The sequence below is a fragment of the Gilliamella sp. G0441 genome (genome assembly GCF_050589305.1).
Lineage (GTDB): Bacteria > Pseudomonadota > Gammaproteobacteria > Enterobacterales > Orbaceae > Gilliamella.
In genome coordinates, this window is the sequence record NZ_JBNRJF010000001.1 from 57,672 (window position 1) to 173,014 (window position 115,343).

At 33.7% G+C, this 115,343-nt stretch carries 97 protein-coding genes, 1 tRNA gene and 1 riboswitch (2 of these 99 cut by a window edge); of the genes, 38 read left to right on the top strand and 60 right to left on the bottom strand.

Translation table 11 applies throughout. From position 1 onward, the window contains the following. The 3 genes from ACKJXD_RS00285 to recQ form a co-directional block, all read right to left on the bottom strand. Nucleotides 1–478, bottom strand: partial view of a M20 family metallopeptidase gene (locus ACKJXD_RS00285; RefSeq protein ID WP_220215226.1) — the start only. It extends 701 nt beyond the left edge of the window; only the first 478 of its 1,179 coding nucleotides appear in the window; its start codon is at nucleotides 476–478; its stop codon lies beyond the left edge, outside the window. 142 nt (nucleotides 479–620) lie between these two features. Then, the gene (locus ACKJXD_RS00290; RefSeq protein ID WP_430875386.1) at nucleotides 621–1,847 is read right to left on the bottom strand and encodes a hypothetical protein; all 1,227 of its coding nucleotides are present in this window, start codon (nucleotides 1,845–1,847) and stop codon (nucleotides 621–623) included. A gap of 115 nt (nucleotides 1,848–1,962) precedes the next feature. Next, nucleotides 1,963–3,792, bottom strand: a complete 1,830-nt coding sequence (gene recQ, locus ACKJXD_RS00295; protein WP_430875193.1) for a DNA helicase RecQ — start codon at nucleotides 3,790–3,792, stop codon at nucleotides 1,963–1,965. Nucleotides 3,793–4,027: 235 nt separating this feature from the next. Here recQ and ACKJXD_RS00300 point away from each other — a divergent pair. Further along, nucleotides 4,028–4,104, top strand: a tRNA-Val gene (locus tag ACKJXD_RS00300). A 1,021-nt stretch (nucleotides 4,105–5,125) separates the two neighbouring features. Here ACKJXD_RS00300 and ACKJXD_RS00305 read toward each other — a convergent pair. From ACKJXD_RS00305 to ACKJXD_RS00385, 17 genes are all read right to left on the bottom strand, one after another. Next, on the bottom strand, nucleotides 5,126–5,734 hold the full coding sequence (locus tag ACKJXD_RS00305; RefSeq protein ID WP_430875194.1) for a tail fiber assembly protein: 609 nt from the start codon (nucleotides 5,732–5,734) through the stop codon (nucleotides 5,126–5,128). Between the two features lie 10 nt (nucleotides 5,735–5,744). Then, nucleotides 5,745–6,797: a phage tail protein gene (locus tag ACKJXD_RS00310; RefSeq protein ID WP_430875195.1), complete on the bottom strand. Its 1,053-nt coding sequence runs from the start codon at nucleotides 6,795–6,797 to the stop codon at nucleotides 5,745–5,747. Between the two features lie 125 nt (nucleotides 6,798–6,922). Continuing rightward, on the bottom strand, nucleotides 6,923–7,579 hold the full coding sequence (locus tag ACKJXD_RS00315) for a DUF2612 domain-containing protein (RefSeq protein ID WP_430875196.1): 657 nt from the start codon (nucleotides 7,577–7,579) through the stop codon (nucleotides 6,923–6,925). Next, entirely contained in the window at nucleotides 7,572–8,693 is a 1,122-nt protein-coding gene (locus ACKJXD_RS00320) for a baseplate J/gp47 family protein (protein ID WP_430875197.1), read from the bottom strand. The genes ACKJXD_RS00315 and ACKJXD_RS00320 overlap by 8 nt, the downstream gene beginning before the upstream one ends. Next, the gene (locus tag ACKJXD_RS00325; RefSeq protein ID WP_220215235.1) at nucleotides 8,674–9,039 is read right to left on the bottom strand and encodes a hypothetical protein; all 366 of its coding nucleotides are present in this window, start codon (nucleotides 9,037–9,039) and stop codon (nucleotides 8,674–8,676) included. Before ACKJXD_RS00325 ends, ACKJXD_RS00320 begins: the two co-directional genes overlap by 20 nt. Further along, a complete protein-coding gene (locus ACKJXD_RS00330; protein ID WP_220215236.1) occupies nucleotides 9,029–9,703 on the bottom strand; it encodes a Gp138 family membrane-puncturing spike protein in 675 nt (224 codons plus the stop codon). The genes ACKJXD_RS00325 and ACKJXD_RS00330 overlap by 11 nt, the downstream gene beginning before the upstream one ends. A 170-nt stretch (nucleotides 9,704–9,873) precedes the next feature. After that, nucleotides 9,874–10,710 (bottom strand): phage protein, encoded by an 837-nt coding sequence (locus ACKJXD_RS00335; protein ID WP_430875198.1) that lies wholly within the window; start codon nucleotides 10,708–10,710, stop codon nucleotides 9,874–9,876. Next, complete coding sequence (locus tag ACKJXD_RS00340; protein WP_430875199.1) at nucleotides 10,685–11,020, bottom strand: phage baseplate plug family protein; 336 nt, start codon at nucleotides 11,018–11,020, stop codon at nucleotides 10,685–10,687. The genes ACKJXD_RS00335 and ACKJXD_RS00340 overlap by 26 nt, the downstream gene beginning before the upstream one ends. Nucleotides 11,021–11,089: 69 nt before the next feature. Continuing rightward, nucleotides 11,090–11,812 carry a phage baseplate protein gene (locus ACKJXD_RS00345; RefSeq protein WP_430875200.1) on the bottom strand — a complete coding sequence of 241 codons (723 nt, stop codon included), beginning with the start codon at nucleotides 11,810–11,812 and terminating at the stop codon, nucleotides 11,090–11,092. Then, nucleotides 11,812–13,902: a hypothetical protein gene (locus ACKJXD_RS00350; RefSeq protein ID WP_430875201.1), complete on the bottom strand. Its 2,091-nt coding sequence runs from the start codon at nucleotides 13,900–13,902 to the stop codon at nucleotides 11,812–11,814. The genes ACKJXD_RS00345 and ACKJXD_RS00350 overlap by 1 nt, the downstream gene beginning before the upstream one ends. A gap of 141 nt (nucleotides 13,903–14,043) precedes the next feature. Further along, the gene (locus ACKJXD_RS00355; RefSeq protein WP_430875202.1) at nucleotides 14,044–14,460 is read right to left on the bottom strand and encodes a phage tail assembly chaperone; all 417 of its coding nucleotides are present in this window, start codon (nucleotides 14,458–14,460) and stop codon (nucleotides 14,044–14,046) included. Beyond that, the gene (locus tag ACKJXD_RS00360) at nucleotides 14,460–14,894 is read right to left on the bottom strand and encodes a phage protein (RefSeq protein ID WP_220215242.1); all 435 of its coding nucleotides are present in this window, start codon (nucleotides 14,892–14,894) and stop codon (nucleotides 14,460–14,462) included. Before ACKJXD_RS00360 ends, ACKJXD_RS00355 begins: the two co-directional genes overlap by 1 nt. A 9-nt stretch (nucleotides 14,895–14,903) precedes the next feature. Then, nucleotides 14,904–16,415: a DUF3383 domain-containing protein gene (locus ACKJXD_RS00365; protein WP_430875203.1), complete on the bottom strand. Its 1,512-nt coding sequence runs from the start codon at nucleotides 16,413–16,415 to the stop codon at nucleotides 14,904–14,906. After that, nucleotides 16,412–16,909, bottom strand: a complete 498-nt coding sequence (locus ACKJXD_RS00370) for a phage neck terminator protein (RefSeq protein ID WP_430875204.1) — start codon at nucleotides 16,907–16,909, stop codon at nucleotides 16,412–16,414. Before ACKJXD_RS00370 ends, ACKJXD_RS00365 begins: the two co-directional genes overlap by 4 nt. A 284-nt stretch (nucleotides 16,910–17,193) precedes the next feature. Beyond that, a complete protein-coding gene (locus tag ACKJXD_RS00375) occupies nucleotides 17,194–17,670 on the bottom strand; it encodes a lysis system i-spanin subunit Rz (RefSeq protein ID WP_430875205.1) in 477 nt (158 codons plus the stop codon). Next, on the bottom strand, nucleotides 17,670–18,110 hold the full coding sequence (locus tag ACKJXD_RS00380; RefSeq protein WP_430875206.1) for a D-Ala-D-Ala carboxypeptidase family metallohydrolase: 441 nt from the start codon (nucleotides 18,108–18,110) through the stop codon (nucleotides 17,670–17,672). Before ACKJXD_RS00380 ends, ACKJXD_RS00375 begins: the two co-directional genes overlap by 1 nt. A 16-nt stretch (nucleotides 18,111–18,126) precedes the next feature. Then, a complete protein-coding gene (locus ACKJXD_RS00385) occupies nucleotides 18,127–18,453 on the bottom strand; it encodes a phage holin family protein (RefSeq protein WP_294827950.1) in 327 nt (108 codons plus the stop codon). Nucleotides 18,454–19,705: 1,252 nt separating this feature from the next. On the opposite strand from ACKJXD_RS00385, the gene ACKJXD_RS00390 reads away from it, so the two are divergent. Further along, on the top strand, nucleotides 19,706–20,401 hold the full coding sequence (locus tag ACKJXD_RS00390; RefSeq protein ID WP_430875207.1) for an XRE family transcriptional regulator: 696 nt from the start codon (nucleotides 19,706–19,708) through the stop codon (nucleotides 20,399–20,401). 638 nt (nucleotides 20,402–21,039) lie between these two features. On the opposite strand, the gene ACKJXD_RS00395 is transcribed toward ACKJXD_RS00390, so the two are convergent. Next, entirely contained in the window at nucleotides 21,040–22,620 is a 1,581-nt protein-coding gene (locus ACKJXD_RS00395) for a hypothetical protein (RefSeq protein ID WP_430875208.1), read from the bottom strand. 583 nt (nucleotides 22,621–23,203) lie between these two features. After that, nucleotides 23,204–25,174, bottom strand: coding sequence for a TonB-dependent receptor domain-containing protein (locus ACKJXD_RS00400; RefSeq protein WP_430875209.1), 1,971 nt, complete (start codon nucleotides 25,172–25,174; stop codon nucleotides 23,204–23,206). A gap of 187 nt (nucleotides 25,175–25,361) precedes the next feature. On the opposite strand from ACKJXD_RS00400, the gene ACKJXD_RS00405 reads away from it, so the two are divergent. The 4 genes from ACKJXD_RS00405 (at nucleotide 25,362) to ACKJXD_RS00420 (ending at nucleotide 31,286) form a co-directional block, all read left to right on the top strand. Next, nucleotides 25,362–26,285, top strand: a complete 924-nt coding sequence (locus ACKJXD_RS00405; protein WP_430875210.1) for an ABC transporter substrate-binding protein — start codon at nucleotides 25,362–25,364, stop codon at nucleotides 26,283–26,285. A 387-nt stretch (nucleotides 26,286–26,672) separates the two neighbouring features. Next, nucleotides 26,673–27,989 carry a 30S ribosomal protein S12 methylthiotransferase RimO gene (gene rimO / locus ACKJXD_RS00410; protein WP_430875211.1) on the top strand — a complete coding sequence of 439 codons (1,317 nt, stop codon included), beginning with the start codon at nucleotides 26,673–26,675 and terminating at the stop codon, nucleotides 27,987–27,989. A gap of 9 nt (nucleotides 27,990–27,998) precedes the next feature. Then, the gene (locus tag ACKJXD_RS00415) at nucleotides 27,999–29,387 is read left to right on the top strand and encodes an MATE family efflux transporter (RefSeq protein ID WP_294826065.1); all 1,389 of its coding nucleotides are present in this window, start codon (nucleotides 27,999–28,001) and stop codon (nucleotides 29,385–29,387) included. A 318-nt stretch (nucleotides 29,388–29,705) separates the two neighbouring features. Further along, entirely contained in the window at nucleotides 29,706–31,286 is a 1,581-nt protein-coding gene (locus tag ACKJXD_RS00420; protein ID WP_430875212.1) for a phosphoethanolamine transferase, read from the top strand. 59 nt (nucleotides 31,287–31,345) lie between these two features. Here ACKJXD_RS00420 and tkt read toward each other — a convergent pair whose 3' ends face one another. The 5 genes from tkt to ACKJXD_RS00445 form a co-directional block, all read right to left on the bottom strand. Further along, nucleotides 31,346–33,352, bottom strand: coding sequence for a transketolase (tkt, locus tag ACKJXD_RS00425; RefSeq protein ID WP_430875213.1), 2,007 nt, complete (start codon nucleotides 33,350–33,352; stop codon nucleotides 31,346–31,348). A gap of 110 nt (nucleotides 33,353–33,462) precedes the next feature. After that, nucleotides 33,463–34,413 (bottom strand): transaldolase, encoded by a 951-nt coding sequence (tal, locus tag ACKJXD_RS00430; protein WP_294826061.1) that lies wholly within the window; start codon nucleotides 34,411–34,413, stop codon nucleotides 33,463–33,465. 354 nt (nucleotides 34,414–34,767) lie between these two features. Next, entirely contained in the window at nucleotides 34,768–35,004 is a 237-nt protein-coding gene (locus tag ACKJXD_RS00435) for a FeoC-like transcriptional regulator (protein WP_430875214.1), read from the bottom strand. Between the two features lie 65 nt (nucleotides 35,005–35,069). Next, a complete protein-coding gene (gene feoB, locus ACKJXD_RS00440) occupies nucleotides 35,070–37,391 on the bottom strand; it encodes a Fe(2+) transporter permease subunit FeoB (protein ID WP_430875215.1) in 2,322 nt (773 codons plus the stop codon). Beyond that, nucleotides 37,388–37,630, bottom strand: a complete 243-nt coding sequence (locus tag ACKJXD_RS00445) for a FeoA family protein (RefSeq protein ID WP_430875216.1) — start codon at nucleotides 37,628–37,630, stop codon at nucleotides 37,388–37,390. Before ACKJXD_RS00445 ends, feoB begins: the two co-directional genes overlap by 4 nt. Before the next feature lie 372 nt (nucleotides 37,631–38,002). Between ACKJXD_RS00445 and ACKJXD_RS00450 the strand changes: the two genes are divergently transcribed. From ACKJXD_RS00450 to ACKJXD_RS00460, 3 genes are all read left to right on the top strand, one after another. Then, complete coding sequence (locus ACKJXD_RS00450; protein ID WP_430875217.1) at nucleotides 38,003–38,359, top strand: ArsC family reductase; 357 nt, start codon at nucleotides 38,003–38,005, stop codon at nucleotides 38,357–38,359. 13 nt (nucleotides 38,360–38,372) lie between these two features. Continuing rightward, the gene (gene dapE, locus ACKJXD_RS00455) at nucleotides 38,373–39,509 is read left to right on the top strand and encodes a succinyl-diaminopimelate desuccinylase (protein WP_430875218.1); all 1,137 of its coding nucleotides are present in this window, start codon (nucleotides 38,373–38,375) and stop codon (nucleotides 39,507–39,509) included. A gap of 125 nt (nucleotides 39,510–39,634) precedes the next feature. Beyond that, nucleotides 39,635–39,826 (top strand): YpfN family protein, encoded by a 192-nt coding sequence (locus ACKJXD_RS00460; protein ID WP_430875219.1) that lies wholly within the window; start codon nucleotides 39,635–39,637, stop codon nucleotides 39,824–39,826. A gap of 24 nt (nucleotides 39,827–39,850) precedes the next feature. On the opposite strand, the gene cysZ is transcribed toward ACKJXD_RS00460, so the two are convergent. The 7 genes from cysZ to ACKJXD_RS00495 all read right to left on the bottom strand — a co-directional run bounded on the left by cysZ (nucleotide 39,851) and on the right by ACKJXD_RS00495 (nucleotide 46,580). Then, the gene (gene cysZ, locus ACKJXD_RS00465; protein WP_430875387.1) at nucleotides 39,851–40,645 is read right to left on the bottom strand and encodes a sulfate transporter CysZ; all 795 of its coding nucleotides are present in this window, start codon (nucleotides 40,643–40,645) and stop codon (nucleotides 39,851–39,853) included. 56 nt (nucleotides 40,646–40,701) lie between these two features. Then, a complete protein-coding gene (locus tag ACKJXD_RS00470; RefSeq protein ID WP_430875220.1) occupies nucleotides 40,702–42,666 on the bottom strand; it encodes a GNAT family N-acetyltransferase in 1,965 nt (654 codons plus the stop codon). A gap of 3 nt (nucleotides 42,667–42,669) precedes the next feature. Further along, the gene (locus ACKJXD_RS00475) at nucleotides 42,670–43,125 is read right to left on the bottom strand and encodes a DUF441 domain-containing protein (protein WP_294826077.1); all 456 of its coding nucleotides are present in this window, start codon (nucleotides 43,123–43,125) and stop codon (nucleotides 42,670–42,672) included. Next, nucleotides 43,125–43,835 carry a phosphoribosylaminoimidazolesuccinocarboxamide synthase gene (purC, locus tag ACKJXD_RS00480; RefSeq protein ID WP_220215266.1) on the bottom strand — a complete coding sequence of 237 codons (711 nt, stop codon included), beginning with the start codon at nucleotides 43,833–43,835 and terminating at the stop codon, nucleotides 43,125–43,127. Before purC ends, ACKJXD_RS00475 begins: the two co-directional genes overlap by 1 nt. Nucleotides 43,836–44,079: 244 nt before the next feature. Further along, a complete protein-coding gene (gene bamC / locus ACKJXD_RS00485) occupies nucleotides 44,080–44,760 on the bottom strand; it encodes an outer membrane protein assembly factor BamC (RefSeq protein WP_430875221.1) in 681 nt (226 codons plus the stop codon). Between the two features lie 87 nt (nucleotides 44,761–44,847). After that, nucleotides 44,848–45,726: a 4-hydroxy-tetrahydrodipicolinate synthase gene (gene dapA / locus ACKJXD_RS00490; protein ID WP_430875222.1), complete on the bottom strand. Its 879-nt coding sequence runs from the start codon at nucleotides 45,724–45,726 to the stop codon at nucleotides 44,848–44,850. Between the two features lie 95 nt (nucleotides 45,727–45,821). Beyond that, a complete protein-coding gene (locus ACKJXD_RS00495) occupies nucleotides 45,822–46,580 on the bottom strand; it encodes a Nif3-like dinuclear metal center hexameric protein (protein WP_294826043.1) in 759 nt (252 codons plus the stop codon). 369 nt (nucleotides 46,581–46,949) lie between these two features. Between ACKJXD_RS00495 and ACKJXD_RS00500 the strand changes: the two genes are divergently transcribed. Together ACKJXD_RS00500 and rnt are read left to right on the top strand one after the other, a co-directional pair. Further along, entirely contained in the window at nucleotides 46,950–47,702 is a 753-nt protein-coding gene (locus tag ACKJXD_RS00500; RefSeq protein WP_220215270.1) for a tetratricopeptide repeat protein, read from the top strand. A 127-nt stretch (nucleotides 47,703–47,829) separates the two neighbouring features. Beyond that, nucleotides 47,830–48,492, top strand: coding sequence for a ribonuclease T (rnt, locus tag ACKJXD_RS00505; RefSeq protein ID WP_430875223.1), 663 nt, complete (start codon nucleotides 47,830–47,832; stop codon nucleotides 48,490–48,492). 41 nt (nucleotides 48,493–48,533) lie between these two features. Here the strand turns inward: rnt and ACKJXD_RS00510 are convergent, their stop codons facing one another. Continuing rightward, nucleotides 48,534–48,860, bottom strand: coding sequence for a Grx4 family monothiol glutaredoxin (locus ACKJXD_RS00510; RefSeq protein WP_220217295.1), 327 nt, complete (start codon nucleotides 48,858–48,860; stop codon nucleotides 48,534–48,536). A gap of 453 nt (nucleotides 48,861–49,313) precedes the next feature. Here ACKJXD_RS00510 and yccS point away from each other — a divergent pair, with 453 nt between their 5' ends. Then, the gene (gene yccS, locus ACKJXD_RS00515) at nucleotides 49,314–51,458 is read left to right on the top strand and encodes a YccS family putative transporter (RefSeq protein ID WP_430875224.1); all 2,145 of its coding nucleotides are present in this window, start codon (nucleotides 49,314–49,316) and stop codon (nucleotides 51,456–51,458) included. Between the two features lie 104 nt (nucleotides 51,459–51,562). Here yccS and ACKJXD_RS00520 read toward each other — a convergent pair whose 3' ends face one another. The 4 genes from ACKJXD_RS00520 to yejK all read right to left on the bottom strand — a co-directional run bounded on the left by ACKJXD_RS00520 (nucleotide 51,563) and on the right by yejK (nucleotide 55,889). Then, on the bottom strand, nucleotides 51,563–52,150 hold the full coding sequence (locus tag ACKJXD_RS00520) for a hypothetical protein (RefSeq protein WP_430875225.1): 588 nt from the start codon (nucleotides 52,148–52,150) through the stop codon (nucleotides 51,563–51,565). Between the two features lie 540 nt (nucleotides 52,151–52,690). Further along, a complete protein-coding gene (locus ACKJXD_RS00525) occupies nucleotides 52,691–53,677 on the bottom strand; it encodes a hypothetical protein (RefSeq protein ID WP_430875226.1) in 987 nt (328 codons plus the stop codon). 316 nt (nucleotides 53,678–53,993) lie between these two features. Next, nucleotides 53,994–54,842 carry a deoxyribonuclease IV gene (nfo, locus tag ACKJXD_RS00530; RefSeq protein ID WP_430875227.1) on the bottom strand — a complete coding sequence of 283 codons (849 nt, stop codon included), beginning with the start codon at nucleotides 54,840–54,842 and terminating at the stop codon, nucleotides 53,994–53,996. Between the two features lie 42 nt (nucleotides 54,843–54,884). Continuing rightward, on the bottom strand, nucleotides 54,885–55,889 hold the full coding sequence (gene yejK, locus ACKJXD_RS00535) for a nucleoid-associated protein YejK (protein ID WP_220215276.1): 1,005 nt from the start codon (nucleotides 55,887–55,889) through the stop codon (nucleotides 54,885–54,887). A gap of 361 nt (nucleotides 55,890–56,250) precedes the next feature. Between yejK and ACKJXD_RS00540 the strand changes: the two genes are divergently transcribed. Continuing rightward, complete coding sequence (locus tag ACKJXD_RS00540) at nucleotides 56,251–57,642, top strand: MATE family efflux transporter (protein ID WP_220215277.1); 1,392 nt, start codon at nucleotides 56,251–56,253, stop codon at nucleotides 57,640–57,642. A gap of 196 nt (nucleotides 57,643–57,838) precedes the next feature. Here ACKJXD_RS00540 and ACKJXD_RS00545 read toward each other — a convergent pair whose 3' ends face one another. The 3 genes from ACKJXD_RS00545 to ACKJXD_RS00555 form a co-directional block, all read right to left on the bottom strand. After that, the gene (locus ACKJXD_RS00545) at nucleotides 57,839–60,454 is read right to left on the bottom strand and encodes an autotransporter outer membrane beta-barrel domain-containing protein (protein ID WP_430875228.1); all 2,616 of its coding nucleotides are present in this window, start codon (nucleotides 60,452–60,454) and stop codon (nucleotides 57,839–57,841) included. Nucleotides 60,455–61,039: 585 nt separating this feature from the next. Then, a complete protein-coding gene (locus ACKJXD_RS00550) occupies nucleotides 61,040–61,930 on the bottom strand; it encodes a hypothetical protein (RefSeq protein ID WP_430875229.1) in 891 nt (296 codons plus the stop codon). A gap of 284 nt (nucleotides 61,931–62,214) precedes the next feature. Then, entirely contained in the window at nucleotides 62,215–63,081 is an 867-nt protein-coding gene (locus ACKJXD_RS00555) for a YicC/YloC family endoribonuclease (RefSeq protein WP_220215280.1), read from the bottom strand. Between the two features lie 158 nt (nucleotides 63,082–63,239). Between ACKJXD_RS00555 and rph the strand changes: the two genes are divergently transcribed. The 3 genes from rph (at nucleotide 63,240) to ACKJXD_RS00570 (ending at nucleotide 65,917) form a co-directional block, all read left to right on the top strand. Then, nucleotides 63,240–63,956 carry a ribonuclease PH gene (gene rph, locus ACKJXD_RS00560; protein ID WP_220215281.1) on the top strand — a complete coding sequence of 239 codons (717 nt, stop codon included), beginning with the start codon at nucleotides 63,240–63,242 and terminating at the stop codon, nucleotides 63,954–63,956. Nucleotides 63,957–63,969: 13 nt separating this feature from the next. After that, nucleotides 63,970–64,617 (top strand): orotate phosphoribosyltransferase, encoded by a 648-nt coding sequence (pyrE, locus tag ACKJXD_RS00565; protein ID WP_294826029.1) that lies wholly within the window; start codon nucleotides 63,970–63,972, stop codon nucleotides 64,615–64,617. Between the two features lie 193 nt (nucleotides 64,618–64,810). Then, nucleotides 64,811–65,917, top strand: a complete 1,107-nt coding sequence (locus tag ACKJXD_RS00570) for an SIMPL domain-containing protein (RefSeq protein WP_430875230.1) — start codon at nucleotides 64,811–64,813, stop codon at nucleotides 65,915–65,917. Between the two features lie 192 nt (nucleotides 65,918–66,109). Here ACKJXD_RS00570 and ACKJXD_RS00575 read toward each other — a convergent pair whose 3' ends face one another. After that, entirely contained in the window at nucleotides 66,110–66,814 is a 705-nt protein-coding gene (locus ACKJXD_RS00575) for a GntR family transcriptional regulator (protein WP_220215284.1), read from the bottom strand. Between the two features lie 177 nt (nucleotides 66,815–66,991). Between ACKJXD_RS00575 and ACKJXD_RS00580 the strand changes: the two genes are divergently transcribed. Together ACKJXD_RS00580 and ACKJXD_RS00585 are read left to right on the top strand one after the other, a co-directional pair. Next, nucleotides 66,992–68,866, top strand: a complete 1,875-nt coding sequence (locus tag ACKJXD_RS00580; RefSeq protein WP_430875231.1) for a glucose PTS transporter subunit IIA — start codon at nucleotides 66,992–66,994, stop codon at nucleotides 68,864–68,866. A gap of 14 nt (nucleotides 68,867–68,880) precedes the next feature. Beyond that, entirely contained in the window at nucleotides 68,881–70,317 is a 1,437-nt protein-coding gene (locus tag ACKJXD_RS00585) for a 6-phospho-beta-glucosidase (RefSeq protein WP_220215286.1), read from the top strand. 90 nt (nucleotides 70,318–70,407) lie between these two features. Here the strand turns inward: ACKJXD_RS00585 and dinB are convergent, their stop codons facing one another. From dinB to thiB, 5 genes are all read right to left on the bottom strand, one after another. After that, complete coding sequence (gene dinB / locus ACKJXD_RS00590) at nucleotides 70,408–71,463, bottom strand: DNA polymerase IV (protein ID WP_430875232.1); 1,056 nt, start codon at nucleotides 71,461–71,463, stop codon at nucleotides 70,408–70,410. Nucleotides 71,464–71,544: 81 nt separating this feature from the next. Further along, nucleotides 71,545–73,251, bottom strand: a complete 1,707-nt coding sequence (cptA, locus tag ACKJXD_RS00595) for a phosphoethanolamine transferase CptA (protein ID WP_430875233.1) — start codon at nucleotides 73,249–73,251, stop codon at nucleotides 71,545–71,547. 186 nt (nucleotides 73,252–73,437) lie between these two features. After that, nucleotides 73,438–74,097 (bottom strand): thiamine ABC transporter ATP-binding protein, encoded by a 660-nt coding sequence (thiQ, locus tag ACKJXD_RS00600; RefSeq protein ID WP_430875234.1) that lies wholly within the window; start codon nucleotides 74,095–74,097, stop codon nucleotides 73,438–73,440. A gap of 22 nt (nucleotides 74,098–74,119) precedes the next feature. Beyond that, complete coding sequence (gene thiP, locus ACKJXD_RS00605) at nucleotides 74,120–75,697, bottom strand: thiamine/thiamine pyrophosphate ABC transporter permease (RefSeq protein WP_220215290.1); 1,578 nt, start codon at nucleotides 75,695–75,697, stop codon at nucleotides 74,120–74,122. A 14-nt stretch (nucleotides 75,698–75,711) separates the two neighbouring features. Beyond that, nucleotides 75,712–76,704 carry a thiamine ABC transporter substrate binding subunit gene (gene thiB / locus ACKJXD_RS00610; protein ID WP_294826017.1) on the bottom strand — a complete coding sequence of 331 codons (993 nt, stop codon included), beginning with the start codon at nucleotides 76,702–76,704 and terminating at the stop codon, nucleotides 75,712–75,714. Between the two features lie 40 nt (nucleotides 76,705–76,744). Then, nucleotides 76,745–76,847, bottom strand: a riboswitch (TPP riboswitch). Nucleotides 76,848–77,241: 394 nt separating this feature from the next. Here thiB and ACKJXD_RS00615 point away from each other — a divergent pair. From ACKJXD_RS00615 to pbpC, 3 genes are all read left to right on the top strand, one after another. Further along, entirely contained in the window at nucleotides 77,242–77,889 is a 648-nt protein-coding gene (locus ACKJXD_RS00615) for a hypothetical protein (protein ID WP_220215292.1), read from the top strand. A 354-nt stretch (nucleotides 77,890–78,243) separates the two neighbouring features. Then, a complete protein-coding gene (gene argS, locus ACKJXD_RS00620; RefSeq protein WP_220215293.1) occupies nucleotides 78,244–79,977 on the top strand; it encodes an arginine--tRNA ligase in 1,734 nt (577 codons plus the stop codon). Between the two features lie 39 nt (nucleotides 79,978–80,016). Then, a complete protein-coding gene (gene pbpC / locus ACKJXD_RS00625) occupies nucleotides 80,017–82,356 on the top strand; it encodes a penicillin-binding protein 1C (RefSeq protein WP_430875235.1) in 2,340 nt (779 codons plus the stop codon). 45 nt (nucleotides 82,357–82,401) lie between these two features. On the opposite strand, the gene ACKJXD_RS00630 is transcribed toward pbpC, so the two are convergent. Beyond that, entirely contained in the window at nucleotides 82,402–82,692 is a 291-nt protein-coding gene (locus tag ACKJXD_RS00630) for a putative quinol monooxygenase (RefSeq protein WP_430875236.1), read from the bottom strand. A 466-nt stretch (nucleotides 82,693–83,158) separates the two neighbouring features. Between ACKJXD_RS00630 and ACKJXD_RS00635 the strand changes: the two genes are divergently transcribed. Then, a complete protein-coding gene (locus ACKJXD_RS00635; RefSeq protein ID WP_430875237.1) occupies nucleotides 83,159–84,175 on the top strand; it encodes an amidohydrolase family protein in 1,017 nt (338 codons plus the stop codon). 145 nt (nucleotides 84,176–84,320) lie between these two features. Here the strand turns inward: ACKJXD_RS00635 and guaB are convergent, their stop codons facing one another. The 3 genes from guaB to ubiG all read right to left on the bottom strand — a co-directional run bounded on the left by guaB (nucleotide 84,321) and on the right by ubiG (nucleotide 88,216). Continuing rightward, nucleotides 84,321–85,787 (bottom strand): IMP dehydrogenase, encoded by a 1,467-nt coding sequence (gene guaB / locus ACKJXD_RS00640; protein WP_220215297.1) that lies wholly within the window; start codon nucleotides 85,785–85,787, stop codon nucleotides 84,321–84,323. A 162-nt stretch (nucleotides 85,788–85,949) separates the two neighbouring features. Beyond that, nucleotides 85,950–87,272 (bottom strand): gluconate transporter, encoded by a 1,323-nt coding sequence (gene gntT / locus ACKJXD_RS00645; RefSeq protein WP_430875238.1) that lies wholly within the window; start codon nucleotides 87,270–87,272, stop codon nucleotides 85,950–85,952. A gap of 239 nt (nucleotides 87,273–87,511) precedes the next feature. Then, entirely contained in the window at nucleotides 87,512–88,216 is a 705-nt protein-coding gene (gene ubiG / locus ACKJXD_RS00650; RefSeq protein ID WP_430875239.1) for a bifunctional 2-polyprenyl-6-hydroxyphenol methylase/3-demethylubiquinol 3-O-methyltransferase UbiG, read from the bottom strand. Between the two features lie 207 nt (nucleotides 88,217–88,423). Here ubiG and ACKJXD_RS00655 point away from each other — a divergent pair, with 207 nt between their 5' ends. From ACKJXD_RS00655 to ACKJXD_RS00695, 9 genes are all read left to right on the top strand, one after another. Next, on the top strand, nucleotides 88,424–88,720 hold the full coding sequence (locus ACKJXD_RS00655; RefSeq protein WP_220215300.1) for a hypothetical protein: 297 nt from the start codon (nucleotides 88,424–88,426) through the stop codon (nucleotides 88,718–88,720). A 190-nt stretch (nucleotides 88,721–88,910) separates the two neighbouring features. Continuing rightward, entirely contained in the window at nucleotides 88,911–90,284 is a 1,374-nt protein-coding gene (locus ACKJXD_RS00660; RefSeq protein WP_220215301.1) for a sodium-dependent transporter, read from the top strand. 297 nt (nucleotides 90,285–90,581) lie between these two features. Further along, nucleotides 90,582–92,456, top strand: a complete 1,875-nt coding sequence (gene htpG, locus ACKJXD_RS00665; protein WP_220215302.1) for a molecular chaperone HtpG — start codon at nucleotides 90,582–90,584, stop codon at nucleotides 92,454–92,456. Between the two features lie 179 nt (nucleotides 92,457–92,635). Continuing rightward, nucleotides 92,636–93,475 carry a BglG family transcription antiterminator LicT gene (gene licT / locus ACKJXD_RS00670; protein WP_294825999.1) on the top strand — a complete coding sequence of 280 codons (840 nt, stop codon included), beginning with the start codon at nucleotides 92,636–92,638 and terminating at the stop codon, nucleotides 93,473–93,475. Nucleotides 93,476–93,661: 186 nt separating this feature from the next. Further along, the gene (locus ACKJXD_RS00675; RefSeq protein WP_430875240.1) at nucleotides 93,662–95,557 is read left to right on the top strand and encodes a beta-glucoside-specific PTS transporter subunit IIABC; all 1,896 of its coding nucleotides are present in this window, start codon (nucleotides 93,662–93,664) and stop codon (nucleotides 95,555–95,557) included. Between the two features lie 3 nt (nucleotides 95,558–95,560). After that, nucleotides 95,561–96,955: a glycoside hydrolase family 1 protein gene (locus tag ACKJXD_RS00680; protein WP_430875241.1), complete on the top strand. Its 1,395-nt coding sequence runs from the start codon at nucleotides 95,561–95,563 to the stop codon at nucleotides 96,953–96,955. A 114-nt stretch (nucleotides 96,956–97,069) separates the two neighbouring features. Then, the gene (locus ACKJXD_RS00685; protein ID WP_430875242.1) at nucleotides 97,070–98,410 is read left to right on the top strand and encodes an OprD family outer membrane porin; all 1,341 of its coding nucleotides are present in this window, start codon (nucleotides 97,070–97,072) and stop codon (nucleotides 98,408–98,410) included. Between the two features lie 26 nt (nucleotides 98,411–98,436). Next, nucleotides 98,437–99,201: a histidine phosphatase family protein gene (locus tag ACKJXD_RS00690; RefSeq protein WP_430875243.1), complete on the top strand. Its 765-nt coding sequence runs from the start codon at nucleotides 98,437–98,439 to the stop codon at nucleotides 99,199–99,201. A 140-nt stretch (nucleotides 99,202–99,341) separates the two neighbouring features. Further along, a complete protein-coding gene (locus tag ACKJXD_RS00695; protein WP_430875244.1) occupies nucleotides 99,342–99,881 on the top strand; it encodes a methylated-DNA--[protein]-cysteine S-methyltransferase in 540 nt (179 codons plus the stop codon). Between the two features lie 262 nt (nucleotides 99,882–100,143). Here the strand turns inward: ACKJXD_RS00695 and ACKJXD_RS00700 are convergent, their stop codons facing one another. Both ACKJXD_RS00700 and ACKJXD_RS00705 read right to left on the bottom strand, forming a co-directional pair. Next, on the bottom strand, nucleotides 100,144–100,725 hold the full coding sequence (locus tag ACKJXD_RS00700) for a hypothetical protein (protein ID WP_430875245.1): 582 nt from the start codon (nucleotides 100,723–100,725) through the stop codon (nucleotides 100,144–100,146). Nucleotides 100,726–101,442: 717 nt separating this feature from the next. After that, the gene (locus ACKJXD_RS00705; RefSeq protein WP_220215310.1) at nucleotides 101,443–101,772 is read right to left on the bottom strand and encodes a nitrous oxide-stimulated promoter family protein; all 330 of its coding nucleotides are present in this window, start codon (nucleotides 101,770–101,772) and stop codon (nucleotides 101,443–101,445) included. A 73-nt stretch (nucleotides 101,773–101,845) separates the two neighbouring features. On the opposite strand from ACKJXD_RS00705, the gene ACKJXD_RS00710 reads away from it, so the two are divergent. Beyond that, nucleotides 101,846–102,676: a shikimate 5-dehydrogenase gene (locus ACKJXD_RS00710; RefSeq protein ID WP_430875246.1), complete on the top strand. Its 831-nt coding sequence runs from the start codon at nucleotides 101,846–101,848 to the stop codon at nucleotides 102,674–102,676. Nucleotides 102,677–102,737: 61 nt separating this feature from the next. Here the strand turns inward: ACKJXD_RS00710 and ycaO are convergent, their stop codons facing one another. After that, nucleotides 102,738–104,501, bottom strand: coding sequence for a 30S ribosomal protein S12 methylthiotransferase accessory factor YcaO (gene ycaO / locus ACKJXD_RS00715; RefSeq protein ID WP_430875247.1), 1,764 nt, complete (start codon nucleotides 104,499–104,501; stop codon nucleotides 102,738–102,740). Between the two features lie 148 nt (nucleotides 104,502–104,649). Between ycaO and ACKJXD_RS00720 the strand changes: the two genes are divergently transcribed. Next, nucleotides 104,650–104,937, top strand: a complete 288-nt coding sequence (locus ACKJXD_RS00720) for a DUF4282 domain-containing protein (protein ID WP_220215313.1) — start codon at nucleotides 104,650–104,652, stop codon at nucleotides 104,935–104,937. 36 nt (nucleotides 104,938–104,973) lie between these two features. Here the strand turns inward: ACKJXD_RS00720 and tsaD are convergent, their stop codons facing one another. Genes tsaD through coaE form a run of 4 tightly spaced genes read right to left on the bottom strand, consistent with a single transcriptional unit; the run spans nucleotide 104,974 to nucleotide 107,594 of the window. Beyond that, nucleotides 104,974–105,996, bottom strand: a complete 1,023-nt coding sequence (tsaD, locus tag ACKJXD_RS00725) for a tRNA (adenosine(37)-N6)-threonylcarbamoyltransferase complex transferase subunit TsaD (protein WP_220215314.1) — start codon at nucleotides 105,994–105,996, stop codon at nucleotides 104,974–104,976. After that, the gene (gene yacG, locus ACKJXD_RS00730) at nucleotides 105,993–106,214 is read right to left on the bottom strand and encodes a DNA gyrase inhibitor YacG (protein ID WP_430875248.1); all 222 of its coding nucleotides are present in this window, start codon (nucleotides 106,212–106,214) and stop codon (nucleotides 105,993–105,995) included. The genes tsaD and yacG overlap by 4 nt, the downstream gene beginning before the upstream one ends. Before the next feature lie 31 nt (nucleotides 106,215–106,245). Further along, a complete protein-coding gene (gene zapD / locus ACKJXD_RS00735; protein ID WP_430875249.1) occupies nucleotides 106,246–106,983 on the bottom strand; it encodes a cell division protein ZapD in 738 nt (245 codons plus the stop codon). Nucleotides 106,984–106,994: 11 nt separating this feature from the next. Continuing rightward, nucleotides 106,995–107,594, bottom strand: coding sequence for a dephospho-CoA kinase (gene coaE, locus ACKJXD_RS00740; protein WP_220215317.1), 600 nt, complete (start codon nucleotides 107,592–107,594; stop codon nucleotides 106,995–106,997). Between the two features lie 389 nt (nucleotides 107,595–107,983). On the opposite strand from coaE, the gene lexA reads away from it, so the two are divergent. Both lexA and ACKJXD_RS00750 read left to right on the top strand, forming a co-directional pair. Further along, nucleotides 107,984–108,607 (top strand): transcriptional repressor LexA, encoded by a 624-nt coding sequence (gene lexA / locus ACKJXD_RS00745; RefSeq protein ID WP_220215318.1) that lies wholly within the window; start codon nucleotides 107,984–107,986, stop codon nucleotides 108,605–108,607. 47 nt (nucleotides 108,608–108,654) lie between these two features. Further along, nucleotides 108,655–109,023 carry a hypothetical protein gene (locus ACKJXD_RS00750; protein WP_220215319.1) on the top strand — a complete coding sequence of 123 codons (369 nt, stop codon included), beginning with the start codon at nucleotides 108,655–108,657 and terminating at the stop codon, nucleotides 109,021–109,023. 181 nt (nucleotides 109,024–109,204) lie between these two features. On the opposite strand, the gene ptrA is transcribed toward ACKJXD_RS00750, so the two are convergent. Further along, nucleotides 109,205–112,102 carry a pitrilysin gene (ptrA, locus tag ACKJXD_RS00755; protein WP_430875250.1) on the bottom strand — a complete coding sequence of 966 codons (2,898 nt, stop codon included), beginning with the start codon at nucleotides 112,100–112,102 and terminating at the stop codon, nucleotides 109,205–109,207. Nucleotides 112,103–112,435: 333 nt separating this feature from the next. Here ptrA and ACKJXD_RS00760 point away from each other — a divergent pair, with 333 nt between their 5' ends. The 3 genes in view from ACKJXD_RS00760 to ACKJXD_RS00770 are tightly spaced (at most 5 nt apart) and all read left to right on the top strand, a layout consistent with a single transcriptional unit that may run on beyond the window. Beyond that, the gene (locus tag ACKJXD_RS00760) at nucleotides 112,436–113,626 is read left to right on the top strand and encodes a YaiO family outer membrane beta-barrel protein (RefSeq protein WP_430875251.1); all 1,191 of its coding nucleotides are present in this window, start codon (nucleotides 112,436–112,438) and stop codon (nucleotides 113,624–113,626) included. Beyond that, nucleotides 113,614–114,537: a hypothetical protein gene (locus ACKJXD_RS00765; RefSeq protein WP_430875252.1), complete on the top strand. Its 924-nt coding sequence runs from the start codon at nucleotides 113,614–113,616 to the stop codon at nucleotides 114,535–114,537. The genes ACKJXD_RS00760 and ACKJXD_RS00765 overlap by 13 nt, the downstream gene beginning before the upstream one ends. A 5-nt stretch (nucleotides 114,538–114,542) precedes the next feature. After that, nucleotides 114,543–115,343: the 5' portion of a glycosyltransferase family 2 protein gene (locus ACKJXD_RS00770; RefSeq protein WP_220215323.1), read on the top strand. The gene runs 633 nt beyond the window's last position; only the first 801 of its 1,434 coding nucleotides appear in the window; it begins with the start codon at nucleotides 114,543–114,545; its stop codon lies beyond the right edge, outside the window.

The following is a 115,343-nucleotide window of genomic DNA, read 5'->3' on the forward strand; positions in this document are numbered from 1 at the left end:
CGGTATCCACATCATCTAATACACCTTGTTTAATCATGCCTTTTGCACCTTGTGCGATCTCTTCAGCAGGCTGAAAAACTAGTCTCACATTACCCTTTAGTTGATCACGTATTGCATAAAGCGCTTTTGCCGCAGTCAGTAGCATGGCTGCATGCGTGTCATGTCCACAAGCATGCATCTTCCCGTTTATGGTTGATTTGTAATCAATATTGTCGCTTAACTCTTGCACTGGTAACGCATCGATATCGGCTCTTAATAAAATCCTATTACCCGGTTTTCCACCTTGAATATCGGCAATAATACCGGTTGGCTCTGTACGGCGATAAGGAATGCCAATTTTATCGAGCTGCTCTGCAATTTTATCTGTCGTTCTGAATTCTTCCCACGGTAATTCTGGGTGACGATGCAAATCACGGCGAAAAGCAACCATTTCTTTTATATTTTGTTGTACTATCTTTTTAATATCTTGATTTATCATTTTACTACCTTTGTTCTTGTTATTTAGTCCATCAAAATTAATGCGTTTGATATTGAAAACATATTAAGAAGATAGTTACAAAAAACTGTTCTTAAATCTTGTTATCCGATTAATTGTCATCAAACTTGTAGACATTTATCATTTACTGTGTTGCAGGTGCGACTATCATATTGACCATAAAGCCTGCTAAAACAACCGACACTATAGTGACTGAAATAAATCCACCAATCAACATAGGCGGTAACATATGACGAGTGAGTACCTCTTTTTCTTTTTCATTTTTGGTTAAATTATTAATCACTTCATTGGTAATAATATAATCAGCAGGAAACCCATAGAGTGCTGTTAGTGCAATCGAAAACGCCATTTCTCGACTAACGTTTAGCATTTTTCCGGCAATAAGCGAAAAGATAAACATACCAAGTACAGCTGATAATATAAAGACAACCAGAGGCGTAATTAATCTTACTAGCATGTCAGGTGTAGCTTGACTTAATGTGTCAAAAATAAACAGCATAAGTCCCATGACAGCTAAACCAAAACCACCTGCCTTTTTTAAAGGATGACGTTCAAGAAAACCACACGATGCGGCAATTACACCGAATAATAGACAAAGTACAAATGGACTTATACTGATAATAGGATCCAAGACTTTCGCCACGTAATAAGCAAAAAAGCCAATAATCGCAATTCGTAAAAAAATAAAATAGGTTGTGTTATACCGTGCTGAAAACATCGCAAACATTTTTGGCATTGGATGTTCATCATTAGATTCGGTTTCTTCCTTATTCGATGTAGACTTAGGATCATTTAAAGCATTCCATGTACCGTCATGATACTTTTTAAGCACTCTTCGTCCTTCACGTTTAAGCATGATTGAAGTTAGTGGATAACCAATAAAGCCTTGCATGACATAAATAATAATGGCGAACACGGCAAGATCTTGCAAACCGGCTTTCGTTGCACCGCCTGCCATTATAATAGATGAAACAATCCCCCCGACTAAAGGCGGAATTGCAATAATAACTGTGTTGTAGTCAAAAAATAAGTATCCTACGATCACAACCACAATGATGATTCCGACAATACCTGACAGTGAAATAACGATAGTTTTCCATTGGCGCAGTAATTCTCTAACTGAAAGTAAAGTTCCCATGTTAACGACTAACAGATACATAAACATGACAGCAACGACTTTGGGGATTCCTGCTCGAGCGACAATATCTTTTGGGAAGAAAGTGAAGTAACCTGCTAAGAAAAGCACGGCACAAACAAAAACTGAAGGCACCCATGCTTTGGTTCGTGTAGATACGATATCGCCTAAATAAAGAATTAGTAGCAATAATACTAATGCAAGCATTTGAGACATATCATTCATTGTTGACATAAAAAGCTCCATTTTATTGGTTGTTAATTATTTAACTTTTCCTGTTGGATCATACAAATAATTATCATGCTAAGTTTATTTTTAAATTGTTTCTATATTATATATTGTTAATCATATATTCTTTAATTTTATCCAGAAAAAGATTGCCATATTTTTCTAATTTAATTTTACCAACGCCGGTAATATTGAGTAATTGTTGTTTACTTTCAGGCATCGTTTGCACCATTTCGAGTAATGTTGCATCACTAAAAATAATATAGGGTGGAACATCTTCACTATCGGCAATGTCTTTACGTAATTTTTTAAGATACCCAAATAAAATCCGCTCTTCATAAGATAAGATAGTAGTTAAATTTATTGCTCTTGCATAACGATTTAAACGGCTTTTCTTCACAATTTCAAGTCGTGGTTTAGCCAAGGATAATGCAATCTCTCCTTTCAATATTTTGCGTGCACGCTCTGTCAATTGAAGGGTATTATATGCAGCAATATTTTGTATCAGATAGCCATGATAAATTAATTGCCTTATTACATGAAGCCAATAGTCGATAGAGTGCTCTTTCCCAATACCATAAACAGACAAACGATCATGTCCGTTTTCTTTTATTTTCGATCGGTTTGATCCTCGTAAAACTTCAGCAATATATTGCGCGCCATAGCGCTGCTCAACACGATATATACAAGATAATACTTTTTGCGCATCCACTAAACCATCATAATGTTCAGGAGGATAAAGACATATATCGCAGTTATTACAAGGTTCTTGTCGTTGTTCACCAAAATAGTTGAGTAAAACGATACGACGGCAAGTTAAACTTTGGGCAAATGATTGCATTGCATCGATTTTATGGAATTCAACATCTTTATGTTGTCCTTCCATTTTTTCACTAATCTGTTGTCGGTACCAGCCCAGATCATTGGCATTAAACAGTAGCATTACTTCAGCAGGTACACCGTCACGCCCTGCTCGCCCGGTTTCTTGATAGTAAGCCTCGATACTGCGTGGACAATCGGCATGAACAACAAAACGGACATTCGGTTTATTGATCCCCATCCCAAAAGCAACGGTTGCAACAATAATTTGAATATCATCTTTCAAAAAAGCTTCTTGTGCTTGTTGGCGTTGTTGATTAGTCAGTCCTGCATGATAAGCAGCCACGGAAAATCCCCGTGCAGCAAGTTTAGTAGTCATATCTTCTACTTTTGAACGACTAGCACAATAAATAATGCCGCTATTCCCTTTTTGGGTTTCAATGAAAGAGACAATTTGGTCGGTTAAATTATATTTTTCGACAACAGTATAACGGATATTTGGACGATCAAAGCTACGAACGACAACTAAAGGATCCACTAAATTTAACTGGGTAATAATATCCGCTTGAGTCATTTTATCGGCAGTTGCGGTTAAAGCAACAATCGGTACACCAGGAAAACGTGCTGAAAGTTGTCCCAATTGCCGATAATCAGGTCTAAAATCATGCCCCCATTGTGAAATACAATGAGCTTCATCAATTGCAATTAAAGAAGGGGGATTTTGTTCGATTAAACTTTGGAAATACGCTAATGCCAATCTTTCTGGTGAGATATATAAAAGCTTAATAGAATGATTAAGGTATTGTTCAATGACATTTTGCTGTTCGGATGACGATTGAGAACCATTTAGATAAGCAGCAGGAATACCATTTGCGGCTAATTGATCTACTTGATCTTTCATTAGCGAAATTAAGGGGGAAACCACGATTGCCGTTTTAGGTAAGATTACAGCGGGAATTTGGTAACATAACGACTTTCCGCCACCAGTGGGAATAATAATTAATGTGTCACGCCCATCGATAATTGATTCGATAATCTCTTTTTGTTGATTTCGGAAAGATTTATAACCAAAAACATTATGCAAAACTGTATCAATCTGATCTTTTATCGACATGCTAACCTAAAAATAAATCACTGCTGTTAATTTATCGAGTATAGCTAAAAATAAAGCAACAAACCACCTTGAACTGATATTTGTTTTCAATTTAGATTTGTTACAGTGATAAAAACTAACAAATCCTGTATTTTTTATAATCAAAAACGTTCAACAGCCGAAAAAACAACCAAAAAATAATTTTTTTACTTGCTTGGAATCAATTTGGAAGCTAATATTTGCGTGTTTAAAATTTACGCCCGTAGCTCAGTTGGTTAGAGCATCACCTTGACATGGTGGGGGTCAGTGGTTCGAGTCCACCCGGGCGTACCATTCTAAAGCCTTATACGAAAAGGCTTCACAAGGATTCAATTTCACATCAATTTTTTTGCTGGGGTAAAACTCATACCAATTTTAGCAAATTATTTTTGCGGCCGAATTCCCAACTTTTCACTTCAATTCACACTGCAGAAAAAAATTAGTTATGATGAATAAAACTAATTAAACTTTCATAACATGATCACAATAAACTATCACATACCAATTTATCTCAAAATGGTGCCTGATGATTACGAAATCGAACTATCAGGTGAGAGCTGTTTCAGCAACTGTCAAAATAATCACAATTATGTGTTCTATCAAATACAGAAATCGCAATAAGATATGGCTGATTTGGTTATGCTTAGCGATACAATAGAGTATTGCAAGTTGAAGATTGATAGTTTTTATCTATTAATCCATTAGATATGCAAAACTAATATTATTAATTGGTTAGGATCGTTTTATGGAGTATATGCATATAATTAATTTTTATTAAAGCATAATTTGAAACATTTGAAGGAGTGGTGGAAAGTTGAGTTAACTTCTGGTAAGGACGTTTCTATTTACCGAGAAATAAAATAGTATCTAAAAACGCGATCACAACAAAAAGCTTATTTATTTTGGTGCGTTTAGTTAACGGAATGTGTTTATATAATTTATGATAAACAAAGAAGTGTCGCAAAAAAAATCAACCAAAATTAATTAGTAAATTTGATATAGATATAATGTTTGGTGCAGGAATTGGTAAAAATGTTTCACTAGTCCACCCAATTGCGATCACAATAAATAAAAATGTAACTATTAGAGAAATCTGACAATACATCAAAATGTGACAATAGGACAAAGTCACGTCCGATGGGAGAATCATTGTTAATAATATTTATATTGGTGCAAATTCACTGACACTTGATGGTAAAATAATAATTGATAACAATGTAAAAATTGGAGCAATGTTATTTATTAATAAAAATATTCCAGATAACTGCATTGTTTTAAACAAAAAACAAATACAATTATCCAGAACAATTGATTATTACTCTGGTTTTACTGGCCATCCAATATTTGGAGCTTTATCGACATCTATCTGATTTAACTTAAAACGATATCCTTTTAATTTTTTTAATAATTCCGTTTGTTGTTCGGTAGCTATCTCAGCATCAACAGCATCTTGTAAATACCCGATTTCTTCATTAATGTCATTGAGTAATTGGGTTAGTTGTGATTGAGCAATCGCTATCTCGTATTGATGTTGCTTTTCTTTATCTAAAACCCATTTTTTGCCGTTCCAGCTATCAAATTCGGAATTTGGTTTTAACAAGGTAAAACCATCTGGAATATTACCGATTGTTGTTACTGTTAATTCTACGCCTGTTTCAATTGAATAGATTTTTTTACCGCGATAATCTGTAGGGTATGTCCATTTATCATTTTGACGTACAATTGCATGATCATCGTCTACTTCTTTTGGTGCGTCTAAATATGCCAAGGCTGGCAAACCAACGCCAACAGGTAAAAATTGATATGTTGCCCCCAAATATTCCTTGGTTATAGCATCAGTATTATAAACAATTGCCCATCCAGCTAACGTTGTAAAACCATTTTCATCTAAAATTGCTAATGATGGTTGTAATTGATACTTCATTTGAAATCTCCTATTCTGCTTTAACTATATACATAAATGCAATATTTCGTGGATGGTTATCATGAGAGATCGGTGAAGCTATGGAAGGGTCAAAAATAATTTCTTCACATCCCCATGTTACACGACCATCGTTGGGTAGTGCATTTTTTCTTCCTACACCATTCACTCTAAATGTTCCTCCGGTTGAAACTACATCTCCAATAAATCCATGGGCTGGATTATTTGTCCCATATATACTTCCCCAAATATTTCTTATAGCATCTATTTGCCAGCTCAATATAACTCGGTCGGGGTCTGCACGTCGTCCATTATCCCAGCCCCGAATAAACTCACCACGCAGGTCTGGTAAATAGCCAGATGTGTATGCAGACGCTAATTTAGGAAATCTATTTCTATCAATTGGAGCGCCATTGCATTCAAACCAGCCTGCTGGCGGATGAACCTGAGGCCAGGGCAGAGGTATGCCCGGTGGCAATGTAAAATTTCTAATATATTGTTCTAGATTTAACACCCTGTGAGCTGGAACATACCCCTCACCAAGCACACCATCTTCATTGAACCCCCACGGCAGTGCATCCCTAACCGTGTTGTACATACCAACAAAGCCATCATCACGAACGATTAGATAAAACCTCTTATCATGAGAATATACTCGTGATTCAAATCCACTAGATTGGAATTTATCAGCAATTTCACCTATTCTATTAAGTGCATTGTTAGCGTTGTTATTTGCCCTCACCGCATTATCATTAGATTTTTTAACAGCTAAAGGCGTTGCCGCTTCCGTTTCTGATTCGCTATTTGTTGATGAGCTAAGTTTAACTATGCCATTTTGGGTAATGCTAGCATTAGGAATGTCAGCCTGTGTTTTTTTCCATTTTGTTGTATTCGTGGAAGGTTTTGCATTGTCATTTTCAACTATGGCTGTATATAAAACACCATTATATTTTATAATAGCATTTTCTGGATAAGTCACTAACTCACTCCATTCTGGCACGCCTTGTTGTAACAAATATAGTATGTTTTTATCAATTCGATTAAATGCACCGTTCATCCATTCCATTGGTGGTTTCGAAGCAGTTTGATCGATAGTAATACCCCAACCTCTACTTACATCGGGAAAATCTATATTTTCCCCTTTTTTTGCAGAATCAGCAAAAATTAAATAATCTGGTTTTTTTTGTATAATCATTGAATAGTTCCTATGTCTTGAAGTCGAACAAATTTTCCAAAATTAAATGCAGATGATTGATCATCAGCAGCAAATCCGAATGGTTGGTTATTAGATAACACAAGATAACGATACATGACACCAATAGGACGAACTAATATGTCCATTCTACTGATTGCATATAAAGTTAAGGAGTTGAGATAATCACTGTTTACAAGAATATTCATAGACATATTTTGTAAATCAACTACATTACCATCATTACCAATCACAAATTTAATGGATTCGACAATATTTGATATTTTTCCTGTTTGATAATTTTTAGTAATTTTAGCTTTTATGAAAAAACGGTAGTCATTATCATTTAACACAACTGAAGATAATAATGCGTTACCATATCGGTAAAACTCACCATCACCGAAAGCTAACGCAGTTTTATCAGACAAAAAACCAAAATATTCTCTGACAATAGCGGTTGGCAATACTCTAGATACCCCAACATGACGACCGACAAGATCTAGTGCATAACCAGTTGCATCATTGATACTTAGAATATCGCCAATTTGAATCACATTTTGAAAGGTATTTTCTGATTCTTTGAAAATGGCTTTAATTGTACCTAATGCTTTGGGTTTTGTTCGATATTGCCAAATTAAAAAGTCTTCTCTAGCCATCGATCAAGACCTCAACATTTGTTATTTCTGCATAGTCACGATAACCAATGTTAGCAATGTTAGATCCGTTTACTGTCAGTTCTTTTATATAGAATCCGTCGACGAGATTAATGTTAGATATAATCCGTGAAGCATAAATATTTTCACCAATATCAAATTCTAACTCTCTCAAATTTCTTTTAATTTCATTAACATTTATATCATTAAACGTTTGATAACGTCCTAATGTCATTGATACGTTAATGTTAATTTTTTTAGGTCTATCAAAATAGACTTTTCGTAAAATTCCATCTAACTTATAAAAAGTTTCAATCTCGCCATGTAAACCACATCCACCGATTTTCTTCTTAGTGATAACCTCAGCTATTTTTTCATCTGAACCGCCTAAAACAACAGCATTAAATGAGTGTGGAGGAACCGCTTTTTCATCGGTTTGATTGGTAAAGTTTTCATATACCTTACATTTTTTAACACCAACAATATTTTTCAAGGCAGCTGTAATACCTTGGCGATCATCATAATTATTAATTGAATGAGAAAGCATAAACCGCTTTAGAAGTTGACTATCAGTTTCTTGATCAACGCCACCATAACTTGAAGTGTTAGCTGTGACATTATCAACACCAATAATAACGGTACTAGGTGTAAATGTTTCAAAGGCATTAACATTATAATGACCCAGTTCTAATGATTGAAACTTGGCTCTAGCGCTCCCTAATTCATTGAGGGTAATGGATTGCATTAATTGCCATTTGTTTTTATTTCTATCAATATATATTGCATTTTTTGGTATGCTAGTATTTGGTGTTCCACTGAATATCACCTCATCAATATATGAATATGAAGCATTAATTCTAGTTATACCGGCATACATAGCACGTTGTTCTAGCCATTGACCCGTCGCTTGATAAGGATCTAGCATTTGAACAATAAATGATACTGCTTGATGTATATTCGTTAATTCTTGAGAAAATAACCCCAGTAATTGTCCGTCTGGCGTATCACTATCTAAATTAACATTTTCACCATAAATCGATTTAAATGCTTTTACTAAACGATTTTGGATGATATCAATATCATCAATAGTAATTCCTTTATCTGTTATCTGTAACATTAAATGAGGCCTCATTGGAATTGTTATATTTATCGGTGTAACTGATTTGGATTAGAAATTCACGTGTATCTGTGTCTAATAGAATGTCAAAACTATCAATACTTATGACACCATCAACTTTAAAAACCTCAGTTTTTACATCTATTTCTAACTGTCTTGTATTTGGATTTTTCGTCAGATAATCAAACCATGCAATGCCATCATTACGATTTAAAAACCAATCATTTTTGAGTGAAAGTAATTTGGTTTTAACACATTGTGCAATTGCTTGAGACTTATCTAAATAATTAGCCAGACTTAATCCAAATGACCAATCATGATTTTTATCGAGTTCCCTAACCTTCATTTGGTACTCCTGTTGTTTCGTTACCACTTTTCACACCGATATGCGTATGTGTATTTAAATCAATACCTTTATTTGTCTTGACATCTTCGGCTGTAATAATTCCAGAACTAAATGTATTACCATTGGACTGACTAAAACTACCAATTTGATTGTAGTTGCCTAATTGCTGTTTATTACCCTCGTGGTCAATATCGCCCTTAATATAGATTTTTCCATTGGTAAGCCTTATATAAGTTTCACCATCATCCGTTTGCATGGATATGCCATTATGGTAAAAATCAGGAATTTTATTTGGAATACTATTGCATCCGACAATAAAAAAACCATCACTCAAATCATTGATTCTATTATCAAGTGGTTTTGAAGCTTGGCCCGAGACAAACCAGCCATCGATGCAACGGCTTGAAAAGACTACAAGTCCTTCATCTCCTTCTTTAATTGGTACGGTAATACAATATCCGCCGGCATGAGGAAATTGTGCTGGTACGTCTACCAATGTGGGAATGGATATTTCTTCACCATTTGCTAATACTCTATTTATCATTGGGATACATTTAACCGTATGACCATCGAAAGAAATCACTTTAGCTGGTAAAGCAGTATATATATTCGATTGTGCCCGTTTAATTTGATTCTCAATTGCTTGAAATAGTGAATTTGTCATATATTCTCCTGACAATAAAAAAACCGCCAAAAGGCGGTTTGATGAGATTTGATTTAATTTTTATCGGGAAATGAGTATTTTTTGTTATGAAAACAATGATGTCAGTTTTATCATCTGTTGCTACATAACTATCATAGAAATGTATGTAATAATGTTATTATCAATAATCATCATTTTGAAGATGAAGACTTTTCAAATTTTCCACTAATGCAAACTAATTTACTATGCCAATTAGTTCCGTATAAGTCTCCATTATGTTCAATAGATTCTATCTTATAGTCACCGTTATATTCAGTTAACCTTGATTCCACTCGAATAAGAGCCCCAATTTTATAATGAGGATTACATAACGTGGTAACTTCCAACCCATTATCGGTTTTTTTGGGGCTACCAATCATGCCGGTATTCATTGATATGACCCATCCCTCGTTATTAGCTAAGGCTTTATTATCTGGAATAACAACTAACTGATCATCTTGTATAGACCAATCGGCATTGTTATTAATTGCTATTTTGTGCATCACTTCACGTGTATCACACATCATAACTTTACCTCTGGGCAAAATCCTATCATTTGGAAGATCAATTTCACCTTTTTGGATTCCTAAATTTTTCAGCACTTCTTCTACAATATCTTTATCCTTTTGCCCTTTTTCCATTGTTTTGAAAATGGTTTTTTCGGTATATATTCGATGACCATCACCACATCGCATGGTGGTGATGATATCCTGCCCAGATAGATTATTTTCAACAGAAAGAATATCACCACAAAAGATTAAACGAAGAATATCCTCTTTGTAGCAAACTGACAGTTCAAGATAATTATATTGTTTACTGGTAATTAAATTACGATTAGAATCATTAAGATTATAGACTGATATTTCGCCTGTATTAGGTTCAGAAGATAACGTTTTTTTTATAGAAAAAGTCACTCTAAGGTTATTAATAATTACACATTCTTTCCGATTGCCTATTTTAAGTTCAAGAATTCGACCAAATTGCTTCACGATACTCTTCCTTCGTCATGATTAGTAATTGCATACGATTGTTTAAGTCACCTTTAGATATTGCATTAATTCCTAATCCTGATTTGTCATAAAGTACTAAAACAAAAGGTGTATCAAACTCAATAAGAGCAGGACTACTTACAGACAAACCTTTATTTTGGGTAATGTATTTATCATTATCAATATCAAACAAATCAAATTGATATCCTATTGAAACAGCATTAAATCTCAATGTTAAACGTAAATTCATATCATATAACGAAAATGATTGTTCTAAAACATCATCACTGGTTGTTTGAATAACGTACATACTTAATCTCTCAAATTTCCACCAATTACCTAATATTCAATCACTTCATTTAGCATTGGCTTTGTTAAACTAACTAAATAACCATCTAAAAAACCTATATAAAATTGATTTTTCCTCTTTGGGTTTTTGAGGCTGTGTTTTACCGAGATTTTTTTTAGCAACAGGTTTATTTATAATAGTTGCAATTTTAGTTTCGACAATAAAGATTTCTCGAAATGTTAATACAAATTCACCATAGGTCTCCTTTTTTTGAGTCAACCCTACAGAAGTAAGAACCATGTTTTTGTACAGTTTTGCATTTGTTTGCAATATAACAGGTTCACCACTACGTTGAATCGCCAATAACTTTTCGTAAGCATCCGCAATCCGATCTGAAGATAAACTATTCAATTGTGGGGACTGATATTCAGGAAGAAAATCAGCCACAACTGGATTTTGAATTTTTGCTTCACTTTCAAAATGGGATGCAAATCGATTGACCATACACTGAGCTTGTCCGCTAAATATGTTCAGCGGCATGGGCAATGGATAATCATTAAAATTCGATTCCACAGTACTGTACACTGACACATTATTTATTTCATATCCAACAATAAGCCCATTTATTGAGATTTCTTTAGGATCTAATACTGCATGATCTGCAATATTAGCCCCACTTTCAATTGGATTTTCAGTTAGTTTTAATTTAGATGTATGCTGTTCAGAGGTATTAATATCTAAACTGAATATAAAATTATTACTAACAATCAACCCATTGTTTGTTGATGATTTATTTAATATAGATTGAAACATCAGTTAGACCCCATTGCTGTGCATGTATTATCGTTGATTCGTCTTGCTGTGTTGTCTACAATATTATAAATGCTATCAAAGCCATCCTGAGCCTGGGTAACATTCATCGTATTATGAATTGTTACTGAATTATTATTGAGGTTTGTATTTGATGAAGATAAACTACCAGCGTAAGCAAAATTTGTATTAACATTAGCTAAATTTTTATTATCATTTAATTTTTTTTCTTCATCATTATCATTATTCATATTGATACCTAGCCATGAAAGCTTGTCCTTAATACCATTTTTGGCTTTATTAAGGAAACCATCATAGTTATCTTTGATCCATTTTTTTCCGTCAGAAAATGGTTTTTTAATGAAGTCAAAAACTTTGGAAAAAGCATCTTTAATGCCATCAATAAAAGAATCAAGATCGACACCCCAAATATTGAATAAATCTTTTACTAATTTCCAACCTTCTTTAAATGGAGTTGAGATAAAATCGATTACGGCTTCAAAAGATTTTCCAATTTTTTCCGTGGTAGAAGTGCTAACATCAGTCCAAATGCTAAATAGATTTTTAACATAATTCACTGCCGCCTCAAAAGGTGAAGTTAAAAAGTCAAATGTGGCGTCAAATACTCTTCCTATAGTTTCAACAGTCTTTTCCGCATTTTCTTCGCTCATACCAAAGTACATGAGAATATCTTTAGCTGCATTTCTACAAGAAGTAGTTACATCATCCCATAAGTTAGAAAAAAATGAGGTTATACCGTCCCAATTATCATAAATGAGATAACATGCTAAAGCGATTGCTGAAATAATAGCCAGAATTGGATTTGCTATCATAACTGCAGTAAGGGCTTTTATCGCGACACCAATTGTTCTTATTACTTTGACCACTGCTCCAAGCGCTTTGAAAGCATTACCGACTTTAACAATAGCTTTGGTAAGTGAAGAAATTAGTTTGGCTTTACCTGATAACCAGGCTAATTTACCCCCTACAAGTAGTAGATATCCTAATAAAGCAAAAATTACACTTTTCCAATTTTTATCTAAATTTTGCCACCAATCTATTACTGCCTTTATGCTGTCTATACAGGCTTGCCAAAATGGACCAAATAAACTTTTACCGCCTTTCAAGAAAACCATGAAATCATCAATGATTAATAATAATCCTGTTATCAAACCTATTATCAAACCTAAAGGACTAAATAACATAGCACGATTCAAAATTGCCCAAGCAACACTTAAGGCTATTATGGCGTTTTCCCAACCGATTGTGTTAGAAATAATCATGTCGATAAATTCAAAAGCATGCTTTATCACTTGAATAAAACTCGAAACAACACTAACAACGACATTGATACCTTTGGCAACCAATTCCTTGTTAGTCTCGAGCCATTTATTAAAAGTCATAACAAGATCAGTTACACTTGGTAATAATCCTAAAGCAATTTTCGTTTTTATGGTGTCAATCGCCAGACCTGATTTCTCAATCTCAGCCTTGTATTTTTTTACTAATGCTAATTCCTTTTTTGAAATTGAAAATAAAAGATTTTTTTTGGTAGAAAGTTCTTCTGCTTTGTCAATAGCGCTATTAAAAGCATCAACAATTTTTTCACCATATTTTTTTGCAGCAGATGAAATTTTAACTAGCTTTTCTTTCAATGACTCAAAATTAGATTTGGATTTTTCAGCTGATTTAGCAGCCTTATCTGTAGACTCAGCAAGTTTTTCTGTATTTCCAGCTGCTTCCTTAGTAGATTTAATAGTTTTTTCTATAGATTTAATGGACTTCTCTATGGATTTAGTAGCGTCTTCTACCGCACTCACAATTTTGTCACCATATTTTTTAGCAACAGTTGTAATGTCATCTAAAGATTCTTTCAAAATTTCAAATTTAGATTTAGCTTCTTCAGATGACTCAGCGGCTTGTTTTACAGATTTGTTAGAACCAGTAATGACATTAGTAAGCGAATCATTTATAACATTACCAATGTTTGATAACTTCATTGCACTGATTTCTAACAAAGTAGTGACTTTAGTTAGATTGTTTACTTGTGAGATATCAACACCAATTTTTATCAAATATTGTTCTAGATGCACTTTATTTCTCCTTTGGCTTTTCAGCCAATCTAACTTCTGCTATCACATTGTGCATTTCGATAACATCATCAAGTGAATAAACAGTTCTTAAATCGTGGAGTGTTGCGTATTTGTTTACAATTACACTCCACATAAACCAATCTATATCGCTTTCTTGGCTATCTCCTCCAAGCTGAGCGTATTTACATTGGATAACAGGCCACTTGGTAAAAAACCCAAAAAATGGAATTTTAATCCCTCAATGATGATTTGATAATAATGGCTTCTGTGAGCATTGAAAAATTCACTAACCTCTCTAGGATTTTGGAATAGTACCTTCTTACCTGCTTCATCAGTAGCAGTAACATAATCAAGAATGAATCGTTCAATTTCCTCAAACTGTTCAGTGCCAATGTTAGAAGCCAATTGACCAATATCAAGCCCTGATTTATCATCCCCCAACGAAAAACAGCCCTTTAAAAGGGCTGTTAATTTTTTGAGATATTTATTGGCTTTGTAAAAATCTGCCTGTTTAAAGACATAAACAACATCGTCTAATGTATAATCTTTGTTTTCCATTATAGACCACCTTTGATGTTAAATTCAGCCTTCGTTGCTTTAAGTGTCCATGTTAAACCATTGTGTGCTGTACCTCGAGCAATTGTCGGCGGCGTAGTAAACCAACATCCGGTTAATAAAAACTCATCGCCATTACGTAAATCTTTATAGGCAATTAATTTACTAGTCGCTTTAGTTGGATTATTAATTTGCTCTTGTCGTAATTGATTTAATACTTCGTTAGTTTCAGTGTGTTGTAATGTTTTAATTGTAACAGTAGCACCTCTATTACATGTATTAACAAATACGCCTTCACCATTAATACCATAAGTGATATCTCCATCATCACCTATTGGAGCAATACTTATAGAATCTTGAGCATTTTCATAACCAGTAATTTCATAGCCATCAATTGTTAAGACAGCATCTTCTAAAGAAAAAGATTTATTAGACATCGTGTATCCTTATCGATTAAATTGAACAATAATATCAACGCTGTGACCTGCACCAGCAAGTTTCAATGCGCAGTTGATTGGCATCATTTTGCGCGCCTCACGATCAGCCGTGTCTTGCGTATCAAAAGAATCAGAATAGAAATAATATCCATTCATGGTATCTCCAGATTTTAACTCACCAATATCACCAAGCGACCATTTACCAAGTCCAAGAAATCCGTTATTGACAAATTGTTCACCAATGATTTTTAACTTACTAATTAAACGTTGTTGACCTTTATCGGTTTGAGGTATCTTTGTTGGTTCACCTTGTAAAGCATTAAAGGCTTGGACTTGAATAGCATTAACAAACGCATCTAAACCAGTTGTTTCATCAATAAATGTTCCACCAATCATTACACCTTCTGCAAGCATATTGACACCAGCATAATCAGTATAGAAATTGATACCTAAGCGACGGCATTTCATTGCTTCATTGACAGTGATTTTGTCATCTGAAGTAACACTAGCCTCTTGTTTAAACTTAACTGTTTTAGCAGTATTAACACCAGTCCAAACGGTAGTTAACGCAATACCCATAAGTTCAGCAGCAGCATGATTATTTCCTTTGTTATTATATTGAACCATCAAACGACCACTATTACGTTTTGACAATGTTTTAAGAACATTATCATCACTGTATTCAATATTTTTAACACGAGTTTCGGTATAAGCTAATACTTTGGCATTTTCAACGCCTTGTGCAACAATCCAATCATGAGCCTCAACTAGTTCACTATCAGTAATCGTATTTGCAAAGTAAACACCATACCAATTTTGATATTGATTTTGTAATGCAGTTAATGCTTCAGCAGGCGACTCTTTACTATAAGTTGTCGCATCCTCTCCTTTAATTAATGATGCTTTACCATCAATTAAATTACAAAGATTACCGATATAAGAGCCTTCTGATTGAGAATCAAACACATATCCAAAATTGTCGCCCTTACCTTCTTTTTGAGCAGCTAAAATAAATCTATTACCAACAGAATCATAAATAACTGAAACTCCACTATCTTTTAATTTAGTATTGATGACAGTTGCAACATCATTCATACTTGATACATTGCTAAAATCCAGATCAGTAATTTGATGTTTAGCATCACCAAAATAAAAAGAAAAATAACCATCTTTAATATTCTTAAATTGAATATAACTGACAGCTAAGGCAGAGCCATTAATTTTTGAACTCAACGCTTTAGTTGTAACGCCTTCTTGCATATATTTAGCAATCAATGCTGTTTTTGGTTTTGGCTGAGCAGAAAATAAAGCAACTGCAGCTTTATATGCATCAGAATCAGTGCCAAATAAATTTGCGACTGTCGTTGCATCAGAAACAACAACATAGCGCGCATCTTTATTGCTAAACTCTTCACACATATCTTTTGTAAAAATAGCCACAACGCTTAGGTCTCGTTTTTGTGCCCCTCTTGGCGATTGTTGTAGAGTTGCATCTACGACTTGACTTAATGGTAAACTCATTTAGTAACCTCGAATGTAAAATTAACGTTATCACCGCGTTTAATTTCGGTTTTAACGATTGGATTGATGGAAAAAATAAGATCTACTTGTGCATGACGAATTGTTTTGTCAGCAGAAGTTGTAGATATGTTTTCAATATCAGAGCATCTAAGATACCCCATTCTTAATTTTTTTAATTTTTGCCATACAGGCGTTAACTTCATTGACTCCGTTAACTTGCATAGCAGATCATAGGCATCATTGCCATAGGTTTTGACAGTTATAGTTGCCTCTTTTAGAGTAGATATCACTTCCTCCTCTTCATTGCCGAAATATAAAATTTCTTTTCCTATTTCAGTTTGGGAAATATTAAGTACAGTGACAAATCTATCTAAACTTGAAACATCAGGCACGCTATCTTCATCAAATATGTTTGATTCCGGTAAGTTCAAAATTCCCGCTATCAAATTTTTAATCTCAGTCATTTCAAGTTTAGAAACAGTCGTGATTTGCATAGTTGCTCCATAAAAATAGAAGATATTGCTTAATGATTTAAAATCATGCTTTTCGTAATTTGGCATTAACAATCAATTTTTTAATTGTGTTAAATTTGTAGTTGGGTTTTTCGATAATTAAGTTATCTAGATTCAGATAAATTAGAATGGCAATTTTTCTAATCTAAAAAGTAATTAAAATTGATTTAAGTTATTAGGAATATTTTGAAAAATTAAACAGGATCATATTAATTTTTTACACATAAAGTTAACTTATTGAAATAAAATAAGTAATATTACGTAACTTATTCTTTGCACATAAATTGCGTATTGTTCTTGGGTGCAATCTCCTGACAATAATATTGCTGCCAACCTTCAATTATGGCTCGGTTATAGCCGATTGCGTTGGTGAGACGGTAATAATCTTGTTGAGAAGACTTTGCAAGTCGTAAGGCTTGCTCAGCAACATCGCTGGTGGTGGCACTATTTCGCTCGATGGCGGCAACTTTGACGCGCAACTCGACAAGACCATTATCCACATTATCACGTAAATTCTCTGTTTTAGCCTGTTCATCTTTTATTGTCTCAATGATAGTTGACTCAATTTGTTTAATGGCATTATTATTTTGTTGATATGCTTTAAATTGCGCTTCTAACGTAAGGGTTTTAGTGATAGCTATTTGTTCATCCTTCCAACAGCGATACGCAAAATAGAGCGCAAAAAAAGTGATAAAAATACAACAATACGGTAATATTTTAGGGAGTAACGTAAACTTGTTCATCACATCAAACCTTTTAAATACACTGTTTTACCGCCATTTTTAACTGCAGTGAGTACTATTTGACGGTTTTTGGTTGGACTAAATCCGATATGCACCCATTGATTATGCTCTTGGATAAGCTTATCAAATACCACACCGGCATCAATTAAGCGTTGACAAATTTGTTTCGGGGTACCAAATGGAGAACGAAAGTCAACCGCTAAACCCTTTGTATGAGCACTATTTGCCGCACCACCGACCCGGGTATTTAATGCCGGACAACGATAGCCTGAGGTTATGATTACCGGATGTCCTAACGCTTTTCTAACAAATTCAAGCTTAATCGCAGTCAGTTGAACATTAGGCATCAGCTCAGCCGGTACTGAATTATCTATTTTTAGTCGACTGGCGGTCAGTGAATAAGTAAACTCTTCCAGTTTGAAGTGTTCAGTCAATTTCATTTGTTTTAATTTCCTCTCAATTATCATGTCCACGTGTTTTTTTTATTAATTGTTCTTCAAGCGCTTTGATTAAGGTGGCTCCTGACCAACCGGCTAAACCGGCAACACCGCCTGCCAGTTCAAACTGCCAGTTAAAATAACTGGCTGCCAGCACCACCAGCGCTCCGGCAAAAGTAGAAATAAATATCTGAGCAATTAAAATCATCAGATTAAACTTATTCCCATTAATAATGTGATAGCAATAACTGGCTAATGACCCCAGTAAGGTGACAAAAAACAAATAAACGACAACATACCAATTGATATTGTCAGGCTCTCTGATTGGCATAGGTTTAATCTTCATAGGTGAGCCTCAGAATGAGGCGATTGAAATAAGAAAGGGTTACACAGCTCTTATGTTAAGTCATTTTCTGAGATTGCTCTGTGAACCCATAAATCGTTATAGCTCTATAGTCGAATTTTAGATATAAAAAAACCGCATTAAAGCGGCTATATAAAAATGACTTATATTTATGAAACTTATCAAGATAAACTTTTTTATAAAAGTAAACATAGTGTTATATTAAAACTTTCAATTTTTAGGCAATAAAAAAGCCCGCTTAACGGGCTTTTTAAACAATTCTTGATTTTGAGATAATTATATACTGATTAGCGTACGTTGTCAACCCTAAAGCCGATCTTTTTATCATAATATTATTTATTACGCCTAATTATTTTACATAATATCTGATAGTTCGGAAAAGATACCCAAAATCGACCTATTTATATTAATGATAATTTAGCATATCAATTAAAACAAACAATCAAAAAAGGTAAGGTATTTTATTGACTAGATGGATTCATATCACAGATATATTTACTTTCTTATACATTAGATAAATGAAAAGTAAATTTGAGTTAATAGAATACATTATTGTTATTGTTATTGTTATTGTTATTGTTATTGTTATTGTTATTTAAAAACACTTGCATTTAATATCTGAAATATCAAATTAGGAATAATAAAAAAGCCCGCAAAGCGGGCTTTTCATACAATTCTGCATTTTGGAATAATTATATAATTGTTTGCGTACGTTGTCAATACTTAGTCTCCAAATCAGTATAAAAGAATATTAATTACTTCGAAAATTAACTTTTAGTCATACCTAAATACTATGTACAGATAACTACGCCTAAAATTCGCATTCACCAATATGTTTAATGTTTCGAACAGTACGTTATTACACACGCTATCATTAGTAATTAAAGCAGAAATTTTAGGTTTGATCGTCGTTTTGGGTAATTTTAGTGGCTTATCTCTTTCTATGTAGATATAATTATCAAGAATTATTTCAACACAATTCGGGAATTTCTGAAATAATTTTATCGTTCCTTTTTCACTATTTAGTTGTTTTTGTTATCGATATTATTATGTCGATAATTAATCTATTTTTTAGTCGTTAATAATGGTTGCACAATTATCTTAAGTTATATATTATCGATAACCTATAGAATTAATGATAACAATAGCTATCAAAGAACCAATAACTATGATTAGTTGATTGGTAATAACTTGACTTATATAATCATAAGCTCTATCAAGATGAGATAAAATTATGACTACATTTACAGATAGATTAAATTTAGCATTGAAAAACTCTGGTTTGTCACAGCATCAATTAGCTGAAAAAGTGAAAATTAGCCAACCAGCTATTCAAAAACTTCTTTCAGGGAAATCGAGTACATCTAGAAAAATTGTCGAAATAGCTAGTGCATTAAATGTCGACTTATTATGGCTAACTAAAGGTATTGGTTCAGCTACAAATAACAAAAGTAAATCAAATGCATCAATGCTCGGTGCTATTGATGAATGGGATCAGCAAACACCTCTTGATGATGATGAAGTTGAATTGCCTTTTTATAAAGATGTTCGACTTGCAGCTGGTAATGGATTTGCAGATGATATAGAAGATTACAATGGATATAAATTAAGATTATCACGCTCAACAATGCGTAAATATGGTATTGATAAAGATTGTGCTGTCTGTTTAACTGTTTATGGAGATAGTATGGAACCTGTCTTTAGAGACGGTTCTACAGTAGGTATAAATCAAGCAGATAAAAATATCCGAGATGGAAAAATATATGCAATCAATCATGACGGATTGTTAAGAATAAAAATACTCGAAAAATTACCGGGTAATCATGTTAAAATTCGTAGTTATAATTCCGAATACAGTGACGAAGTTGTATCTCAAGATGAAATAACCGTGTTAGGAAGAGTTTGGTGGCAATCATCGATATTAGATTAACACATTTAATAGTAATTATTACCGCTACGGCGGTTTTTTTATAACTTTTATTATTAATATTTTTTATTACAACTAATAAAAAGTTAGCTCACCAATATATTTACAATAAATTAAGTTATTCCTAGTGATTAATATTGAGTAAATTAATAAAGTTAAGAATGAATAACGGTTTTAATGGGACTTTCGAATAACATTTCAATATAAACCATAATACAAGATATCTGTCATTTTCAAATCACAGGTAAAACCAATATCTTTATCAATTTATGAACGTTATAAAATTAATATTACAATTTTGAATTATTAAATAATATCCATATAATTGGATTAAAATTTCAACTATATAATTAGATAACTTACTTACAAATTGAAACAATATGAATTAAACAATGCAAAATGCAATAAATTGTTTGAAGAAATAGATCATCGCTATTGTTATAGAATGAAACTAATGAATGCAAATTTAGATAACAAAATGAGAGTTTATGTTTATATAAAGCTAAATAATTTAAAATATAAGCGTTATCATTATTAAATTAATCTTAATGATAACGCTTGTATGTTTATAGATTAGGTGAATTTACTAGCATAAAAGGTAAGTAAAACAAACTTTTTATACGATAGACTAATAGTTGTTCTTAGTAATGAACGCCGCATAATGCTCTTTTCGGTTCATCATTACCCCAAGCGCTAGGAAATGAAATCATTCCATCATGGCTTGAAACAACAATTCCTTCTGTAATTTTTTCTTTATTTTCATTAGTTATAGTATGTGTTTCGTTTGTGTAATACCAACCAAACAGCCACTTAGTTTTCGGATAAGATACTGGAATACTATTATATTTTTGTGATAATAATCTTCCCCATTCACCAAAAACACCTTTACCAATACCACGAGTCATAATATTATATAAACGTCCCTTCATGCCATCTAAGTTTTTAGTCGAATACTCTGAAGCATTGTTTAAATCTTGACGACTTAATAATTGCATGCCACCACTACACTGTGTTTTGGCATCAGCATAACTTTTCGTTGATGTTATTTGTGGCTCAACCCAAAGTCCCAAGGTAAAAGTATAGTCATAATGGATATTTTTATCTGATTTTAAAGTAGCAGTGATTTTCGCTGTTTTAAATTTACTGTTAAACGTTACAATACCATTACTATCAACGGTTACAGAACTGTTATTACTGGTATAATTATAATCTTGTTGTAAACCACCCATGACTAACTGAAATTGTGCACCAGAAAAACCTGTTGTTGGAAAAGGAACTTTAGAAACGGTTGGTTTTACTTTATACCCCTGATTTATTACATAATCTTGAGTGTGTCCTCCTCCTACATAAGGATTAGGTTTGTCTTTGGATATTCCATTCAAGCCCATACCGGTTAGGTTCCAACTAGCATCATTTTCCTGCAAATCATTTCTTACAGAACGCCATTGAGTAGTCGGATCTGTCAAAATTCCATTTGGTTTTGCAAAGCAAGTATTAGCAACAGCTATTTGGTAGGTTTTAGTAATAGTTTTTTTGCCAGCAGACTCAGTTTGAATAAAATTAACCGGATCGCTTTCTTTAGGATTCCCGAATTGCGTATGCACTTTAATATTTGATGCCGTAATTTGCAATTTTAATGGCATTTTATATTTATTATGACTACATGCAATATCTTTAAGATCTGCATCATCAACCTTTTTATTATTACTATCTAGCCAAACGTAATTTAATGTATTTGTAACAGGTGTATTAGCATCAAAAGGATCCCCATTCTTATCAAAATATTCACCATTCACATCATCAATTGCGTTTCTAGGAGTAAAATAACTTTTTATGACAAAATCTTTAAGATTTGTAGTATGATCAAAGTATTTTGTATCTGCACTTTTTATATTACCTAATTTTTCACTGTAATCCACTCCTTTATAATTAAAACCGAGTTTATCAACTATAGATTCAGATGCAAAAAATAAAGGTTTATCTCCTTGAATCGAATTGATAGTTGCTGTTGAAAGTGCAGCATTAGCAAAGTTAACACTACCTAAAATAAACATAGCAGATAGAAAACTAAACCTTGCTATTTTCTTTTTATTTTTTAATACAGATAAACTTTTTAAATAATTCCAATTTATAGTTGAAATTAAATCTAAACTCAGATTATGTTGAGAATCTAGTTTTACTTCGCTTAAAAATTGCGATTTTGTTTTTTTATATTGTTTCATATCGTTTTCTTAATTAATAAAATAAAAAATCAATCATTACTCAATTTGGATTGATTTCATAAACCTTCACTAGTTAGAACATACTTATGAATCTAGAGGTATGCTCATGGCGCGCATTATCGATCGGATTTATCGATCTATCAATATATGATTAATTTAAAATCACTATCAAAACAATGTATAAATAACTAAATCTAATTTTTTCAAGGTTAAATTTTTAATCATTGACAGTTTATTTTTTAGCAACAAGAATTAGAATAACCAGTTGATTAATAATGTTTTTTATTTTTTATTTGGGGTTTTAGTTTAAAACCAGATTTTGGCAACAATAAGTTTAACCTATTAAAATTATAGGTTAATTTAGCAACAACTTATCAGTGGTTAAATTCAACAGAGATTGATGGAAAAACACCCGCTTATATAATTAATATGATTCAATTTAGAGGGATGTTTTTTGCAATTTTAAAAGGCTTTTGTAAGATTTAATATGAGATATATTTTATAAAAAATAATAGGTTATTTACTTGATGTGACATTCTCATCAAGCAATTTAAAAATACTATTACTTGATGAGAAATAACGTTTAAAAATTAATTTCAGTTCCCATGAAATAACGTCTACCATCTAATGTTTTACCATAATCATCATTGGTGACTTTTTTATCAAATAAATTATAAATACCCGCATAAATTTTTGCCTGTTTGTGTATTTGATAAGATGCACCGAAATCCCAGAAAGTATAACTCGGATATTCCGTTTTTTTGCCATTACGATTTACCGATGTTTCTATTCCAGAATAAACTACTTTAGCCCATAAATCCCATTGTTGAGTAACATTCCAATCTAATTGAGTATTAAATTTTTGTTTAGGGGTTCGATTTAAAGGCTTACCTTTATTGTTTCCACTCTTCTGTTCTGTTTTGGTCCAAGAGTAATTAGCGGATAAAAGTAATTCACTGAATAGAGGTGTTTTAAACGATATTTCAAGACCTTTAATATCAGCTTTATCTACATTTTCCCATTTCTGTATCAAATCATAATATCCTTGACCAGATAGATAACATTTTTTCTTGTTGGTTTTATCATCACATATGTTATAACTTTGAATTTTATTTTTATATTTTGTGTAAAATAGTGTTGCAGTGGTATCTAATCCATAACTATTACTATAGCCTAAGCCAATTTCAAAATTTTGACTTTTTTCTGGTTTTAAATCTGGATTACCTATTATAATTCCATCTCTTGCGTAACCACCTGTTCCCTGTCCCCAATCAGATACGACCTGACGCAATTTTGGTGTTGCAAAACCTGTTGAATACCCCCCTTTCAGAGTAAAATTATCATCAATATCCCAAACACTGTAAATTCTTGGATTCCAGTTATCGCCATAATTTTCATCTCGGTTATAACGTAACCCGAATGTTAAATTTAGATTATCTAAAAGTTGCAATTCATCTTCACTAAATAAAGCATAATTCCAACGTTCAATTTTAGTGATACTATTTTTAAGTTTATTACCATGATCAAGTAACTGCTGATAACTATATTTACCACCAACGGTTAGCATATTAATACCAAAGGGAACAGTAGCTCTTGTATCCACATCAGTGTTACGGATTTTCATTTTTCTATTTTTATTATTGTTTCCTTCAAAGGCAACAAAAGAAGTAGTTGAAACATCTCCAAACAAGCCATTATGAGTTAACGCAAATGAATTATGGTGATTGTCACGCGCAAATTTACCCTGCCTATTCGTTCTAGTTTTACCGGCAGTAGCCTCACTGTTTTGTAAAGCGCGCCCAAAATCCAGATCAAACTTTTGAGAATCAGAAGCATTGACTGATATCTTACCATTTATACTACGTAATTTTTGTGCAGCATGACCATTTAAGAACTTATCTTCATGACGATCAGAATATTGACCATATAACTGAATTCCCAGAATATTTTCTATAAGTGGTCCCATTGTTGAAAAACTACTGGTAAAGGTATTTTTTTCCTCAGAACGATAAGGAATAATAGATTCTAAGCGTAGGCTTGAGTTCCAATTATCTGATACTTTTTTAGTAATAACATTGATTACTCCCCCCATTGCATCAGAACCATATAATGATGACATTGGTCCTCTGACCACTTCAATACGTTCTATTGCGGTTAAAGGTGGAAGCCAACCTTGTTCAAAACCAGAATTATCACTATTTGGCCTTGTTTCACGTGTACTCACCTTTTTTCCATCAACTAAAATCATTGTATATTTTGAATCCATACCACGAATACTAATATCGGTGGAATCTCCACCACCAGTAATCGTGACTCCTGGTATATCCTTTAATGCATCTGTCACATCTCGATAAGGTTTATTACTAATTTCTTCTGAGGTAATAACCGAAATGGTTGCAGGGGCTTCTTTTATTTGTTGAGCAAAACCTGAAGCGGTAACAACCATTGTGTCTGTATTAGCAGAATTATTAGCTATAGCGTGAGTTGATAAAGACAATAATAGACAGGAATTAATAACATGCGCGGAGAATTTTAAATTTTTTTTCATATTCATTGATATAACCCTATTATTTATATTGATATTTTGCAATTTGATGCGACTGATGATCAATATACCATATGAGAATGATTATCGATAGCTTTTTGAGAATGATTGCTAATATTAAAATTATATAGCTTTAAATAAGATTTAACTATAAAATAAGAATAATTATCATTTACATTAAGGTGAGGAAATGAACATGGTTAGAAATAAAAAAATACTTTTAATTATGATAACATCAGCAATATTAGGCTTAGCTGGATGCCAATCAAAAACGACAATAACAACGGATAATCAAACTATCGTTATACCTAAATATCTCCACAAAATAGTTGTAATGAACTATGGGGCTCTCGATACTTTAGATGCTTTAGGTAAAGGTTCATTAGTAGCAGCCATCCCTCAATCAATTATCCCGTCATATTTAGAACAATATAAAAATAATCATGTCATCGATACCGGTAATATGAAAGAACCCAATATAGAAGTAATCAAACAAACTCATCCTGATCTTATTATTATTGATGGACGTCAAGCAAATAAAAAAGATGAGTTGTCAAAAATTGCCCCAGTGCTTAATTTAAGTGTTGATAGCAAACATTATTTTGAATCAACAAAAAATCATATCAATTTGTTAGCGAGCATTACCGGAACCGAAAACACAGCAACTCAACTCATTGCTTCGCTCAATAACAAAATTAACCAAGCTCAAATAATAACCTCAGCAAGCCCTAAAAAGGCCATTGTCGCTATTCACAACAATGGAAAAATGATTCTTATTAATAATAGTTCAAGTGCTTCGCTTATCCATGATGTATTAAAAGTCAAAAGAGCGGTACCACTTTTAGCTAACCAGCCAGCTACAAATGGAGAACGACCAGCACCTACTTTTGTTGACGATAAATATATTAAAACCGTTAAGCCAGATATTATTTTTGTCATTGATCGAAGTCATGCTATTGGTCAACAAGCCATAAAAGCGGACTATTTCGATGCAAAAGTTCTCAATAAAAGTAAAACAACCATTATATATTTGACACCTGATCTATGGTACTTATCTGGTGGTGGTGCAGAAAGCTTAGAGCTTCAAGTGACCGAAGTGATCAATGCTTTTAATAATTAACATGTTGTTTAAATTGATTCATACAGCCCAGTACAAAGGCTGTATGAGTTAGCATCTAACGTATTCTTAATACTAAGTCACCTTCTTAAAATAAAGTAAGTCACAAAAGTTGGAATAATCAAGTTGATCTATCAAATTATGTTCGTTTGATTGTATTAAAATATTGTCAGTTCAAGCGATAATTCTACCTAATAAACATTATTAACATTATTATTCAAATCCCATTTTCTGTTAATTAAGAATTTCAAAATCAGTGTATTTACAATGCTTAAATGTGTTAAAATGGCAATATTTTGAATTAACAACAACTAATTAATCGATAAAATTTATTTTATTATCAATTTAATACCCCTATAAATATTAAACACTATTACAAATACTATGAATATGTCATCCCCTACTATTGGATTTGTGAGCCTTGGTTGTCCTAAAAATTTGGTTGACTCAGAGCGAATTTTAACTGAATTACGAACGCAAGGTTATCAAGTGGTACCAAGCTACGAAAATGCAGATTTAGTCATCGTCAATACATGCGGTTTTATTGATAGTGCCGTACAAGAATCGTTAGAAGCCATTGGTGAAGCTTTAAATGAGAATGGCAAGGTCATTGTGACAGGCTGTTTAGGTGCAAAAGAAGATCAAATACGCAATGTACATCCTAAAGTACTCGAAATATCGGGACCTCACAGCTACGAGGCAGTACTCACTCATGTCAATAAATATGCCCCTAAACCCGCATATAATCCCTTCACCAGTTTAGTACCACAGCAAGGTGTGAAATTAACGCCTAAGCATTATGCGTATTTAAAAATATCGGAAGGTTGTAACCATAACTGTACATTTTGCATTATTCCATCACTTCGTGGCGAAATGGTTAGCCGACCAATTGGTAATGTACTTGATGAAGCAAAGCGATTAGCTGATAGTGGCGTTAAAGAGTTACTCGTTATTGCTCAAGATACCTCAGCATATGGTATCGATATTAAAAATCGTACCAACTTTTGGAATGGAATGCCATTAAAAACTGATATCCAAACGTTATGCGAACAATTAGCAACGTTAGGCATTTGGGTAAGGCTCCATTACATGTATCCTTATCCAAGTGTTGATAATTTGATCCCGTTAATGGCAGAAGGGAAAATCTTACCGTATCTGGATGTACCACTTCAACATGCCAGCCCTTCGGTTTTAAAATCAATGAAACGCCCAGGCACCATTGATAAAACACTTGAACGAATTTATAAATGGCGAGAAATCTGTCCTGACATTACTTTACGTTCAACATTTATTGTCGGTTATCCAGGGGAAACAGAACAAGATTTCGATTTATTACTCGATTTTCTAAGCAAAGCCAAGCTTGATCGTGTGGGATGTTTTCCCTATAGCCCGATCGAAGGTGCGGCAGCCAATCAGCTCGAGAATCAAATTCCGGAAGAAGTTAAGCAAGAACGTTTTCATCGTTTTATGCAATTACAACAAACAATTTCAACCGAAAAATTACAAAATAAAATTGGCAAAACCTTGTCAGTTATTATTGATGAAGTGGATGAAGAAGGTGCTATCGGACGCAGCATGGCCGATGCACCTGAAATAGATGGCGTTGTCTATTTAAATGAAGAAAAAAGTGTTCACGTTGGTGATATTGTTCAAGTTGAGATTGAACATTCCGATGAATATGATTTATGGGGAACTGTAAAACAGTAAACAATTCCAATGAAACAACATTATCGAAACGAAATCAAAAAACTTATTGCACTTTCAGTTCCTGTACTGATAGCACAAATCTCGCAAACAGCCATAACCTTCGTCGATACTATTATGGCTGGTAACTATAGTAAAACGGCGTTATCTGGGGTTGCCATTGCAGTCTCAATTTGGTTACCAACCATATTATTTGGACAAGGCTTATTAAGCGTTTTAACGCCAATTATTTCCAATTTAAATGGTGCAGCTAAACGTCATCAAGTTGCTGATCACACTCGACAAGGTGTGGTTATTGCGTTGTTGTTATCAGTGATAATGATGTTGATTTTATACCACTCGGATAAACTGATTAGTTTAAGAAGTTCAGTCGAACATCCTATCGATCCGGAAATGGTTGAAGTTGCCGTATCTTTTTTACGAGCCATAATGTGGGGTGTTCCTGCTTTCTTATTGTTTTTAGTTTACCGCAATCAGTGTGAAGGTTTATCTAATACAAAACCGGCCATGGTAATTATCTTTATTGCATTACTTGCCAACATTCCCATTAATTATGTTTTAATTTATGGAAAATTAGGTTTACCTGCTTTCGGTGGAGTTGGATGTGGCATTACCGCAGCAATTATATTTTGGCTAATGTTTTTTTTAATACGTCTGTATACATTAACCACTACCAGTCAACGTGATATTCGAAAAACCCCAATCACAAAACTTATTGATTGGGCAATTATAAAAAAGGTTGTTCTATTAGGGACTCCTCTTGCATTGGCTTACTTTTTTGAAATGAGTTTATTTGCTGTCATAGCATTACTGATCGCCCCATTAGGTCAAATTACGGTGGCAGCACATCAAATTATCTTTACTATCAGCAGTTTAACATTTGCAATTCCGCTTTCACTTGGAGTTGCAACCAGTATTCGTGTTGGTTATTTGTTGGGACAAAAAGAACTATCTCTAGCCAAACATACCGCATATATGAGTTTAGCTATTTCTCTGACAATTGCGATAATTGTTGCGTTAATTCTAGTTGTTTTTCGAACACCAATCATTACGTTATTTACTCAAGAAGTCGCCGTTATTACGATTTGTATGCATCTCATTATTTTATTAGCTATCTATCAGGCTTCTGATTATTTGCAAGTTGTAGCCAGCAATGTACTTCGTGGTTATAAAGACACGCAAAGCATCTTCTTTATTACTTTGCTTTCTTATTGGGTAGTAGGATTACCTGTTGGTTATATTTTAGGTTTGACAGATCTAATTATGGAGCCAATTGGTGCTGCTGGTTTTTGGATTGGCATTATTTTAGGACTGGCAGTCGCCGCCATTTTATTAATTGTCAGAATGATATACATCCAAAAACAGCCTGACGTAACAATATTAACACGAGCATCAAAGTAAAATAATGCTGCAAATCTAAAACAAATTTTTTATTCATTCTGAAATTCAACACTAATCAAATAATTGATCAGTGTTGATTTACAATAAACTAAGAATTATTTATCAATACATAAGTTCAAACTCAACGGAAGAATAATCTTCAATTTTGTTATATACACTTAACCTAGCCCCCTAAAATTAGGAAATTGTTAAAATTCATTTCTGTAATTCTTATAAATACTACATTTAAAAGAAATGATAATATCAATTGATTAAAAATCAATTAACTATATAATTATCCACTTTGTAAATAATTCATTAAAGTGTATTGATTTTGTAATGACCTCTAAAAAAAATTTATTTTCTCATGTAATCTGTTTTGTGCTGGCTGTAGTTTTAGTGTATTTATTAGGTTATCCTCAAAGAATAGATCGAATATTACTTACCTATTTTTCGTTAATATTTTTAGCTAGATATCCTTTTTTTAGGATTTTTTTCGGTACTTCGTTCGTCATTGCTGCATTTTATGCACCTATTGCTTTCTACTATGGTCCACCTAATGTGGCTGTTATAAGCGCTTTATTTGAAACCGATATTGACGAAATAAAGGAATTTTTTGCGCAATTGCCTATTTATTTCTTTCTAATAACTTTTCTACTGGTATCTTTATTTATTCTTATTTTTATAAAAATGCCATTTCCTCATGTTAATAATCGCTTATTAATTATTTTTTCCTTAATATTAATATGTTATAAACCCGCCAAAGCATTTATTAAATTTCTTCCTACAAACCATTTAATAATTGAATCAACATTGGATAACGTCAGATATCCTTTATTTGAGTTTTATAGAACATTATATACAAGTAAAAAAATTTATTTTACTGAGAAACAAGCACAACTTGAACAAATACAGAAACAAAACACCATACCTATTATATCGGTGAAACCCAATCATAAAAATTACATTGTTATCATTGGTGAAAGTGTCCGCAAAGATTATATGAATGCATATGGATTTAATTATGACAATACGCCTTTTGCCAGTCAGTATGCTAATATAATATGGGATGGCTTAATTTCACCGGCATCTAATACTCAATCATCTGTTCCTCATTTTATTAGCCAATCTATTTATTTAGATAATACTGTTAATGCTCAGTTAAATAATAATATCGTCAGTATTGCAAATGAAGCAGGATTTGAAACTTATTGGCTTTCTAACCAAGGCAAATTAGGTAAGATTGAGATTACCGTACCTCGCATTGCGGCCTATGCAAAGTCAAGTTTTTACACCAAAAAAGGCGAATATAATGGTAAATCTTCACGTGGTAAATATGATACGTTACTATTGCCTGAATTAGATAGAATTTTGTCAGATAAACATCCTAAACCAAGACTAATTGTCATGCATCTTATGGGTTCTCATTCAAAGTTCTGTCGTAGATTAGAATATGACATCCAATTTGAACTAAGCCATGAAAATATTTCATGCTATGTCAGTAGTATAAAAGAAACAGATGATTTGATTAAATCAACGATTGATATACTAAAAAAATACAATGAAGATTATTCTGTCGTTTATTTTGCAGATCATGGTCTTGCGCATTTCAATCAACATCAAGATCTAAGACACAATTGGGAATATCAAAATAGTTACGAAGTACCCTTTATTTTCTTTGATTCAAAAAGTATATCACAACAAAAAATACAGAAAAAAATTTCAGGCTTTCAATTCGTTTACTTATTGAGTAAATGGATGGGGATTACTTTAGATGTTTCACATGACTACATGCAAAATGAGCTTATTGATATTCCTCATCAAACTAAAATAAAAGTAAAAGATTGGAAAAATGAACTGTATCCATATGAAAAATTAAAGAACGATCCAAATCCGTATTCGAATGAATCAAAAAAATGATCTATTTAAACAACGCCATTACACTAAAGTAATGGCGCTTTACTCATGGTAATGACCGATTATTTTAATAAGTCATTTGCTTTCGCAATAATATTTTCAACCGTAAAACCAAATTTTTCAAATAATTGTTCTGCCGGGCCGGACTCACCAAAACTTGTCATACCCACAATTTTACCATTTAGCCCCACGTATTTATACCAGTAATCACTAATACCAGCTTCAATCGCAATACGAGCAGTGACCGAAGACGGTAATACCGACTCTTTATAAGCACAGTCTTGTTTATCAAACGCATCAGTTGATGGCATTGAAACAACCCGTACTTTTTTCCCTGCTGCCGTTAATTGATGATAGGTTTCAACCGCTAACTCAACTTCGGAACCCGTCGCAATTAAGATCAACTCTGGCGTTCCTACACAATCATTTAAAATATAACCGCCACGATAAACATTCGCTAATTGTTCAGCTGTTCGTGGTTGTTGTTTAAGATTCTGCCTTGAGAAGATCAATGCTGTTGGACCATCTTTACGTTCTATAGCATATTGCCATGCAATAGCTGATTCAACTTGGTCACATGGGCGCCACGTACTGACATTTGGTGTTACCCGTAAACTTGCCATTTGTTCAACAGGTTGGTGTGTTGGTCCGTCTTCACCTAATCCGATTGAGTCATGGGTATAGACAAACAATGAACGAATATTCATTAAGGCAGCCATGCGTACCGCATTTCGAGCATACTCCATAAACATTAAGAATGTTGCCCCATAAGGAATAAAGCCACCATGAAGTGCAATACCATTCATAATGGCAGACATCCCAAATTCACGTACACCATAGTGAATATAGTTACCATCTGGATTGGCTAAAATTTCTTTTGAGCCTGACCACATTGTTAAGTTACTTGGAGCCAAGTCAGCCGAGCCACCTAAAAACTCAGATAATACTGGAGCAAAAGCTTCAATTGCATTTTGTGATGCTTTACGCGTCGCTATCGTTGCTGGATTTGCTTGCAATTTATTGACAAAATCGGTAGCCACTTGTTGCCAATTTTCAGGTAAATCTCCCTGCATTCGTCGTTTAAATTCGCTTGCAAGTTCTGGATATACTTTGGCATAAGCTTCAAAGCGAGTGTTCCACTCATCTTCAATTTGTTTGCCTTTGGTTTTCGCATCCCACGCTTCATAATAAGCTTTCGGAATATCAAATGGCGGGTAGTTCCAACCAAGTGCTTGACGGGTTGCTTCAATTTCAGCATCTCCCAGTGGTGCACCATGACTGTCATGACTGCCCGCTTTATTTGGTGATCCAAAACCTATTACTGTTTTACACATCAGTAATGAAGGTTTATCGGTCACAGCTTGCGCTTGTTCAATCGCTTGAGCAATAGCCTTTGCATCATGACCGTCAATACTACGAATTACATGCCATCCATAAGCTTCAAAGCGTTTCGCAGTATCATCAGTAAACCAACCTTCTATTTCTCCATCGATTGAAATACCATTTTCATCATAAAATGCAATGAGTTTTCCTAATTTTAGTGTTCCAGCCAATGAGCAAGCTTCGTGTGAAATCCCTTCCATCATACAACCATCCCCCATGAATACATAGGTAAAATGGTCAACTATATTATGACCTGGTTTATTAAATTGTGCAGATAAAGTTCTTTCTGCAATTGCCATACCAACTGCATTAGCAATACCTTGTCCTAAAGGTCCGGTTGTGGTTTCAACGCCCGGAACATGACCATATTCTGGATGCCCTGCAGTGATTGAATGCAACTGACGGAAATTTTTTAAGTCATCAATGCTAACTTTATAGCCAGTAAGATGTAATAAACTATAAATCAACATTGAAGCATGACCATTTGATAATACAAAACGGTCTCGATCTGCCCAATTTGGATTGTTCGGGTTATGTTTTAAAAATCCACGCCAAAGTACTTCAGCCATATCAGCCATACCCATAGGTGCACCCGGATGACCTGATTTTGCTTTTTGTACACCATCCATGCTTAATGCCCTTATCGCATTCGCAAGTTCGCGGTGAGATAGCGTCGTTGCATTCATGTTTTAATCTCCAAAATATATTTTAAGTTATTCGATATTCATTTTTCTGTTTTTTAAAACAGATTAATATTATTAAAAAGTTAAAGGGGAATATTGATTCCCCTATATCACTATAGAAGTGCTGCGATCATTTCTTCTAATTTTCCCTGATCCACTGCAAAGGCACGAATCCCTTCAGCTAGTTTTTCTACTGCCATGGCATCACTATTGTGTTGCCATCTAAATTCAGATTCGGTAATCGGTGCAGGTCTTTCTATGACGGTTTGATTAGGATTAAGTTTTTGAACTACTGGAGCGCTTGATTGTTGCATTTCAGCCAATAAATTTGGCGCAATCGTTAATCGGTCACAACCGGCTAATGCTAAAATTTGCTCAACTTTACGGAAACTTGCCCCCATGACGATTGTTTTATAACCATGTTGTTTATAATAGTTGTAAATATTACGCACTGATACCACTCCTGGATCTTGATCGGCAATATAAGGGTCAATCGGTTTTTTAGCTTGATACCAATCATAAATACGACCAACAAAAGGCGAGATAAGAAAGACATTCACTTCTGCACAAGCACGTGCCTGAGCAAATGAAAAGAGTAACGTCAAATTACAATTAATGCCTTCTTTTTCGAGAACTTCAGCAGCTTTTATTCCTTCCCATGTGGATGCGATTTTAATCAAAATTCGTGATTTATCGATACCTTTTTGTTGATAAAGTTCTATAATTCGGCGGGCTTTTTCGATACAAGCTTGTTTATCAAAAGATAAACGGGCATCTACTTCTGTCGAAATTCGTCCGGGTACAATTTTCAAAATCTCCGCACCAATATTGACAGCAACTTGGTCACAAGCATTAATTAATTGTTGTTCTTTGCTACCCCCTAATTTTTTTGCTGTCTCAACAGCAGAATCAATCAGATAACGATATTGAGGAAGTTGAGCAGCTTTTAAAACCAGAGAAGGGTTGGTAGTGGCATCTTCAGGAGAAAACTGCTTAATGGAATCGATATCACCTGTATCGGCAACAACGACGGTTAATTTTTTAAATTCATCTAATTGACTCATAAACTTCTATATCCTCTACAGCTTCAATTTTCTAAAAGATTATAATAGCATTTATCTAGTGATAAAACGACTTAACTAGTCGTTGTTTTAACGTTTATACAAATTAAACAATAACCTACCTAAGATAGCAAAAAGCAAAAAATTTCAAACATTTGTTATTTTTAATACTGTTGATTGATATCTTTTATCGGAGTGATATTTTTACAATATAAATTAATTTTTTAATGTGACATAAGTCACGAAATTAACTTTATCAAACTGAAAAACATATTGTTAAAAAATAACCTATCAATTTTTATGATCCATTATCAACGAACTTGCTAATAATTAAAAAAATTAAAATAAAAAAATTTTCTAAATCCATGCATAAATAGTTTTGTTGTTAAAATTGCAATTTGAACAATCATCACATTTCTTTGACTGACAAAAATATGGCTGTTCAACAGTGATTATTTTGATCACCTTTTTCTTTACCCAAAAACTTAGTATTGGAAAAACAGCACTTTCAGGTAACCTAAAATGGCGTGCTATATCTTGCAATTCCACACGCCCTTTTAATTGTACATAATCACGAATCGAGGTCATTAACATTTTTTATATTAAACTTATAGGTTTTACCTAATTTTTTATCAATTAAATTAAATAACACAAGTAAATTAATCACAACAAGATGATTTTATGGAATTTTTACGATTGGACATGTTATTTTTAGTGAATGAGTAATTCCCTAATTTACGCAGGATAAACATCATCAATGTTATCAATAGTCCACACCCCATCAACCAATAACTTGCAGTATGTGAATAGGCAAGTTGTGTAAATTGATAATAGATTGTCGCCACCAACCAAGCAATTGTAAAAGTCCATACTGCAACAAAAATCATCCAACGCCACCCTGCTTCGCGATAAATTGTCCCTAATACTGCTGTACATGGCGTATAAAGTAAGATGAATATTAAATAAGCTATTACGGCTGACGAAGACGTAAATGATGTCTTAATTTTAGAAATAGCTGTGGAATTAATTGCTAAATCAGTTTTTAAAGTATCGATATCATCATTTAATGAAGACAATCCAAGCGGATCGGTAATCGTTTCAGTCAGAGCGAGTAAATTATCAGGAATAGTGGCAAAAGCTGATTTAATGTCTTCAATCCAATCAAATTGTTCATTGTCTTGCGATTGATTATCCATAGAATAAAGTGAATTTAAAGTTGCAATAATAGACTCTTTAGCAAAAATGCCCGTAAAAACACCAACTGTAGCAGGCCAATTTTCATTATCGATCCCCATGGGCTGAAAAACAGGTGTAACTTTTTGGCTTATGACTGATAATACCGATTGATTGGTATTTTCATGTCCAAAGGTATTATCTGTTCCCCAAGAGTTGAGTAAACTTAAAATCGTCACCATAATTACAATCGCTTTTCCGGCTTTAAATATAAAACTTTTCAAGCGTTGCCAAGTTAAGCGTAAAATGCTACGAAGAGTTGGAATTCGATAAACTGGCATCTCCATAATAAAGGGGGTCAACTCACCTTTTAATAACGTGTTTTTTAAAATCATTCCTGATATAACTGCGACACCAATACCAAGCAGATATAACATAAATACAACGAAAGAAGCATGAAGCGGAAAAAATACGACTGCAAATAACGCATAAACCGGTAATCTTGCCCCACAAGACATAAAAGGAATCATGCAGATAGCCATTAACCGATCACGGGGACTTTCTAATGTTCGAGTTCCCATTATCGCAGGCACACCACAGCCAAATCCCATTAACATAGGCACGAAAGCTTTACCCGGTAAACCAATACAACGTAAAACCCGATCAACGACCATTGCTGCACGAGCTAAATAACCTGAATCCTCTAAAAAAGATAAAGCCAAAAACATTGCAGCAATGACAGGAATAAACGTTGAAACAGTTTGAATTCCATTACCTATACCGTCAGATAATATGACACGAGCCCAATCTGGCGCATGAATAAATTCTAAAAAACGTGCTGTTCCATTGACAAAAATTGTGCCGAAAAATTTTTCAAAAAAGTCAACAAATACTGAACCAAAATTGATAGCGACCATAAACATGGCATACATCACAATTAAAAAAAACGGAATGCCAGTAAAGCGCCCTAACGTAATTTTATCGATCTTTTCAGATATATGGGTACTCAATTCACGAGGTTTATCAATAACCATTTTACACACTTGATCAATCGTATCATATCTAGCACTTGCTAGCGCAACATCAATTTCGTTATCACACCATGCCGAAAGGAGTTGTCGACAAATTTCAAGTTTTTCTAATTCAAGTGAATTAAAATGATCTGTGTTGTGTCCTAATAAGGCTTCAATTAGCTGCCAGCGATTAAGTTGATGAACAATACTTTCTTTTGGCAATTCATTAAGATAACGTATCAAAAGCCTTTGCTGAGATTGCCCTAACGTATCTATTGAAGGATAAGTTTTTAGTTTGTTGACAAGCCTGTTTTCAATTTCTTGATAAAATAAATTAATACCTAATTTTTTGGTTGATGAAATAGGCACTACTGGGCAACCCAGTAAAGCAGATAATTTTTGGTAATCGATATTTTCGCCCATATTCTTGACTGTATCAATCATGTTAAGTACAACAATCATCGGAACTTGCAAATCAATCAACTGAAATGTTAGATAAAGACTTCGTTGTAAATTGCTAGCATCAATTACATTAATAATGACATTATTTTTTTCTGTCAGAACAAATTCACGCGTTATCCATTCATCTTGCGACATTGAAACCGCATCAGATTCAATCGAGTAAGTCCCCGGTAGATCAACGACTTCATATTGGTGATTTTGATAAGAAAATAAACCTAATTTTTGTTCAACAGTCACACCAGGCCAATTACCGACTCGCTGTTTTGATCCAGTCAGTAAATTAAATAGTGTTGTTTTGCCACAATTTGGATTTCCAACCAGTGCTATTTTCACTCATTTATCTCCATTACTTCAATGGTAGCCGCTTCACGACGCCTTAAACAAAGAAGAAAACCACGTATTTTAATCTCAAGTGGATCTCCCAAAGGTGCCACTCGGACAATCGTAATTTTACAGCCTGGTGTTAATCCCATAGCCAGTAACTTTCTACGAAAAGGTAAGGATTCAGGTAATAGACGAGAGATAACCGCCTCATTTCCTAAAGGGAGGTGATTTAATGTTGATACTGACATTAATGTTCCTGTGAATTATGCAAGCACGTTTTATTCCGTTTATTTTAAAAAAAATTTTAATATAAAAACAGTTTTAAAATGAGAATAATTCGCAATATTAATATTTAATATTTAAAAAAATAGAAAAGTTACATTAAAAAATGAAATTTATGAAAAAAATAGGGGGTTAATATGTTTTTTTCAAGTGTTTTGTTATGAAAAACAAAAAAAGTGAGTGAACCGTTCATTTAGCTTCAAATAGTTAAATTAAAGCGCTTAATCTTCCGATTATTCATTTAATTAAAACTTAGATTATCTTCATATTCAAAATTAGAGATTCAGTAAGACAACTGATATAATTTGTCTTTATACTTCGCTTAAGGAATAAGAATTATGTTAACCATATATGGTATTAAAAACTGCAGTACAATGAAAAAAGCGTTCACATGGCTTGATGACAATAAAATCAAATATCAATTTCATAATTATAAATCGGATGGACTTTCAGCTGAACAATTACAGACTATTTTGAAATTAGTTGATTGGCAAAGCCTACTTAATACACGAGGTACAACCTGGCGTAAACTGGATGAGTCAGTACGTGCTAAAATTGACAATGAGCAAGCTGCTATGAAACTGATGTTGGACAATCCTTCAATTATAAAACGACCGCTACTAATTAAGGGTAAACATGTATTACTAGGATTTTCAGAAGAAAGTTATTCGCAATTTTTTAAACAACAACAATAAGACCGAGATAATTATGACAGAGCCTGTTATTGAACTAACCAAAGCATTGATTGCTGAAAAATCGATAAGTCCTGATGATAAAGATTGTCAAAATATACTTATTAAACGTTTGACATCACTAAATTTTATTATTGAAGAATTCAATATTGGTCGTACTAAAAATTTTTGGGCTTATCATGGTGATCCTTCCGAAACAACACTTATGTTCGCTGGTCATACCGATGTGGTGCCTGCTGGCGATGAAAGCCAATGGCTGTATCCCCCATTTGAGGCAACCATTGATACTCATGGTGTACTTTATGGTCGTGGAGCATCGGATATGAAAAGTGGTGTTGCGGCAATGGTCTGTGCCGCAGAGGATTTTGTTAAAGCAAATCCAAACCATCGTGGTCGTATTGCGTTTTTAATTACCTCTGATGAAGAAGCTGATGCAACCGATGGAACGGTAAAAGTCGTTAATCATCTTCTTGAACGTCAAGAACGTGTAGACTATTGTATTGTAGGAGAGCCTTCTTGTGACAAGATATTGGGTGATCAAATTAAAAATGGTCGTCGCGGTTCATTGACCGCAAATTTAATTATCCATGGTGTGCAAGGTCATGTCGCCTACCCTCATCTAGTTGACAATCCTGTTCATCAATTTGCCCCTGCTTTGGCTGAACTTGTTGATACTGTTTGGGATAATGGCAATCAATATTTTCCCCAAACCTCCATGCAAATTGCAAACATTCAGGCTGGCACAGGTGCTGAAAACGTTGTGCCCGGTGACCTATCAGTGCAGTTCAATTTTCGATACAGCAGTGAACTTACTGACGAATTAATTAAAACCCGTGTTGAGCAACTTTTACAAAAGCATAAATTAAAATATACGTTAAATTGGCGCTTATCAGGTCATCCGTTTTTAACGCCACAAGGTGAATTGACTCAAGCTGCAGCAAGTGCGATAAAAGAGTACACAAATATTGATACAAAACTATCAACAAGTGGGGGAACATCAGATGGACGTTTCATTGCAAAAATGGGCTGTCAGATTATCGAGTTTGGTGTATTAAATAAAACAATCCATAAAGTTAACGAAAATGTGAATTGTCAGGATATCATTACGCTAAAAAGAATTTATCAAAGAATTTTGGAAAAATTGCTGGTTTAATATAGTCAATTAAATTGTGAGCGACTTAATAAATCAATTTGAGCACAACAGAATAACTATTCAATACTGCTTATAACATTTAGCTATACTAACTTCACTAACATTCATTTATTAAAGGTAAAAAAATGGAATGGTTAAAAGATTATTGGTGGATAATTTTAATATTTCTTGCAGGTGTTTTTATCAATACCATTAAAGCACTCAATAAACTTAACTTTAAATCTTATATTGATAAAAAAGGAATTAAACCGATACTTTATGATGACGAAGATAATAATAAAATCAAGAGAGTAGAGGATAAAAATAAAAGTGATTAATCTAAAAATTAATCACTATTTTCTTTATCGGATATCGTTAATATCACTTTTAAATAAAGCTTGATGACGATAACGATCAACCCACATCGCAGTTGAGCCACAAACGGCAATTGGCATAATAATTAGATTTAGTAGTGGCACCATTGTGAAAAAACTAACTAAAATACCATAGACTAGATTATCAACTCTATCCTGCTTAAGTAATTCACGCATACGATGAAAAGTAATTTTATGATTATCGAAAGGATAATCAGCGTATTGAATATTAATTTGCCATGCAGTAAATAAAAACCAAATTACTGGTGTCACTGTTTGACCTATAACAGGAATAAAATAAGTTAAAAATATCGGTATAGACCATAATACATAATTGACTAATTTTTGGATTTCTCGACTGAATATTCTGGGTAGATCTTTAATCAAGCTAAACCAAGATGTATCGGAAGCAGGAATACCTGTTAATTCAGCTTCAACCTGTTCAGCAAGCAAACCATTAAAAGGCGCAGCAATAAAATTAGCCACCGTACTAAAAAAATAACAGAATAGTATGACTAGTATCAAAATCACCATAAAGCTGATTATATAGCCAAGCCAGTGAAGCCAGCTCGGTACTAAAGAAAGCCCCCAATCAACCATACCTGTAATTGCTGAGAAAAACCAATAAAACAGCGCAGACATAATGACAATATTAGCCAATAAAGGCAAAAAAACATAATGTCTTATTTTAGGGCTAAATGCGATTGACCACCCAAATAGAAAATATTCAAAACCTGATTTAGGTCGATCTTTACCGTTATTAAAATTATGATGGAATCTTATTCTATCTACATTATTATTCACTTTTTTTCCTTTTATAAGTTGATAATGTCCAACTCTTAATCTAACTTATTACTTTGATAATTGGATGTCTCAATTTGGTTAATATGATGTAACCATTGATTAACTTCTTGCTTAATTGAACTAATCAGTGCCTTACGCCCATTTAATCGAAATTGCTCAATCACTAAAAATTCATTTTTTTTATTTGTTATTAACGCTTTTAAAATGGGTAACCTTAATTGATTATTTGAATGGTCATTATATTGACTCATTCGACAAAGTGAAGCATAAGTTGCTTCAAAGGGGCGATGGTAATAGCAAAATCCTTGTAAATCATCAATATCTTGATCCGATAAAAACTGAGCATAATCCTTGAGCAACATCGTCTCAAATGGTAAATCGATAAAATCTTTAATCCAGAAAATATCTCGTCTCAATTTTTTATTTAATTTATTAGCCATTTCAAAAGCATTTTGGCTAATTGGCTTTATTGCCATTATAGAATAAGTTCCACTACTGGTTTCACGACGACTACCAATATGTACTAACAAAAATCCTAAGCTTTTCCAAAATTCATATGTGATATTACTATAGGCAAAGCTGACTGATAAAAAATCAATGCCATTTATCACAGCTTCTTTGAAAACCTTGTTGATTAATTGTTTTGCAATTTTTTGTCGTCTATATGATTCGAACACAGCAATTCGATTAATACGTACTGATTTTAATTTTGCTGCCGATCTCTCGCCTGCATGCGCAACTAAAGATTGTGCAAGCATGTTACCTCTGGGACGTCGAATACCCTTCCAAACGTCATCAATTAATCTGTCTGATAAATCCCCTTCATTTACTGTAACGGCAGCAGCAATTAATTTATTTTCGATTCTAGCACCCCAAACATCTAAATTATGTGCATCCAAAATTCGTCTTAAATCAATTAATGTCGTTTGATAATGGGCTATTTTAAGTAAATAAAAAATTTCTTTTAAAGTTTTAAGGTCATGACGTGCAATCATTGAATAGTCTACTAATTGGTGATTAAGGGGCTGACTACATGACTTAAAACTAGTTCCATCAAGCAATAGGTGATGAGTAAAATACTCAAGTTGATCGTTATTACACCAGCGAATTGGTTTTTTCAGATAAAAATAGTCAACATTATAATTATGCAATAATTTTATGATAAAACCTTGCCCTGTTCCTTCGTAACCCTCCAGCGTCGTGACTAATAAAATTCGAATATCTTCTGAAGTTGCAAGTTGAATTAATTTATTCAACATCGGTAATGGAATCATTGCAGCTTCATCTATAATTAAGTATTGAAAAGTATCATGAAAGCCTTTTTCAATTAGTTCATCGGGCGATAAAAAAAGCGTATTTTGATTAGCAAATTTGTAAAATGTAGTCAGCGCTTTTTTATTAGGTGCCGTTACCACACAGTGATAAAATTGACTAAACTGACCGGCTAAGGCTGATTTACCTCGACCACGTTGGGCTGTTAATACATGTATTGGTTTTCGACTTGCGAGTAGTTGTTGCAATACGCTTTTTTGATCCTCGTGATGATCATTTACATTATACAGACAAGGGAATTCATCATTTTTAGATAGACGTGCTAATTCCAAAGTTTGTTTTAAATGTTTAACAAAATTAGGTACTTTGATTGGTTCAGGATTTTCATTCCATCGTAAGCTATCCAAATCTTGCCACGTTTCAATGTTTTTAGGTAATAATAAAATCAGAACGCTTCCCTTTACTAACGTTCCGGCTAACATAGCAAATGCTTCAAGATTAAATCCTTGTGTCGCATCAAAAATTGCATGTAGAAATTCTTGTCCTAAAAGAGTTTTAGCTTTCGAAGGGGAAATAAAATTAGTAATATATTCCTGTAAAATGGTTTGGTCAGTTATTGTTAGCCAATCCCCTTGATGTTGTTTTATAGTATTACGTAATTGTTCTATTAATTCATTCAGATTCCCATTAAACACCCAAATATTTCTAGAACTATCAGTATTTGTCATCAACTAATTTTTTCCAATAATTAATGATAATAAACCTGCTGCGATAAGTGGCCCAACTGGAATACCTTTAAAAAATGCAACTCCAATTAAAGTCCCAACGATTAAACCATTTACAATTGTCGGATGCGCTCCAATTAATGAAATTCCTCGTGTTCCAAGCCAAGAGACCAGAATACCAACTATGATAGCTAAAATTGATTGCCATGAAGTGAACGATTTTAAGATATCTTTGATGCTTAATGAACCATCAGCAAGCGGAACCATCATAGCTGCAGTTAAAATGACAATACCTATCGTCAGTCCATATTGATTTAAAAATGGAAAATAGGTCGACAATGGGGTTAATTTAAATAAAAGTAACAATAATACGGCAAAAGTGACTGTGTTATTATGCGTTAAATAACACAGTGCAGCTAAACCAAGTAGAAGGAAAAATGAGATATCAAATTGAGCAAACATCACAATGTAACGCCAATTCTTGTGGCGACTTCCTCATAAGCTTCAATGACACCGCCAAGCCCTTGGCGAAAACGATCTTTATCCATTTTTTTTAAGGTTTCTTTTTCCCATAATCGACAACCGTCAGGGGAAAATTCATCACCCAACGTAATTTCACCCTTAAACAATCCAAATTCAAGTTTATAGTCCACTAAAATAAATCCTGCTTTATCAAAAAGATCGGTCAAAATTGAATTGATTTTAAAGCTTAATGCCTTCATCGTTGATAACTGCTCATCTGTAGCCCAACCAAATGTTTTACAATGTGATTCATTAACCATGGGGTCATGCAATGCATCATTTTTTAGGAACAATTCAAATGTTGGCGGATTTAACACCTTACCTTCTTCAACCCCTAAGCGTTTAACCAAAGAACCTGCGGCACGATTTCGAACAACACACTCCACGGGTATCATATCCAGTTTTTTGACGATGACTTCCGTATCAGATAAAAGCGTTTCAACTTGAGTAGGGATACCTGCTTCTTGAAGTTTAGTCATAATAAAATAGTTAAATTTATTATTTACTATCCCTTTGCGTTCAAGCTGTTCTATGCGCAAACCATCAAAAGCTGACGTATCGTTTCTAAATTCTAATATTAATAAATCTGGATTTTCAGTAGTATGAACCGTTTTTGCTTTACCACGGTAAAGTTCTGCCAACTTTTTCATTGTTATAACCTTATATTTAATTGCCAACAAATGATTAAGGAGCTATTCGCTCCTTAGTTCTAAACTTTTTATGGTATAGTTCTTGTACCAATGTAATCAGTAATACCTTTACTTTTGACAGTATTACATTAATTAGTCAAAACTCCCGATACATTTCTACATAAGCATGAAAAACTTAACTAATTCTTCACTGCAACTTAAGTAGATTATTAATCCTTATTTTGTCTATCGCCCATAGCATCTTTTAGCGATCGCTTAATTCTGGATCTTTATCTGTATTCTCGTTTTTGACGCCATCTTTCTCTGCTTTTTGTGGAACAATCCGCGATGATTCTGGTGCTGCATCATCCATTATAAAATTAAATAATCTCACAACATAACGTTGTACTTCTATTGGATCAGATGAAATATCTTGTCCTGCTTTAGATAGGTTTTTTAAGCCAACAGTAATAATTTCTGAACCTGCATGTGTTTCTCTTTGAATGATATAAGAAGCTTGTATAGATAGACCTTCATCTTCAGGATAAATAGATGCATTACTGGTAACTATTTCCTTAGTATTATTGCTACTAATAGGGATATTTCGTTTGCTTAAAGTACTTGGAATGATAGACCATACATTGTTGGAATCAGGGACATTGAGTGTAACAACACCATGGTTATAAGACGCATATGAATCAGGTATTGTTGGAATAGGTATAACTGGTGGACGAACATCAACCTGTTTTCCAATAGCCCCTCCCTCTATTTTATTAGAATAGATATAAAAGTCGATAGTCTCTGCTGGAATCGTTACTCCTTGAGGAACGATTAAAGGTTTTAATGCTGGCGAATCTAAATAATCTTGATTACCGTCAACTTCACGTTTATAACTCTGATCACTACCACAGCCAACAAGGAAAAGAGAGGCTATAGTTGTCATCATAAATGTTTTTTTAATGATCATGTTTTTATTAATTAAGTTTTTATTAAACATAGATGTCTGCTTTTAAATTAAAGGTTATATAAAATATTAGATTAAATTAGCATCTTTTAACGCTTTTTCAACTGCTGGAACCGAAGCATCAGTCAGCGATAACAATGGCAAACGTATTGTCGCATTTTCTATTAAGCCTAATTTAGCACAAGCCCATTTCACGGGAGTTGGATTAGGCTCCATAAACAAGTTATTATGCAAAGAAGCTAGTTTATCATTCAACTCTCTAGCTTGATGAATTTGATTATTTTCAACTAGCTGACAAATAGTCGCAACTTGTTTTGCTGCAACATTAGCGGTAACTGAAATCACACCATCACCACCTAAAATCATAAAATCTAAAAAAGTTGAATCATCACCACTGAGTAATTTAAAATCGTTACCTACAAGTTTACGTGTTTTATATACACGAGATAAATCACCAGTTGCATCTTTAAGAGCGACAATATTTTTAATTTTTGATAAACGCCCAACTGTTTCTGGCTTAATATCACTACTTGTACGACCGGGTACATTATATAATATTTGAGGTAAAGCAGTATTTTCGGCTATAGCTTTAAAATGTTGGTAAAGCCCTTCTTGAGTCGGCTTATTATAATATGGCGCAACCGTTAAACACCCAACCACACCAATATTTTCAACGCGATTGGTTAATTCAATTGCTTCTTTAGTTGCATTTGATCCCGTTCCCGCAATGATATTAATTTTACCATCTGCATAATCAATTGTTCTTTTAATTACATCGATATGCTCATGATGATCAAGCGTTGCTGATTCACCTGTAGTACCAACAGAAACGATCCCTGATGTGCCATTAGCAATATGATATTCGACCAGTTTTTTTAAGCTTACTTGGTCTACATTTCCTTTTGTATCCATCGGGGTAACAAGGGCGACCAGACTTCCTGTAAACATAAAATGACCTCTCATATTATTTATTGATAACTAACTTCAAGAATAAAAAATCTACCGACAAGTATGCGATATTTCTTATTTAAATTCAACTTTTGTTATGCAGGATTATCAATATCAATAAAAATAGTTTCAAGGTCATGTTGCTTGGCTAGCCATTCTCCAAGTTTTTTAATTCCATAACGTTCAGTAGCATGATGTCCAGCAGCATAAAAATTAATTCCATATTCTCGAGCGATATGAATGGTACGTTCAGATACTTCACCAGTAAAAAATGCATCGAATCCTTGTTCTGCAGCAGCTTCAATAAAGTCTTGCCCACCACCACTACACCAGGCAATTCGTTTAATTATTTGAGGAGCATTATCGCCACAAAATAAGACTTCACGTTGATTATTATGCAAAACGTTTTCAAGTCTTTTTTTAAATTCTAGAGCGGTTATCGGCTGAGCAAGTGTGCCTTTAAATAAAAGATCGGTGTTATCATCACGTTTATCCACTTCGATTTTGAATAAATCCGCAAGTAATGCATTATTGCCTATAACAGGATGTCCATCTAAAGGTAAATGATATGCATATAAATTGATATTATTTGAAAGCAATGTTTGTAAACGTTTATATTTAATTCCTGTTATCGTTGGAGGTTCATTTTTCCAAAAAAAGCCATGATGAACTAAAATCGCATCAGCATTTAATTTAACGGCTTCATCTAATAATCGTTGGCATGCCGTCACTCCAGTTATCACTTTTTTTATTTGCTTACGTCCTTGTACTTGTAAACCATTAGGTGCATAGTCACGATAGCGTTCAACTTGTAATTCGTGATTGATAATTTGTTGAAGTTCAAAATTTTGCACGTTTTCCTCTCGTATTTTTAATGACTTTTTAAATAACAAAGTGAACTTTTTATCAAAATCATTTAGTGGATCTCGAACTTATTATAATCGAAATATTGGCAATTTTTTATAATCCTGTCTACATGATTAAGTAGAAACTATTATAAATCATCTCACTTAACGATTCGATCTAGTGACCTTAATGTTGATATTTCAAATAAATTCTTTCATGTTTACAAAAGTTTAATAAATAATATTCTGTTTTAAAATGTTTTTTTGATGCTTGAAAACACGAAGTTAAACAAATTAACAATTTTGTTTTTTTTATTATTTATTTGGTTTAGGTTAAATGATACATTACGCAGGTTTATATTAAATGAGGTATAAGATTTGCCATTTTTAGGTATTGGATTAAGTACGATTATCGCTTTATTTTTTGCTGTTCATGCAATAAAAACAAGACAAGAACAATTTTGGTTGTCTATATTATTGGTCTTTCCTTTTATTGGTAGTTTGATTTATTTTTTTGTTATATTTCTACCCGATTTTAGACAATCTCCAGTAGGATATCAAATTGAATCAAAATTATTGAAAGCGTTAGATCCACAACGTGAACTTCGCGAAGCTTTAAGCAATTATGAAATTTCGCCTACTGTTGAAGCAAAAGTCTGTTTAGCTAAAGCATTAATTGATAATGATAGAGCTAACGAAGCATTAATTTATTATCAAGAAGTACTGACTGGCATCTATGAATCTGCACCGGATATTTTATTACAATATGCTTACGCACTCTATCAAGTTAAACAGTACAAAAAGGCAAGAGAAACGCTGGATTATCTAAGAGAAAAAAATCCAAATTATCGTTCAGATGAAGGACACTTACTTTATACCAAAATCTTAGTTGCACTTGAATTAAAAGAAGAAGCTCAAGAAGAATTTAATGCATTAATCAGTTATTATCCAAGTTTAGAAGCCGCTTCTTACTATTTACAAACCTTAATTGAGTGGCATCAAATTTCGCTCGCTAAAGAAGTTTTACAAAAAATTGAATTACGTATAAAGCACTTACCCAAACATGCTAAGCGTATTAATCAGACTTGGATAAAAGAGATTGAAGAAACTAAACAAAAATTAAATAGATAATATTTTTATTGTTTTCGTTAATTATATTTTTTTATGCAATCGACAGTGCTGAATCAAAGGTAAAACTAGGCGAATACGGGAAAAGCTGGCATAATAATTCCATTTTATGCTAAATAAGACCAATATTGTGCCAAATGCAAAATTATGTGAACGTTTCCGTGGTTTTTATCCTGTTGTAATAGATATAGAAACGTCAGGATTTGACCCTAAACTTAACGCAATTCTTGAAATTGCGGCAATCACACTACAAATGACTGATGAGGGTTGGCTAATTCCGGATCAAACCCTTCATTTTCATGTCAATCCCTTTGAAAACTCAATTTTAGAACCGAGTGCCTTAGCTTTTAATGGTATTGATATCGACAACCCATTAAGACAGGCTGTTGACGAAAAAATTGCACTTGAAGAGATATTTAAAATGGTCAGAACGGGGATTAAAGCAAATGATTGCAATCGAGCTGTCATCGTTGCTCATAATGCAAACTTTGACCATAGTTTTTTAATGGCAGCAGCAGAGCGTGCCAATATTAAGCGTAATCCGTTTCATCCTTTTGCCACCTTTGATACTGCAGCACTGAGCGGTTTAGTCTTTGGGCATACCGTATTAGCAAAAGCATGTGAACTTGCTCACATTCCCTTTGATCACAAGTTAGCCCATTCAGCACTTTATGATACCGAAAAAACCGCTATTTTATTTTGTGAAATAGTAAATCGATTTAAGCGATTAGGAGGCTGGCCATTGCACCAACTGGAGCAAAATCCAATCAATGAGGAATTTCAAAGTAATTAAGAGAGTACATATACTCTCTTAATTGAATAAAAAATCCATTTTTAAACATGATGTTTTTCAGCTGTTTGTTTTATTAATGTTTGCAGTTCACCTGTTTGGAACATTTCAATCATAATATCACAGCCTCCCACAAGTTCCCCTTCAACCCATAACTGTGGAAATGTAGGCCAATTTGCATAGTTTGGTAATTCAGCGCGAATATCTGGATTTTGTAAAATATCAACATACGCAAAAGGCTCACCACATTGAGATAATACTTGTACTGCTTGTGCTGAAAAACCACAACTCGGTAATTTAGGCGAGCCTTTCATATACAGAATAATAGGATTTTCTGCAATTTGTTTTTTTATCTTATCAAGTGTTGTCATTTCAGTTGTCATAACGATTTATTCCTTGTTATTTAATAGTTACGTTAACCCATATTTTAACTTAGAATTAAAGCTAGTTATACCATCACCCTTTTAGTTGACGTAATGATAACCTCAATTTTCATCCATTGTTGGTAAGTTACATCAGTAAACAACGGATATATGACTAGATAAATTACTTTAAATTCAGTGAGTAACATCAGTTTATTTTGCATTAAACAAAGCCAAACAAATAAATAAAAGGCTTAACCTATTAGTGTAATAAATGCTTTCATTAATAGCTAAATCTCACTAGTAATGACTTTTTTGTCAATCATCTATTTTGATTTAATTTATTTAACACAAATAATCAAAACATTAATTTTAGCAAGTTGCCTCAGCCCTTTTACAAATTGGCACAATATAGTATGCTACTTACATTTACAGTAACTAACATTCAATTCAAAAAACATCGTGCATCCAATTATCTTAACTTTACGTAAAGTCTTTTATAGTAGTAATCTACTTTTCAGTATTCGTATGTTAATCAGTTTAACAGGTTCAACCTTGGTTCCTTGGTACTTAGGCTATGTGTCGTATGTCATTCCTTTAACACTGGGTGTTGTGGCAGCAGGATTATCCGAAATTGATACACGTTTACTAAGCCGATGTATAAATATTTTATTAACGTTAGTGTGTTTTGCGGTTGCTACTTTTTCTGTTGAGCTATTATTTAATATTCCACTTCTATTCATTATAGGATTAATGAGTTCAACATTTATTTTCATTATGCTTGGTTCTTTGGGGCAACGATATGGCGTTATTGCTTTTGGATCGTTATTAATCGCAGCCTATACCATGTTAGGACATAATTTATTTGATGATAATTACACGCTACCTTGTTATTTATTACTCGGCGCTTTATGGTATAACATTGTTTCTTTGATTGAATCGCTCATTCAGCCAATTCGAACTACTCAACAAACTATTTCAACTTGTTTTGTTAAATTAAGTCATTACCTCGATGCTAAAGCGGCGATGTTTGATCCGGATGAAACTCATGAATTTAAAAGTCAAACATTAGAATTAACCGAATGTAACAATCAATTAATCAATGTGTTTAATCAAGCAAAACACGCTCTTTTTAATCGATTAAAAGCTTATCAAGGTCAATCATATGTGAAGAAAATGCTCAGTTATTACTTTGTGGCTCAAGATATTCATGAGCGAGCAAGCTCTTCACATGGTGATTATCAAGCGCTAAGTCAACATTTTAAACATAGTGATATTTTATTTCGCTTTGCACGAATTTTGAATTTACAAGCAAAAGCATGTGCCAAATTAGCCGTTTCCATTAAAATGAATCAAACTTATCAGCATGATTCATTATTTGCTCGTCATTTTTCATATTTAGAAGAAGCTATAACCCATTATCAAGCTAAAAATAAAACGGAAGCCTTACTGGTTAAATCCCTACAAAATCTTTATCAAAATTTGTTATCTATCGACTTATTATTAGCAAATATTGATAATGAACAACATCTTTCAAAAGACAAAGAAAATAATGAATTAATTGATGAGGAACTCACAAGTTTCTATGATATTTTTACTAAAATTAAACATAATTTAACTCTCAAGTCTTCCCTTTTTCGTCATGCAATACGTATGAGTATTGTCCTGTTTGTTGGCTATATCATTATTTATTTTTCTAATCTTTCTCATGGTTATTGGATTATCCTTACCAGTCTTTTTGTTTGCCAACCAAACTATTCAACGACTAAATATCGACTAAAATTACGTATCATTGGTACTATATTAGGTATTATTGTTGGCATTCCGTTAACCTACCTATTTCCAAGCATCATTGAACAGTTAATTTTAATCATCATAACTGGTTGGCTATTTTTCTTATTTAAAAATTCTCAATATGCTTACGCTACCGCATTTATTACATTATTAGTCTTTTTTAGTTTCAGTTTAATTGGCGAAAATAGTGTAGAAGTTGCTATTTTACGAATTATAGCAACATTGATAGGCTGTTTTATTGCTTGGTTTGCTGTTAGTTTTATTTGGCCAGACTGGAAATTTAGAAATTTAACCAAACTAGTTGATCGTGTTTGCCATGATGATAGTCACTATCTGGCGCTTATTGGAAGTCAATATTTAACGGGTAAAACCAATGACCCAAAATATCGATTAGCAAGACGCGCCGCTCACGATAGTAATGCAGATCTATCGACATTGATTAGCCTGATGACAAAAGAACCTCATGTAAATCGAAACGTGATTGAACAGGGTTTTCGTTTATTAACGCTTAATCACACCTTAATCAGCTATCTTTCAACCTTAGGTTCGCACCGTGATAAGATCATTGCTCGAGATACATTGGATCTATTTGATGATCTATCTGTCTATATCATCAATCTTTTAAACGATAAAAAACTCGATGAAAATGCACAAGTCATGAAAAAAACGATTTCAAATTATATTGAAACCATTTCCATTAATGACGAACAAAACACTAATGATCTTTTGGTTTTACAGCAACTAGCATTGATTTTGGACATTCTACCTGAATTCATTCATTTAGTGGTTCAGTTAGAAGATCCAACCAACTGATTGCTTAGAAAATTTAGATGTTTGAGGATCATTGATGAATCTGGTCAAAATTAATTATATTCTCAAACATCTAATAAAAATTTTTGGTATGCTTCAAGGTAATTTTAATGACTAAATGGATTTTCTTTACCAATGTAAACTAATGGATTGGTAAAATTCTTTAATTTATCAGCATCAATTTCAAATCCAAATATAAAATCGGATTCAAAATAAGGACCACTATCTTCAATAGTGTGATCAGGGCTAATAATCGCTATAGCATTCAACTCATTTAATGCAAATGACTTGAGTTGTTTCGAATCTTTGTCGAACACATAGACAAAATCTGAATCTGATAAGCCTGATTTAGCGATAAATATTTCATAATCCCTACCTTCAATACGGTAGTAATTATTTTTATATTCTGCACTTACTGGATCGGTATGATTTTGCTCTGCACGACTTAAGAAGAAAGCGCCAATTGAACGACCACCATGATTAAGTAAATCATCAGTAACAGAGATAAATGCAAAACGTTTTTTTTCTCCTAAATAATCAATATATTTTAATTTATGCAATTCAATATTTTTAGTTATTTGTTTATCATCAGATAGATTTGAAGCTGGGGTAGCTTTTGCATAACACACAAAACTTGACAGTGTAACAACAACTAAAACACCTATTTTTCTAAATGATTTTTTAATACAACTCATACTCCATCCTTGATTATGCGGATATTTAAGTTTATAGGATTAAACTTTATTTTTTATAAAATTATTATTAAACTGTCTAAATACCAAACAATCTAATAAACATATAATAAAACTTTTTGATACCAAAAATAATTGTATTTAATTTTTGGCAATTATACTCTTATTTATATGACAATAACTCAAAAAAATAAAAAAAACTGAAGAGTAAATTTTTAATATTCTATATTTTACCTTTTCAGTTTGAAAATTATCTTACTGATTTAATGAATTTTATAAATATATTATGACTATAAAATATTTTGATTGTATTACATCAATTTAATAGTCTGTTAAGTCATATCCAATAAAATCTTGGTGATTATTATTTTTATTTCACTGGTAATACAAGTTTATTAAGACAAATTACTATTCCAGGTTGTCGAGTTCACGGTTTTAGCACATTTAGAGTGCCTTCCTAATACATTTATTTTTATTGTCATTCTTTCAAATACCAACAAACTTTGGTTAAAGTTTAACTGGATATCATCTTGTAAGTCCCATTTAATGACGATTATCACATTTCAATGCTATCCCTTCCTTTTCAGGCACAATAAAATGAAGTTCATCACAGTAAAATGAGAACCATTCAAAGCCAAATACCACTGGCGGTAACGCTTTGAATAGTCGTCCTGCCCATTGGAGTTTGTCTCTACTATCTGTATGAAAATTATTTAATTTAGCAAACATGCCAAGTTCGCCATGATCTAAGTGCTTTTTAAAAATCGTGTGACCTTTATTATCCAAGACTTGTAGTTCTCTTATAGAAGTATCCATATCCGACCCAACAAGATCCTGAACATAAAACGTCATATCATTAGCGTTAGCCATATAGCTTTTTATTAAATTTTTGTCATCACCATAAATTTTATTTGATAATTTATCTGATCCTGTATCCGGATAATTTGCATTTGGAATTAACCGCCAATCAAGTGGTGTAAGTTGTTCTTGTGCAAAAGGATTATCTTTTGTTATGGAAACCAATAAATCATAATCTGAACGAAACCTTGGCAATAATTCTTGCGGTAAGTCGAATCCAATTCGATAATCTTCCGTATCATAAGGAGGCAAACGATCGGATCTAAAAAAATCTAATATCGCCGTTGCTTCCATAGATAAAATTGGATAGGAGTAGAGTTGATTGTTTGTGTAATCATAAATCCAAAAATACGCATCTTCTGCAATCCCTGCCATTTTCATAAACAATTTACGTTCTTTGTCGGTTAATGTATATTTTTTTGGGGTTAGATTGGCAGGTAGTATTTTCTTGTCAGCATCGGGTGGTAAAGTTTCCGATAACGATACATGAAAAAATATCCTATCAGGGTCGAGATATTCGACGCTCTCCACATTATATATCTCGACATCTTTTATTACTTTTATGTTCGATTCAGAAGTTTCAGATTTATCCGAATTGGTGTTGGTGCTGCAATTGCTGAGTAATAACAATGTGATAAAACTCATCAGTAATAAATATAACTGCTTTTTCATTTTATTTCCTATGCACTTTTTATAAGACAACGTTATGCTACTGGTTGTCTGATTCTCTGTTTAAGCACATTGAGTGTGCCTTCCTGTTACAGGTATTTTTATTATACCTTTTACTAACAATAAGGCACTTGTGTTAATTTTTACAAGATAATGTCTTGAAAGTTTCATTTAATGGCGATTATCCCCTTTGGTGTTATTTCGTCATTGTAAGGAAAATAAAATCGAAGTCTTCACAGCTAAATGCGAACTATTCAAAGCAAAATACCATTAAAGGTAAATCTTTAAATAGTTGCTCTCCCCATTGGTATTTTTTAATTTAATTTTCTTTACTCTGTGCTTTTAGCCATGCGATTTCTTGTGACCAAATATCCGGATCGATAGTTTCGAGAATCAGCGGGATTTCATCAATTCTTGGATCTTGCATAATATATTTAAAAGCCGTTTCACCTATGTTCCCTTTTCCTAAACTGTTATGGCGGTCAACATGGCTAGCAAGTTCACTTTTGGCATCGTTTAAATGCATGCCTCGTAAATATTTAAAACCAACAATTTTTTCAAATTCGGCGAACGTTTCTTGACAGGCTTTTTCAGTACGTAAATCATAACCAGCAGCAAAGGCATGACAAGTATCGATACAGACACCAACGCGAGTTTTATCTTCCACTTGGTCAATAATTTGTGCCAAATGTTCAAATTTATAACCTAAATTAGAGCCTTGACCTGCGGTATTTTCAATTACGGCAACCACATTGTTAGTTTTATCTAACGTAATATTAATAGATTGAGCAATTCGGCTGAGGCATTCATCAACAGATATCTGTTTTAAATGACTACCCGGGTGGAAATTAAGTAACGTTAATCCGAGTTGCTCACAACGCTGCATTTCATCTAAAAAGGCGGTGCGTGATTTTTCAAGTTGTTCACTATCCGGATGACCTAAATTGATAAGATAACTATCATGTGGCAATATCTGTTTACTAGTAAAGCCGTATTTTTCACAGCGCTTTTTAAAGCTATCAATCATAGCGCTTTCAAGTGGCTTTGCATGCCATTGACGTTGATTTTTGGTGAATAGCGCAAAAGCAGTTGCGCCAATTTGATAAGCATTGATTGGGGCGTTATCGACCCCACCAGAAGCGCTGACATGCGCGCCAACATATTTCATACTTTTGAATCCTGATAATTGTGTTAAAAAAGGAATTTATAATTAGTTTGAACCACTATTACGTTGCAACTGATCACGTAAGTTAGGTGGTACACCTTTTATCACTAAAGAATCGGTTTGCGGATCCCATTTAATTCGTTCACCAAGGAGATCGGAATCAAAGCTCAATGTTAACCCCCCGCCACTTCCTGAGAATTTTTTAAGTTGGCGCAAAGCACTACGATCAACGGGAAACGTTTCTTCCAAATCGTAATCACTGTTTTTAACAAATTCCATAAAATTGTTATCACCATTAGTTGGTAATTCATTGGCAAGATTTTTAAGCTCAATTTCTTCACCTGCTTGCAATTGAGCTTGGCAATAATTGTAAACATTTTCACGTGCGTGAACTTTGTCTTGTTTATCAAATTGCATTTCTTGACAATAATCATCAACCGCTTTCACTAAAGTTTTATTTTGTGCTTTAGCATCTAACCCTTCGCTTGCACCTAAGTAATCCATAAAAAAGTCTGATACTTTACGCCCTACTCTTCCTTTTAAAAAGGTCAAATAACGTTTAGAATCATTAGCTGTTTCCCATTCAGTGATATCGATTCGAGCGATAATATCAGCGTGATCAATATCTAAATATTGTGTTTCAGATATATCAAGTTGTTCATTGACTAACATGCTCGAACAACTATTTAAAACAGCAATGATAAGATACTCTACCGCTAAATAACGGTAATGACAAAAAACGACTGTGCCGCCTTCAGCAAAAGGGTATTTAGCAAGTTCATTGCGTAACTGTTTAGTGGATTCTTGACTAAAATGTAAAAAATCTTGGTTGCCAAGCCGTAATTCTTTAAGTGACTGTTCAAATAAACTTTCTTCGTTGAACAGACCGTATGCTTTACTTTTATTATTATAAATACGATTTATATCTTCAATTAAATTAACCACAGCTTGCTGATTACTTAGCATCGAGTCACGCAATTGTAGTTCAATTTCGGTATCGCTTTTTCTAATTAATTTATGCAAGATAACTTTTTCTATTTGTACACTCATTAGGGATTCCTATTTGGATCGCAATATTAAATTATGGTATATTTTACCAAAGCACTGAAAAAGTGCTATCAACAAATGAAAACCTGTTTGACTTATATGAGATAAACATTTCAAAATCGGCAATAACATCTTATCTACTTAAGCTTTTTTACTATTTAAAGCTACAATAGATGACAGTGATTCGCTTTCTAAAAATTTTTTTGGCATTAATTGAATATTAATTTTAAATTTTGGTTTGATAAATCTTCAAAGTAACGAATATTGCTAATTCAACTAGCAAACGTCACTGACTTTAAATAATATATCAAACTATATTGTAAACAAATAACCTTTAAAAAAACCTTATGTGGTAATAACAACTATGGCTCACTCCAAAGATATTTATAATGATTTCAGAAATAAAAAAATCAGTTCATTATTTTGGCAATATGCATTACCGGCCGTAATAGGAACTATTGTTAATACGTTGTATAACATTATTGATGGTATTTTTATCGGTCATTGGATTGGGCGTGAAGCTCTCAGTGCCGCTGGGCTTATTTTGCCAGTCATGAATTTTGCGGCAGGAATAGGTATGTTAGTTGGAATTGGTTCTGCCAGCCGAATATCAATTTTTTTAGGGCGAGGCGAAAATGATCAGGCAGAAAAAGTTGCCGGTACCTCTTTTATGTTAACTGCGCTATTGAGTGGTTTAACATTATCATTATTGCTTTATTTTGTTGATCCCGTTTTACGTTTTGTGGGGTCTAGTCCCGTCAATCACACCTATGCTAGAGAATTTTTAGAAGTCTTTTTACCCGGCAGTATCTTCCTAACATTGACGTTTAACTATAACAATATGATGCGTGCCAGTGGTTATCCGTTTAAAGCGATGGTAACGATGTTTGTCAGCGTTATTGCTAATATAATTTTAGCGCCAATCTTTATCATTGGTTTGGGTTGGGGTATGCGTGGTGCTGCCCTAGCAACGACGCTATCTATGTTGATAAGTTTTCTGTTTGTCATGCAGCATTTTATTAGTAAAAACAGCAATATTAAATTGTATCTACGGAATTTCAGACTCAATTTGAAAATTGTCAAAGCGATCTTATCTATCGGGATGTCACCCTTTGCTATGCAAATTGCCGCTTCCGTTGTGGTTGTGTTTATCAACTGGCAACTCAATCACTATGCACCATTAGCCCATGAATCAAGCGATGATGCTATAGCTGCTTATTCAAATGCAAATCGACTTATTACCTTAATTATCATGATAGTTATCGGCATCAATCAAGGTATGCAACCTATAATTGGTTACAATTATGGTTCTAAAAATTACGCAAGAGTAAAAGCTACGTTTTTTTATGCCGTAAAAGTTGCAACGGTGGTCACTTCAATTGGATTTGTTCTTGGATTCTTTATTCCTGATACATTAGTTAAAGCCTTCAGTTCCGAACAAGATTTAGTTTCATTATCAGCAATAGCGCTTCGTTACACTACACTATCCTTTGCTTTTGTTGGTTTTCAAATGGTCACAACAAGCTTTTTCCAATGTATAGGTATGGCAAAGATTTCAATTTTACTAAGTCTATCAAGACAAATTTTAATTCTGTTACCCGCCCTCTATATATTACCGTTATTCTTCGGTTTTGATGGCGTTTGGGCTGCATCACCAACAGCGGATCTCTTATCTACTGGGACAGCTTATATAGTGCTTTATTGCTATTTTAAATCAATTAGAAATAGAGATTGTTCCTTAAGACTAAATGAATAGTTTTAATTTTTATTTAACCATTAAAAAGCATCACTTTGTCAAAAGTGATAAAATTGACTAGATAAACAATAAACTTATGACCTATTAAGTAATTACTTTAAAAATTTAGTTATTTTTTTCAGAATGATACTTTTAAGTCAAAAAAAAAGCAGTACTTTTAGTACTGCTTTAAACTTAGTTAGCTATATAAAAAATGTTAGAATGAATAAATTAAACCTAGTTGTCCACCAACTTGTGAATACTTATCAGAACCAAAGCGTCCATCAAGTTGAGCATAAGCGCTTAGCGATTTTGTAAAATTACCACTCACACCTGCTTTAAACTCTGCGAAATTTTTACCCAGATCGGCATCGACATGTTTACCTTTAACTTTAGCTTCTGGTGATGTTGAATCATAAATCCAGTTCGCTTCAACAAATGGTAATATACCTGTAGTCGATTTTGTATTTTGTGCATATAAACGTGCACCTAAGCGTAATTGTGCGCCGTCAGCATTGATATTATCCACTTTTCCAGTTCGACCCAAATTAAATTTATCGCTGTCTTGCCAGGTATAACCAACTTGAGCATGTGGTTCAAATAGCCAATTTGTTTCTTCTCCTTGAAGAGCAATCAAACCATAACCCATTTCGGCAGATAAGCTAAATGCATTGCCATCATACTTACTAGAATAGTTTCTTACATTTGATAAATGTACAGAAGTCTTATGTTTGAACCAGCTATATTGTGCCCAAGTATCGACATAAAGCCCTTCACCATTTGTCTGAGCATTCCAATGACCATACACACCTAAATTATAGCCGTTAACAGTTCCATCACCTTTACGTTGACTATGTTTTTGTTTGGTATCAATTGAACTGTGACCGTAACCACCATAAACACCAACTTTTAATTGATCTGTGCTTAGTACATCAACACCCATTTCTATTACTGATGTTTTGATTTTTACTGACTGTTTGCCATTAAACATATCTGTGCGAGTACGATGATACTTATAACGCATCCAGACATCTGAATCCGGAACATAAATAGCTGCATCACGATCATGTGCACTTTGACGGAACATATTTGACGCGGCTAATTGGTTAGCAAAAACAGAAGCAACAACTGGTGATTTTTTTATATTTGATAATGCACTAGTATATTCAATGGTTAATTTACCATCTTCATCTCGTCCAATAGTATAATCAATTTCACTATCTTTCTTCTCAATTACATTCCAAATCGCTTCATCTTCACCTTCAACATCAACAAACTGGATTTTTCCGTCATCAACATCGCCATTACCAATTTCAGTAATATCAATATTGGTTTTACCTGAAGCATCACCTTTAATAACAAGTTTATCTGACTGACCGTTTTCGGTATCCAGATAAACATTTAGTCTACCATCATCGCCGTAGTAATCGCCATTTACTGTTAATACAGTATCTGCAGAGTTTTCACCTAAATCGACAGTACCACCATTGACTAGATTTCCAATTGTTTGGTCATGATCTCTTAAATTTAGCGAACCATTTTTACCAATATTGTAATCAGATTTCTCACTGAAGACATTTTTGGCATTTGCATTCCAAGATCCACCTGTTATATTGGTGTTTCCTTCATAAGTATGTTTACCACTAATAAAGTTATCACCAGAGATTACATTGACATTGCCTTTTCCATTTGCTTTGCTATCAATATCCCAGCCTACTTGATAATCATTATTAGTATGATTGAAATTAAGTTCACCCGCTGGTAATGATGGATCTTGATTTACAAAATGGATAGCTGGCACATCAACCGTTCCCGCTTTTTGTGGTGCTTCATTTGGTTTACCACCAATATTTAATTTACCGCCCTCATTGATGGTTATACCTTCACTTTTGCTTTTGTCGTTTTCAGTTGTGGCTATTTTGGCATCATTAGAGACCGTGATTTCACTTTTGTTACCAATGAATATATCCTTAACCACATTCAATTCAGAATCAGTTCCATCAATAAATACTTTACCGCCATTTCTAACGACTAAAGTACCGTTGACCTTATCACCAATATTGGCTTTAGCACCATTTAAAATATTCAGCTCAGCATGACCTGTATTTGTATTTTTTTCTGGCCCTACACGCATAGTGGCCGCTTTTAATGTTGAATCCTTACCTATAACATTAAAAATTGCGGTACCATTTGCATATCCAAGTAATAAAGTATTTTTTGCATCAAATAAGCCGCCCTCTATTACGTCAACTTTGGCATTACCATTAGAACCAACAATTACTTGAATATTTGCATCTTGAATAAATGCGCTTCCTTTACCTTTCACTGTTAGGGTAGTATTAGAACCAGCTTCACTTCCTATACTTGGCGAAGCCCAAGCAGTATTTGTGAAAGTACCACCATTTGTGATTAATACATTCGCATCACCACCTTGGAAGCCAAAATAAGCAACACCTTGAGCATTAGTAAGATGTCCATTATCAAGAATTAATTCACCTGAATTTCCTGCGCCTCTACCAACTAAAATTCTTGATAACGATAGTGTACCGCCATCACTAATCGTTAGACTTCCTTTTCCATTTGACCCTGACCCTAATGAATATTCATCATCGGTTATTTGACCACTTTGAATTGTGCCAGTACCATCACCTTTGATTGTTTCATTCGAATTAATATGTATTGATGCAGCAAGTGCACTTTCAGACATAGCAGCTGTAAGCAAGATAGCCGCAGCAATTTTACTTACTGAAGATTTTGTTTTGCCTTTGGCTAGTTCTGATACAGCCAAGCTTATTCCTTGTCTATTTTTTAATACCTTGTATATCTTATTCATTTGTTATGATTTCCTTCATTTTAACGATATTTAAAAAAGCTAATGATATTTTACTAGCTTTTGTAAAAAAATATTATTGATCGGATATAGTGATCAATCAATACCCCATTTATCGAAAATTTCTAACAAATAATGTAATTTTATTTTAATTTATTGTTTTTATTGTTAATTGATAGTTAATTACGTGACAATTATTTAGTGTTTTTTTCGCTAAATTTACAATTCAACCTTGAAAATATGATAACAATTTAATTGTCTTTCTATTTTTTATATAATGTTGTTTATATGTAATAAATTCGTCATTTAATAGAATTTGCAATCGAGTATTAATCTCCTAAGAAAAATTAATTTAGTCTGCTTTCATTATAGAGTCATTGATCAATTTTAGTTGCAACCTAAAGTAGATAAGGAAATACCATATGTTTTACAAACAATTAATCATTTTTAGATTATTTTTACTAGTCTGAAATTAAGGGAAATAATGATCTTTCTTCTTGATTTCGAAGAAAGATTTATTTTGAAGAGGATTTTCACAGGTACCTGATTAAGCACCTGATTTTATGTTAGTAATTGACCAAATTAATATTAGATTTGAGATGAAAATAGTTGATCGGTTTGCTGGTCAATGTAAGCTTGATTGACAAGTATTCCATCACTCACACCTTCAACTTGAGGACCTTTATCCGTATGTTTTAACATTTGTTTCGTAATCGTTAAGACACTTTTTTGCTGGCATTTTGGACATTGGCAATATTCATAATTTAGAAGAGACACGCTTTCGCCTGTTGTGGTAACAATATCCTTAGTATCCTTATGAAAATCCACATTTGCTAAAGCATTGGCATAACTGCCTACTCGGCTATTATTAATATTGTCTTCTAATTCTTCATTAGACAAGGAATAGAAAAAATATTTTTTGTACCAAGTTTGGCAATCTTCACAAAAGGCTTTTTCTATAAATAAAGACGCTAAAATTGGGCAAAAGAAGCCTATGAATTCAACCAGATAAACGCCAGCTAATAACATTCCTGAAATTGAACCTTTTGATGAGCTACCTTTAGTAATGGTGATTTCACGATAAGGCATAATATCATCAATTAATATTGTTATGGTATCAATAGGCGATAAAAACAGTGAAATCCAATCTGACAGATAGTTAGTGCTAAATAACAAAACTTCGAAAGTAACCAAGTTTGAATAATAGGCAAACAAACAGATTAAAAAAGTCATTAAAATATTGATTTTAACGTTACGGATCTTCGCTAATTGAGATAAATGACTTTGCAGTAAGACTATCACATAATACATCCCCACAAGAAGACCGACATCAATAAGAATTAATGGAGAAAAACGAGAGATTAAGGCATATACTACGCCGAGTATAATAGCCACAAAAATACCAAGCAAAGTTAAAACAATCGTAGAGCCCAGATTGAATTTATTTGAAAATTGATAGTGTTCAGTTGAGGTGTTCATTATTTTTTCCTTATATTTATAGATATAATCTACTTTGATTATTTCAACAGAAAAATTGAATAATTTATTTTATTGACAGTAAGTAAAACCGTCATTATTTTCATAAAACATATCAAAGCTTATTTTTTGAAGCGGCGTATTTTAATATGAGTAAAAGGAAAGAAAAAGGGGTTTTTTTAATTGTTAAAATCGAACTATTTTTAAACTCATTAACTTCTCAATATTTTGATAATAAAATCAATTGATATTGAGAAGAATTACGTTGTTATATCTAATTAATAAAATTATTCGATATTTTGTACTTGTTCTCGAATTTGTTCTATTAAAACTTTTAATTCGATGGCACTTGCCGTGACATCGGCATTAATGGATTTTGAGGCAATGGTATTCGATTCGCGGTTAAATTCTTGCATCATAAAATCAAGTCGACGTCCAATGGCTTCATTTTTTTTCAAAATTGCATAAGTTTCTTTAACGTGTGTCATCAAACGATCAAGCTCTTCAGCAACATCAATACGTTGAGCCATCATGACAATTTCTTGTTCTAACCTTGAGCTATCTAATTCGATATTGGCTTCAGCTAATTTATTTTGTAGACGCTCTTTTTGCCATTCCAAAATTTGTGGCATCCATTGACGAATTTTTTCAACTTGTTCGGTTATTCCCTCAAGTCGTTGGATGATAAGATCACGTAATGCTTTGCCTTCTCGCTCACGCACAGCAATAAATTCATCAATTGTCGAATCTAATAAAGCTAAAAGTTCTTGTGATATGGTGTCTAAATTTTGCTCTTTAGCTGATAACACACCTGGCCAACGTAAGACATCAATAGGATTCACTTCACCAGATTTGTGCTCTGACTGAATCCAATTAGCTGCATTTAAAATTTGCTTAGCAAGATCTTGATTTAAAGATAATTCTTGATGTTGTGCAGCAGGATCCAATTCAAAACGCAAATGGCATTCAATTTTACCCCGCGTTAAACGATGACGAAGCCGTTCACGAATAATAGGCTCAAGTGAGCGAAACTGTTCAGGCAAACGGATGTAAGTTTCTAAATAACGTTGGTTGACCGAACGAAGCTCCCAAGAAGCGGTCCCCCATGGTTGATTTACTTCTTTTCTGGCATAAGCGGTCATACTGGAAATCATAATGGCTTCCTAAAATTTGTAAAAAACTTGCTGGGCATTGTATCACAAATTCTGTATAATGCGCTCTTAGCTTAGGCTAAACATCAACCTTTTCTTGTTGATGTCCTCCTAAATGGTAAATTCAAAACGATTTTTAAATATAATTGCTGGAGAAATGCATGCGCCCGTCAGGTCGATCTGCGGAACAAGTCCGCCCTATCAAAATTACCCGTCATTACACTAAGCATGCAGAAGGTTCTGTATTAGTTGAGTTTGGTGAAACAAAAGTACTGTGTAATGCAACTGTCGATGAAAGTGTTCCTCGTTTTTTAAAAGGTCAAAATCAGGGTTGGGTCACGGCTGAATATGGTATGTTGCCACGAGCCACTAATTCGAGAACACAACGTGAAGCGGCAAAAGGTAAACAGACAGGTCGCACGATGGAAATTCAACGATTAATTGCTCGTTCATTAAGAGCAATGATAGATCTTAAACTTTTAGGCGAATATACCATTACCTTAGACTGCGATGTCATTCAAGCTGACGGTGGTACAAGAACAGCTTCAATTACTGGCGCGTGTGTAGCCCTAAATGATGCGATCAATAAAATGATTGCCGAAGGTAAAGTAAAACAAAATCCGATTAAATCATTGGTCGCTGCTGTGTCTGTCGGTATTGTCGATGGTCAACCGGTATGTGATTTAGAATATATTGAAGATTCTAATGCTGAAACTGATATGAATGTAGTAATGACTGATGACGGACGAATTATTGAAGTTCAAGGAACTGCCGAAGGTGAACCTTTTAGTCATGACGAATTATTAAAATTATTAGAATTAGCTAAAAATGGCATTGCAACCATTATTGATGCACAAAGACAGGCCTTAAAAGATTAATTGGAGAGGATCGATGAAATCATACAAAAGTGAATTTATTGAATTTGCTTTAAATCGGCAAGCATTGAAATTTGGCGAATTCACCTTAAAATCAGGTCGAAAAAGTCCTTATTTTTTTAATGCGGGTTTGTTTAACACCGGTAAAGATTTAGCCCTTTTAGGTCGCTTTTACGCTGCTGCTTTATTAGATGCCAAGCTTGAATATGACGTAATTTTTGGCCCTGCTTATAAGGGGATTCCGATTGTATCATCAACTGTCGTTGCATTATCTGAACATCACAACGTTGATGTACCCTACTGCTTTAATCGTAAAGAGGCAAAAGATCATGGTGAAGGAGGTAACTTGGTCGGTAGTTCGATTTACGAACAACGTGTTATGCTAGTGGACGATGTTATTACAGCCGGAACCGCGATACGTGAATCAATGCGAATATTGGAAGATAATAAATCAAAATTAGCTGGCGTATTAATCTGCTTAGACCGACAAGAAAAAGGTCGTGCCGATCTTTCTGCAATTCAAGAAATTAAACAAACTTATCATTGCGAAGTGATTTCAATTATTACGCTTGATGATTTGATCCAATATCTTTATCAAGATCCAACCAGACAAGATCAAGTTAAACTAGTTGAAGCCTATCGTGCGCAATATGGTATAAACTAAAGTAAACTTTTACACAATCATCAAATAAAATAAAAGCGTTGAAAAACGCTTTTACATCTTTTTAGAATCCCATACATTTTTTAGACATTTAATCTGCTTTTTATCTATAATCTAGACTAGATTTATTTAGCCTTTTATTAGCAATACAACAAGTATTTTTATAAACAAATAAACATTAACTAAGGATAAAAAGATGAAAAAAACAATTTTATTTGCCATGTTACTCAATATTGGTATCGCCTTTAATAGTCATGCTGCTAACTCAGTTACTCAAGAATTGAATGTTAATAATACTTATTTGCAATTACAAGAATTAAAATATGGCAAAAATTTAATACCTGTAGGAGAAGTTGAAGCTAAAATTTCTGAAACCGTCATATTAAAACCTGACACGGTACAATTTTCTGTAACTTTATTAACTGACGCCGCATCACCCAACGATGCCTCAGATCGCAATGTAACGACAATCAAACAATTTAAAGATGAATTAGTGAAATTAGGCTTAACTGAAGACAATTTAGAGACAATTGGTTATCAAAACAATGTGAGAGAGATAAATCAAGAAAATAGTCAAGAAAATTCAAAATATCAAGCAAATATGAATATTGTTATAAAGATTGATAATAACGATAGTTTTGTTGATCTCAATAAAATATTAGATAAATATGATATTAATGATATTCATCAAGTAAAAAGTGATAAAGTTAAGAATCTCTATGCTTTCAATATTCGCGAAACAGCCCAAACTTTAAATAAAGCCAAAGATAATCTTTATAAAAAATATTCGACCATTACCGATGAATTAAAAAAACTTCAATTAACTGATTTCACCATAACCAATTCAGATACGGATAAAATATCACCGGAAAGAATTACAGTAAAACAATATTACGTTCGGCATAATCTTATGGTCAAAACAACTAAGCTTGAACTTATTGGTAAAATTATTGCTAAAGCTCAAGAATTAAAAATGGTCGTCAATGATGATACTCATTACAGTGTTTCGAAAGAAGCTGTTCAAAAAGCAATTGAAGAACATGAAGCAATATTATTAGCTAAACTTAAAAATAAAGTTGAACGACTACTGGCAAAACAATATCTGTTAGGTGCTCCTAAACAGCTTAATATAACCGGTGGAGAATTTGATCTGGAATCAGAATACAGAGACGCTCGACGTTATGCGAACAGATTGTATGCTGATGGATACGTGAAGGAGGATGTTAATATTTATGCACCAACAGATTACAGAGTAAAATTGGTTTTATCGGGTACTTTTGAAACACTTAAACCTATACAATAAACTTTTAAGATAAATCTATCATCAATTGAACACGCTCTCCTTAGTTAGCTTTTTAACTAAAAGCTAAATAGTCGGAGAGCGTTTAAACCCAAATACACTTACCATTTTATTTATAATTTAAAGTATTTATTGTACAAATAGTTTACTAAATCAATCATCCATATTTTCAAGCTACTCTTTTAAAACTTCGATTCATTTAGAATGGCTCTGCACATAAAATTTAGCATTGTCGTAATGGTAGATAATTTTCGAAAAATCGAATGGTTCTCCTGCTGATGTATAAAATATCTCTTCAACACATAACGCCGGATCGCCTGCTTGTAAGCCCAAGTATTCTGCTATTTCAGCGTCTAATTTTATCGCTTTAAAATATTTATCTGAAAAACCAATGCTAATTTTACAGATATCTTTCACATAACTAAATATTGAATGCTCAGCAATTTCTTTATTCAAATATGACACCAGTTTTTTGCGATAATAAGATTGTTCAAACCCATATATTTTACCATCAACATATCGCAATCGTTTGACGTAGTAGACTTGTTCACCCTCACAACATCTTAAATTTTCTTTCACTTTTTTATCTGGTTCCACAATATCAACATTAAATACTTGCGATGCTCCAGGAAGATCATTCAAATCCACACTAAACCCATGACTTTCTAAAAAATTGAGATAGCCACTTTTTTTGGGCTGTCTAACAAAAATACCACTTCCTTGTATTTGATAGATGACTCCGTGTCGTTCAAGTCGATTTAATGCTTTAATAATGGTCGTTCGACTTACTTGAAACTGATTAATCAATCCTTCAATATTTGGTAACTGAGTATCTTTGGGTAATTTTTGCTGACAAATAGCTTGTTGAATTTTATCGGCAACGTCCTGATATTTCAGCATTTATTTTCCTTACATTATTAATCAATAGTTAAATCACATTTTATACTTATTATTTTAATATCAAAGCGAGCATATTTAAAATTAGATCTAGATCACAAACAATAAAATTGGTAATTAACAATTTTCAATTTGTCGATAAGATAAGCTAACTGTATTTTTTATAAGGAACTTAAAACGATGTCGTCAAAGATCAGAGACTATAATAAGTTGGCTGTTGATATTTTGAATGAGTTAGGTGGTGAAGATAATATAGTCACTGTCGCTCGTTGTGCAACACGTCTACGCTTAGTGACACAAAAAACCCCCGAAAATGCCAAGGAAAATATTGCTAAATTTCCTGGTGTCATAACCGTTGTTGAAAAAGGCGGACAAATTCAGGTAGTTATTGGCACAAATGTCGATAAGGTCTACAATGCTTTTATACAATTAATTAAAACAGATAATAAAGTTGCAAGTGTCGAAAATAAAAATATATTAAATCTTATCATTGCAACAATGTCAGCAGTATTTGCGCCTTTTGTTTATGTCCTAGCTGCATCAGGAATATTACAAGGGATTCTAATCTTAATTAAATTAGCCTTTCCTGATTTCGGAACGACAGGCACTTACCAAGTATTCAATTTCATTTCCTGGGCACCGTTTGCTTTTTTACCTATTTTTATTGCTATCACCGCTTCACAACATTTTCGTTGCAATATTTACATCGCTGTAGCGTGTTGTGCAGCTCTATTATCACCAACATGGGCTGAACTGGCTGCACTCATCAAATCAGGACAAGAAATTAATTTATTTGGTTTGGCATTGTCTGAAACTACTTATACATCTACGGTTTTACCCCCTTTATTCTTAGTTTGGTTGTTATCGTATTTAGAACGATTTTTAGAGCCACGTTTACATAGCATCATCAAACCACTCCTGATGCCTCTTATTTGCTTAGTCATTATGGTACCTCTTACTTTGCTCGCTATCGGTCCGCTGACTGCAAATGCCGCACATTATATTGCTAATGGCTACAACTGGATTGTTAATCTTGCACCATCTGTTGCAGGTGGTTTAATCGGTGCTGTATGGCAGGTGTTTGTTATTTTCGGTGTTCATTGGGGAATCACACCAGTTATCATTGAAAATATTAATCAATACGGTCAAGATTCATTCCAAGCTTTCCAAACCATAGCCGTTATTGGTCAAGTGGGCGCAGCATTAGGATTCTATATAAAAACCAAAAATAAAGATATGAAAGGCGTTTCTTTATCCGCTTTTGTTACCGGGATTTTTGGTATTACTGAACCAGCTATATATGGTGTGAACTTACGTTACAAAAAACCATTTATTTACGGCTGTGTATGTGCTGCTTTAGGTGGCATTGTTGCGGGATTCTTTACACCTTATTACTATACCTATGCCGCTTTACCGGGTCCATTAACCATAGTTAATGCAATTAATCCTGAACATCCCGGCTCATTTATAGGCGTTTTAATCGGTTCAGCAATTGCCTTATTTGGTCCGGTATTGTTAATTCAAATTTTAGGTACCGGTGAAACAAAGTCATCGTCAACTGAGCAGATCGAAGATGATACGCCGAAAGTTTTAGTTGATGAAATTAAAATTACAAGCCCGATGACAGGTAAAGCGCTACCATTAAGTGAAGTTCCTGACCCTGCCTTTGCTCAAAAACTAATGGGTGAAGGTATTGCTATTGAGCCAACGGATAATCACGTTTACGCCCCTGATGACGCGAAAATAACTGCTGTATTTGAACGTTCAAAACATGCTATTGGTTTGACATTAAATAATGGTATAGAACTATTAATTCATTGTGGTATCGATACAGTGAATTTAAAAAATAACGAATTTAATTATCATGTAACATTAAATCAAGAAGTTAAAAAAGGTGATTTACTTATCAGTTTTGATCCTGATGCTATCAGAAAAGCAGGTTATCCGTTAATCACCCCAATTATTATTGTCAATAGTGCTGAGTATCAGCAAATTACATTAACCGATAAAATAGATGTTACAACTCAAGATATAGTATTTGACATTAAGCAATAACAAGGAACACAGATATGAAGCAAAAAACTTTTTTATGGGGCGGTGCATTAGCTGCTCACCAATTTGAAGGCGGATGGAATGAAGGCGGTAAAGGTCCAAGTGTAGTTGATGTTATGACAGCCGGTGCCCACGGTGTTCCAAGACAAATTACGCAAGACATTGAAGCAGGAAAATTTTATCCAAATCATACGGCAATCGATTTTTATCATCACTATAAAGAGGATATTAAACTATTTGCGGAGTTAGGTCTTAAATGCCTCCGTACATCAATAGCTTGGACAAGAATTTACCCAAAAGGTGATGAATTACAGCCAAATGAAGAAGGATTACGTTTTTATGATGCAGTATTTGATGAATTAATTGCCAATGGAATTGAACCGGTCATTACCCTATCCCATTTTGAGATTCCTTTACATATTGCACGTGAATATGGGGGATTCCGAAATCGTAAAACGGTTGAGTTTTTTGAGCGATTTGCGATCACCTGTTTTGAGCGTTATAAAAACAAAGTTAAATACTGGATGACATTTAACGAAATCAACAATCAAATGGATACGAGCAACCCTATCTTCTTTTGGACTAATTCTGGCGTGCAAGTCAAAGCTGGCGAAAATCCGCAAGAAGTCCTTTACCAAGTTGCTCATTACGAACTCTTAGCCAGTGCTAAAGCCGTTATCGCGGGTAAAAAAATCAATCCAGACTTTCAAATTGGTTGTATGATTTCTCACGTACCAATCTATCCATACTCGTGTAATCCGGAAGATATGATGGCTTCCGAGATTGCAATGCATCAACGATTCTTCTTCCCTGATGTTCATGTCCGAGGTTATTATCCTGCTTATGCATTAAAAGAGTTTGAGCGTGAAGGTTATAAACTTGATATTACGCAAGAAGATTTAGCATGTTTGAAACAAGGCACAGTTGATTACATTGGTTTCAGTTATTACATGTCAACAGTCGTTAAAGCTGATGTCAATAATGATAACCGTGACAATATCGTTAATGGCGCTTTACCGAATGCGGTAGAAAATCCTTATATTAAAAGCAGTGACTGGGGATGGCCAATTGACCCGGAAGGTTTACGCTATACATTAAACCGTTTATATGATCGCTATCAATTGCCGTTATTTATTGTAGAAAATGGTTTCGGGGCAATTGACCAACTCGAAAATGGTCATCAAATACATGACCAACCTCGAATTGAATATCTAGGTGCACATATCAAAGCAATGTTAACAGCAATGGACTATGACGGGGTCGATGTTATTGGGTATACCGCATGGGGAATTATAGATGTTGTATCCTTTACCACTGGCGAAATGAAAAAACGTTATGGTGTGATCTATGTTGATCGTGATAACGAAGGTAATGGTAGCATGAAACGATATAAGAAGGATTCCTTTGATTGGTATAAACAAGTCATTCAGACCAATGGAAAAAGTTTGGAATAAGACTTAGTTAAGCCAAACTCATTTATGGGGATTTTGTGATATTTCAATCATCCCCATAAATTCAGCTTAACGCCTTAATGCTTTAAATAGCTAAAAAGGAAAGATTAACTGTTTGTCTAATTGTGGATCAATAAGGGTGACATGAAAGCCGATTAACCTCACTCCCCTATCATTACGCCGTTCTTGCCAAACTTTGTACGCTTGTTCAATCAAATCTTGTTTATCCAACTTTGCCCAGACATGTTCTTGTGTCGTAAGTTGAAAATCATCAAATTTAAATTTTACCCCTTGTCTGGCTATTGATAAATCCGTTCTGACTTTACTTAATCGTCTTTCTAACTCTTCATAAAGTGGATCGAGTTGCAATAAACAGTCATCCCAAGTATGAATATCATCAACTAAAGTACGTTCAACCCCCACTGATTTACGTTGCCTGTCATTACAGACTTCACGCTCATCAATGCCTTGACATCTTTCATAAAGCACTCGACCAAACTTACCAAATTGATTAAGTAATTTAGTTAAATCATATTTCAAGACGTCTTGGCAATTGAACAACCCTAATTCAGCCAGTTTTTTTTCCGTGACTTTACCCACACCTGGAATCTTTTTAAGAGGAAGTTGCTGTATAAATTGCTCGACTTCATCAGGCGTAATCACATATTGACCGTTAGGCTTGTTCATATCTGAAGCAATTTTAGCTAAAAATTTAAGTGGTGCAACACCGGCTGACGCAGTTAACCCCAGTTCATTAAATATAGCTTCACGAATATCTTTGGCAATTAATGTTGCCGAACCATGACAAAGTTGACAATCTGTCACATCTAAATAGGCTTCATCAAGTGATAAAGCCTCGATTGCTTGAGTATAACGCTGAAAAATCTGATGAATCTGGTTTGAAACTTCTTTATAAACAGCATGTCTTCCCGGTATGACTTTAAGATTCGGGCACAACTTTACTGCTTGAGCCATTGGCATAGCACTATGAATACCAAATTGCCTAGCTAAATAATTGGCTGTCGCCACAACACCTCGTTTACGAGGATCTCCTCCTACTGCAATGGGGATGTTACGGTATCGAGGGTTGTCACGCATCTCAACTGCCGCATAAAAACAATCCATGTCAACATGAATGATTTTTCGCATAATCTGAATGATAGCATCTAAAATATAACTGTATAAATATACAATATCATACCTTAAATGCTTGTGCAATCAGGATATCAACTACTCAAACAATTTATCAAAATCCATTAAACCTTTTTTATCATAAGGATCACCAATCCAACGTACTGATTGTTTAAATTTAGGATTGACTAAACTTTTTTCAGGCTGATATAAACTGTAACTTAAGCCGGCTAAATCAGACCAAGTGTGAATTAAATCTTGTGAGCTAAATTTTCGATCAACGTAAGCTTGATAATCATTAGGATGCGTTTTTAACCAACTTGGTGATTCCCAAAGTATAAACGGAATGGTATACATCGGTTTGGTTGGTGCTTTTTCATTTCGTCCTAAGACATCATACGGTGGTGTTTGATAAACCTCTTCACCATGATCGGAAAAATACAACATAAAACCGTTATTATGGCTCTGTTTAAAAGTATTAAACAAAGTCGTTATTACATAATCATTATAACTCACTGCATTATCATAGCTGTTGTAGACTTTGGCGTTATCATCGTCAATATCGAATGGAATGCCTGTCTTATCTTGAAAAACGTTATATTCACTATTTTTCGGATAACGAAATTCATATTTCATATGTGTACCAAGTAAATGAATAACAATAAATTTCTTTTTAGCGGGATCGGTTAACACTTCTTTAAAAGGCTGAATTACAGCATCATCATATTGTCTGGCACTTTGGTTACGATCGTTATTCATATAATATTGTTTATCTGTTTGCTTAGAAAACATGGTTAACATCGTATTTCGTTTAGTCATTGTTTGTTGATTGGTAATCCAAAATGTTTTATACCCTGCTTGTTTCATAAGATGAATGAGTGACGGTTGCTTTAAATACAAATCGGGATGCTGTTCATCGGCAAAAGTCAGGGCTTGTTCTAAAATTTCGATCGTATAAGGTCTGGATGAGACAACATCGTTGAAAACCAATAAGTTTGGGTTTTCTTTTCTAAATTGTTCAATCATAGGGGTAGTATTTCGGTTATAACCATAAATCCCCATTCTTGTCCGTGTAGTCGATTCCCCAATAATTAAGACTAATGTTCTCGGTGTATCTCCATTACTATCTTTCAAATTTTCGAATGAAGGCAAAGATTGCAAATTGTTCAGAATATTTTCCATATTAGAAAGTTGTGAACGGTAAGCGATATAGCTGCTCATTAATTGCCAAGGTACTGTCGTTTCCATACGGCTTAATAAATGCGCTCCCGCTCTCTCAAAGGAGGTTTTTTTTACCATTACACTGATTGCTAGTGGCATCAAAGCATAAATAGCAATCAACAATGAAACTATCCACTTAGTTTTATTTTGGACATAAACCGGCTTGACTTGTTTCCAAAGAAATAGCGCCACTAAAATATAGACGACTAATACGGCAATCAATTTAAAACTCAAGTATTGCTGAATATATTCATTAGATTCATTGAAATTTGATTCAGCCATTATAAAAAAAACACTTTGTGAAAACTCCTGCCGATAAATCACAAAATACGCTAACGAAATTAAAGACAATCCGCCAACTATAATCCCAAAAATGGCTGCAATTTTACGAGTATAATTAGGAAAAAATAACACCGGTATCAGCCAAATTAGACTGTAAATAATCGAATCCCTTAATCCGATAAAATTGGAATGTCCCGACAAAGCGATATACAATTGCAAAGCGGATGAAAAATAAGTAAAAAATAATATAATCAAAAATAACGAGGAAAAACTAAATTTCTGATCTGCTTTCAAATTTTGCATAAATATCAATAAAGAATCATGATGAAAAAGTTTTTATAAGATACATTGGGTAGATTAATAAAACCTTAAGCACTCACATTCGATATTGAAAAAAACAATAGCCAACTGTAATCATTAATGCATAAAAGCAATATTAAGCATATTTTCAATGAATATACTGCTCAGCTAAAGATTAATTTTAGCGGATTAAATCGACTTCAAGCCTAATAGCTGAGCAACATGTTGATGTTCTGCACAGGTTAACTTTTTGGGTGAATGATTAAAAATAATCTGTCCTTCATCGACAACTAAACATCGTGAAAAATAATACAAAGATTCATCCAGATAATGGGACACCATCATTAATGTTAATTCAAATTCTTCACAGATTTGATTAACTAATTCAAGCATTTCAAAACGTAGTGATTGATCCAGTGCTGAAAAAGGCTCATCTAAAAGTAAAATCGGACGATGTTGAATTAGACACCTTGCTAAGGCAACTCGTTGACGTTGACCACCCGATAATTGTTCAGGGTAACGTTGATTAAATCCTGTTAATCCAACTTTCGCTAAAATATCATCAATAATTTGCATTTGTGAAATATTAAGCTTTAAAGAAGGTTTTAATCCTAAAGCAATATTGTCTTGAACCGTTAAATGGTCAAACAAATTATTATGTTGAAACAACATAGATACGGGGCGTTTTCCGGGAGTGACATTCGTCATATCTTGATCATCGAGTATTATTTTTCCTGTATCAGGTGAAATAAAACCGGCAATTAAACTCAATAATGAACTTTTACCCGCACCACTTGGCCCAACAATGACGACCCGTTCTTTTGCGGCAATACCAAAATTAAAAAACATTTTAAAATTATCATAATGATAATTAATATGATTGAGAGTGATCATCATCCACCAAAACCAATAAACTAAAAGAGATAATTAATAATATTGCCGCTGTGACACTACCATCTTGATAATGATAATGCGATAGTTGCTCATAGAGGTAATAAGGCAATGTGATGACTGACTGCCCACCAAATAGTGCGATAATGCCAAAATCCCCTAAAGATAAGATAGCCGAAAAAACAAAACTTTTTAACATTAATTTGTTTAATGCTTTATATTCAATCAAATAAAAATGATTCATCCCTTCAATATTTAGTGATTGGCTTAATAGCCAATAACGCTTAGTCACATCAAACATAGGGATAGCAAGGCTTTTAATCACAAAAGGTAATGCCATTAAAGCATTACATAATATTAATAAAATGCAGATAAACCAAGTATTACCTGCATACTGATAAAATAATATAAACAATCCTGACGCTAAAATCATGCTGGGAATCGCTAAAATTAACGAACTGGCTAACATTAATCGATTACTCCACGTTATCTTATGATAAATGAGCAATCGACTATTTGTCCAAAGAATAAATAGTGACATTAACAGGGTTACCAGTGCCGATCCCAATGCAATGAAAAGTGAAAACAGTGTTGCATGTTGAAAGGTTGGCGTGAACAGTGACAAACGGAAAAAATAAACACCATCAATCACAATATTTATCAAAGGAAGTAAAATAAATAATCCCCCCATAATAATCATGATTGAACTTAGCAAGACAGCCAAGCCAGAAACAGGAAAACGATAGTTTTGCTTTATAAAACGCATTGTGACTTGTTTATTATTATTAAACTTTTGCATTATTCCCATAAAGCCTACACAACAAAGCAATTGCAATAAGGAAAGCAAAACCGCTTGAATAAAATCAAAATCACGAATGGATTGATAAATCGCTACTTCAATGGTGGTATATTTTGGTCCACCGCCTAAAGCCAACACAATCGCAAAACTTGAAAAACAGAGCATAAAAATCAGCGATGCCATAGGCAAAATTTGCCGACGAAGATGTGGCCATTCAACCAATCGAAAAAAAGTGTAACCTGAAAAATTTAATTGAGCGGCTAGCTGTTTCTGTTCAACAGGCACACTCATCAGCGTTCGGTAAAACAGACAACAAACATACGGAAAATTTAGAAATATGTGAGCTAATAAAATTCCTTTTAAACCATAAATAGACCAAGAAAAAGGCCTGTCTAAATATGTAAAAATGCTAGAGAGTAAACCTTGTTGCCCATAAACCGATAAAAGCCCTGTCACGACAACAAGCGCCGGTAAAATGAATGTCACCGGCATTATTCGTAATAATAACCTTTTACCCCAAAACTCAACCATGGATAGAGCCTTTGCCATTAGAATAGCTAAGATAATAGATAGACATGTTGATAGTGTGGCTTGATAAAAAGTTATCCACAAAATATGTAATAAATAGCTATCAATATAACTATTTATCTCACCTGAGGTTATCGCATAATAACAAATGGATAATAGCGCACTCCCCAGAACAACAATTATTCCGCTTGAGGCAATAATACCCGGTATTAATGTTCTAAAATTCAACATGCAACTATCTTGGATTATTTACTGATTGCTGACTGCCATTCACGAATCCAAGATCTTTGTTCTTTTTCAACTTGCTCAGGGTCAAATTCTAACGCCTTTGTGACAGGCTTTATTTGCTGATAAGCCTCAGGTAATGTCGTTTGAATAATCGGGTACATTACATTCTTTTCAGCAATTTGACGTTGTACTTCAGGTTTGAGTAAATACTGTAAAAAATGACGTGCTAACTCAGGTTGCTGACTGTATTTGATAATACCTGCAACTTCAACTTGACGATAATGTCCTTCATCAAAAATTGCTGCTTCATAGCGATGATCATTATTCATAATATGAGCAATCGGCGATGTACTGTAACTTAAAACAAAATCAGCTTCACCTTTCAAAAACATTCCATAAGATTCACTCCAACCTTTCGTAACGGTTACCGTATTTTTTGCGATCTTTTTCCATACATTAGCGGCATCATCACCATAGATTTTTTTGATCCAAAACAATAAACCTAGTCCTGGCGTACTGGTTCTTGGGTCTTGATAAATAATGCGCCAATTGGCTTTATTATCAACAAGTTGTTGCATACTATGTGGGGGAGTTTTTATTTTATCTTTGTTATAAATAAAAGCAAAATAACCAAAATCATAAGGAAGAAAATCATTATCCCACCAATCAGTGTTAAGATTATCAGGCTTATTGATTTGATGAGGAATAACAATATTAGCTAACTTAGCTTGTTGTATGATGTTATTGTCTAATCCCAAAATAACATCAGCATTAGTCTTTTTCCCTTCGAGCCGGATCCGATTTAAAATAGATACACCATCTCCTAACGAAACGATATCCAATTGACAATCACACTCCGCTTCAAAACCTTGCTTAATGGCTTCACCAGGCCCCCACTCAGACATAAAAGAATTATAACTATAAACGGTTAAAGTTGGCTTGGCATTGGCAGTAGAAACAATGAAAAAAGATGAAAGAACAATGAATAAAAGAAGATTATTACGAAACATTTTGCCTCCAAAATAGTGAATAAAAGACAAAAGGTTTGAGCAGACATAATAACTCAAATCCCTCCGCTGGCATGATCCAGATCAGGTTCGACGGGTTATGTTAATCAACATTCTCAGCCTTTTGGGCACCCCGTTGAGAACAGGTGATTAGTTTAGTAGGTCGCAGTTTGATTGTAAATAAATATTATCGATGAAATAAGGAGATTAAGGGGTTCTAGCTTTAAATTTTCAGTCACTTTATTAGCTACAGCAATCAAACTTAAAACCAATATAAACTTCGAGTTTCTTCAAACATCACTCCTTGATAACTCAAAAAACTTATTCAATTTTTAAAAATAAACTTCATCACCATCTTTATAATTATTGTTAGTCATCTTGAGATTAAAATAATAAACTAAATATAATCATAATTTCATTATTTAATTTTAAGAAATGTGAATAAAGATTAAGTTTTTATTTAAAAAAAAGTAGATGTTACTCTATCGCTTTGTATATAATGATTAAATCAGTTAGTTAATAACGATTAAAGGATTAATTATGTCTCAACTTTCAAAAAAACCTCGCTGGATGCGTGATCTGATACGCTATTTACCATCAAAATCTCAATTTGTTTTAACCGGAAATATCCATGATTTACAAAAATATAAAGACAGTACAGGATCAATTATTTCAGAAAAATTAGAATTATTAATTTTTCAAGTGTTAAAAGATGCGAAGTTTAGCCATGTTTTAATGTGGAATTCAAATTCCGGATTTGAAGAAATTCAAACACCAAGTTTACCTGCTGTTAACAGTGATGAAATATTTAAACGACTTAGATTGAACGCCCTTCATAAATCAGATTCAGCTAAAATAAATCATTTAAGCAATACGTTGGATGAATTAGTCAGTTACAATGAACAACCAGTTGCTTTAATCATCGACTACCAATCTCATTTAAGTAAAGACCATCATAATTTAAGTTTTAGTGAGCATCAGCTTTTTGCCCGTAGTCTTGCCTTATCAAAACAAGAAAAACCAAAATTAATAGGTTCAGATAATAAATTATTTTTTAATACGATTATTTGGTTAGTCGAAAACGAAAGCGCACTACCTGATTGGTTACTAATTAATAATCCTAACATCAGGCATATCCCGATAACAACAACCAATTATGCAACGAGAATAAAAACAACTAATGAATAGTATTTATTTGATGTCAATTTTATTGGTTAATCAATTGGTGAAAAACTTACTCAATTAGAAAAATTTATCTACGACAATACTGCACTTGAAACGGCATTAAAACTGAAGAGCGACCAAACGATTAATAGAAACATTGAAAAACTAGGCCAACTGAATCGTTTTTGTACAGTTGCCACTGATTCAAGCAAAAGATAATGATTTGCAATTTTTACAAAAACGAGCTTTGAGTAAAAAACACTCAAACAGCTAATCAAAACCCTGTTAAACTAAAGTAAACGACATCATCTGAGCCGTGACAAGTGTTTACTTTATCGGTATTATATTGGGCATTTATGATAATTGATTAGGTTTAGTGTGAATATTCAACAATTACTAACTCAACGTGTTTCGCAAGCAATGATAATGGCCGGTGCTGATAATAACTGTGATGCCTTAATTAAACAATCAGCTAAAGTACAATTTGGCGATTATCAAGCTAATGGCATCATGGCAACCGCCAAAAAACTAGGAATGCCACCAAGAGCGTTGGCGGAAAAGGTTTTACAACATCTAGATATTGATGACATTGCCGAAAAAGTCGAAATTGCTGGCCCCGGTTTTATTAACATCTTTTTAAAAAATAGTTGGATTGCTCAACAAAATGAAGTTGCACTGAGTAGCGATAAACTGAATATTACCTTACCTGCAAAAGCACAAACGATTGTTGTAGACTACTCAGCACCGAATGTTGCCAAAGAGATGCATGTCGGTCATTTACGTTCAACAATCATCGGGGATGCCACTGTACGAGTTTTAACTTTTCTTGGTCATAATGTTATCCGTGCTAACCATGTCGGTGACTGGGGAACACAATTTGGGATGCTCATTGCTTATCTGGAAAAAATGCAAAATGAACATGCTAATGATATGCAACTATCCGATCTGGAATCGTTTTATCGAGCAGCAAAAAAACATTACGATGAAGACGAAGTTTTTGCTGAAAAAGCACGTAATTATGTTGTAAAACTGCAAGGTGGTGATGAATATTGTCGTGAAATGTGGCGAAAATTGGTCGATATTACCATGACGCAAAATATTGCGACTTACAAACGTTTAAATGTCACACTTTCCGTTGAAGACACCATGGGCGAAAGCATTTATAACAAAATGTTACCCGGCATTGTGGCAGATTTAAAACATAAAAAATTAGCGGTAGAAAGCGAAGGTGCAATCGTTGTATTTTTAGATGAATACAAAAATAAAGAAGGCGAACCAATGGGCGTGATTATTCAAAAACGCGACGGCGGTTACCTTTATGCAACAACCGATATCGCCTGTGCTAAGTATCGTTATGAAACATTACACGCCGATCGCATACTTTACTATACCGACTCACGTCAGCATCAGCATTTAGAACAAGTTTGGACAATTGTACATAAAGCCAAATATGTGCCTGATTCTTTAAAACTCGAACACCATATGTTTGGTATGATGTTAGGAAAAGACGGTAAACCGTTTAAAACACGATCAGGTGATACGGTTAAATTAAATGATCTTTTAGATGAAGCGACTGAACGGGCAAAAGTCTTAATTCAAAGTAAAAATCCAGAACTCACTGAACAAGAATTAGCACAAGTCGTCGATGCCGTTGCTATTGGTGCGGTTAAATACGCTGATCTTTCTAAAAATCGTACCACTGATTATGTTTTTGATTGGGACAATATGCTTTCTTTCGAAGGTAATACGGCACCCTACTTACAATATGCTTATACTCGTGTGTTATCGGTATTTAGAAAATCCAATATTTCAGAAGATGACTTATCGGGAAGTATTATTTTAGAAACAGAAAAAGAACGCGCATTAGCCACACGATTAATTCAATTTGATGAAACTATATCAGTGTTAGCAAATGAAGGCACGCCTCATGTGCTTTGTGCTTATCTTTATGATATCGCAACGCTTTTTTCAAGTTTTTACGAAAACTGTCCTATTTTGACAGCCGAAAATGAAAACCTAAAATTAAGTCGCTTAAAACTGGCTTCTTTGACAGCAAAAACACTGAAAATTGGGTTAGATATGTTAGGCATAAAAACCGTTGACAAAATGTAGCATTTAATAGAATAAATTGAATGGATGCTGAAAAGTAATATGAAAAAGTTTATTATTCGTCATCAAAATAAATTGATGGCTTTTTTATTACTTTTAATAGCCATTATTGCTGTTCGGCTTTATCCCCATCCACCATTATCGGAATCATTCACCTTTTCAACACGTTTTTATGATGAAAAAGGTGAATTGATTCGTATGACTTTAGCTAGTGATGATCGTTATCGAGTTTGGACTCCCCTAAAAGATATTTCACCTGATATTATAAATGGCTTATTATTACATGAAGATCAATGGTTTTATTATCATATCGGTATTAATCCTTTTAGCTTAGTGCGAGCATTTTCAGCCACTTACTTGGGTGGCGGTAATCGTCAAGGTGCATCAACAATTACGATGCAACTCGCCCGAATGCATTGGCGATTAAATACCAAAAATATATTTGGAAAGCTAAATCAAATAGCCAGAGCAATTCAATTAGAACTAATGTATTCTAAAGAGGAAATACTTGAGGCATATTTAAATTATGCACCTTTTGGACGAAATATCGAGAGTATCGGCGCAGCTTCTTATATTTATTTCAATAAGCCACCTTCAGAAGTTAATTTACCTGAAGCACTTACATTAGTGGTATTACCTCAATCACCTACTTATCGAATTGATAGAAAAACAGGTCTTGCAGGCAAAGCACTCATTAAAGCTCGGAACAAATTATTTGAACGTTGGCAACAACATTATGAAGTCGATGAAGATATTGCTGCGCTTTTTTCTCAAAAATTGATTTTAAGACAACCCGAAAAACTTCCCTTCAAGGCTCCTCATTTTGTTAATCAAATCATTCAAAATCAAACAAGTAAACCTTACACGATAACAACAACATTAAATAGTAATCTACAAAATATCATTAAAGGGCAAGTTAACTTATTCATTGAGCGTAACCGATCAAAAGGCATACAAAATGTATCGATTATTTTAGTTGATACCCAAACAATGGAAGTAAAAGCATTGCTCGGTTCCGCTAATTATTTTGATCCGCATATTCAAGGACAGGTCAATGGAACATTAGCAAAACGCTCACCAGGATCGACCTTGAAACCTTTCATTTATGCCTTAGGAATTGATCAAGGAATTTTACATCCTCGAACAATTTTAAAAGATGTTTCAACAGACTTTGGTTTTTATACCCCTGAAAATTTTGATCTCAATTTTCGTGGTCCTATATCCGCAACAGATGCATTAATCCATAGTCGTAATATTCCTGCGGTAACTGTAGCATCACAATTACATCATCCAAGTTTTTATCAATTCTTAGTGAATTCTCATATCACAAAATTAGCCGATGAAAAACATTATGGGTTATCGTTAGTTTTAGGTGGAGGAGAAGTTACTGCTCAAGAACTAGTAGGCTTATATGCCATGCTTGCCAATCAAGGTAACTGGCAACCACTCAAATTTATAAAATCAGATGATCAAGATAAGCCAGAAAAGCAACTAAGTCCAGAAGCTGCATTTATGACAATGGAAATGTTGAAACAAAACACTCGTCCAAAAGATATATTAAGCAAAATGCAGAGAAATGTTTTACCTGTAGCCTGGAAAACAGGAACCTCATGGGGATTTCGCGATGCATGGACGGCGGGAGTATTTGGTCATTACGCTATGGTGGTATGGCTCGGAAATTTTGATGGAAGTGGAAATCATGCCTTCATTGGTGTAAATGCAGCGACGCCACTATTTTTTAACATTATTGACAGTATCAATGGATATTATCCTAATTTACGTGAACCTAACCGCACTTTGCCGACAAATATGAAACGAGTCGACATTTGTCTTACAAGTGGAAATTTATTAACTAAATGGTGTAAAGCAAAAGGAAAAACATGGTTTATACCCGGTGTTTCACCTATTAAGCCCGATACGATATTTAGACCTATAATGATTGATAATAAAACGGGGAAAGCTGTTTGTCCTCCTTATGATCCCAAAACATCGCACTTAGAAGTTTTTGAATACTGGCCATCAGATTTAGCTGCAATATTTGCTAAAGCAGGACTTCCAAAAAAATCGCCACCTAAAACATCCCATTGTGCTTTAACACAAAACTATTTAGGCGATCCACCTAAGATCACATCACCACTGAAAAATGTGGTTTATCAATTTCGTTCAACTAAGCAGAAGAATGAAAAAATTAGCTTTACCGCGAATAGTGATGGTAGTGCAAAATCATTATACTGGTTTGTCAATGACAGTTTTATGGGGGAAACTGAGCCTCATAAAGCAATTGATTGGGTTCCAACTGAAAGTGGTACATTTAAAATAACTGTATTAGACGATATGGGTCGAAGCAATACAAGGAATGTCAAAGTCGAGTTACTCAATTAACTTTTATGAATAGAATCAAGCTAGCAATTTTTGCTAGCTTGCTTTTTATAACACTTGTTTGGCAATACAAATATCTAGTTTTTCAGTATGATCCTTTGCAAATGAAGCAAACGCTTTAAAATGAGGAGTTAGGTTATGATTGTTAATTGCCTGTTTAGAGACCCATGTTTCAATGACGATATAAACATCAGGGTCATCAATACTTTGATTAAGTTCATAGCGAATACATCCGATTTCTTTTTGGCTCTCTTCCACTAGTTTTTTAAAAATCGTTTGAAAAGCACCACGAAATTCAGGCTTTATTTTTAGAGTAGCAACTATATTTAACTGGCTCATATAGACCTCTTTTTTGATAACAAATAGTTTAGTGATAATACCAATATAGGTTAATTTAATATCAATAAGTAGACAAAAAAAGATTAATCGACAAATCTCAATTTTTCGACAGCGACTTATTCCTAATAAATAAGCAGTTAAGTTTTTCTTCCTTACAAAATAAATAAAATAAGACTGTGAAGAAGTTAATTCATAGTAATAAAATCTAAAAAATAATACTTTAACTATAACATTTAATTACATATTTACTGAATTTTAAAGCTTGATCTTAATCAAGATATGTTTAGAATTTCTGCCATTAAATAACCAACAAGAGTTTTCCAAACCATGAACCTATGTAAATCAACAATGAGTCGTTTAAAAATTGTTGTTTTTATTTTTGATCCTCCTTTATGGAGGATTTTTTTTAGCTATTATTTTTGATTTTCAAAACAAATTTTAGGTAATTTATCAGTAGAGGCATAATATGACAGACAACAAAAAGATGTTATTAACCAGTCGAGATCAAAGTTTAAAAGCATTTTTAATGAACAAAATCAAGCAAAATGGCGGTTGGGTTAATGCACATATGCACGCTGATCGTGCTTTTACAATTACCGTTGACAGTTTTGACGTGTACCAAAAACAGACATTGATTGAAAAATGGGATACGTTAGACAAAGTCAAAGCCGGCATGACGGAAGAAGACTATTATCGTCATTTTAGTATGGCTGTTGAACGAATGATTGAACAAGGTGTTAGTGCCATGGGCTCATTTGTGGATATAGACCCTATCGCTGAAGAACGTGCAATCAAAGGCGCATTACGAGCACGAGAAACCTATAAAAACGATATCACCATTAAACTGGTGAATCAGACCTTAAAAGGCGTAATTGATAAAGAGGCCCGCTATTGGTTTGATAAAGGTGCCGATCTTGTCGATATTATTGGTGGCTTACCTCGCCGTGATGAACGTGATCATGGTGAAGGTATGGGACTTAAACATCTAGATGTATTAATGCAAACAGGCAAATCTTTAGGCAAAATGGTGCATGTTCATGTAGATCAATTTAATTCATCCGATGAGATAGAAACAGAGCAATTAACAGATAAAACCTTAGAACATGCAATGCATGGTCGTGTAGTGGCAATTCATAGTATTTCAATTACTGCCCATAGCTTAGAATATCGTCAAAAATTATACAAAAAAATGAAAGAAGCCCAAATGATGGTGATTGCCTGCCCGTTTGCGTGGATTGACAGTCCAAGGCGTGAAGAACAAGGCCCAACCCGTAACTCCTTAACCCCTGTTGATGAATTAGCCGCCGCTGGAATTCCTGTTGCGATTGGCACCGATAATGTCAGTGATTATATGCTCCCCTTTTCAACGGGTAACATGTGGGAAGAGCTAAAACTGTTAGTAACAGGATGTCGATATACCGATTTAGATAATGTGGTTAACGTCGCCACTCGAAATGGACGTAAAGTGCTGGGACTTGAGTAATTAACGCAAGGCGTTATAAATCAGTTTGTTAAAACAGATTATCCCTCTTTAGAGATTAAGATTCCCAACAACGCTGAAATTGTTGGGATTTTTACTATTATTGAACAGCATCAATGATTAACGATGCTTTTATTCTGATAAAAAATTAAGATCCAGCTCGATAATTTGGTGGCTCTTTGGTTATTAGCACATCGTGAACATGGCTTTCTTTCATGCCAGCGCCGGTTATTCGATAGAATTTAGATTGCGTTCTTAACTCATCGATAGTGGCACAGCCAGTTAATCCCATACAAGAACGTAATCCTCCCATTTGTTGGTGAATGATTTCTTTTAATGGGCCTTTATAGGCAATACGGCCTTCAATACCTTCAGGAACTAATTTATCAGCGGCATTATCAGATTGGAAATAACGATCAGATGAACCTTTCGCCATTGCGCCAAGTGATCCCATACCTCGATAAGATTTATAAGCTCGACCTTGATATAATTCGATTTCACCAGGGGCTTCTTCTGTTCCAGCAAACATTGAGCCAACCATAACACATGATGCACCTGCGGCAATGGCTTTAGCAATGTCACCCGAAAAACGAATACCACCATCAGCAATAACAGGAATATTATGTCGTTGAGCCATTTCAACTGCATCCATAATGGCACTAATTTGTGGCACACCAACACCTGTCACAATACGCGTAGTACAGATAGAGCCTGGACCAATACCGACTTTAACTGCATTTACCCCTGCATCGATTAATGCTTTTGCACCTTCCGCAGTAGCAATATTCCCCCCAATAATTTGTAATTCCGGATACGCTTGCCTTGTCTGACGAATCCGCTCTAATACACCTTCTGAATGTCCATGAGATGAGTCAATCAATAAAACATCAACACCTGCTTCAACCAATGCCGCAATACGTTCTTCATTGCCTGCACCAGCTCCCACAGCAGCCCCTACGCGCAAACGCCCTTTTTCATCTTTGCAAGCATGTGGTTTTTGTTCTGCTTTATTGTAGTCCTTAACCGTTATCATTCCTTTAAGGTGAAATTTGGAATCAACAACTAACACTTTTTCAACACGGTGTTCATGCATTTTTTTCAGCACAATTTCACGTTGTTCGCCCTCTTTTACCGTAACAAGTCGTTCTTTTGGTGTCATGACTGCCGTTACTGGTAACGATAAATCAGTCGCAAAACGAACATCTCGAGCAGTAATAATCCCCACTAACTCTTGAGATTGAGTAACCACAGGAAAACCGGCAAAACCATACTCTTTAGCAAGTTCGATAACATCTCGAATCGTGGCAGTAGGTAAAACGGTCACGGGATCTTGGACGATACCACTTTCATGCTTTTTCACCCTTTTTACATGGTTAGCCTGAGCTTCGATTGACATATTTTTATGAATAAAACCAATTCCGCCTTCTTGAGCTAGGGCGATGGCTAAATCGGATTCAGTCACCGTATCCATTGCAGCTGACAGCATCGGAATATTGAGTTTAATTGTTTGGGTTAGCTGAGTAGAAATAACAGCAGTGTTGGGTAATACCGTGGAGTGGGCAGGAACTAATAACACATCATCAAATGTAAGTGCTTCTTTAACTATACGAGACATGACAATATTCACCATTGAGTTGAATTGTTGATAAAATATTGCCGATGTATTCTACTGACTTTTGCGATAAAAGACCAGCGGTATTTTGATTCTTGAAATAGTTTGAACAGTTATCCTTCTTATTATTTCATCAAAAATAATTATATCTCATACAAACTAACCTTATAAAAAAAGATTAATGATCAAACAGCCGATTAATCCACTGACAGATATCACTGTTTCGAGTAAAGACCACGATTTCAATGTTTCGGTAATGCTCAGATTAAAATATTCTTTAAATAACCAAAAGCCAGGATCATTTACATGCGAAAAAACGACACTACCCGCACCCGTTGCAATAACCATTAATTCTGGGCTAACACCCGTTGAAGCAATTAATGGGAAAACAATCCCACCTGCCGTTAGTGCTGCAACCGTTGCTGAACCTAAGGCTAATCTTAATAAGGCTGCAATTAGCCACGCCATAACAATGGGGGAAATAGTCGATCCATGCATTATCTGTTCGATATAAACTTTCACGCCACTATCGACAAGAACTTGTTTAAATGCCCCACCACCCCCAATAATCAATAGCATCATTGCAATAATTTTAATTGAATCAACTAAGCTAGTATTGATGTCTGACATGCTACGGCCACGTAATAAACCAAAAGTGAATATGGCTATTAATACTGATATCAGCGTTGCAATGACTGGATCCCCAAAAAATTCAACATAGGGTAGCAACCAATGCCCATTATTTAACGTCATTTCACTTATGGCTCGGATTGACATTAATATAACTGGAATCAATGCGGTAAAAAGACTGACACAAAAACTAGGCATCTGCTGTTCAGTAAATGTTTTAGTATTATATAGACCTTCTTCAACAGGATGATTAATAGCACGAATAAAAGGTAACTTAGTTAAAATAGGCCCAGCTAGTATGACGGTTGGAATACCAATAATTGTGCCATAAAGTAAGGTTTTTCCCATATCGGCTTTAAATATTTGTGCAATCGCTGTTGGTCCAGGGTGCGGCGGTAAAAAACCATGTGTAACCGACAAAGCCGCTGCCATAGGAATACCAATATATAGCGGAGAGATACCTAAGGTTGCCGCTATAGTCAAAATTAAGGGTAACAATAAAACAAAACCAACCTCATAAAACAGAGCAAATCCAACTATAAATCCCGTAAGTGTCACTGCCCATTGAATCTTTTTATCGCCGAAAGTGGCAATGAGCGTTGTTGCTATCCGCTGTGCACCTCCACAATCAGCGAGTAATTTGCCTAACATTGCACCAAATCCCATAATTAATGCTAAGCTGCCAAGCGTGCCACCGACACCATTTTTGATTGATTTGATGATCTCCATAACGGGCATCCCTTCCAGAACACCGACACTAAGTGCCACCAAAATTAATGCGATAAAACCATTAACTCGCAAAGGTAACATGAGAATCAATAACATCAAGACACCAAAAGCAATAATAATTAATGGCATAATCAACTCCTCTTAATCAACGACATCCAATCTGGTTAAATTGACACAACTAGCCTTAAATACTTTAAACATAATTAGAAAATTGCAATTCAATTAAGATTTGAACACATCGAATTTTATGGGTAAATACGAATGAATTAACAATAAGTATTTACCCACATAGTATCGATATATGTGGGAATGTTAGAGGAAAATTTACACTATTTATTAGAAATGAGAATAAGATCACACTTTCAAATTTAAAGTTCTTTTTGCGCCATTAAAATATAATTTACATCCACATTGTGACCTAATTTAAATTGATTTTTTAAAAGATGATATTCCATACCAATAATGCCTTTAACCGCTAATTTAGATTGCTCAACTAAGTCCATTAATTCTGAAGGTCGAATAAAGCGATTAAAATCATGTGTTCCTTTTGGTACAAGCCGAGCAATGTATTCAGCGCCATAAATAAGTAATAATTTTGCTTTGGTATTTCGATTAATTGTTGATAAGAAAAGTTTGCCATTTGGTTTTAGCAACTTAGCACAAGCATTAATGATGGAGAATGGATCGGGGACGTGCTCTAATAACTCCATACAAGTAATCACATCATAATATTCTGATCGTTCTTCTGCATGCGCTTCAACGGTTTGTTTTTGGTAATCGATAGAAAGACCATTTTGCTCAGCATGCATTTTGGCAACGTTTAAAGACTCCTCCGCCAGATCGATAGCGGTCACTTGCGCACCGAGTTTAGCAAGGCTTTCTGATAAGATGCCACCACCACACCCGACATCTAACACCTTTTTGCCAGTAAGAGATTCGCATTGTTGCAATATATAATCAACACGTAATGGATTAATGATATGCAAAGGTTTACATTGACCATTTGGATCCCACCATTGTGCGGCTAATTGTGAGAATTTATTTATTTCGTTAATATCGATATTTTGTGACATGCTGGCGTTTTTAAAGTGTAAAAAATGGGTTTTACTATATGCTAACTCCAATCAATTATCAATAAAATAGCTTACACTGCCCGCTTTTTATTAACAAAAAAATCCACTTAGTTTAAGCGCTCAAATGATATACTTTTTACCAATAAAAAATAGACAATTAATTTAATTCATAAAAACGGTATAAATATAATATAAGGAAGACAAATTATGATAATCGCGCTAAGAACAAATCGACCTAGTTTAATAAAAATAATGGATATACCAATTATAGGCAGTTTTATCATGTTTATTTTTGCACTGATTCCAATGTTTATTTTAATGATAACCGATGGTGCTTTTGGATTCAGTTATCAAGATCTCCAAACAAATATAATATATTTTATAGTAGGCGTTTATAACTTCATTTTAGCCTTCTTTTTTGGTATCAGTATTTGGATTATGATATTACCTTCCTGGTTACTTTTTACCCTTATCGGTATATTGAAACTCATCGGTTGGATCTAATAATAATCGAATCATTTGATTCATTTTAATGATTGACGCCAATTCTAGTTAAATTTTTAAACAATATTGTCAATGACTGTAATGATTTCTTGTGAATAGTTTGATTTCATGGCATGATTTAAAGTTTTAATTAAGACATAATTTTACTAAACGCAAATTAAACTATTTATTAAGAATCAAAGGAAAATTCATGAGTACAGGTACTATGAAGAAAAGTCATTCCCAATGGAGCTCACGCATGGGATTCATGCTAGCAGCAGCTGGCTCTGCTGTGGGTTTAGGTAATATTTGGAAATTTCCCTATATGGCGGGTGAAATGGGTGGTTCAGCATTTGTGCTCACCTATTTACTTTTTATGTTTATCATTGGGCTACCTATCCTTGTTTTAGAATGGTTGATCGGGCGCCGAGGGCAAAAAAATCCTATTCATACCATGCAAGATGTGGCCGTTTCTGAAGGTCGTTCAAAATTATGGGGCTGGGTAGGAATAATTGGGGTACTTGGTTCATTCTTAATTCTCTCCTTTTATAGTGTGATTGGTGGCTGGGCAACAGATTACATCGTTCTAGCAGCGCAAGGCACATTTGAAGGTGCGAATGGTGGAATAACCGAAAATCTCTTTACTAATTTTCTGGGCGATGTAAATAGTTTATTAATCTGGCATACAGTATTTATGTTTGCAACGGCCTTTATTGTCGCTCTCGGCGTTGGAGCTGGCTTGGAACGTGGCTGTAAGATTATGATGCCTGGTTTAGGTATATTACTCTTAGTGCTGGTTGGGTATGCCGCATATGCCAGCGGTTCTTCTTTCTGGAAGGCTTGCGATTTCTTATTTACACCTAACTGGTCTGCCTTAAATGGCACGGCGATATTAGCTGCTTTAGGTCACGCATTTTTCAGTCTATCTTTAGGTATGGGAATTATGATGGCATATGGCTCGTATTTAGGGAAAGATGTCAATCTACTCTCAACAGCCCGAACAGTGGTCATTTTGGATGTGATTGTGGCGGTTTTATCAGGATTAGCAATATTCCCGCTTGTTTTTGCTAATGATTTACAACCGGGTTCTGGCCCTGGTCTCATCTTTGTGACACTACCAATTGCATTCGGCAATATGGCTGGCGGTTCAATTTTAGGCATATTATTCTTTATATTCTTAACGTTTGCTGCATTAACCTCGTCAATCTCATTATTAGAACCGACTGTAGAGTTACTCGAAGAAAAAACCCATATGGGACGCAAAACGGCAACCATTGTCACCAGTATTATTATTTGGGCTTTAGGTATTGCTTGTATTCTTTCATTTAATAAATGGGCAGATGTCACATTATTTGGTAAAAATATTTTTGATTTACTTGATTACTTAACCAGTAAAATCATGTTGCCAGTAACCGGTTTAGGTACCATTATTTTTGCTGCATGGATGATGAATCAAAAACGAATTCGTGAAGAACTTAATCTAAACGCTTTCTGGTTTAACATTTGGACAATCTTAACCCGTTTTATTATTCCAGTGGCAATTGTTGCTATTCTTGTTTTTGGATTTTTTCCAGAAGGGAAATAGTTAATTATCATCTGCAAAGCCTTGATATTTTCAAGGCTTTCTTCCCACCAAGCTAACAAAAAAACAGCAAACAATTACCAAAATTACTTAATCTCTATTGAAAACCTCATTTTCATTCCCATATAACAATACAACAATAAATCAAACTATTATGACAGTGTTATTCATTTAACAGTTATACCCTTTTGCGATCAAATCTGCTCTTGCAGACGTTGAAAGCATGGATAGCTTTATTAATTAAGGTTATCGGTATAAATTGTTAATTGAATCAGTTAAATATATTAGAGGAACTAGTCAATGAGTAAGCAAGGTACAGAAACTCGTGGATTTCAATCCGAAGTTAAACAAATTCTTCATTTAATGATACATTCTTTATATTCCAATAAAGAAATATTTTTACGAGAGTTAATTTCGAACGCATCCGATGCGGCTGATAAATTACGTTTTAAAGCACTTGAAAATCCTAGCCTTTATGCTGGTGATGCTGAGCTTGGCGTACGTATTTCTGTGAATAAAGAAGCAGGAACTTTAACCATTGCCGATAATGGTATCGGTATGACACGTGATGAAGTTATCGAAAATTTAGGTACGATTGCCAAATCTGGCACCAAAGCATTTTTGGAATCAATCGGTAGCGATCAAGCTAAAGACAGCCAACTAATTGGTCAATTTGGTGTTGGTTTTTACTCTGCATTTATTGTAGCAGATAAAGTCACCGTCAAAACTCGTGCTGCAACTGCTAACGCTGATGAAGCGGTTATGTGGGAATCGGCTGGCGAAGGTGAATATACGATTTCTGATGATAATAAAGAGACTCGCGGTACTGAAATTATTTTACATCTGAAAGAAGATGAAAAAGAGTTTTTAGATGATTGGCGTTTACGCTCAATTATCAGTAAATATTCTGATCATATTTCACTCCCTGTTGAAGTACAAACCATCGACGAAGAAAGCAAAGACGTAAAATGGGAAAAAGTAAACAAGGCTCAAGCCCTTTGGACTCGGAGTAAATCTGAAATTACCGACGAAGAGTACAAAGAGTTTTATAAACATATTTCTCATGATTTTGCCGATCCACTTAGTTGGAGTCATAACCGAGTAGAAGGTAAACAAGAATACACCAGTTTACTTTATATTCCTTCAAAAGCGCCTTGGGATATGTGGAATCGTGATAACAAACACGGTCTAAAACTTTATGTACAACGTGTCTTTATTATGGATGATGCAGAGCAATTTATGCCAAACTATTTACGCTTTGTAAAAGGTTTAATTGACTCTAATGATCTTCCATTGAATGTATCACGTGAAATATTGCAAGATAACAAAATCACCCAAAGTTTACGCAATGCATGTACAAAACGTGTATTACAAATGTTAGAAAAGCTGGCTAAAGATGATAAAGAACAATATCAACAGTTCTGGAGCGAATTTGGCTTAGTGTTAAAAGAAGGAACGGGTGAGGACTATGCTAACCGTGAAGCTATCGCGAAATTGCTCCGTTTTGCTTCTACGCATTCTGATAGCAATGCGCAAACCATCTCCTTAGACGATTATATTAGTCGTATGCAAGAAGGTCAGGATAAGATCTACTACATTACCGCTGATAGTTATGGTGCGGCTAAAAATAGCCCACATTTGGAATTATTCAGCAAAAAAGGTATTGAAGTCTTACTATTATCTGATCGTGTTGATGAGTGGATGATGAGTAATTTAACTGAATTTGAAGGAAAACAGTTCCAATCAATCAGTAAATCTGACGAATCGATTGAAAAACTTGCCGATCAAGATAGCGAAGAACAAAAACAAGCAGAAAAAGAACTTGAACCATTTATTGAACGTGTCAAAGCAGTGTTAGGCGATAAAGTAAAAGAAGTTAAATTAACGCATCGTTTAACCAATACACCTGCAATAGTAACCACTGCAGCGGATGAAATGACCACGCAAATGGCAAAACTTTTTGCTGCTGCCGGTCAAAAAGCGCCTGAAATCAAATATACGTTTGAGATCAACCCTGATCATAAGTTAGTAAAACGTATTGCTGATACACAAGACGAAACAGCATTTAGCGACTGGATTGAATTATTATTAGATCAAGCGCTACTGGCAGAGAAAGGATCATTAAGTGATCCAAGTAAATTTATTCAAACCATGAATAAACTGCTTGCAGAATAATCAATAAATAATAAAACCCGATATTAGATAGTAATATCGGGTTTTTTGTTAACTTTTATTTAAGTTAGGTAATCGAAATTTACTAAAAATATGATGCCTATCACATTTTCTTATATTTCTTCTTTTCATTTTCTACTGTCTATTCATAATACCTAAAGTTTTCAATCAGACGGTGACAGATGAAAGTTTATAAAATTCTTAATAACAATGTAGTCGTTACACTTGATTCCAAAGGCAATGAACTCATTGTCACTGGTCGTGGCATTGGATTTAAAAAACGTGAAGGAGACTTGATTGATCCTAAACTGATTGAAAAACAATTTTCCCTCAACAACCAAGAAACGCTACCAAGATTTGCTGAATTACTATCTGAAATACCCATTGAAATATTCACTACTTCAGAAATCATCATCAATCACGCCAAACAAGTCCTGAATGGAAAACTGCAAGATAGTATATATATTTCACTCACAGATCATATCCATTTTGCTATAGAGCGCCATAAACAAGGATTTGATATTCCGAATAGTTTTTTATGGGAAACAAAAAAGCTCTATCCTAAAGAGTTTCAAGTAGGTTTATTTGCTTTATCGGTCATCAAAAAACGTTTATCCATTGAGTTACCAGAAGACGAAGCGGGTTTTATTACCTTTCATATTATTAATGCTCAACTTAATGATACGATGCCCAATATCGTTAAAATGACCAAAATCATGCGTGAAATTCTTAATATCGTCAAATACCATTTTAATTTTGAGTATGATGAAGACTGTCTGTCTTATCAACGCTTTGTGACACACTTAAAATTTTTTTCACAACGTATACTGAGTCAAAGCCAACCAGTTCAACAAGATACCTCATTATATGAATTAATTCGTAAAAAGTATGAACAAGCTTATCTTTGTACCAAACAAATCGATCTCCATTTAATTCAACAATATCAACATCCACTTACCGATGATGAAAGCCTGTATTTAACCATTCATATTGAAAGATTACGCACTGAACTCAAAAAATAATGTGATACAGTTCACAATTTGAACATCTCAAAATGAGAAATCATATTCACTATCTTTTATTTATGCTAGCCTAAGCGAATAAATTTTGGATTGTTATTGCACAGCATTATATGTTGTGTAAGCAAAACCTAATCACCTCGACTTGAGGTGGTTAGGTTTTTTTTTGCATTTAAAAAAGGATAAGGTATGAAAAACAAACAACTTGCCGAATCAATTATTGAATATGTTGGTGGTCAAGACAATATTATCAGTCTGGTACACTGTGCAACTCGTCTAAGATTTGCATTAAAAGATGATAATAAAGCCAATGCAGATATCCTCAAAAAACAAAAAGGGGTAATAACTGTTGTACAAAGTGGTGGACAATTTCAAGTTGTCATTGGTAACAATGTGGCAGATGTATTTAACAGTATAATGCAACTCACTAATCTCAATGAGAAACCTTCAGCCCAAACACAACAAAATAAAAAATCAGGCTTTTTGTCGAAATTAATTGATCTCGTTTCGGGAATATTTATTCCTGTTCTAGTCGTTATAGTTGCTGGTGGGATTTTAAAAGGATTAATCTCTTTATTGCAGGTTTTGGATGTTATTCACCCAGAAACACCCACCTATGAATTCTTGTATGCCATAGCGGATGCCCCACTCTACTATTTACCTATTATTTTAGGTTTTTCTGCGGTAAAAAAATTTGGTGGCAACCCCTATGTTGGAATGGCAATAGGTGGCGCCTTAGTTCATCCTAATATTGCCAATATGATACCTAGCGGTCAGTTTTCATTAGAAACAGAAATGTTTTCAATACCAATACAATTAATTCCTTATGCATCATCGGTTTTCCCGATTATTTTGGCAGCTTGGTTCTATTCTTTACTTGAACGTACTTTCAATAAAATCATGCATGATTCATTTAAAAAATTTATCGCCCCTCTACTCGGAATTCTTATCACCGTTCCATTAACTTTTGCGGTTATTGGCCCTGCGGTAACGTATATCAGTAATGGGATTGCTAGTTGTATCATCTTTATGTATGAACTCAGTCCAGTTATAGCATCCATGGTTTTAGCCGCACTTTGGCAAGTCATGGTAATATTTGGTATTCATTGGGGACTTGTTCCATTTGCCTTAAATAACTTATCGGTATATCAAAATGATTTTATGTTACCGATTCTGTTTCCTGCTGTGTTCGCGCAAGTTGGTGCCGTATTAGCGGTAAGATTACGAGCCAAAGATCCTGAATTTAAAGCTTTAGCAAGTTCTTCGGTACTATCGGGTATTTTTGGGGTAACTGAACCCGCAATTTACGGTGTCAATTTACCGTTAAAAAGACCATTTGTTATTGGTTGTCTTGCTGCAACTGTAGGTGGTGGAATTGTTGGTTATTATCACAGTGTCATTTATTCGTTTAGTTTTATTAATATTTTCTCCTTTTTACAATTAATTCCACCTACAGGCATAGATGAAAAATTTTATGCTGTCGTCGTTGGTTGTATCCTTTCATTCATCTTGGCACTAATTGCAACCTATCTATTTGGAATGCCAAAAACAAAGCAAACAGATCAAGATGAAACTTCATCGACAAACAATCTTAACCTTTCAGATACTGTTAATACGCAACCTGTCACAGTTTACAGCCCGTTAACAGGAACTATCATTCCACTAAATCAAGTTAATGATCCTACTTTTGCCAGTGAACTAATGGGTAAAGGCATTGCTATTATTCCAACAGAAGGGAAAGCTTACGCTCCTGATGACGGTGAAGTCGTATCACTGTTCAGAACCAAACACGCTATCGGATTTCAGACTGATTCTGGCGTGGAAATATTAATTCATATCGGGATCGACACGGTTAAATTAGACGGTCAATATTTTCAAGCACATGTTCAAGCCGGTAACAAAGTCAAAAAAGGCGATTTACTCGTCAGTTTTGATATCGAGGCAATCAAACAAGCAGGATTTGAAGTTTCCACGCCGATCATCATTACTAATAGCGATGACTATCAGAAGATCCAGACTATTCATCAATCAGAAACTATTGAAAAGGATGACGTTTTATTAACGTTATCAGCAAATAAGGAGTAACACATGTTAACACAATTTCCGAAAGATTTTCTTTGGGGCGGAGCAATTGCCGCCAACCAAGTTGAAGGTGCCTATCGTGAAGATGGCAAAGGTTTATCTACATCAGATTGTACACCCAACGGTTTATTTGGTGACATCATCGATCGTAATAAAAACACAATTACCGGCATTAAAGATCGTGCCATTGATTTTTATCATCGCTATCCTGAAGATATCGCTTTATTTGCTGAAATGGGATTTTCATGTTTAAGAACGTCAATTGCTTGGACTCGAATATTTCCAAATGGTGATGAAGAACAACCAAATGAAAAAGGACTGGCGTTTTATGACAAACTGTTTGACGAAATGTTAAAACACAACATTACCCCACTTATCACCTTATCGCATTACGAAATGCCCTACTACCTTGTCACGCAATATGGTGGATGGGGAAATCGTAAAGTCATCGAATTTTTTACTCGTTATGCCAAAACCGTATTTGAACGCTATAAAAATAAAGTAAAATATTGGTTAACGTTCAATGAAATCAATATGTCATTACACGAACCTTTTACCGGTGTCGGATTGGATAGACACAGTAGTAAAGAACAGATCTATCAAGCCATTCATCATCAGTTAATCGCCAGCAGTCAAGCGGTCAAACTATGTCATCAAATTATTCCCGATGCCAAAATAGGTAACATGCTATTAGGTGCTGTTGCTTATCCTTTAACACCTAAGCCTGAAGATGTTTGGGCTACACTTCAAGAAAACCATGGTTGGCTATTTTTTGGTGATGTTCAAGTTCGAGGTTATTACCCGACTTATATGAAACGTTTTTTCAGAGAAAACAATATTAATTTAACGATCACCGAACAAGATCGACAAGATCTTAAAGAAACGGTCGATTTTGTATCGTTCAGTTATTATATGAGTTGTTGCGCAACTTCTGATGAATCACAAAAAACAAAAGGGAATATTTTAGATATGGTACCAAATCCTTATCTAAAAGCATCGGAATGGGGTTGGCAAATCGATCCAACAGGCATCCGTTACCTGTTAAATATGCTTTATGAACGTTACCAAAAACCATTATTTATTGTTGAAAATGGCTTAGGTGCAAAAGATAAATTAGAAGCAGATGGCACGATAAATGATGATTATCGTATTACCTATATGAACGATCATTTAGTGAAAATTCGTGAAGCTATCGATGATGGTGTCGAAGTGATGGGGTATACCAGTTGGGGGCCAATCGATTTGATTAGTGCTTCAAAAGCCGAAGTAACTAAACGTTATGGATTTATTTATGTCGATTTAAACCAAGATGGCTCGGGAACACTAAAACGCTATAAAAAGAAAAGTTTTTACTGGTATCAATCTGTGATTGCATCAAAAGGCGAAGTTTTAAAATCTTAACTTTTGTGACAAACCTAAAATTGGAAAGTAACTGCGCATAGCAGGCAAAACCTAAATAGCTCATCAAGCATAACTGACTATTTAGGTTTTAATAAATAAAAAAAGGATATAAAAATGAAAATAAGATATTTAACCTTCGCATTATTCAACATCATGTCTTATTCCGTTCTTGCAAACCAAATATCCGATAATCATCTACAACAAAGCCTTTTTGATAATACTTTTATTAAAGATAGTAAACTTGATTTCTCAACTCGCAATCATTGGAAATATCTGAAAGAAAATGCCGCTCAACCAAAAGAAGTGCATAGTGCTTGGGGGCAAGTTTTCACGTTAAATTATAAATCAGGCTATCTGTTTGATACACTTGGATTTGACGTCACTTATGATAATGCGATAAAGCTTGGTGCAAGTGATTATTTTGCAACCCGTAATCTACTGTACAACCATGGTAAAGGTTATAGTAAACACAATGCGCATGGTTTTAATAAATTTACTCAGCGTTATATAAAAATAAAACTGGGTGATGAAAGGATAAATTTTAACGGTAAAGTGGGCTGGCATAGTGTAAAAGATTTAGGCATTATTAGCTCTTCACAACATTTAACACGAAACAGCTATCTCGGATTTAGTGGCATATTAAAATATGATGACTTTGCTTTTTCATTTGGTCGTTTAGACAGTGCCCTACCCCGTGAATCCGCCCAAAAAGTTCACTTTTTAACGAACGATCGCAAAAAAGTCATTGATCACATTTCTACAGTTGAAATTGCCTATAAAGATACTGATACTAAAATCGATTATTCTTACGGTGTTGCCAAAGATTATTTAAAAAGACATGCAATTGAACTGGCATACAAACCGATTAACAAATTAACAATCGGTTCACAATTTTATGGCAGCTACGCAATGAAAAATTATGATGCCATGAAACAAAATAAAAAAGAGTTTGATTCACATGCATGGCATTATGCAGCAGACATTGAATGGAAAGAAAAAGATTGGAGCATTAAAGCTGGTCTAGCTTATACTGATGCAAACAAACACAATGCCATAGGGTATTATGGACGCCATATCGGTAAGAATAACCGTGGTCGTTTTAATGGACTTGCCGCCGCAGCAGCAGATTACATGCGCGATGGGGAACTTGTGTTCACAACCGTATTAAATTATGATTTTATTAAAGATAACACAACTGGTTTATATATGAACTATGCTGAATTTAATTATAAGCATGAAAGACTAAAAAATGGTGAAATCAATATTTTCAATATTTGGAAACCTAGCACTGGTATGTTTAAAAACCTCTCTATCTTATCAAAAGTAGGTTATGGGTGGTCTTACAAAACAATGAGTGCTTCTGATGCCACACCAAATCTAAAACACGGAAAAGCACAACGTTCCCCAACGTTATCAGCTGAAACCGTCATCGATTATCGATTTAATTTATTTTAGATATTTTGTTTAATAAAGGATGAAACATGAAAAAAACAATTCAATTTATTAGCCTATTTTTTGTTATGGTTGTAACTATTTCACAAGCTTTTGCCAGTGAAGTCACAATCTATTTAACCCGTCATGGTAAGACCATGTTTAACAATGTCCATCGTGCTCAAGGATGGTCAGACACCCCATTGATTGAATCGGGTATAAAGGTTGCTGAACAATTAGGACGAGGCTTAAAAGATGTCGAATTTATAAAAGCTTATTCCAGCGATTTAGGTCGTGCCCGACAAACAGCACGTATCATCTTAGAAAGTAAAGGCGATACCATTGCTATTAATGAAATGGAAGCTCTGAGAGAAGCCTGCTTTGGCGATTTTGAAGGCGATCTTGACCCGAATATGTGGAATCCTGCTGCACAACATTTAGGTTATTCATCTGACAAAGAATTAATGGCTGATCTTGCTAAAGGGAATATCACTTTGAAAAAAATGTTAGATGCAGTTAAAGCTGTTGAAAAATCGGGACACGCGGAAAATTATCAGCAAGTTAAAAAGCGAATGGAAATCGCATTAAAAACCATCGCTGAATCAGCAAAAGCACAAGGTGGTGGTAATGTATTAGTCGTTTCACATGGTATTGCGATTATGTCTATGGTAGAAGAGCTGCTAGACGCCCCTATCACTACCCCATTAGGCAATGCCAGTGTAACGAAAATTCGCTATACCGAAGATGGTAAATTTGTTGTCGAAAGTTTTGGCGATATGAGTTATGTCGAAAAAGGAAAACAAGTTACAAAGTAACATTTCAAACTTATTTGGCTTGCTTAGGTAAGCCAAATAACTGAATAAAATTGGGTGGATAACGGAAAAATGGTAGAAATTAACCTAAAAAACAAGCATAATTTTATACCATTTTTGAGTGCAAATTTTTTAAGGTTTATATGTTTTATTCATCTGATTACTCATCACCATTAGGATTAATTACACTGGCAAGTCGAAACGATCAACTTGTTGCTGTATGGATTGAAGGACAAAAATATTTTGGTGATACCGTAAACGAACCGCTTGAAAACAAACCAAACTTACCCATTTTTAACCGCACAAAAAAATGGTTTGATCACTATTTTTCAGGAAAAAATCCAGCAATCAATGAACTTGATTTAGCCCCTATAGGTACACCTTTTCGTCATCAAGTTTGGGATATTCTTTGTAAAATTCCTTATGGTGAAATCATCACTTATGGCGATATAGCTAAACAAATTGCGAAAACTAATCAGCTTACCAGCATGTCTAGCCAAGCTGTCGGCGGTGCAGTTGGTCGTAATCCACTATCCATTATTATTCCTTGTCATCGAGTCATTGGCAGTAACGGCAGTTTAACCGGTTATGCAGGTGGCATTGATAAAAAAATAAAGCTTCTGCAATTAGAAGGAATCGATACTCAAAGGTTCACTATTCCCACTAAAGGTACTGCACTTTAAATATCCCACTAATTTTGCTGTGAAGAATATAAAAAATTCAATACCTAAAGTGAATAGAAAACGCCTTAAATAACCTTGAATTCTAAATAAACCAAATTTTTATAATGATTTACTCGATAGCCATTACATTTAGTAATTCATTTACCTATTTGAGCCTATAAACAATGAATATGGATTATTTAAAGTAATTATCTTCTTAAATAAAATTGATTTAAATCATCTTGGTTTAGTTTTTCAAACAGAATGCTTTTTATTATAGAATTCAATCGGTAAATGAGGGTAAAGGATTAAGCATTGCATACATTTTACTCTTTAAATATCCATTATTATTCAAACAAACTCTCATTTTATTTTGAACATCGATACGATTGTTTTCTAAATAATCCAATAAACCATCAGCATATCTTTTTGACTCAGAAAGAACATCAAAATGCATTTTTAAGCAACTACTTGCTCCAATATGCTTAAGATTCAAAATATATAAGAAAGCAATATCGCCCTTAGTTAACTCGTTATTTTTCAACTTGGTCGGTAAATAAACCCACTCTTTATTTTGAATACTATTAAGGACAACTTCTAACTTGTCATCATCATATTTATTGTTAACGAAATATTCGTCAATAACAAAATCATCAATGTTACTATCCCATGTTAACTGAGTATTGTTTCCATAATAAATTGTTTCAATATTCTGTAACTTTTGAGGCGTTGAGTTTTTGGGTTCAACCCTTCCAAACTCAAAAGTAATTGTATCATCATCCTCAATAGCTAAGAATTTTTGTGCTTGAATTGCAAATGACAAGTTTGTAAATAATAATAAAAAAATGACTAATATTTTTTTCATTGATAAATTTCCTTTTCCAAACGGTAGTAATTATTTTTATAGTAATTAAAATGTTGTTTTCACGATTGCTATCTTTCTGATATTTAACTATCTCAAAACGATACAAATCAAAATAATTAATAACGAAGAATTTATTAGGATTTGGAAATTCATTAAATCAATATTCAATGAATAAATTTGAATATTATCTTCTTTATGTAAAAATGAATGACAACTATGCGTAGTTATAAACTTCTTATTTCCTAATTCCATGATAAATTTTCTTTTTTATAATTAATTTCAATTAACTTTGTTAAATTAACGTTTTTATTGTTATTTTTTAAATTATACCGACAAGTAACCAATATTATTTTATCTCTCTGATAATATTGGTGACAGTCCCATTATTAAACTAGTTAAATACGATATCTTAAAAAGATACTTTTCAATTTAAATGGCTAACCTCACTAAATTAAATAAAGTATAGAATGATTTTATAAATCTTTTTGTACTAGATATATAAGATTACTCACACAAACAATTGTATATTATACATATTATCGGTATGAATAATAAACATTTTTATCACCATTATTTTTTCATAAAAATAATCAGCTATAAGTCCATCAGTTTCGAATATTGTATCCAACTGATTTTTACATTATTCGTTTTTATAATTAGATTTTCAATCACTAGGAATTTTTTAAGTTAAATGCCCCAGTAAAATAATAAAAAAAATTATCTTTTTTTCAAATTTTTATAAAGATGTCTAAATGCCATAATAGGATGATGAATTATCATTCTTGGTCCAGAAAATCGCATAACTTGTTGTATTTTTTGTTTATAATCTTTGCGATAACAATGTTTTGGGCAACGTTCACAGGTTGACTTCTCTTCGCCAAATCGACATAACGTTAATCGTTGCATTGCATATTTCAATAAATCTTCACATTCATCACATAAATGGCTATGTGGTGTATGGTGTTGCTTATTACAATATAGATATATCATTGTGCTGACGGTAACTTTTTCTTGCTGAATGTTGGGGCCCGTATTTTTTACTACCATAATTTAATACTTATATAACGAGAAAATGTTAAAATTAAAAAATAGTTGATTATAATCCCAAGGAACAATAAAAATGGCAAGAATTATCAATAAGGATACCATTGTTTGCATGTCGCTATCGGCAAGACCTAGCAATTTCGGCACTCGATTTCATAACTATTTATATGAGAAACTTAATCTTAATTACCTGTATAAAGCTTTTACTACCAATAATTTAAAAGATGCCATTTTTGGTATTAAAGCGTTGGCAATTCGTGGTTGTGCAATCTCTATGCCCTATAAAGAAGATTGTATAGCATTTATTGATGAACTTGATGAATCGGTAAAATCAATCCAATCAGTTAATACTATCGTTAATACAAATTATCATTTGAAAGCCTATAACACTGATTACATAGCTGTAGAAAAACTTATTACGCTACATAATATTGATAAAACAACACCATTTGTATTAAAAGGAAGTGGTGGTATGGCTAATGCAGTGGTTGGCGCTTTTTACGATGCAGGTTTTAAAAACGGCACGATTGCCGCACGTAATCAAGCAAAAGGAGAGGCTTTGGCAAAACGTTATAATTATCATTGGGTAAAAAATGAAACCGAGCTATTACCCGAACAAGCTAAACTGATTATTAATGTTACACCAATTGGTATGCGAGGAAGTATTGAAGAAAACAATTTAGCTTTTTCTGAAAGCATGATTCGAAATGCCGATATCGTTTTTGATGTAGTTGCAATGCCAGTAGATACACCTATGATTAGGTATGCAAAAAAATTAAATAAACCAATCATTTCTGGAGCAGACGTCGCTGTACTACAAGCACTTGAGCAATTTATTCTCTATACTGGGGTCAAACCAAGTGAAGAATTGGTTAAACAAGCATCCGAATTTGCCAGACAAGAATAAGTGTTATATCTTCCACCGATGTTATTCGGTGGAATCATTAATATTACTGGAATAAAATCTATCACATGGTTTGATGTAATTTTTGATACACTGAAAGTAATTTTTGATGCATGGTAAACTGATCAAGATTCTCATTAGATGATTGAGTTGTAGTTGAAAAATCATTTAGACCATAAAACGTTTTCTCACCAATTGCATATTGCCACATTTTCTCAACACTAGTTTGACCATACATTTTGTTAAATGCTATTTGATAATCATTAAACTTATTCACATCGCGTTGAAGAATAAAATTAACCAAAGTTTGTAAGCAACGATAATTATGATTTCTTTCTGGTGACAAAATGGATTCATTCATTTCGATAGTCCAGTCAATCCACAATTTAGCTTGTTCTAAATCCTGAGCGGCTAGTGCAAGCATTGCTTTTAGTTCACCAACTCGTAACGTAAACCAAGCATTATCTTTGCCCGTAGCAATTCCAAGTAGTTCACGAATTCGAGCAAAATCATCTAACCCTTCTTCATCTAATTGTTCAATAATGGCAAGATATTGTTCAGCAGAATATTTTTTTACCGGTAGTGACATAATAAGATCACGAAGATGAATCGCCATGTTGTTATTCGCAATTAAAAGATCTTCAGGCGGATATATTTCTGACATTCCGACAGCCAATATACGACAAGCATATACACCTAAGTGCTCATAGTCCATAATTAATACTTCCGTATTTTGTTCATGAAAAATAGCCATAAGATTATTAAATTCTTGTTCCGTTGTCCCCGAAAAATCCCAATCCACAAATTCATAATCGGCTTTTTCTTTAAACAAATCCCATGATATTAAACCACTTGAATCAATAAAATGAGTTTCTAAGTTACTTAAATCCGCAATTTCATCATTATCAAAACTTGGTGGTGAGAAAACATCAAGATCTTTTAAACTTCTACCTTGTAATAGTTCCGTCACTGTTCTTTCAAGTGCAACACCAAAATTAGGATGAGCACCAAAGGAGGCATAACAGGTACCATTTTTAGGATTAAACAAGACGACACAAATCACAGGATATTTTCCGCCGAGAGACGCATCAAAGCAATATAGTGGAAATCCTTCATTTTCGAGTGATTCTATTGATGCTAACACGCTTGGATAGCGATGAATCACTTCTTCTGGAATCGTCGGTAAACTCATTGCTTCAGCAATAATTTTATTTTTAACGTAACGTTCAAAAATTTCAGATAAAGCTTGTACTCTGGCTTCATTACGTGTGTTACCGGCTGACATACCATTTGAAGCATATAAATTAGCAATTAAGTTAATTGGTACATAAACAATCTTTTGATCGGATTGAGAGATAAATGGTAAAGCGCAAATCCCTCGTTCACGATTACTTGATTGTAAATCAATAAGATCGGTTGCACTTAATTCATTATTTGGATCATAAAATTGTAAAAGTTTTTCAGATAATATTCCTTCTGGCAAGGTATTATCGTCAGGCACTAAAAACCATTTTTCCGTTGGGTAGTGAACAAAACTAGCCGTTGCTGCTTGTTTCCCTAAATAAAAATCAGAAAAGAAATAATTGGTTGATAACCGTTCAAAATATTCGCCTAAAGCCGATGCTAATGCTGCTTTTTTGCTCGCTCCTTTACCATTAGCAAAGCATAAAGGACACTGCATATTTTGTATATGGACTGACCAGACATTAGCTACTGGATTAAGCCATGAAGCCTCTTTAACATCTAATTGATATTTAGCTAATTGTTGATGAAAATAGTGGATTGAATCTTCAAGGGCGGCATCTTTGCCTGTTATATATGTTTTCATAAATTTATTTTAAACTTTATTTGCATTGATTTATTCTAAAATATGTTATCTAATATACAATGATTATTTCAGATAATCATCAAGTAGTTAACATTAAATATATTCAAACCTTAAATATCATATATATAAATCAGTATTGAGGAAAGAAATGAAAGATTTTAAACCAATTGATTTACTGTTTTTTAACCGCTTAATTATGCCAAGTGTATTAACCTTTCTGTACTGGTTAATGTTAGCGTGCGTCACCCTGGGTGGTTTATTCAATATTTTTCAGGGTAGTATTCTTTATGGATTGTTCGGTATAATTAGCGGAGCTGTTCTTACCCGCATTTGCTTCGAATTAATCTGTGTCTCTTTTAGTATCAATAGAAATTTAGAAAAATTAGTTCAATTGCAATCAGATGGTAATCGTAAATCAACTGATTCAAATATCTAAGATTTTTAGCCGTAAAAAGTTAGAATATATCCAACATTAACTGTTGGATATATTTAAAGCCCATCTAGGATTGACTTCAATTGCCAATTCGCTGTTTAGTTTCTGTTTTAAATGAATCATACCCGCATAAGCAATCATTGCACCATTATCAGTACAAAACGCTAGTCTAGGATAATACACTTTTCCTTTTCTTTGTTGCATTAACTGTGTTAATTTACTCCGCAAAGTTTTATTTGCACTTACACCGCCAGCAATCACTAAACGTTTGAAGCCTGTGTGGTCGAGTGCTCGTCTTGATTTGATGACTAAGGTATCAACTAAGGCATCTTCAAAAGCACGTGCAATATCGGCTTTAGTTTGTTCATCTATAATACTCTCTTTACTGTGCTGATGAATGGCATTAGCTGTGGCTGTTTTAAGACCAGAAAAACTAAAATCAAAACCGGGTCTATCTGTCATCGGTCGAGGAAAATGGAATCGAGAAGATATGCCTTGCTCAGCTAATTTTGAAAGTTTTGCTCCACCAGGATAATCAATTCCTAACAGTTTAGCTGTTTTATCAAATGCCTCGCCTGCGGCGTCATCAATGGATTCACCAAGTAACTGATATTCCCCTACTCCAGTCACACTAAAAAGTTGAGTGTGCCCTCCGGATACTAATAAAGCCACAAAAGGAAACTCAGGCGGATTGTCTTCAAGCATAGGAGCAAGTAAATGTCCTTCCATATGATTCACAGCAATAGCAGGTACATTCCATGCATAGGCAAGTGAACGCCCTATTGATGCGCCTACCATTAACGCGCCGATTAATCCAGGCCCCGCCGTATAAGCCACGCCATCAATATCGCGCGAAGTTAAATTAGCTTCTTTTAAGGCCGCTTGAATCAGTGGTACTGTTTTACGAATGTGATCTCGTGATGCAAGTTCTGGTACGACACCACCATAATCAGCATGTAATTTGATTTGTGAATAAAGTTGATTAGCCAGTAATCCATGATGATCATCATAAATTGCTACACCTGTTTCATCGCAAGATGTTTCAATACCAAGGATCTTCATGAGTTTTTACCCGAAAAATTTAATTTGTCATCTCCACTCCAAAGATCTTGTTCGCTTATCTCTTTATCAGCAATGCGATGCTCTTCTGCTGCCCATTCACCCAAATCAATGAGCTGACAACGCTTGCTACAAAATGGGCGATAAGGACTTTTATCTGACCACTCAACTTGTTTTCGACAAGTTGGGCATTCCACTAAGGTTTTTGTTTGATTATTCATTTAATTGTGTATGATTTTCTCTCTAAGTTTATTAGCAACATGCTAATTCAAATTCAATTGTATCTGTTGTACTATTTTCACAAGTTTCAAGAGGTAAAAAACGCACGCTGTAGCGCGACATATGCCCAGAAACTTGCGGATAAACTTTTTTATCTAAAGAAACACGAATACGTATCAAATTAATTTCACCATTAGTTTCTTGAAAAAAGTTATTGGTATAAATAAATTTCTTAAATTCACCTAATTGTCTAATTAGTTGCATACATAATGATAAAGACTCATCAAGTAATGATAAATGTTTTAACCACTTTTGTACTTGCTGTGCTCGTGACTCAACTGGCAATTTTAGCCAAAGATAAAAAAATGGAAGGTCAAAACTGCAACAACCTCCTGGAATCATCAAACGTTGTCGTATTGATGTAATGAAACGATCGTCTTTTAAAGCTTGTCCTAAACGAATTGTAGCATTAAATTGGGTAAGGTAAGAATCAAATTTTATTAATAATCCATTGATCAATTCTTTATCTACTCCATCAACATTCAACCAAACAGTTAGTTTTTGCTTTTGAGATTCAATTTCCTTAATTAGATCACTTCTTATATCACTACGTTCAATGATTTCTAAAAGTTCTGATAACGCATGAAAAAAAAGTAGCGCATCATCTTCTTGAAAATGACAATGTTTATTAATTTGATTCAACAAAAATTCAAGCCGTAACCAAGTACGCATTTTTTCATTTAAAGGATGTTCAAAAATAATATCATTCATGTTAATCCATTCTATTTTCTAAATTTATTTAAATATTGTTGGTGTAATTTTCCAACTTGTTGTTTTAATGAGCTTAAATCACCATCATTATCAATCGTATCATCAGCATAAGCCAATCGTTTGGCTGAACTTGCTTGGGAAAGTATCATTTTTTTAGCTAGCGATTCTGAAATATGATCTCTTTTAACAAGTCGCTCTAATTGTAATGATTCTGGGATATCAATCATTAAAACCCGATCTGCAAAATTATGTAAGTTATTCTCAACTAACAATGGCACAACCCAAATGATGTACTCAGCTTTTTGTCTGGCAATTTGACGTTGTGTTTCTTGATGTATAAGGGGATGTAATAAATTATTAAGCCAAAGACGCTCATGTTCATTGTTAAAAATAATTTCTCTTAATTGACTTCGATCCAGTTCTCCATTTGGGAGTAAAATCTCTTGGCTAAAATGTTTAACAATTTGAATAAAGGGTTCTGTTCCAACTTTTACTATTTGCCGAGCAATAATATCAGCATCAATGATTGGCACACCCAAATTTGCAAATAAACTTGCAATGGTACTTTTACCACTAGCCACTCCACCACTAAGCGCTACAACATTTGGCATGGGACATATTCCAATCAAACAAAAATCTTACTAAAGTATATCATATAAATAATTGTCATTATATGCTCTAATTCATCTAAACAAAATAAACAAAACTTATAATTTAATTAAGTAATTAAATATAACTATAAATAACATCTATACAATATACCTATTAATAAATATATGTTAAATTTTAAAAACTATAATTAGTTAAAGTTTTTATTGTTAAATAATATTAAAAATAGATTTGATAAACAATTTAATTATTAGTAAAAGTTTTCAATTTTAAAATTAAACTTCATAATCTCTAATCCGCACAGATTTAAAATAAATTCAATAAACTATTGGCATTATTATTATAGCTGTATATAATCACATATATCTGTATATATACACAGGGAAAAACCATGAGACCTTTAACAGAACGCCAGCAGCAAATATATGATTTAATCAAACAAAACATACAGACCACAGGAATGCCACCTACACGAGCAGAAATTGCTAAAAGCTTAGGTTTTCGTTCAGCTAACGCAGCTGAAGAGCATTTGAAAGCATTAGCCAAAAAAGGCGCTATAGAAATGATTGCTGGCTCATCCAGAGGGATTAGACTCTTGCTTGAAAACAGTGAAACTAATGAGACAGAAGGATTACCACTCATTGGTCAAGTCGCTGCCGGCTCACCGATTCTCGCTCAAGAACATATTGAAAGTTTTTATCAAGTTGATCCCCATTTATTTAAACCCACTGCGGATTTTTTATTACGTGTTCATGGAATGTCAATGAAAGATATAGGCATATTAGATGGTGACTTACTAGCAGTACATAAAACACAAGATGTTAAAAATGGGCAAGTTGTTGTTGCACGCATTGATGATGAAGTAACCGTTAAACGATTATCTCGTAAAGGTAAATACATTCATTTAATTGCCGAAAATACTGAATTTTCACCAATTGAAGTCAATCTTGAACAACAAAACTTTGCCATCGAAGGAATTGCTGTAGGGATTATTCGTAATGGATCATGGATGTAAGTTAGTATAAAATACTCACAAATCATAGCTAAAGCAGGAGAAATAGCATGTGGCTATTTTGGTTGTTTGAATTTTTAGGTTTTTTAGCTGTTCTACTGGCTATTTTTCTATATTGTCGATTGCGTAAACAACGATTTTGGTCATTTATTTGGCAAAATTTAAAGTGGGTGGCAATATCTATACTTGTGGTTTGGCTTGCAATCGCAATATTGTGCCGAAATCATTTATTTAGCGCTGCTCATTGTTATTTTCGTGGTGAAAGTATGCATGCTAATACAAAATATTCAATCTTTCTGAGTGAGTGCCAAGTAGAAACACCTAGTGGGAGTTATGTGCCAATCGAACGATCCCGGGCTATACCCGGTTCAAGCGATACTCATGACAATCATGGAGCTGATGGATATATTCCTTATTAATCTTTTAAACTCAAATAAAAAAGGTAATTTTAAAAATTACCTTTTTTTATTGTTTTATTTCTATCTATTTTTTTAGACTCTTCGAATGTTATAAATTAAAGAGCCTCACTGTTAATTATAGAGTCAATGATTTTAATATTCATTGAACATCTATCAATTTACTTATTGACTAATATGCTATCTATTTATTTAATTCCTCTAATAATAACTTTTGCAAAGCAGAAGCATTTTCAAATGAAGTATAATCATTATTATTGATGGCCTTAGGCTGCTTAGTATTATCCGATGATTTACCCAATACTTGTGAAGCAAGCACCAAGCCAGTTTGTTCAGTTATCGAATGTTTATAAAAATCAATCAAATCTTTCTTATTGATTTTTTTGATTTTTTCTATTTTTTTACTTCTTGAATCAAATGTAAAACGTGAAAAAAGGAAATCGCTTACGTAATACTCCAGTTCCTCATTCAATGTTTGAGGAGGCATAGTGAGTTCATCAAGTATTGCTTTTTTATATTCATCAATATCTTTATTGGATAAAGCCTCTAAATTATTTAGCATTGTAGGATAAAAATGTTGATAACGCTTTAATAAATAATCAGGATCATATTGATTACTTTGAAGAATAAAACTCAAGCCTAAAGATTGACCAATATTGACAGGTACTGCAAATACGGCATAACCAAGTTGTTCTTTGGTGCGTAATTGCTCGAAAAACCATGGTGAAATAATTTTTGAAAGGGTATAACTTAGCATTCCGCCAGTAACTCGATCATAATTAATGGGTATATAACTCATTATCAATGCATTATCTGTACTTGTAGCATGTTGCGTAATGATAGCTTTGAGTGGTGCATTGATTTCAATGTTTTTAAATGGCGTGAATTCTGCTTTATCAGATAGCATTTTTTTTATGGAATGATAAAGATTTAACGAGTTTTCAGCAGAAATATTGCCTAAGCTTAACATATAAGGAACTGAATTAGTTAATAAACTCTTCCGGTAAGTTAAAATATCATCTATGTTAATCTCTTTAATAATTTGACGTTTCACATCACGCTCAACATAATGTGGATATGTCGATAATGCTGAAATAGGTTTGTAGGCTAAATTGTAACTTTTGGCATGATCAGCTTGATCAAGTTCTTGTAGATACCATGATTTAGCTAAATTGAGACTTAGCTCATCAACATTAGTATTTCGATATTTGTCTAGTATAGCAGTGATTATATCGGGCATATGTTGGTTAAATCCACTAGCAACTATCATCAAACCATTATCCTTACTACTTGATAATTCTATACCAGCTTCACTTGCTTGAAATACTAACTGATCTAATTCCCGACTAACAATATAATCAAGTAATTCAAAGGACACTTGAGATTTAGCATCACTAAAAGCTTGATTATTACGCAGAGAGACTATAATAGCGGCTTTGGGTTCATCGTTGAAATATTGACTTGCAAAATGAAAATGATTACCCCGCTTATTAAATTCATTCGTTTGCAATGGATTAGTATCTTGTTTAACAATTGTAAAATCATCAGGTATATATGGATTTGTAGTTGGCAAAGAAAATGAATAAGTTTTGGCAAAATTTTTCCAATTTATTTTCTGCTCTTGAGTGATATTATCTATTTGATAAGGTACGTTAAGCGAATAAGCTATTTTGTTGGTAGTTTGATCTGGCGATATAACCCATAACCTAACATTATCAGGTGTTAAACTCTTCAACCTAGCTAAAACAGCCGCTTTATCAAAATGAGTTGCAATATAATCAGAATTCAAAATGTTTTCTACCGGATAAGCTAACATTTGATCTGACAGCCACTCAACATACGACATGTCACGCTCTATATTTTGGTATCTAAATTTTAGCGCTAATACTTTCTTTAATTCCTCATAATAAATATCTGAAACCCCATCTTTCTGAATTAATTGCAAATAATTAAAGATTGCCCCAATCACTTTATCTTTTTCGGCAAGTCCTTGATCGGTTAAACTGACATTTATACTAAAGATACCACTATTTCCATAGCGAATTGGGTCGAAAGACGCACTGATACCTTCAATCAAACCTTGCTTTTTTAACTGATCTGACAGCGTATTTTTACTACTGTTAGTAATTAAATAACTGATAAATTCATCACTTTTATTAGCAAAATTAGCTAAATTATTTTCCATTGGAAACTGCAAATAAAGTGTCTTTTTGGGCTGAGCTGGTATCATTGAAATTTGTTTATCAACAGATTCCTTAGTGATTGCTTTTTCATCAATTTGGGGGACTGTAATATTTTTATTAGGAATTAGACCAAATGTTTTTTCAGCTAATTTTGCTAATTTGTTAATACTTTGGTTGCTATATAATACACCGACCATAATGTTCGCTGAATAATAATCGGCATGAAATTTTACTAAAGCGTCTTGTAATTTACTGTTCGGTTTATCTGCTAAAGTCTCTAAATTTCCAATAAAAAAATGTGATGAAGGATGATTTTGATTAATTGTTTCTGAATCAACTTGTCCAAAACGCAAACCATCTTCAGATCTTCCCATTGTCATCTCAGCATTAACAGCATTGCGTTCTTTGTCGGCATATTTTGGGTCTAATATCGGTTCGGCAATCGCATCAGCTAAATAATCTAATGCTGTTTCAAAAGCGCTATTTTCAATTTCAAAATAAAATGATGTTCGATACCTCACCGTACTTGCATTATATTGTCCTGCATGTCGATTTAAAAATAAAGAAAAGCTAGCTGGTTCAGGATATTTCTTTGATCCCATTAAAACCATGTGTTCAGTGTAATGAGCGAGACCTTGATGCGCTGTTGGATCTTGTAATGCGCCCACTGGTAGCGCTATTGAAGCTAAAGATTTAACCGCTTTTGAATCAGAAACGAGTAATACTCGCATTTTATTTGGCAACTCAATTACTTCATATTGTCGATTATCGCGTTCACTTTGTTGCACTTTTTCTAATAATACAGGATGAACAAGTTTATTTTCGATGGCAGAAGATGAATTGGAAATAATTAATGATAATGCAGTTAAAAAAACAACTTTGACTTTCATTTTTTTCATATAATTCTCCAAGTTAAAAGTATCATTATATTCACAATTTAATAATTAAGAAGAAAAATATACAAAAAATAAACAACCCAAACTATAGTTAACAAAAATCACTAAATATAACTATTTTTTGCTGCCTATATTTTATATAATTTTCAACCCATTTAGATAATTGAAACCGTGTAACGAAATGTTTTAAGCAAGTTTGCTGAACCAAAAAATTTCCAATTTATCAAGGCTGTTCAATGAATCTAATTGTTATTCTATTGACCGAATGATCTTCGATTCTTTCACAACTAAAACAATAAAATATAATTATGAAATATATAGAATTAAGGTGGTTATATGTATTATAAGTATGTCTTAATGATAGGTCTTTTCGCTTACAGTTCCACTTCTTTTCCTAACCTAAATAATCATGACAAAGCCGTTAAAGCAGATAAATTATTAAAAGAAAGTATTGAAGCAAAGAAAACTCAAAATTTTGAACTTGCTTTAACTAAGTTACAGGAAGCTCATCGGCTATTTCCTACTAACTCTGACATTTTAGTGCAACTTGGTTTTAATTATTATGCCAGACAAGAATTAGAACTAGCAAAACAATCATTTCAAAATGCTTTAACCATAGCTCCCAATTATATTGATGCACAATATGGTCTAGTAAGTGTAATTCTGGCGCAAAATAGTGATACGCCATATGCGGCAGAGCAATTACTTGATCAATATTTAAGTCAATCACCAAATAACTCTGAATTATTAAAATTAAAAAAAACGATAAATGAAATTAAAAGTAATATTCATAATTGGACATTAAATATTTCTGGCACACACAGCCATTTAACAAAATCTTATGCAGATTGGAACGAGGCAGATATCGCATTATCTTACAAATTGTCAAAAAACAGTACTATTACAGGTCATTTAGCTCAATCCCATCGGTTTAATATGAATGACCAACGATTTGGTACAACATTTTGGCATACGATGAATGATAGAGCTTATGGCTACTTATCTGGCTTTGCAGCCTCCTCAAAAAAATTCTTTGCTCGCTATACGGTAGCAAGTGGTATTGATTATATGTTATTTAAACCGACAAATGAATATCTTAATTCTCTTCACATCACGCTAGATTTAAAGTTTGACCATTATGATGATGGAAATATTAAAAGTATTACACCAGGTATAGAACAGTATTTCTTTAATGATCGATTATCGCTTGCAGGTAAGTGGTACAATACTTATGACCAAGACAACAATCATACCAATGGTTTTTTAATTAAGTTATCAGTCATCCCGACTGAGAAAATGCACCTATTTCTCGGTTACTCTAATTCTCAAGAAACGTCTGACCGTTCAAATCGTTTTAATCAATCTTTAATCAAGGCGAAAGCGCATTTTGTGGGACTGTCCTATGACATTTCCAACCGATTTAGTGTGAATTTTAACTACACAACTGAAGGACGAAAAGACACAAATCGCAATCGCCGATTGTATAACAAAAACACTTTAGGATGTGGTATAAAATGGATATTTTAATACGTTATATCAACATTTACAATGTAAGCATGATTCTTACAGGGATTTTAATTGTTATCTTAACTTCAATTATTTATATTAAGCGAAGATATCAACAAAAAAAATTTGCGAATCTAAAATTAAAATTAGTCAATTTGATTAACGCCAAAAAACGCACGTATTCATTTAGCTCTAGCAAAATATTAAAACATTCCATAAATTCAGTCGCATTGATTGCCGCTTTTTTTGCTGAAAAAAAGAACAGTGAGCTTGAACCGATAATTTCGCTTTTTGAAAATGAATTATTTCAAAAAAAATTACGCAGATTATTAAAAAAAGGAACAACAAAAGAGCGCATAGATGCAGCAAATATGTTGTCTTACTACCCAACAAAAGAGACTTTTTTTGCACTAAAAAAAGCTTGTGAAAATCCTAATCCAGAAATTGCTATTGCAGCAGCCCTCAGTTTAGCTATTAGTAGCCCAGAAGTAACACTTGCCGAACTCATAATTATATTGTCTAAATCAATACCGCAAGATGGTTTATTTTGTTTTCTACGACTTGTTCCATCAAATAAACTTTTAGAATTTGAAACCGACATAATAAATCAACAATTTAGTAATATTGATGAAAATTTATCGAATATTCTCACTCAAATTTCAAATAATTATATTACGCCTTACGCTATGTTAGCCAAAGAAGATCGGCGGGAATACATGTGTGCTTTTTATGATGCTTTAATCGAACTACAAAGTAATTCTTCAGGTATTATTCATAGTTGCTATCTAATTAATTTTATTAACGAATTCTGTTATCAAGAAAAAATATCTAGTATTGAAGAATTAATTACAGAATATTTTGATTTTAGTTCTAAACAATTTGTCCATATCCTCGATAAAAACAATAATTTTTTCAAAATTAAACACGGGTAAACTTTATGAATAATGATTTATACTATGCAATAAAGATTTGCATGGAAGTACTGGTTATTCTCATAATGATTGTTGGGCTTTTACAAATACTCATCTATTTCTTGCAACTTATCATTTCTGTTTATGTTCTAATTAAGGATCGAGATAACGATAAAAAGATACAAAATATTAAAAAAAACGAGGGAATTTTACCTGCTATATCTATTATTATGCCGGCCTATAATGAAAGCGTTACCATCATTGATAGTATTGAATCAATGCTAGCTACAGAATATCCTAATGTCGATATTATTGTGATTAATGATGGTTCGACCGATAATACCTTCCAACTAATTTATGAGCATTTCCAACTGCAAGAAATCGTACATAATTTAAATAATGCAGATCAAAACCACCTTTCCCACGCAAAAATAAAAGGTGTCTATATTTCTCGAAAAGATAGCCGTCTACGCATCATCGACAAAGTCAATGGTGGAAAGGCAGACGCTCACAATGCCGCAATCAATTTAAGTCAAGCACCTATCGTTTGCCTTATTGATGCTGACTCGATTTTAGAGCCAGATGCATTAACTAAAGCTGTCATTCCCTTTATTTATAGTCCTCAAACAATTGCTGTTGGCGGAACAGTACGAGTTGCTAACAGTTGTCTGATAAATAAAGGCGTGGTAACAAAAATAAAACTTTCAAAAAAATACATTGTTCAATTGCAAGCATTAGAATATATGCGTTCATTTTTAATGGCGAAAGTCGCATGGAATCATATTAAGATATTACCTATCATCTCTGGGGCTTTTGGTTTATTCCGT

Bases quoted from the DNA above. Each gene is read 5' to 3' on its own strand.
- ACKJXD_RS00635 (WP_430875237.1), top strand. From the start codon at position 83,159: ATGACAGACAACAAAAAGATGTTATTAACCAGTCGAGATCAAAGTTTA.
- ACKJXD_RS00760 (WP_430875251.1), top strand. From the start codon at position 112,436: ATGTATTATAAGTATGTCTTAATGATAGGTCTTTTCGCTTACAGTTCC.
- ACKJXD_RS00570 (WP_430875230.1), top strand. From the start codon at position 64,811: ATGAAAAAAACAATTTTATTTGCCATGTTACTCAATATTGGTATCGCC.
- ACKJXD_RS00585 (WP_220215286.1), top strand. From the start codon at position 68,881: ATGAAGCAAAAAACTTTTTTATGGGGCGGTGCATTAGCTGCTCACCAA.
- ACKJXD_RS00685 (WP_430875242.1), top strand. From the start codon at position 97,070: ATGAAAATAAGATATTTAACCTTCGCATTATTCAACATCATGTCTTAT.
- yejK (WP_220215276.1), bottom strand. From the start codon at position 55,889: ATGAGTGTACAAATAGAAAAAGTTATCTTGCATAAATTAATTAGAAAA.
- ACKJXD_RS00385 (WP_294827950.1), bottom strand. From the start codon at position 18,453: ATGAAGATTAAACCTATGCCAATCAGAGAGCCTGACAATATCAATTGG.
- thiB (WP_294826017.1), bottom strand. From the start codon at position 76,704: ATGTTTCGTAATAATCTTCTTTTATTCATTGTTCTTTCATCTTTTTTC.
- ACKJXD_RS00510 (WP_220217295.1), bottom strand. From the start codon at position 48,860: ATGACAACACTTGATAAGATAAAAAAACAAATTGCAGAAAATCCTATT.
- dinB (WP_430875232.1), bottom strand. From the start codon at position 71,463: ATGCGAAAAATCATTCATGTTGACATGGATTGTTTTTATGCGGCAGTT.
- ACKJXD_RS00630 (WP_430875236.1), bottom strand. From the start codon at position 82,692: ATGAGCCAGTTAAATATAGTTGCTACTCTAAAAATAAAGCCTGAATTT.
- dapA (WP_430875222.1), bottom strand. From the start codon at position 45,726: ATGTTTACAGGAAGTCTGGTCGCCCTTGTTACCCCGATGGATACAAAA.
- rimO (WP_430875211.1), top strand. From the start codon at position 26,673: ATGTCATCCCCTACTATTGGATTTGTGAGCCTTGGTTGTCCTAAAAAT.
- coaE (WP_220215317.1), bottom strand. From the start codon at position 107,594: ATGCCAAATGTTGTAGCGCTTAGTGGTGGAGTGGCTAGTGGTAAAAGT.
- zapD (WP_430875249.1), bottom strand. From the start codon at position 106,983: ATGAATGATATTATTTTTGAACATCCTTTAAATGAAAAAATGCGTACT.
- ACKJXD_RS00405 (WP_430875210.1), top strand. From the start codon at position 25,362: ATGGTTAGAAATAAAAAAATACTTTTAATTATGATAACATCAGCAATA.
- ACKJXD_RS00450 (WP_430875217.1), top strand. From the start codon at position 38,003: ATGTTAACCATATATGGTATTAAAAACTGCAGTACAATGAAAAAAGCG.
- recQ (WP_430875193.1), bottom strand. From the start codon at position 3,792: ATGTCGATAAAAGATCAGATTGATACAGTTTTGCATAATGTTTTTGGT.
- ACKJXD_RS00445 (WP_430875216.1), bottom strand. From the start codon at position 37,630: ATGTCAGTATCAACATTAAATCACCTCCCTTTAGGAAATGAGGCGGTT.
- ycaO (WP_430875247.1), bottom strand. From the start codon at position 104,501: ATGAAAACATATATAACAGGCAAAGATGCCGCCCTTGAAGATTCAATC.
- ACKJXD_RS00575 (WP_220215284.1), bottom strand. From the start codon at position 66,814: ATGCTGAAATATCAGGACGTTGCCGATAAAATTCAACAAGCTATTTGT.
- guaB (WP_220215297.1), bottom strand. From the start codon at position 85,787: ATGTCTCGTATAGTTAAAGAAGCACTTACATTTGATGATGTGTTATTA.
- ACKJXD_RS00680 (WP_430875241.1), top strand. From the start codon at position 95,561: ATGTTAACACAATTTCCGAAAGATTTTCTTTGGGGCGGAGCAATTGCC.
- ACKJXD_RS00395 (WP_430875208.1), bottom strand. From the start codon at position 22,620: ATGAAACAATATAAAAAAACAAAATCGCAATTTTTAAGCGAAGTAAAA.
- tsaD (WP_220215314.1), bottom strand. From the start codon at position 105,996: ATGAAGATCCTTGGTATTGAAACATCTTGCGATGAAACAGGTGTAGCA.
- ACKJXD_RS00525 (WP_430875226.1), bottom strand. From the start codon at position 53,677: ATGAAAAAGCAGTTATATTTATTACTGATGAGTTTTATCACATTGTTA.
- ACKJXD_RS00420 (WP_430875212.1), top strand. From the start codon at position 29,706: ATGACCTCTAAAAAAAATTTATTTTCTCATGTAATCTGTTTTGTGCTG.
- ACKJXD_RS00340 (WP_430875199.1), bottom strand. From the start codon at position 11,020: ATGTACGTTATTCAAACAACCAGTGATGATGTTTTAGAACAATCATTT.
- ACKJXD_RS00675 (WP_430875240.1), top strand. From the start codon at position 93,662: ATGAAAAACAAACAACTTGCCGAATCAATTATTGAATATGTTGGTGGT.
- purC (WP_220215266.1), bottom strand. From the start codon at position 43,835: ATGAAAAAGTTGGCAGAACTTTACCGTGGTAAAGCAAAAACGGTTCAT.
- ACKJXD_RS00355 (WP_430875202.1), bottom strand. From the start codon at position 14,460: ATGGAAAACAAAGATTATACATTAGACGATGTTGTTTATGTCTTTAAA.
- tal (WP_294826061.1), bottom strand. From the start codon at position 34,413: ATGAGTCAATTAGATGAATTTAAAAAATTAACCGTCGTTGTTGCCGAT.
- thiQ (WP_430875234.1), bottom strand. From the start codon at position 74,097: ATGTTTTTTAATTTTGGTATTGCCGCAAAAGAACGGGTCGTCATTGTT.
- ACKJXD_RS00695 (WP_430875244.1), top strand. From the start codon at position 99,342: ATGTTTTATTCATCTGATTACTCATCACCATTAGGATTAATTACACTG.
- ACKJXD_RS00540 (WP_220215277.1), top strand. From the start codon at position 56,251: ATGGCTCACTCCAAAGATATTTATAATGATTTCAGAAATAAAAAAATC.
- pyrE (WP_294826029.1), top strand. From the start codon at position 63,970: ATGAAATCATACAAAAGTGAATTTATTGAATTTGCTTTAAATCGGCAA.
- ubiG (WP_430875239.1), bottom strand. From the start codon at position 88,216: ATGTCACAAAATATCGATATTAACGAAATAAATAAATTCTCACAATTA.
- thiP (WP_220215290.1), bottom strand. From the start codon at position 75,697: ATGTTGAATTTTAGAACATTAATACCGGGTATTATTGCCTCAAGCGGA.
- ACKJXD_RS00520 (WP_430875225.1), bottom strand. From the start codon at position 52,150: ATGAGTTGTATTAAAAAATCATTTAGAAAAATAGGTGTTTTAGTTGTT.
- ACKJXD_RS00690 (WP_430875243.1), top strand. From the start codon at position 98,437: ATGAAAAAAACAATTCAATTTATTAGCCTATTTTTTGTTATGGTTGTA.
- gntT (WP_430875238.1), bottom strand. From the start codon at position 87,272: ATGCCATTAATTATTATTGCTTTTGGTGTCTTGATGTTATTGATTCTC.
- ACKJXD_RS00345 (WP_430875200.1), bottom strand. From the start codon at position 11,812: ATGTTTCAATCTATATTAAATAAATCATCAACAAACAATGGGTTGATT.
- tkt (WP_430875213.1), bottom strand. From the start codon at position 33,352: ATGAATGCAACGACGCTATCTCACCGCGAACTTGCGAATGCGATAAGG.
- nfo (WP_430875227.1), bottom strand. From the start codon at position 54,842: ATGAAATATGTTGGCGCGCATGTCAGCGCTTCTGGTGGGGTCGATAAC.
- ACKJXD_RS00370 (WP_430875204.1), bottom strand. From the start codon at position 16,909: ATGCAAATCACGACTGTTTCTAAACTTGAAATGACTGAGATTAAAAAT.
- yacG (WP_430875248.1), bottom strand. From the start codon at position 106,214: ATGAATAATCAAACAAAAACCTTAGTGGAATGCCCAACTTGTCGAAAA.
- ACKJXD_RS00375 (WP_430875205.1), bottom strand. From the start codon at position 17,670: ATGAACAAGTTTACGTTACTCCCTAAAATATTACCGTATTGTTGTATT.
- ACKJXD_RS00555 (WP_220215280.1), bottom strand. From the start codon at position 63,081: ATGATTTCCAGTATGACCGCTTATGCCAGAAAAGAAGTAAATCAACCA.
- ACKJXD_RS00320 (WP_430875197.1), bottom strand. From the start codon at position 8,693: ATGTTACAGATAACAGATAAAGGAATTACTATTGATGATATTGATATC.
- pbpC (WP_430875235.1), top strand. From the start codon at position 80,017: ATGAAAAAGTTTATTATTCGTCATCAAAATAAATTGATGGCTTTTTTA.
- ACKJXD_RS00360 (WP_220215242.1), bottom strand. From the start codon at position 14,894: ATGTCTAATAAATCTTTTTCTTTAGAAGATGCTGTCTTAACAATTGAT.
- rph (WP_220215281.1), top strand. From the start codon at position 63,240: ATGCGCCCGTCAGGTCGATCTGCGGAACAAGTCCGCCCTATCAAAATT.
- ACKJXD_RS00400 (WP_430875209.1), bottom strand. From the start codon at position 25,174: ATGAATATGAAAAAAAATTTAAAATTCTCCGCGCATGTTATTAATTCC.
- ACKJXD_RS00615 (WP_220215292.1), top strand. From the start codon at position 77,242: ATGTCTCAACTTTCAAAAAAACCTCGCTGGATGCGTGATCTGATACGC.
- ACKJXD_RS00580 (WP_430875231.1), top strand. From the start codon at position 66,992: ATGTCGTCAAAGATCAGAGACTATAATAAGTTGGCTGTTGATATTTTG.
- ACKJXD_RS00705 (WP_220215310.1), bottom strand. From the start codon at position 101,772: ATGGTAGTAAAAAATACGGGCCCCAACATTCAGCAAGAAAAAGTTACC.
- ACKJXD_RS00700 (WP_430875245.1), bottom strand. From the start codon at position 100,725: ATGAAAAAAATATTAGTCATTTTTTTATTATTATTTACAAACTTGTCA.
- ACKJXD_RS00765 (WP_430875252.1), top strand. From the start codon at position 113,614: ATGGATATTTTAATACGTTATATCAACATTTACAATGTAAGCATGATT.
- ACKJXD_RS00305 (WP_430875194.1), bottom strand. From the start codon at position 5,734: ATGAAGTATCAATTACAACCATCATTAGCAATTTTAGATGAAAATGGT.
- dapE (WP_430875218.1), top strand. From the start codon at position 38,373: ATGACAGAGCCTGTTATTGAACTAACCAAAGCATTGATTGCTGAAAAA.
- licT (WP_294825999.1), top strand. From the start codon at position 92,636: ATGAAAGTTTATAAAATTCTTAATAACAATGTAGTCGTTACACTTGAT.
- ACKJXD_RS00325 (WP_220215235.1), bottom strand. From the start codon at position 9,039: ATGAAGGTTAGGGAACTCGATAAAAATCATGATTGGTCATTTGGATTA.
- ACKJXD_RS00545 (WP_430875228.1), bottom strand. From the start codon at position 60,454: ATGAATAAGATATACAAGGTATTAAAAAATAGACAAGGAATAAGCTTG.
- ACKJXD_RS00475 (WP_294826077.1), bottom strand. From the start codon at position 43,125: ATGTTTGCTCAATTTGATATCTCATTTTTCCTTCTACTTGGTTTAGCT.
- ACKJXD_RS00415 (WP_294826065.1), top strand. From the start codon at position 27,999: ATGAAACAACATTATCGAAACGAAATCAAAAAACTTATTGCACTTTCA.
- ACKJXD_RS00310 (WP_430875195.1), bottom strand. From the start codon at position 6,797: ATGGAATGGATGAACGGTGCATTTAATCGAATTGATAAAAACATACTA.
- ACKJXD_RS00460 (WP_430875219.1), top strand. From the start codon at position 39,635: ATGGAATGGTTAAAAGATTATTGGTGGATAATTTTAATATTTCTTGCA.
- ACKJXD_RS00660 (WP_220215301.1), top strand. From the start codon at position 88,911: ATGAGTACAGGTACTATGAAGAAAAGTCATTCCCAATGGAGCTCACGC.
- bamC (WP_430875221.1), bottom strand. From the start codon at position 44,760: ATGATGACAACTATAGCCTCTCTTTTCCTTGTTGGCTGTGGTAGTGAT.
- ACKJXD_RS00330 (WP_220215236.1), bottom strand. From the start codon at position 9,703: ATGACAAATTCACTATTTCAAGCAATTGAGAATCAAATTAAACGGGCA.
- htpG (WP_220215302.1), top strand. From the start codon at position 90,582: ATGAGTAAGCAAGGTACAGAAACTCGTGGATTTCAATCCGAAGTTAAA.
- ACKJXD_RS00750 (WP_220215319.1), top strand. From the start codon at position 108,655: ATGTGGCTATTTTGGTTGTTTGAATTTTTAGGTTTTTTAGCTGTTCTA.
- cptA (WP_430875233.1), bottom strand. From the start codon at position 73,251: ATGCAAAATTTGAAAGCAGATCAGAAATTTAGTTTTTCCTCGTTATTT.
- ptrA (WP_430875250.1), bottom strand. From the start codon at position 112,102: ATGAAAAAAATGAAAGTCAAAGTTGTTTTTTTAACTGCATTATCATTA.
- lexA (WP_220215318.1), top strand. From the start codon at position 107,984: ATGAGACCTTTAACAGAACGCCAGCAGCAAATATATGATTTAATCAAA.
- ACKJXD_RS00550 (WP_430875229.1), bottom strand. From the start codon at position 61,930: ATGAACACCTCAACTGAACACTATCAATTTTCAAATAAATTCAATCTG.
- ACKJXD_RS00470 (WP_430875220.1), bottom strand. From the start codon at position 42,666: ATGACAAATACTGATAGTTCTAGAAATATTTGGGTGTTTAATGGGAAT.
- ACKJXD_RS00315 (WP_430875196.1), bottom strand. From the start codon at position 7,579: ATGGCTAGAGAAGACTTTTTAATTTGGCAATATCGAACAAAACCCAAA.
- ACKJXD_RS00380 (WP_430875206.1), bottom strand. From the start codon at position 18,110: ATGAAATTGACTGAACACTTCAAACTGGAAGAGTTTACTTATTCACTG.
- ACKJXD_RS00290 (WP_430875386.1), bottom strand. From the start codon at position 1,847: ATGTCTCAAATGCTTGCATTAGTATTATTGCTACTAATTCTTTATTTA.
- ACKJXD_RS00720 (WP_220215313.1), top strand. From the start codon at position 104,650: ATGAAAGATTTTAAACCAATTGATTTACTGTTTTTTAACCGCTTAATT.
- ACKJXD_RS00710 (WP_430875246.1), top strand. From the start codon at position 101,846: ATGGCAAGAATTATCAATAAGGATACCATTGTTTGCATGTCGCTATCG.
- ACKJXD_RS00435 (WP_430875214.1), bottom strand. From the start codon at position 35,004: ATGTTAATGACCTCGATTCGTGATTATGTACAATTAAAAGGGCGTGTG.
- ACKJXD_RS00655 (WP_220215300.1), top strand. From the start codon at position 88,424: ATGATAATCGCGCTAAGAACAAATCGACCTAGTTTAATAAAAATAATG.
- ACKJXD_RS00365 (WP_430875203.1), bottom strand. From the start codon at position 16,415: ATGAGTTTACCATTAAGTCAAGTCGTAGATGCAACTCTACAACAATCG.
- ACKJXD_RS00390 (WP_430875207.1), top strand. From the start codon at position 19,706: ATGACTACATTTACAGATAGATTAAATTTAGCATTGAAAAACTCTGGT.